At 72.1% G+C, this 115,343-nt stretch carries 78 protein-coding genes and 1 pseudogene (2 of these 79 running past the window's edge); 45 read left to right on the top strand and 34 right to left on the bottom strand.

The features are described 5' to 3' along the window. The 6 genes from HG542_RS05485 to HG542_RS05460 form a co-directional block, all read left to right on the top strand. Positions 1–307 carry the final stretch of a transketolase gene (locus tag HG542_RS05485; RefSeq protein ID WP_171078882.1) on the top strand. Its footprint begins 1,568 nt before the window's first position, so the window shows 307 of its 1,875 coding nt (coding positions 1,569–1,875); its start codon lies off the left edge, out of view; its stop codon occupies positions 305–307. 53 nt (positions 308–360) lie between these two features. Beyond that, a complete protein-coding gene (locus HG542_RS05480) occupies positions 361–801 on the top strand; it encodes a MarR family winged helix-turn-helix transcriptional regulator (protein ID WP_171078881.1) in 441 nt (146 codons plus the stop codon). 31 nt (positions 802–832) lie between these two features. After that, the gene (locus HG542_RS05475; protein ID WP_171078880.1) at positions 833–1,408 is read left to right on the top strand and encodes a cysteine hydrolase family protein; all 576 of its coding nucleotides are present in this window, start codon (positions 833–835) and stop codon (positions 1,406–1,408) included. Then, positions 1,405–2,466 (top strand): FUSC family protein, encoded by a 1,062-nt coding sequence (locus HG542_RS34740; RefSeq protein ID WP_171078879.1) that lies wholly within the window; start codon positions 1,405–1,407, stop codon positions 2,464–2,466. The genes HG542_RS05475 and HG542_RS34740 overlap by 4 nt, the downstream gene beginning before the upstream one ends. 164 nt (positions 2,467–2,630) lie before the next feature. After that, entirely contained in the window at positions 2,631–3,689 is a 1,059-nt protein-coding gene (locus tag HG542_RS05465; protein ID WP_171078878.1) for a DUF3443 family protein, read from the top strand. A gap of 18 nt (positions 3,690–3,707) precedes the next feature. Then, entirely contained in the window at positions 3,708–4,277 is a 570-nt protein-coding gene (locus HG542_RS05460; protein ID WP_229922626.1) for a 2'-5' RNA ligase family protein, read from the top strand. 2 nt (positions 4,278–4,279) lie between these two features. Here HG542_RS05460 and HG542_RS05455 read toward each other — a convergent pair whose 3' ends face one another. Beyond that, positions 4,280–5,245 carry a GlxA family transcriptional regulator gene (locus HG542_RS05455; protein ID WP_171078877.1) on the bottom strand — a complete coding sequence of 322 codons (966 nt, stop codon included), beginning with the start codon at positions 5,243–5,245 and terminating at the stop codon, positions 4,280–4,282. 105 nt (positions 5,246–5,350) lie between these two features. Here HG542_RS05455 and HG542_RS05450 point away from each other — a divergent pair, with 105 nt between their 5' ends. Continuing rightward, positions 5,351–6,325 carry an NADP-dependent oxidoreductase gene (locus HG542_RS05450; protein ID WP_171078876.1) on the top strand — a complete coding sequence of 325 codons (975 nt, stop codon included), beginning with the start codon at positions 5,351–5,353 and terminating at the stop codon, positions 6,323–6,325. A gap of 15 nt (positions 6,326–6,340) precedes the next feature. On the opposite strand, the gene HG542_RS05445 is transcribed toward HG542_RS05450, so the two are convergent. Continuing rightward, the gene (locus tag HG542_RS05445) at positions 6,341–7,324 is read right to left on the bottom strand and encodes a hypothetical protein (RefSeq protein ID WP_171078875.1); all 984 of its coding nucleotides are present in this window, start codon (positions 7,322–7,324) and stop codon (positions 6,341–6,343) included. A 9-nt stretch (positions 7,325–7,333) separates the two neighbouring features. Next, positions 7,334–8,362: an Lrp/AsnC family transcriptional regulator gene (locus HG542_RS05440; RefSeq protein ID WP_171078874.1), complete on the bottom strand. Its 1,029-nt coding sequence runs from the start codon at positions 8,360–8,362 to the stop codon at positions 7,334–7,336. A 152-nt stretch (positions 8,363–8,514) separates the two neighbouring features. Here HG542_RS05440 and HG542_RS05435 point away from each other — a divergent pair, with 152 nt between their 5' ends. After that, positions 8,515–10,047 (top strand): MFS transporter, encoded by a 1,533-nt coding sequence (locus HG542_RS05435; RefSeq protein WP_171078873.1) that lies wholly within the window; start codon positions 8,515–8,517, stop codon positions 10,045–10,047. Between the two features lie 46 nt (positions 10,048–10,093). On the opposite strand, the gene HG542_RS05430 is transcribed toward HG542_RS05435, so the two are convergent. After that, on the bottom strand, positions 10,094–11,023 hold the full coding sequence (locus HG542_RS05430; protein ID WP_171078872.1) for a LysR substrate-binding domain-containing protein: 930 nt from the start codon (positions 11,021–11,023) through the stop codon (positions 10,094–10,096). Positions 11,024–11,159: 136 nt separating this feature from the next. Between HG542_RS05430 and HG542_RS05425 the strand changes: the two genes are divergently transcribed. Genes HG542_RS05425 through HG542_RS05415 form a run of 3 tightly spaced genes read left to right on the top strand, consistent with a single transcriptional unit; the run spans position 11,160 to position 14,369 of the window. After that, the gene (locus tag HG542_RS05425; RefSeq protein ID WP_171078871.1) at positions 11,160–11,897 is read left to right on the top strand and encodes an acetoacetate decarboxylase; all 738 of its coding nucleotides are present in this window, start codon (positions 11,160–11,162) and stop codon (positions 11,895–11,897) included. 19 nt (positions 11,898–11,916) lie between these two features. Further along, positions 11,917–12,882: a 3-hydroxyacyl-CoA dehydrogenase family protein gene (locus HG542_RS05420; protein ID WP_171078870.1), complete on the top strand. Its 966-nt coding sequence runs from the start codon at positions 11,917–11,919 to the stop codon at positions 12,880–12,882. Then, positions 12,879–14,369, top strand: coding sequence for a CoA transferase (locus tag HG542_RS05415; protein WP_171078869.1), 1,491 nt, complete (start codon positions 12,879–12,881; stop codon positions 14,367–14,369). The genes HG542_RS05420 and HG542_RS05415 overlap by 4 nt, the downstream gene beginning before the upstream one ends. Before the next feature lie 4 nt (positions 14,370–14,373). Here HG542_RS05415 and HG542_RS05410 read toward each other — a convergent pair whose 3' ends face one another. The 3 genes from HG542_RS05410 to HG542_RS05400 all read right to left on the bottom strand — a co-directional run bounded on the left by HG542_RS05410 (position 14,374) and on the right by HG542_RS05400 (position 18,504). Beyond that, positions 14,374–16,086, bottom strand: coding sequence for an NAD-dependent malic enzyme (locus HG542_RS05410; protein ID WP_171078868.1), 1,713 nt, complete (start codon positions 16,084–16,086; stop codon positions 14,374–14,376). Between the two features lie 118 nt (positions 16,087–16,204). After that, positions 16,205–17,881, bottom strand: coding sequence for a DUF885 domain-containing protein (locus HG542_RS05405; protein ID WP_171078867.1), 1,677 nt, complete (start codon positions 17,879–17,881; stop codon positions 16,205–16,207). Between the two features lie 26 nt (positions 17,882–17,907). Then, positions 17,908–18,504: a hypothetical protein gene (locus tag HG542_RS05400; protein ID WP_171078866.1), complete on the bottom strand. Its 597-nt coding sequence runs from the start codon at positions 18,502–18,504 to the stop codon at positions 17,908–17,910. Positions 18,505–18,728: 224 nt separating this feature from the next. Between HG542_RS05400 and HG542_RS05395 the strand changes: the two genes are divergently transcribed. Next, entirely contained in the window at positions 18,729–20,882 is a 2,154-nt protein-coding gene (locus HG542_RS05395) for an MMPL family transporter (protein WP_171078865.1), read from the top strand. A gap of 771 nt (positions 20,883–21,653) precedes the next feature. Here the strand turns inward: HG542_RS05395 and HG542_RS05390 are convergent. The 3 genes from HG542_RS05390 to HG542_RS05380 form a co-directional block, all read right to left on the bottom strand. After that, a complete protein-coding gene (locus HG542_RS05390) occupies positions 21,654–22,880 on the bottom strand; it encodes a beta-ketoacyl-[acyl-carrier-protein] synthase family protein (protein ID WP_171078864.1) in 1,227 nt (408 codons plus the stop codon). Further along, complete coding sequence (locus HG542_RS05385; RefSeq protein ID WP_218039002.1) at positions 22,880–23,164, bottom strand: phosphopantetheine-binding protein; 285 nt, start codon at positions 23,162–23,164, stop codon at positions 22,880–22,882. The genes HG542_RS05390 and HG542_RS05385 overlap by 1 nt, the downstream gene beginning before the upstream one ends. Before the next feature lie 114 nt (positions 23,165–23,278). After that, complete coding sequence (locus HG542_RS05380) at positions 23,279–24,367, bottom strand: alpha/beta hydrolase (protein ID WP_171078863.1); 1,089 nt, start codon at positions 24,365–24,367, stop codon at positions 23,279–23,281. A gap of 127 nt (positions 24,368–24,494) precedes the next feature. Here HG542_RS05380 and HG542_RS05375 point away from each other — a divergent pair, with 127 nt between their 5' ends. The 15 genes from HG542_RS05375 (at position 24,495) to HG542_RS05305 (ending at position 45,797) form a co-directional block, all read left to right on the top strand. Next, positions 24,495–27,485 carry an ATP-binding protein gene (locus tag HG542_RS05375; RefSeq protein WP_308438052.1) on the top strand — a complete coding sequence of 997 codons (2,991 nt, stop codon included), beginning with the start codon at positions 24,495–24,497 and terminating at the stop codon, positions 27,483–27,485. Between the two features lie 316 nt (positions 27,486–27,801). Further along, positions 27,802–28,875, top strand: a complete 1,074-nt coding sequence (locus HG542_RS05370; protein WP_306665276.1) for a polyprenyl synthetase family protein — start codon at positions 27,802–27,804, stop codon at positions 28,873–28,875. A 31-nt stretch (positions 28,876–28,906) separates the two neighbouring features. After that, positions 28,907–29,935 carry a terpene synthase family protein gene (locus HG542_RS05365; protein ID WP_171078861.1) on the top strand — a complete coding sequence of 343 codons (1,029 nt, stop codon included), beginning with the start codon at positions 28,907–28,909 and terminating at the stop codon, positions 29,933–29,935. 31 nt (positions 29,936–29,966) lie between these two features. Next, positions 29,967–31,307, top strand: a complete 1,341-nt coding sequence (locus tag HG542_RS05360; RefSeq protein WP_229922624.1) for a cytochrome P450 — start codon at positions 29,967–29,969, stop codon at positions 31,305–31,307. A gap of 78 nt (positions 31,308–31,385) precedes the next feature. Then, positions 31,386–33,605, top strand: coding sequence for an NADP-dependent isocitrate dehydrogenase (locus HG542_RS05355; protein WP_171078859.1), 2,220 nt, complete (start codon positions 31,386–31,388; stop codon positions 33,603–33,605). A gap of 258 nt (positions 33,606–33,863) precedes the next feature. Further along, positions 33,864–34,418, top strand: coding sequence for a nitroreductase family protein (locus tag HG542_RS05350; RefSeq protein ID WP_229922623.1), 555 nt, complete (start codon positions 33,864–33,866; stop codon positions 34,416–34,418). Then, a complete protein-coding gene (locus HG542_RS05345) occupies positions 34,375–34,692 on the top strand; it encodes a DUF6092 family protein (RefSeq protein ID WP_171078857.1) in 318 nt (105 codons plus the stop codon). The genes HG542_RS05350 and HG542_RS05345 overlap by 44 nt, the downstream gene beginning before the upstream one ends. Before the next feature lie 53 nt (positions 34,693–34,745). After that, on the top strand, positions 34,746–35,441 hold the full coding sequence (locus HG542_RS05340; RefSeq protein WP_229922638.1) for a tRNA-dependent cyclodipeptide synthase: 696 nt from the start codon (positions 34,746–34,748) through the stop codon (positions 35,439–35,441). A gap of 141 nt (positions 35,442–35,582) precedes the next feature. Beyond that, positions 35,583–38,549, top strand: a complete 2,967-nt coding sequence (locus tag HG542_RS05335) for an AfsR/SARP family transcriptional regulator (RefSeq protein ID WP_171078855.1) — start codon at positions 35,583–35,585, stop codon at positions 38,547–38,549. Between the two features lie 161 nt (positions 38,550–38,710). After that, complete coding sequence (locus HG542_RS05330) at positions 38,711–39,652, top strand: L-tyrosine/L-tryptophan isonitrile synthase family protein (RefSeq protein WP_227725465.1); 942 nt, start codon at positions 38,711–38,713, stop codon at positions 39,650–39,652. 82 nt (positions 39,653–39,734) lie between these two features. Next, on the top strand, positions 39,735–40,553 hold the full coding sequence (locus tag HG542_RS05325; protein WP_171078854.1) for a TauD/TfdA dioxygenase family protein: 819 nt from the start codon (positions 39,735–39,737) through the stop codon (positions 40,551–40,553). Then, complete coding sequence (locus tag HG542_RS05320; protein WP_171078853.1) at positions 40,550–42,073, top strand: 4-hydroxyphenylacetate 3-hydroxylase family protein; 1,524 nt, start codon at positions 40,550–40,552, stop codon at positions 42,071–42,073. The genes HG542_RS05325 and HG542_RS05320 overlap by 4 nt, the downstream gene beginning before the upstream one ends. 1 nt (position 42,074) lies before the next feature. After that, positions 42,075–43,949, top strand: a complete 1,875-nt coding sequence (asnB, locus tag HG542_RS05315; protein ID WP_171078852.1) for an asparagine synthase (glutamine-hydrolyzing) — start codon at positions 42,075–42,077, stop codon at positions 43,947–43,949. After that, positions 43,949–44,947, top strand: a complete 999-nt coding sequence (locus HG542_RS05310) for a quinone oxidoreductase family protein (RefSeq protein WP_171078851.1) — start codon at positions 43,949–43,951, stop codon at positions 44,945–44,947. The genes asnB (HG542_RS05315) and HG542_RS05310 overlap by 1 nt, the downstream gene beginning before the upstream one ends. Next, positions 44,940–45,797: a DODA-type extradiol aromatic ring-opening family dioxygenase gene (locus HG542_RS05305; protein WP_171078850.1), complete on the top strand. Its 858-nt coding sequence runs from the start codon at positions 44,940–44,942 to the stop codon at positions 45,795–45,797. The genes HG542_RS05310 and HG542_RS05305 overlap by 8 nt, the downstream gene beginning before the upstream one ends. Positions 45,798–45,847: 50 nt before the next feature. Here the strand turns inward: HG542_RS05305 and HG542_RS05300 are convergent, their stop codons facing one another. Both HG542_RS05300 and HG542_RS05295 read right to left on the bottom strand, forming a co-directional pair. After that, entirely contained in the window at positions 45,848–47,920 is a 2,073-nt protein-coding gene (locus HG542_RS05300) for an NACHT domain-containing protein (RefSeq protein ID WP_171078849.1), read from the bottom strand. 260 nt (positions 47,921–48,180) lie between these two features. Further along, positions 48,181–50,133, bottom strand: a complete 1,953-nt coding sequence (locus tag HG542_RS05295) for an NACHT domain-containing protein (RefSeq protein WP_171078848.1) — start codon at positions 50,131–50,133, stop codon at positions 48,181–48,183. A gap of 220 nt (positions 50,134–50,353) precedes the next feature. Between HG542_RS05295 and HG542_RS05290 the strand changes: the two genes are divergently transcribed. Together HG542_RS05290 and HG542_RS05285 are read left to right on the top strand one after the other, a co-directional pair. Next, the gene (locus tag HG542_RS05290; protein ID WP_171078847.1) at positions 50,354–50,569 is read left to right on the top strand and encodes a hypothetical protein; all 216 of its coding nucleotides are present in this window, start codon (positions 50,354–50,356) and stop codon (positions 50,567–50,569) included. Between the two features lie 287 nt (positions 50,570–50,856). Then, entirely contained in the window at positions 50,857–52,065 is a 1,209-nt protein-coding gene (locus HG542_RS05285) for an alpha/beta hydrolase family protein (protein ID WP_229922622.1), read from the top strand. A gap of 48 nt (positions 52,066–52,113) precedes the next feature. Here HG542_RS05285 and HG542_RS05280 read toward each other — a convergent pair whose 3' ends face one another. Genes HG542_RS05280 through fabD form a run of 5 tightly spaced genes read right to left on the bottom strand, consistent with a single transcriptional unit; the run spans position 52,114 to position 75,867 of the window. After that, positions 52,114–53,604, bottom strand: coding sequence for a UbiD family decarboxylase (locus tag HG542_RS05280; RefSeq protein WP_171078846.1), 1,491 nt, complete (start codon positions 53,602–53,604; stop codon positions 52,114–52,116). A gap of 33 nt (positions 53,605–53,637) precedes the next feature. Then, complete coding sequence (locus HG542_RS05275) at positions 53,638–72,756, bottom strand: SDR family NAD(P)-dependent oxidoreductase (RefSeq protein ID WP_176606244.1); 19,119 nt, start codon at positions 72,754–72,756, stop codon at positions 53,638–53,640. Then, positions 72,753–74,723: an asparagine synthase (glutamine-hydrolyzing) gene (asnB, locus tag HG542_RS34350; RefSeq protein WP_176606243.1), complete on the bottom strand. Its 1,971-nt coding sequence runs from the start codon at positions 74,721–74,723 to the stop codon at positions 72,753–72,755. Before asnB (HG542_RS34350) ends, HG542_RS05275 begins: the two co-directional genes overlap by 4 nt. Next, positions 74,711–74,983, bottom strand: a complete 273-nt coding sequence (locus HG542_RS05270; RefSeq protein ID WP_171078844.1) for a phosphopantetheine-binding protein — start codon at positions 74,981–74,983, stop codon at positions 74,711–74,713. Before HG542_RS05270 ends, asnB (HG542_RS34350) begins: the two co-directional genes overlap by 13 nt. Positions 74,984–75,000: 17 nt before the next feature. Next, complete coding sequence (gene fabD, locus HG542_RS05265; protein ID WP_171078843.1) at positions 75,001–75,867, bottom strand: ACP S-malonyltransferase; 867 nt, start codon at positions 75,865–75,867, stop codon at positions 75,001–75,003. A gap of 319 nt (positions 75,868–76,186) precedes the next feature. Here fabD and HG542_RS05260 point away from each other — a divergent pair, with 319 nt between their 5' ends. Beyond that, the gene (locus tag HG542_RS05260; protein ID WP_171078842.1) at positions 76,187–79,432 is read left to right on the top strand and encodes an ATP-binding protein; all 3,246 of its coding nucleotides are present in this window, start codon (positions 76,187–76,189) and stop codon (positions 79,430–79,432) included. A gap of 86 nt (positions 79,433–79,518) precedes the next feature. On the opposite strand, the gene HG542_RS05255 is transcribed toward HG542_RS05260, so the two are convergent. From HG542_RS05255 to HG542_RS05245, 3 genes and pseudogenes are all read right to left on the bottom strand, one after another. Then, positions 79,519–81,531: a transglycosylase domain-containing protein gene (locus HG542_RS05255; RefSeq protein ID WP_171078841.1), complete on the bottom strand. Its 2,013-nt coding sequence runs from the start codon at positions 81,529–81,531 to the stop codon at positions 79,519–79,521. Positions 81,532–81,666: 135 nt separating this feature from the next. Then, positions 81,667–82,458 (bottom strand): annotated as a pseudogene (locus HG542_RS05250) (aldo/keto reductase); the annotation flags it as partial. Between the two features lie 50 nt (positions 82,459–82,508). Further along, complete coding sequence (locus HG542_RS05245) at positions 82,509–83,717, bottom strand: RNA-guided endonuclease InsQ/TnpB family protein (RefSeq protein ID WP_171078924.1); 1,209 nt, start codon at positions 83,715–83,717, stop codon at positions 82,509–82,511. 391 nt (positions 83,718–84,108) lie between these two features. Between HG542_RS05245 and HG542_RS05240 the strand changes: the two genes are divergently transcribed. The 3 genes from HG542_RS05240 to HG542_RS05230 are packed head-to-tail and all read left to right on the top strand — an operon-like array spanning position 84,109 to position 88,143. Further along, positions 84,109–85,635 (top strand): type III PLP-dependent enzyme domain-containing protein, encoded by a 1,527-nt coding sequence (locus HG542_RS05240; protein ID WP_171078840.1) that lies wholly within the window; start codon positions 84,109–84,111, stop codon positions 85,633–85,635. Continuing rightward, positions 85,632–86,951, top strand: coding sequence for a pyridoxal-phosphate dependent enzyme (locus HG542_RS05235; protein ID WP_171078839.1), 1,320 nt, complete (start codon positions 85,632–85,634; stop codon positions 86,949–86,951). The genes HG542_RS05240 and HG542_RS05235 overlap by 4 nt, the downstream gene beginning before the upstream one ends. 1 nt (position 86,952) lies before the next feature. Next, positions 86,953–88,143: an aminotransferase class V-fold PLP-dependent enzyme gene (locus tag HG542_RS05230; RefSeq protein ID WP_171078838.1), complete on the top strand. Its 1,191-nt coding sequence runs from the start codon at positions 86,953–86,955 to the stop codon at positions 88,141–88,143. Here the strand turns inward: HG542_RS05230 and HG542_RS05225 are convergent. Continuing rightward, on the bottom strand, positions 88,118–88,594 hold the full coding sequence (locus HG542_RS05225; protein WP_171078837.1) for a hypothetical protein: 477 nt from the start codon (positions 88,592–88,594) through the stop codon (positions 88,118–88,120). The genes HG542_RS05230 and HG542_RS05225 overlap by 26 nt on opposite strands. Before the next feature lie 245 nt (positions 88,595–88,839). Between HG542_RS05225 and HG542_RS05220 the strand changes: the two genes are divergently transcribed. The 4 genes from HG542_RS05220 (at position 88,840) to HG542_RS05205 (ending at position 91,702) form a co-directional block, all read left to right on the top strand. Continuing rightward, the gene (locus tag HG542_RS05220; RefSeq protein WP_171078836.1) at positions 88,840–89,217 is read left to right on the top strand and encodes an SdpI family protein; all 378 of its coding nucleotides are present in this window, start codon (positions 88,840–88,842) and stop codon (positions 89,215–89,217) included. 163 nt (positions 89,218–89,380) lie between these two features. Beyond that, positions 89,381–90,049: a sporulation delaying protein family toxin gene (locus HG542_RS05215; protein WP_171078835.1), complete on the top strand. Its 669-nt coding sequence runs from the start codon at positions 89,381–89,383 to the stop codon at positions 90,047–90,049. 103 nt (positions 90,050–90,152) lie between these two features. Next, positions 90,153–90,755: an SdpA family antimicrobial peptide system protein gene (locus HG542_RS05210; protein ID WP_171078834.1), complete on the top strand. Its 603-nt coding sequence runs from the start codon at positions 90,153–90,155 to the stop codon at positions 90,753–90,755. Continuing rightward, on the top strand, positions 90,746–91,702 hold the full coding sequence (locus tag HG542_RS05205) for a sporulation-delaying protein SdpB family protein (protein ID WP_171078833.1): 957 nt from the start codon (positions 90,746–90,748) through the stop codon (positions 91,700–91,702). Before HG542_RS05210 ends, HG542_RS05205 begins: the two co-directional genes overlap by 10 nt. Here the strand turns inward: HG542_RS05205 and HG542_RS05200 are convergent. Continuing rightward, complete coding sequence (locus HG542_RS05200; RefSeq protein ID WP_171078832.1) at positions 91,693–92,019, bottom strand: hypothetical protein; 327 nt, start codon at positions 92,017–92,019, stop codon at positions 91,693–91,695. The genes HG542_RS05205 and HG542_RS05200 overlap by 10 nt on opposite strands. A gap of 32 nt (positions 92,020–92,051) precedes the next feature. Next, the gene (locus HG542_RS05195) at positions 92,052–94,274 is read right to left on the bottom strand and encodes a HelD family protein (protein WP_171078923.1); all 2,223 of its coding nucleotides are present in this window, start codon (positions 94,272–94,274) and stop codon (positions 92,052–92,054) included. 196 nt (positions 94,275–94,470) lie between these two features. On the opposite strand from HG542_RS05195, the gene HG542_RS05190 reads away from it, so the two are divergent. Together HG542_RS05190 and HG542_RS05185 are read left to right on the top strand one after the other, a co-directional pair. After that, positions 94,471–95,655 (top strand): glycosyltransferase, encoded by a 1,185-nt coding sequence (locus tag HG542_RS05190; RefSeq protein WP_171078831.1) that lies wholly within the window; start codon positions 94,471–94,473, stop codon positions 95,653–95,655. Positions 95,656–95,726: 71 nt separating this feature from the next. Continuing rightward, positions 95,727–96,713: an alpha/beta fold hydrolase gene (locus HG542_RS05185; protein WP_171078830.1), complete on the top strand. Its 987-nt coding sequence runs from the start codon at positions 95,727–95,729 to the stop codon at positions 96,711–96,713. 25 nt (positions 96,714–96,738) lie between these two features. Here HG542_RS05185 and kdpC read toward each other — a convergent pair whose 3' ends face one another. The 5 genes from kdpC to HG542_RS05160 all read right to left on the bottom strand — a co-directional run bounded on the left by kdpC (position 96,739) and on the right by HG542_RS05160 (position 104,158). Further along, positions 96,739–97,389: a potassium-transporting ATPase subunit KdpC gene (gene kdpC, locus HG542_RS05180; RefSeq protein ID WP_171078829.1), complete on the bottom strand. Its 651-nt coding sequence runs from the start codon at positions 97,387–97,389 to the stop codon at positions 96,739–96,741. A 32-nt stretch (positions 97,390–97,421) separates the two neighbouring features. Beyond that, positions 97,422–99,503 carry a potassium-transporting ATPase subunit KdpB gene (gene kdpB / locus HG542_RS05175; RefSeq protein ID WP_171078828.1) on the bottom strand — a complete coding sequence of 694 codons (2,082 nt, stop codon included), beginning with the start codon at positions 99,501–99,503 and terminating at the stop codon, positions 97,422–97,424. Further along, entirely contained in the window at positions 99,503–101,167 is a 1,665-nt protein-coding gene (kdpA, locus tag HG542_RS05170) for a potassium-transporting ATPase subunit KdpA (protein WP_171078827.1), read from the bottom strand. Before kdpA ends, kdpB begins: the two co-directional genes overlap by 1 nt. Continuing rightward, positions 101,168–101,257: a K(+)-transporting ATPase subunit F gene (gene kdpF, locus HG542_RS34730; protein WP_171078826.1), complete on the bottom strand. Its 90-nt coding sequence runs from the start codon at positions 101,255–101,257 to the stop codon at positions 101,168–101,170. Between the two features lie 432 nt (positions 101,258–101,689). After that, positions 101,690–104,158 carry a sensor histidine kinase gene (locus HG542_RS05160; protein ID WP_171078825.1) on the bottom strand — a complete coding sequence of 823 codons (2,469 nt, stop codon included), beginning with the start codon at positions 104,156–104,158 and terminating at the stop codon, positions 101,690–101,692. A gap of 189 nt (positions 104,159–104,347) precedes the next feature. On the opposite strand from HG542_RS05160, the gene HG542_RS05155 reads away from it, so the two are divergent. Further along, positions 104,348–105,142, top strand: coding sequence for a hypothetical protein (locus HG542_RS05155; RefSeq protein WP_171078824.1), 795 nt, complete (start codon positions 104,348–104,350; stop codon positions 105,140–105,142). Here HG542_RS05155 and HG542_RS05150 read toward each other — a convergent pair. Further along, complete coding sequence (locus tag HG542_RS05150; RefSeq protein WP_171078823.1) at positions 105,128–105,484, bottom strand: helix-turn-helix domain-containing protein; 357 nt, start codon at positions 105,482–105,484, stop codon at positions 105,128–105,130. The genes HG542_RS05155 and HG542_RS05150 overlap by 15 nt on opposite strands. A 473-nt stretch (positions 105,485–105,957) precedes the next feature. Between HG542_RS05150 and HG542_RS05145 the strand changes: the two genes are divergently transcribed. The 3 genes from HG542_RS05145 (at position 105,958) to HG542_RS05135 (ending at position 109,542) form a co-directional block, all read left to right on the top strand. Beyond that, complete coding sequence (locus HG542_RS05145; RefSeq protein ID WP_171078822.1) at positions 105,958–106,608, top strand: DUF4360 domain-containing protein; 651 nt, start codon at positions 105,958–105,960, stop codon at positions 106,606–106,608. Positions 106,609–106,812: 204 nt separating this feature from the next. Continuing rightward, positions 106,813–107,202 (top strand): ATP-binding protein, encoded by a 390-nt coding sequence (locus tag HG542_RS05140; RefSeq protein ID WP_171078821.1) that lies wholly within the window; start codon positions 106,813–106,815, stop codon positions 107,200–107,202. A gap of 252 nt (positions 107,203–107,454) precedes the next feature. Then, positions 107,455–109,542: a SpoIIE family protein phosphatase gene (locus HG542_RS05135; RefSeq protein ID WP_171078820.1), complete on the top strand. Its 2,088-nt coding sequence runs from the start codon at positions 107,455–107,457 to the stop codon at positions 109,540–109,542. On the opposite strand, the gene HG542_RS05130 is transcribed toward HG542_RS05135, so the two are convergent. The 4 genes from HG542_RS05130 to HG542_RS05115 are packed head-to-tail and all read right to left on the bottom strand — an operon-like array spanning position 109,499 to position 112,969. Continuing rightward, on the bottom strand, positions 109,499–110,725 hold the full coding sequence (locus HG542_RS05130) for a cytochrome P450 family protein (protein ID WP_171078819.1): 1,227 nt from the start codon (positions 110,723–110,725) through the stop codon (positions 109,499–109,501). The two genes, HG542_RS05135 and HG542_RS05130, sit on opposite strands and share 44 nt — an antisense overlap. After that, on the bottom strand, positions 110,722–111,921 hold the full coding sequence (locus tag HG542_RS05125) for an MAB_1171c family putative transporter (RefSeq protein WP_229922619.1): 1,200 nt from the start codon (positions 111,919–111,921) through the stop codon (positions 110,722–110,724). Before HG542_RS05125 ends, HG542_RS05130 begins: the two co-directional genes overlap by 4 nt. After that, positions 111,918–112,508, bottom strand: coding sequence for an ImmA/IrrE family metallo-endopeptidase (locus HG542_RS05120; protein WP_171078818.1), 591 nt, complete (start codon positions 112,506–112,508; stop codon positions 111,918–111,920). Before HG542_RS05120 ends, HG542_RS05125 begins: the two co-directional genes overlap by 4 nt. Further along, positions 112,505–112,969, bottom strand: coding sequence for a helix-turn-helix domain-containing protein (locus HG542_RS05115; RefSeq protein WP_171078817.1), 465 nt, complete (start codon positions 112,967–112,969; stop codon positions 112,505–112,507). Before HG542_RS05115 ends, HG542_RS05120 begins: the two co-directional genes overlap by 4 nt. Before the next feature lie 318 nt (positions 112,970–113,287). Between HG542_RS05115 and HG542_RS05110 the strand changes: the two genes are divergently transcribed. Further along, positions 113,288–114,502, top strand: a complete 1,215-nt coding sequence (locus HG542_RS05110; protein ID WP_218039001.1) for an MFS transporter — start codon at positions 113,288–113,290, stop codon at positions 114,500–114,502. A gap of 20 nt (positions 114,503–114,522) precedes the next feature. On the opposite strand, the gene flK is transcribed toward HG542_RS05110, so the two are convergent. Continuing rightward, complete coding sequence (flK, locus tag HG542_RS05105; protein ID WP_171078816.1) at positions 114,523–114,957, bottom strand: fluoroacetyl-CoA thioesterase; 435 nt, start codon at positions 114,955–114,957, stop codon at positions 114,523–114,525. 162 nt (positions 114,958–115,119) lie between these two features. Between flK and panD the strand changes: the two genes are divergently transcribed. Continuing rightward, positions 115,120–115,343, top strand: partial view of an aspartate 1-decarboxylase gene (gene panD / locus HG542_RS05100; protein WP_171078815.1) — the 5' portion only. It continues 193 nt past the right edge of the window; 224 of the gene's 417 nt are visible here — the first part of the coding sequence; it begins with the start codon at positions 115,120–115,122; its stop codon lies beyond the right edge, outside the window.

Genomic DNA, 115,343 nt, shown 5'->3' with positions numbered 1-115,343 from the left:
GTTGGCCGACGAGGGGATCCGTGCCCGTGTCGTCGACCTGTACTCCGTCAAACCCCTCGACGCCGAGACGCTCGCGCGCGCCGCACGCGAGACCGGTGCGCTCGTCGTCGCCGAGGATCACCACCCCGAGGGCGGCATCGGCGAAGCCGTCCGGTCCGCCCTCGGCGCCGAGCGGCTGGCCCCCGCCCTCACCCACCTCGCCGTCACCGTCCTCCCCGGTTCCGGCACCACCGCCGAACTCCTCGACGAGGCCGGGATCTCCCGTAACCACATCGTCCGGGCCGCACGCGCGCTGACCGGACGCTGAGTGCGACGTGCCGGATGTCGTTATGCCTCATAGTTATGTGTCATAGTTAAGTCATGAACACTGACGAGGCCACCGTGTTCCGCCGCAACCTCATGGCGCTGCACCGGCGCCTGCGCGAGGAACATGTCGGCGACATCCCGCTGAACGAGGTCCTGGTCCTCGGAGCCGTCGACCGGCACGGGGCGTCCGCCGGCCCGGGCGTCATCGCGGACGACCTCCGCATGGCCAGGTCCAATCTGGCCGCGCTGCTGCGGCGCCTGGAGGCCAGGGAACTCGTCGACGTGGCACCGGACCCCGCCGACGGCCGGCGGAGCCTCATCGGGCTGACCCGGCGCGGCCGGGAGCTCCTCGAACGCGACCGCGTGGAACGCGAGATGTGGCTGGTGAAGGCCGCCGCCGCAGCGCTGACCCCGGCGGAGGCGAAGCAACTCCTGGCCGCCGGCGCCCTGATGCAGCGTCTGGCCGACTTCCGCGAACACCCGGAACACTCGTGAACACCCTTGATGACGGAGAGATCACACACTCATGCGCACCGCGCTCATAGGCCTCGACTACATCGTCGACATCATGCACCCGGACGGCAGGATCGCCCGGTGCGCGCCCCAGGCGGCGGAACGGGACGTCGTCGCGCGGTTCAACGCTGCGAAGAAGACCGCCCGGGAACGCGGCTGGCCGACGATCCTGGTGAAGGTCGGCTTCGAGGCCGGATACCACGACCAGCCCAAGCACTCGCCGCTGTTCGGCCGGGCACACGAGTTCGGCGCACTCGACCTGACGGGGCCCGGCACCGCCTTCCACCCCGGCCTGCACGTCGACGCCGACGACATCGTGATCGCCAAGCCGCGCGTCAGCGCCTTCCACGGCACCCGGCTGCAGCAGACGCTCTCCGCGTCGGGCATCGAACGCGTCGTGCTGTGCGGCGTGAGCACCGTGCTCGCCGTCCAGTCCACCGCCCGGGACGCGCACGACCGTGACTACCGCGTCGTCGTCGCCGCGGACGCCTGCGCCGCTCCGACCCCGGAGGAGCACGAGGCGTCGCTCCGGATGCTCTCCGGAATCGCGACGATCACCACGACCGGCGCGCTGGCCGACCTGCCGTGACCGGCGCGACCGGCCGGAGCCGGCTCGCGGCGGTGCTGAGGATCTACCTCCGCCGGGAGGCGGGGGCGTACTACGACTGGCGGTACGGCATCCTCGTCAGCGCGGTCGTCGCCGCCCCGCTGATCGGCGGCGAACTCGCCGGCTCCCGGCCGGGCGGCATCACCGGCGCCCTCGGCGCATGGTTCATCGCCCTCGCCGTCCCGCCCCGGACCGCGCTCCAGCGGCTGCTGTTCCTGGGACGGCGCCTGCTGATCCTCACCGCCACCAGCGCCCTCGGGGTGCTCGCGGACCACCGGCTGCCCTGGACCCCTGTGCTCATCGTCGTCCTCGCCCTGCTGATCCCCGTGCCGGGGATGACCATCACCCCGCTGATCACCTTCCTCATGGCGACGAACGGCCTGCACGGCCTGACCGCCGCCGGCTACGTCGGCACGTTCTTCCTCGGCGGCGCCATGGCGCTGACCGGCATGCTGCTCCCCGTCGCGGCCTCGCCCGTCGCGCCGCCGTTCACCGGGCTGCGCATCAGGACCCCGTGGCGGCGGCTCGTCGGCCACGTCCGCCGGCGCAGCCCGGAGGCGCGCTACGCCGCCCAGGCGGCGGTCTGCATCTGCGCCGGCTACCTGATCCTCGACGCGCTGCACTGGCCCTTCGCCACCTGGGTGCTCATCGGCATCCTGACGACGCTCCGCCCGACCTGGGAGGCGACCCGGGCGAGGGTCGTCAAACGCAGCATCGGCATGATCGGCGGATCGTTGATCACCGCACTCCTGCTCGTGATCAGCACCCGCACCGGCTACTGGATCACCATCACCCTCATCGCCGTCCTCGGCGGCCTCGGGCGTCCCCTCCGCCAGTACAACTACGGCTACTGGCCCATCCTCGGCACGCCGGTCCTGCTGCTCCTCGTCAGCCTCGAAGAACCCCTGGTCGCCACCGACTCCGCCTGGCGCCTCGGCAACAACATCCTCGGTGCCGCCGTCACCCTCCTCGCGGTCACCTTCCTCTGGCCGCACGCCACCCAGCGCCGCCCCGCGCGGGCGGACCGGGGCCCGTGCTGACCCATCGGACACGCCCTAGGGCCTGCCGGCGCCCCGAAGGGGCGCGGGGAACTGCGCGACGCACCACGAACGGGCCCGGCCGGGAGGCGCCGTGGCCCGGTGGGGCCGAGTCTGGCGGCAGGAGTGCCAGCCGCTGCCCACGCCCGGAGGCGTCCGTGTGCCCGATGTCGTGCCCGCCCCGCTGGCGGCGGCCCTCCGCCGCCATGGTCGGGCTGCTGCTCCTCCTGACGGCCGGCTGCAGCGGTTCCGGAGCGTCCGCGCCGGCGGCGGACGGGGGCGGTCCGAAGGTGCCGCTGACGTACCTGCCGGCGGGCGGCGCCGGCGGCAGGCTCGGTGAACCCCGGCTGCAGGCCACGGTCCGCATCGGGTCGCGGCCGGTGAACCTGCTGGTGGACACCGGATCCACCGGGCTGAAGGTGCTCGCGTCGGCCGTCGGGAGCGGCGACGCGACGCCCACCGGGGCCACCGGCAGCAGCAGTTACCTCAGCGGCCTGCAGATCGGCGGCCGCGAGGCCCGGGCGACCCTGCGCCTCGGCGACGTCACCGCGGACAACCAGAGCATCCTGCTCGTCGACTCCCTCGCCTGCACCGCCCAGGTCCCGAACTGCGAGGCGGCGCACGGCAGGACACCGGAGGAGTTCGGCGGCGTCTTCGACGGCATCCTCGGCATCGGCGTGGCCGAACGCGACCAGGGCGTCCGGGGCTGCTGCACCAACCCCATGCTCGGCTTCACGAGCAACGGCGCGTTCACCGTCCACTTCGACGAACACCACCCCGAACTGGCCCTCGATCCCGACCGGAAGACACTGAACCGCTACAGGACGGTGAGCCTGCGGCAGTCGGCGCCCATGCAGGCCTGCCTGACGGTGAGTTCCGTGCTGAGCACCCAGTGCGCACCGGTCGTCTTCGACACGGGCACGCCCACCCTCGCCCTGGAGGCGCCCCGCCTCGAGGGCCCGGCGGCGGACAGGCTGATCGGCGGCGGCATCGTCGACACGTTCGGCGAGCAGGTCACGTTCGACGTGGCGGCCGCGGGCTGGACATGGACATACCGCATGCCGCGGGAGAAGGACCCGCAACAGGCGTTGAACGCGCTCTCCACCCCGCTGCTCGGCTACGGCCGACAGCCCAGTTCGGTGATCCTCGCAGGGCTGCCCGCGTTCACCCGGGTCGACGTCCTGTACGACCTGCGGGGCGGGCGCATCGGCCTGGCGCCGCGCTGACGGGACGGGGACGGGAGCGTGGACGGGAATCCGCCGGACGTGCCCGACGCGGCGCCGACACCCCGGACCGCGGTGGCATGGCTGCCGCCGCAGGAGCTCTGGCCGGCGATCCAGGACATCCGCTGGGAGCACGATCCGCAGGTGCGGCGCTGGCCGCCGCACGTGAACCTGCTGTTCGGCTTCGTGCCCGAGGGGGAGTTCGCCCGGGCCCTGCCACTGCTCTCCGCCGCCGCGGCGGAGAACGCGGCGTTCACGGCACGTCTGTCGGGCGTGCGGTACTTCCGGCACCGGCACTTCGCGACGGTGTGGCTCGACCCGGCCGCGGCCGGGCCGGCGCCGTGGGTCCGGCTCCACCGGGCACTGGAGCAGCGGTTCCCGCTCTGCCGTGGCCGCTTCACCCCGCACCTGTCCCTCGGCCGTACCCAGGACCCCAAGGGCCTGGCCGCCGAGTGCGCCGCCCGGCTCGGCACCCTCTCGGCGGAGGTCGGGGACGTCGTCCTGCTCTCCCGGCGCGGCGACGAACCCATGCGGCCCCGGGCCGTGATCACGCTGGGCACGGGCGACGTCCGTCGCCCGCCGCCCGCGTGACGTCAGCCGGAGGCAGGCCGGAAGGTACGGCGGTACGCCTGCGGGCTCACGCCGATGGCCGCGTGGAGGTGCTGGCGCAGGGACGCGCCGGTGCCGAGACCGGAGCGCAGGGCGACCAGGTCGACGGGCCAGTCGGTGGTCTCCAGGTGGTGCCGGGCCAGGTCGACGCGCTGGCGGACGAGCCACTGGGCCGGAGTGGTGCCGGTCTCCTCGCGGAAGCGGCGGGAGAAGGTGCGCACGCTCATGTGCGCCTGCGCGGCGAGGGCGGCCACCGTCAGCGGCTCGGCGAGGCGTTCCATCGCCCAGGCCTGGGCGGCGGCGGTGCCGGACGCGCCGGGTTCGGGGACGGGCCGCTGGATGTACTGGGCCTGGCCGCCGTCGCGCCACGGCGGGACGACGCAGGAGCGGGCCACGTCGTTGGCGGTCCGGCTGCCGTGGTCGCGGCGCACCAGGTGCAGGCACAGGTCGATGCCGGCGGCCACGCCGGCGGAGGTGAGGATGTCCCCGTCGTCGACGAACAGGACGTCGGGGTCGATGCGGGCCGCGGTGAACATCCGCTGCAGACGGCCGGCTTCGCGCCAGTGCGTGGTGGCCCGGCGGTGGTCGAGGAGCCCGGCGGCGGCCAGCACATAGGCGGCGGTGCAGATGGCGACGATGCGCGTGCCGGGGCGGATTCCGGCCAGGGCCTCGCGCAGGGCGTCCGGCAGGCGGCCCTCCTCGCGGACGGGGCCGAGCGCGTGCGAGGGCGGGATGACGACGGTGTCGACGGCGGCCAGCAGGGAGGCGTCGTGGGAGACGGCGAGGCCGTAGTCGGCCTCGGACCGGACCGGCCCGCCGTCCAGGCTGCACGTGGTCACCGTGTAGAGGGGACGGCCCGCCGAGTCGCGGGCGGCGCCGAAGATCCGGGCGGGGATGCCGAGTTCGAAGGGGAAGACGCCGTCCAGGGCCAGAACGCCTACGTGGTGCATGGCCGGATCCTTTCACCCCCTGGCCGGAGCGCCACCACCGGGGGCCGTGCCGCACCGGCAGTCTGAGGACGTCACCACGAGCACCGCCGAAAGAGAGAAACCGGCATGTCCCAGGCCACCACCCCCGCCCCCGCCACCATGCGCGCCGTCTCCCAGGACACCGCCGGGGCGCCGGACGTCCTCAAGGTCGTCGAGACGCGGCGCCCGGAGCCGGGACGGGGCGAGATCCTGGTCCGCGTGCACGCGGCCGGGGTCAACCCGGCCGACTGGAAGACCCGTTCACGCGGCGAGTTCGCCACCGGGGCCAGGCCGCCCTTCACCCTCGGCTGGGACGTCTCCGGCGTGGTCGAGGCGACGGGCGACGGCGTGACCGTCTTCCGGCCCGGCGACGAGGTGTACGGGATGCCGCGCTTCCCCCACCCGGCCGGTGCCTACGCCGAGTTCGTCGCCGCGCCCGCCCGCCACTTCGCCCCCCGCCCCCGGGGCCTGAGCCACATCGAGTCGGGCGCCCTGCCGCTGGCCGCGCTCACCGCGTGGCAGGCCCTGGTCGACACGGCCGGCGTGCGGCCCGGTCAGCGCGTGCTCGTCCACGCCGCCGCGGGCGGGGTCGGACACCTGGCCGTCCAGATCGCCAAGGCCCGCGGCGCGCACGTGACCGGCACCGCCAGTGCCGCCAAGCACGCCCTGCTGCGCTCGCTCGGCGCGGACGAACTCGTCGACCACCGCACCCAGGACGTCGCGGAGACCGTCCGCGACATGGACGTCGTCCTGGACCCGATCGGCGGCGCCAACTGGGCCCGTTCCCTGCGCACTCTGCGCCCGGGCGGCACCCTGGTCTCGATCCTGCCGCTGGACGGGACGTTCCCGCGTGCCGAGGCCGAAGCGGCCGGAATCCGCGCGGTGTTCATGCTCGTCGAGCCCGACCGGCAGGGCCTGCACGCGATCACCGAGCTCGTCGAGAACGGCCGCCTGCGCGTGATCGCCGACACCGTGTTCCCCCTGGAGGACGCCGCCGAGGCCCACCGGATGGGCGAGACGGGCCGCACCACCGGGAAGATCGTTCTCTCCGTCGCGCGCTGACGCTGGCCTACTGGCCTACTGGCCTGCTCCGCGCCGGAGTTCGTCGCGTCGGGCGCGCAGCACGCTCAGCGACTCCTCCGCGATCTCCGTCAGAGCGGCCGGGCAGAGCAGGTGCTCCAACGGGGCGTCTCGGCCTTCCCTGCGGCCCTGTTCGTAGAGGGCACGCCCGCCGGGGCTGGTCAGCATGATGCCGGTCTCCACCGCGGCCGGGCCGCTGCCGGGCGGCTGTACGTGCGCGCCGTGCGTGCACGAGGCGCCGGCGAAGTGCGGCAGCGCCTCCTCCAGTGCCGAGACGAGCTCGTCGAGCAGGGATGCGTCGTCCACGAAGTCGGAGACGGCGTACCAGGTGACCGCCATGACGATCAGCAGACGTCCGGGCCGGTCCTCCGGTCCGGCGATCCGCAGGCCGGACGCCACGGAGGAGATCTCCTCGCCGACATCCGTCCCCGGTTCCGGGTAGCCGTGCAGGATCGCCGACAGCGTGTCGATGCCGCGCCGGTCCATCAGCGGCAGGCGGGGCGGGACGCCGGTGACCGATCCGGGGTCGACGATGTCCAGGGCGATCCGGGCGAATCCGGCCACATTGCGCGGGCAGAGCCACTGTTCCCGGGAGTGGTCCTCGTCCCAGTCGGCACTCTCGTCGGCGAGTTGGTACGGGAACTCGGCGAGGTCCAGGTCGTACTCGGCGTCGTGCTCGTGGTACGGGTGGTCGTCGTGGTCGCAGGGCCGGTCGCGCAGCGTGCGGTCGGCGGCCTCCAACACGGCCTTGACGTGCGGCGCGACGTCGTCGTCCTCTCCCCACGCGACGTAGGGCGCCGTCAGCAGCAGCCCGATCGTCCACGCGAGGGCCGATTCCCCGCCGGGGTCGGCGGACAGCCGCGCGGCGCAGTCGAGGACCGTCCGGTCGTACACGTCGTTGTGCAGGTCGTCGTAGTCCTCGTGGATCCCGCTCCAGGAGTCGGCGAGTTCGTCGAGGGGCGGTGCGGTGCTGTCGATCACCGGGCGAGCCTACCGGGCCGGCGGCTCCCGGAGCCGGGCGCCGTCCGTGAGCAGGCCGGCCCGTTTGACGTGGCGGAGCACCGGGACGATCTCCAGTTGCTGGACGGTCCTCAACGCGCCGATGCCCTCGGTCACATAGGTGTAGAGCGCACGGCGGTCGCGGCAGAGGACCGTGCCCACCAGGTTGGTGGTGCCGGTGGCCGCTGCCACCCAGGGGATCTCGGGGTGCCGGGCGAGAGCACGGCCCGCCTCGTCCAGATTGTGCGGGGCCACCGTGGCGAACAGGGCGGCCTGCACGGTCAGTCCGAAGTGCACGGGGAGGATCTCGACGTCGAAGTAGAGGGCGCCGGCCTCCCGCAGATGTTCCAGCCGGCGGCGGACGGTGGACTCCGACCGGCCGGTCGCCCGGGCGAGTTCGGGGTAGCCGGTGCGGCCGTCCCGGGCGAGGAGGTCCAGGAGGATGTGGTCGGCGGCGTCGGGCCGGATCTCCTCGCCGTCCCCGGCGGGCTGCGGGCGCGCCAGCTCCCGGGCCTGTTCCGCGGTCAGGCCGCTGCCGTCCAGCCACCGGCTGGGGGTCGTGCTGGTGAAGGTGTGCAGCAGGGTCTGCGCGGTGAAGCCGGTGACGTGCTGGGTGCGCGGCAGCTTCTGGAGCAGGAGGGCGTCGCGTTCGTCCGTGCTGAAGGAGCGGACCACGCAGGCCACTTCGGACCCGCCGGAGTGGATCTTCACCCAGCCGGTGTCGGGGCGTCGGGCCAGCGCGTCGGCGATCGGAGCGGCGGCGCCGGGGGCGCACTGGATGCGCAGCCAGTTCTCCGACATGCCGAGCCGGTCGGCGGCCGGGAGCCCGATGACGCGGAGCAGCCGTTCGCCGTGGAGCCGCCGGTAGCGGCGGACGACCGTCTGGTCGGTGACGCCCAGGACGGCCGCCAGGCGGCTGAACGAGGCGCGGCCGTCGAGGGACAGGGCGTGGATCAGCCGGCGGTCCAGCGCGTCGAGCTGTTCTCCGGGGCCGGCGTCGGCCGTGGGCGTGGTCGTCATCTTTCCATCATGACAGGCTCATCTGTCATGGAAATCCGCCAAGGCGACCCTCCTGGGTTCGGGATCCGACCGCGGCGTGTGAGCTTGATCGGACCGCTTCCTCTCATCCGGTTCATCCGGTTCATTCGACCAAGAGATTCAGGAGTGCTCTGATGCGCAAGTGGCTGCCGCTCGCCGCGGTGTGCCTGGGGACCTTCATGCTGCTGGTGGACGTCACCATCGTCGTGGTGGCGCTCCCCGACATGGCCAGAAGCCTGCACACGTCGTTCGCCGACCTCCAGTGGGTCATGGACATCTACGCCCTGGCGCTGGCCGCCCTGCTGCTGGGGCTGGGTTCGCTCGCCGACCGGATAGGCCACCGCCGGGTGTATGTGGCCGGGGTGGCGGTCTTCGCCCTGGCATCGCTGGCCTGCGGCCTGGCCACCGACCCGGCGGTGCTGATCGCCTTCCGCGGTGTCCAGGGCGTGGGCGGCGCCGCCATGCTGGCCACCACGACCGCCCTGGTGGCCCGCCTCTACCACGGCAGGGACCGGGGCGTGGCCTTCGGCGCCTGGGGCGCGGTCAGCGGTGCCGCGTCGGCGGCCGGGCCGATCCTGGGCGGACTGCTGACCGAGTACCTGGACTGGCGCTGGATCTTCTTCGTCAACCTGCCCATCAGCGTGCTCGCCATCGTCATGACCATGCGGTACGTGCACGCGCCGGCCGACGGCGCCGCCCGGGGCCGGGGCATGGACCTGCCGGGCATGGCCGCCTTCACCGTGGCCGCCGGTGCCGTCACCTATGCGCTGATCAAGGGCTCCGACCACGGGTGGACCTCCGGCACCACCCTCGGGCTGTTCGCGCTGGCGGCCCTGGCCCTGCTGGTCTTCCTGCTGATCGAGCCGCGCAGGGCACAGCCCATGCTGGACCTCGCCCTGTTCCGGCGGGGTTCGTTCACCGGTCTCATGATCACCGCGGTGCTGCTGTCGGTGGCGGCGTTCTCCTACCTCGCCTACACCTCGCTCTGGCTCCAGTCCGTGCGCGGCATGGGCCCGGTGACGGCCGGCCTGGCATGCCTGCCGATGAGCGCCGCGTCCTTCGTCGTCGCCTCGCTCGGCGGACGCTTCCTGCACGGGGTCTCGCCCCGGCTCACCCTGGGCGTGGGCATGCTGCTGATCGGCGGCGGTGCACTGCTGATGACCGTCATCGGCGCCGGATCCACGTGGACGGTGCTGGCGGCCGGATTCGCGGTGGCCGGCATCGGGGTCGGGCTGAGCACCCCGGCGCTCGCCTCGACCGCCATGGCGGCGGTGCCGCCGCAGCGTGCCGGCATGGCCAGCGGCGCGGTCAACACCGCACGCCAGCTCGGCAACGCCCTGGGCATCGCGGTGCTGGGCGTGGTCTTCCACGCCGGCCTCTCCGGCTCGCTGCGGCACCACGGGGGCGGCGTCTCCGCGGACGCGCTGGCCGGCGGCCAGGCCGCGCCGCTGATCGCCCGCACCGCGCCTGCACAGCGGGGCGCTGTGCAGGAGATGGTCCATGTCGCCTTCGCCGACGGGCTGCGGGACGTCTTCTGGGTCTCCGGCGCCCTGGGCGTGCTCGGTGGCCTCGTGGCCCTGGCTCTGGTGCGGCGCCCGGCGGCGCCGGGCGGGGCTCCGCGGGGGCCCAAGTCATCTGACGTACCGTCAGTTCCCGCTGCGGCCTGAGGGGTTCGCGCCCCGTCGGGGGCGCTGGGAGGTGCCCCCACGCCCCTTACGGGGCGCCATGGTCGCGCCCACGCGGCGGAGCCGCACGCGCGTGCCGGGTGAGAAGGTTCAGGAGGCGGTGCACGGCCGCGTCCGCGTCGGGGCGGTGCACCGCCCCGACCGTGGTCCGCAGGTGCGGGGACGTATCGCGCAACGGCACGAAGACGATCCCGGGAACCGCGAGATCGCGCAGGTCCTCCGGCAGGAGGCCGACGCACAGGCCCGCGGCGACGTAGCCGAGGAGGCCGCTGAGGTCGTCGGCCTCGGCCCGGCAGCGCGGGGTGAACCCGGCCTCCTGGCAGGCCAGCCGGCCCTGGGCGGCCAGCCCCGGCAGCGTGGCCGCGCTGGGGAGCGCGAAGTCGTCGTCGCGGAGGTCCGCGAGCGCGATCGCCTCCGCCCCGGCCAGGCGGTGCTCGTGCGACAAGGCCGCGACGATGCGCTCCACGGCGAAATCATGGACGGCCAGCCCGTCCGGCACGGGCGAGGGGTCCCGGACGAACGCGAGGTCCAGGGCGCCCGAGCGGACCATCTCCACCAGCGCGGCCGTGGCGTCCTGCCGCAAGTGGACGCGCAGGCCGGGGAGTTCGTCCGCCGCCGCCCGCAGCAGCCGGGGCAGATGGCGGTGGCTGAGGATGCTGACGTAGCCCACGCGCACATCGCCCTCCATGCCGCGCGCGACGCGCCGCACGCGCTCGACGGCGGCGGCCCGGGCATCGAGCAGCCGCTGCGCCTCCACGGCGAAGACGGCGCCCGCCGGGGTGAGGCGCACGCCGCCCGGCCCGCGGTCCAGGAGCCGTACGCCGAGGCCGCGTTCGAGCCGCTGCATCGCCTGGCTGAGCGGGGGCTGGCTCATCGCGAGGCGCTCGGCGGCCCGGCCGAAGTGCTTCTCCTCGGCCAGCGCGAGGAACTGCTCCAGCAGGCGGTCGGTGAACTCCATATGGTCAAGCATATCGAGTACGCGACAAACATATATTGGACAGACCCGGCTTCCCTGGCGTGGAGTGGTTCCAGGCGCTGAGCGGCCCTCCGCTCCCCGCCCCCACAGGCACAGGCGTCATCCGAGGAAGCCATCCATGCACATGCACGACGTCGCCCGGCTGTTCACGACTCCGCTGGACGCACCCGCTTTCGCCCCCACCCGGTACCGCTTCACCGACCGCGAGTACCTCACCATCACCTACCGCACCGACCCCGAGGCCCTGCGCCGGGTCGTCCCCGAGCCGCTGTCCCTGCCCGAGCCGCTGGTGCGGTTCGAGGTCATGCGGATGCCCGATGTGACCGGGCTCGGCGACTACACGGAGGCGGGCCAGGTCGTCCCGGTCGCGTACGAGGGGGAGCGCGGCGAGTACAACCTGGCGATGTATCTCGACAGCGTGCCCGCGATCTCCAGCGGCCGGGAGCTGAGCGCCTACCCCAAGAAGGCCGGTTCGCCCCGCCTCCACGTCGACTCCGACACCCTGGTCGGCACCCTCGACTACGGCTCGCTGCGGGTCGCCACCGCCACCATGGGCTACAAGCACCACCCGATGGACCCGGACGAGGCCCGCGCCGAGATCTGCCTCCCCACCTTCATGGTCAAGGCGGTGCCCGGCTACGACGGCCGGCCGCGCATCTGCGAACTGGTGCGCACGCAGATCACCGACATCACGGTCAAGAGCGCCTTCCGCGGCCCCGCCCGCCTGGAACTGTTCGCCCACGCCCTGGCACCGCTCGCCGACCTGCCGGTGCTCGAAGTCGTCGACGCCGCCCACATCCTCACCGACCTCACCCTCAGTCCTGCCGAGGTCGTCCACGACTACCTCGCCCGCTGAGCCCACCGAGAGGCACACCATGCATGCTTCCACCCCGTACCGGCGCGCCGCCGTCATCGGCGGCGGCGTGATCGGGATCTCTTGGACCGGACTGTTCCTCGCCCACGGCATGGACGTCGTCGTCAGCGATCCCCGCCCCGACGCGCGCGAGCAGGTCCTGGCCGGGCTGGACGAGATCGCCCCGGCGCTGGCCGAACTCGGCCTGCCCACCACGGACATGGCGGACCGGCTCCGCTTCGAGCCCGACCTCGCCACCGCGGTCGCGGACGCCGACGTCGTACAGGAGAACGGCCCCGAACGGCTGGCGGTCAAGCAGGAGATCTGGCGGACCGTCGAACAGGCCGCCCCCGCCCACGCGCTGCTGGCCACCTCCACCTCCGGCATCCCCGCCACCGCGATCGCCGAGGCCATGCGGCAGCCCGAGCGGCTCGTCGTCGGCCACCCGTTCAATCCGCCGCACCTGGTGCCGCTGGTCGAGATCGTCCCCGGCGAGCGCACCGATCCCCAAGTCCTGCTGGAGGCCCGGGACTTCTACGCCTCCCTGGGCAAGAAGCCGCAGATCCTGCGCAAGGAGATCCCCGGCTTCGTCGCCAACCGCCTGCAGTCCGCGCTCTTCCGCGAATGCGTGCACCTGGTCGCCGAAGGCGTGGTGACCGAGGCCGAACTGGACGAGATCGTCACCGCCTCCATCGGCCTGCGCTGGGCCGTCGCCGGCCCCTTCCGCACCTTCCACCTCGGCGGCGGACCCGGTGGCCTGCCGCACTTCCTGCAGCACCTCGGCCGCGCCATGGAGGCCGCCTGGCCCGGCCTGGGCAGCCCGTCCTTCGACGAACCCACCGTCGCCCTGCTGACCGCCCAGGCCGAAGAGGCCTTCGCGGGCGAGCCCGTCGGCGACCTCGCCGCCCGCCGCGACCGCGCACAGATCGCCCTGATGCGCGCCCTCGCCGACACCTCTCACGAACCGACAGAAGAGGCAGCAGCATGAACCTCACCGAGAAGATCGAGACCGCGCTCGACAAGCCCGTCACCGGCGAGGCCGACGACCCCTTCGACATCCACGCCGCGCTCGACGACGTCCTCGGCGGCGTCGGCATGAACGCCCGGGACGCCGGCGGCACGGTCACCTTCACCGGCGCCGACCCGGTGGTGCCCTCCGCCCTGCGGCTGGCCGCCGCCCCCGCCCTCGGCCTGACCGCCAAGTCCGTGGCCCTGGCGAAACTCTGGCAGCACCGCGGCGGACCCGGCCAGGACATCTCCATGGACCTGCGCAAGGCACCGCACCGGCTGTGCCCGTTCTACGACGCGAAGTGGGAGAAGCTCAACGGCTACCCGATCACCGCCCCCGACGACCCCTTCGCCCTCTCCTTCTACCGCGCGGGCGACGGGCGTTGGGTGATGCCGCTGAACGTCTACCCGGCGCTGAAGTCCCGCACCCTGAAGCTGCTCGGCACCCCCGACGACGCCCTCGCGATATCCCACGCCATCGCCCGCTGGGACGGCGCGGAACTGGAGCGGGCCGGCGCGGACGCGGGCGTCGTCATGCCGATGCTGCGCAGCACCCGGGAGTTCCTCGCCACCCGCCAGTACCGGGACGTCCTGGCCGACCTGCCACTGATCGAGATCGAGAAGATCGGCGACAGCGACCCCGAGCCGCTCCCGCCCGGCGCCGCCCAACCGCTCGACGGCGTACGGGCCCTGGGCCTCGGCCATGTCATCGCCGGTGCCGCCATCGGCCGCACCATGGCCCAGCACGGCGCCGACGCCCTCAACATCTGGCGGCCGGGCCAGTTCGAGAACGACATCCTCTACTACACGGCCCAGGTCGGCGTGCGCTCCGCCACCCTCGACCACGCCCGCGACCCGCAGGCCGCGGCGACCCTGCGCCAACTGCTGCGCGGCACCGACGTCTTCTACGCCAACCACCGCGCCGGCTACCTCGAACGCATGGGCCTGACCGCCCAGGAAGCCGCGGAGATCCGCCCCGGCATCATCCACACCACCGTCAGCCTGCACGGACAGCACGGCCCCTGGGCCCACCGCGTCGGCTTCGACCAGACCGCCGGCTGCGTGGCCGGCATGATGAACCTCGAAGGCACCGACGACAACCCGGCCCTGCCCCCGATCAAGGTCGTCAACGACTACCTCGTCCCCTGGCTCGCCACCACCGGCATCATCGCCGCCCTGATGCGCCGCGCCACCGAGGGCGGCAGCTACCGCGTGCACGTCTCGCTCACCCGCGTCGCCCTGTGGATCCTGGGCCTGGGCATCCTCGACAAGGACTACGCCCGCGAACTCGCCGGCACCGGCGAACGGCACGCCTACCTCGATCCCGACACCTTCACGGCGGACACCCCGTGCGGCCGCTACCAGGGCGTCACGGACCAGGTCGTCATGTCCGGGACCCCCGGCGCCTTCCGCACCGTCCTCGTGCCGCGCGGCTCGGGCCGGCCGGAGTGGCTGCCACGAGGCTGACGGCTCAAACCGCCTGCACCGGGCGGTAGTCCGCGCACCACATCGCCGCCCGCACCCGGCTGTCGATCGTGTCGTCCACGACCGCCCGCGCGACCCCGTCGCGCGCCGCGGCCCGGGCGACCGCCACCGCCACCGCGGCGGAGACCGGGCGCAGCTGCCGTGCGGGCGGCAGGATCGGCGTGCCGGGTTCGGCCGGGTCCACCTGTGCGGCGACCGCGTGGGCCGCGGCGGTGAGCATGCCGTCGGTGATCCGGGCGGCCCGGCACACGATGCTGCCGAGGCCGAGCCCGGGGAAGACGAACGCGTTGTTGGCCTGCCCGATCCGGTGCACGACCCCGTCGTACGGCACCGGCGGGAACGGGCTGCCGGTGGCCACCAGGGCCCGGCCGCCGGTCCACGCCAGCAGGTCGGCGGGCACCGCCTCGGCCAGGGGCGTCGGGTTGGACATCGGCAGGATGATGGGCCGCTGCACGGACGCCGCCATCTCCCGGACGATCGCCTCGGTGAAGGCGCCGCCCCGCCCGGACGTGCCGATGAGGACGGTCGGCGCAACCCGGTGCACCACCTCCGCCAGCGGGATCCCGCCGAGGGCCGCGTCCCGTGCCCAGCCGGCCGCCTCGCCCGCGGGACGGGCGTACGGGGCCTGGAAGTCGCGCAGGCCGGTCATCTCGTCGGTGAGCAGGCCGTACCGGTCGACGCACCAGATCCGCCGGGCGGCGTCCTCCGGCGTCAGGCCCTCGTCGGCCAGCGCCCGGCGCAACTGGTCGGCGACGCCGATGCCGGCCGTGCCGGCACCGAAGACGACGATCCGGTGCCCGGGCAGCGGCGTGCCGCTCGCCCGTACCCCTGACAGCACCGCCGCCAGGTTCACCGCGCCGGTGCCCTGGATGTCGTCGTTGAAGGTGGGCACCCGGTCGCGGAAGCGGGCCAGCACGCGCCGGGCGTTGTCCGCCGCGAAGTCCTCCCAGTGCAGGACGACGTGGGGGAACAGCCGGGTCGCCGTCTCCACGTAGGCGTCGAGGAAGGTGTCGTAGGCGGCGCGCTCCGCCCGCGGATGCCGGTTGCCCAGATAGAGCGGGTCCTCCTGCAGGCGGGACCTGTTGGTCCCCACGTCCAGCATGACCGGGATGGTGCGGGCCGGATCGATGCCGGCCGCGGCGGTGTAGAGGGCCAGCTTGCCCACCGAGATGTTGATGCCGCCCACGCCCCAGTCGCCGATGCCGAGGATCGCCTCGCCGTCGGTGGCCACGATCAGGTCGACGTCGTCCGCCCCCAACTCCGTGGCGAGCAGGGAGCGTTCGATCTCCTCGGGGGCGTCCACGGACAGGTAGACCCCGCGCGGGCGGCGGTATTCGTAGCTGTACCGCTCGATGGCGGTGCCGACGGTCGGGGTGTAGACGATGGGCAGCATCTCGTCGAGGTGATCGGCGATGAGCCGGTGGAACAGCACCTCGTTGCGGTCGTGCAGGGCGGTCAGATAGACGTGCTTGGCCAGATCGCTGGGCTGCACGCCGTACTGCGTGTAGGCGCGGGCGGCCTGCTGCTCCAGCGTGAGCGCGTGGGGCGGCAGCAGACCGACGAGACCGAGCGCGTGACGCTCGTCGTGCGGGAAGGCGGTGCCCTTGTTCAGCCGGGGATCGGCCAGCACGGCGCGGCCCCGGGCCGTCGTCTCCCACCGTCCGTGCTGTGGATCCCACCTGGTCCGTCCGGGATTCATGGGCGGCTCCCCTCCCCTCCAGGATGGACCCGGGGGCGCGCGGCTGCCCGCCGAGGGGCTGCGCCCCGAAGGGGCGCGGGGCTGTGTCGATGTGCGGCTCCACCGCGTGGGCGCACGCCTACAGCGCCGCCAGGCTCTCCGCGAGGTCGTCGAGCCCCAGCGCCCCCTGGGACAGCGCGGCCGTGTGCCACACCTTGAGATCGAAGTCGGCGCCGTGGCGGCGGCGAGCCGCTTCGCGGCCCTGCAGCCAGGCGCGTTCGCCGAGTTTGTAGCCGATGGCCTGGCCGGGCCAGCCGAGGTAGCGGTCGATCTCGCCCGTCCGCCGGGCGGCCGGGCTGCCGTGGTGGGCGGCCATGAACGCGGTGGCCAGCCCGGGGGTCCAGCGTTCGCCGGGATGGAAGCCGGCCCCGGCCGGGACGGTCAGTTCCAGGTGCATGCCGATGTCGACGATCACCCGGATGATACGGAGCATCTGTTTGTCCAGGTAGCCGAGCCGCCGCGCGGGGTCGGTGAGGAAGCCGAGCTCGTCCATGAGGCGCTCGGCGTACAGCGCCCAGCCCTCGGTGTCGGCGCCGACCGAGCCGATGGTGACCTGGTACCGGCTGAGCCGCCCGGCGAGTCCGGCCCGCCGGGCGAGCTGGAGGTGGTGGCCGGGGACGCCCTCGTGGTACCAGGTGCTGACGAGCTGCCAGGTCGGGAAGACCGTCCGGCCCAGGGTCGGCAGGTACGTACGCCCCGGCCGGCTGAAGTCGAGGCTGGGGCCGACGTAGTACGGGGCCGGGGACGTGCCCGGGGGCGCGATCCGGGACTCGACCCGGCGGAGCGGGCCGGAGAGGTCGAAGTGGGTGCCGTCGAGGGCCGCGACGGCCTCGTCCATGATCTGCTGCAGCCAGTCGCGGACCGCCTCCTCGCCCTCCACCGCGTGACCGTGCTCGTTGAGATGTGTCATGGTCGTCAGCACGTCCGCACCCGGAAGCACCCGGCCCGCCTCGCGGCGCATCTCGGCGGCCGTGCGGTGGAACTCCTCCCAGGCCCACGCGTAGGCCTCGGCCGGGTCGAGGTCCGCTCCGGTCGCCCAGCGGGCGGAGCGCAGGTAGCGTTCGCGGCCGACGGCGTCCGGAGTGCCGTCCGCCGCGGGCAGGTAGACGTCCTGGAGCCAGTCGCGGAACGCGGCGACGGCCGCGGTGGCGCGGCGCGCGGCGGCGTCCAGCTCGGGCCGGAGCCGCTCCGGCCCGTTCGCGGCGAACTCCGCGAACCAGCCCGCGGTCCCGGTGTCCTGGCCGGTCCACGCCCCCAACTGGGCTCTGCAGGCCTCGGCTTGGCGGGGTGCCGACAGCAGGCCGCGGGAGATGCCCTCGCCCAGCGTCGCGCGGTAGCCGGCCAGCGCGCGGGGCACGTTGCGCAGCCGCCGGGCCGTCATCGCCCAGTCGTCCTCGGCGGCGGTGGGACGCAGGTGGAATATCCTCCGCACCTTGTGCAGGGGCGAGTTGACGTTGCGGAGCTGCCGGAAGTTGTCCCCGGCGTCGTGCACGGCGAGTTCGGCGGTGAGACGTTCGCGCAGCAGCCGGGCGCAGGTCTGCTCGACGGGTTCCGGGGCGGGGGACGCGGCATCCAGCGCGGTCAGCGTACGGCGGGCCGCGTCGGCGAGGGCGTCGAAGCCGTCCGGCGACAGATCCGGCTGGCGGTCGTCCTCCGGGTGCAGGCCCAGCCGCGCCGAGACCAGCGGGTCGAGGGCCGCGACCTGCGCGACGTGGGCGTCGGCTATGCGGCGAGGGGTGTTCAACTCGTCTGCCATCCGCACACCTTGGCGCAGGGGGCGCGTCAGCTGCCAGGGTGCACGGTCACCCAGAACGCGCCGGAGAGGGACCGCAGTCCCCGGGTCGAGCAGTGCAGGGCGGCGGGGGTGCCGACCGCGCCGACGGTGACCGTGTGCCCGGCGAGGGTCCCGGTGCGGACGGCGATCGCGGGCAGCGGAGTCGCGGCGGACCAGGTGTCCGCGTGCGGCCGCCTGACACCGAGCGTCGACCTGCCGACCGGTCTGCCCGTGCGGTCGGGGGTGGCGTACCAGGTGACGTAGCCGGACCCGGTCACGTCGTGCGCGCCGGAGCAGGAGGCCGTGCCGGAGAGTCCGAGGTCGACCGCGGCCGAGCGCAGCCGGTCCGCGCTGCCGTCGGGGGAGAAGCAGTGGTCGAGCAGCAGGGTGCCGCGCACCGTGGTGTGCCGGGACCGGATGCCGAGCGGGGGCGAGATGGCGACGGGGCTGCGGGGTGCCGTGTGCCCGTCGCACGTCAGGGAGATCATCGCGGAGTTGCGCGGGACCGCGGCCGAGGCGCTGCCCAGGGCGGTCAGCGTCATCGCCGCCGTCCCGGCGGCGAGAATGCGGCGGCGGTACCGGGTTCTTCGCAGAGGGATTGTCATTTTTTCTCCGGCGGGTGCGTTACGGGTGGAATTCGAATTTCCGGTCCCGCATAGTATGACGTGCCGTCAGTAAATCTCGGGAAAGGCGTTTCTCTGTGATCCCGGTGTCCGCTCCTCCGGTCAACGAGCAAGGCGGGCAGGGGACTTCGGATCACCGGGAACGCAGGGCGGATGCCCTGGTCCGTGCCTTCGCGACCTTGGTGGTGCGCCGGCGGCGATGGGTCATGGGGGCATGGGCCGCGGTGCTGCTGCTCTCCGCCCTCGCCCTTCCCGGATTTTCCGGAACGCTGTCGGCGCCGCCTTTCTTTCTCCCCGGGACGGAATCCGCGCGGGCGGCCCGGGCCCTGCAGCGCGCTTTTCCCGAGCTGGGGTCGGAACAGACGGTCCTCGTGTTCCACTCGTCCGGCCCCGCCGCGCCGGCCGTGGACGGCCCCCTCTACCGGAAGACGGTCGACGAGGTCTCGGCGGCGCTCGCCGCCCGGCCCGGCGTGTCCGGGGTGGTGGACCTGCCCGTACCGGGGAACACCGCCGTGCACAGCGCGTACCGGCTGGTCGGCGCCACCGGCACCGTCCAGGAGCGCCAATCACACGTACATGACTGGCAGTTGACGGCGGAGCGCGCCGCGGGACGGGCCTCCGGCGGCCGGATCCGCGCCGACCTGCTGGGCACCACCTCGGCCGTACAGGACATGCAGACAGCCGTCATGCCGACCGTCCGGCTCGCCGATGCCCTCGCCCTGCTGGCGGCGTTCCTTGCGCTGTTCGCCGTGCTGCGCCGCCCGTTGCCGGCCGTGCTGCCCCTGGTGGTGGCCGGTTCCGCGGTCGCGGTGGCCCTGGCGCTGGTGGACGGGGCGGCCCGCGGCGGCCACGTCGACCTCCTCACCATGGCGACCACCTCCGCCCTCGGCCTCGGTGCCGGCCTGGACTACGCCCTGCTGCTGCTCATGCGCTGCCGCGAACGGCTCGCCGCGGGCGCGGACGGTCCCGGGGCCGCCGTGGCCGGCGTCGTCACCGCGGGCAAGACCGTCGGCTACTCCGCCCTCACGCTCATGACCGGCGCGGCAAGCCTGTTGGCCGTGGGCATGCCGATCGTCCGGACGTGCGCTCTGGGCGCCATCACGGTCACGGCAACGGCTCTGCTCGCGGCGGTGACGCTGCTGCCGGCCTGCCTCGCACAGTGGCCGCAGTACGTGCGCGCCACCGCACCGGCCCGCCCGCGATCCGGCCAACTCGGCTGGCAGCAATGGGCGTTGCGCCTGATGCGGCACCCCTGGCGGGCCATCTGCGCCGCCGTCGCCCTCCTCGTCCTGGCCGCCCTTCCGGCCGGCGGCCTGCACACCGGTTTCGACTTCGACCGCGCCTCGCTGACGGGCACGCCGAGCGGCACCGCCTTGCACGTCCTGGAGCGGGACGGCCTGGACGGGGCCGCCGCCACCCTGATGGTCGTGCTGCCGCACCCCGGCACCGAGCCGCCTGCCGGGCTGGGCCGGCTGATGGCCGCCCTGGAGACCGATCCCGGTGTCGCGGCGAGCGCGACCGTCGACAACCAGCGGGGCACGACACTGGTGATGGTCCTGCCGCGCACGCCACTCGACTCGGCCCCCACTGCCGAACTCCTCCACCGGATCCGCCACCGCATCCTGCCCGCCGTACTGCCGCCCGGCCGGACGGCGTCGGTGGGCGGCGTGCCCGGCGCACTGGCCGACCAGCGGGCGGATGTGGACGGCAGCGTCACGACCGTCGCCGGCTGCCTCCTGGCCGGTGCCTTCCTCTTTCTCCTGGTCGCCTTCCGCAGCCTGCTGCTCCCGCTCAAGGCCGTCGTCGTCAACGTGGCAGTGGCCGCGGCCACGTTCGGCATCCTGGCCGTCTGCGCGCCCTGGCTGGGCACGGGCGGGCGCCCGGTGATCAACCACTTCGTGCCGCTGATCACCGTCGTCATGCTGTTCGGGCTGTCGCTGGACTACGAGATGTTCCTGGTACGCCGGATGCGCGAGCAGTTCCTGGCGACCGGCGACAACACCCGCGCCGTGGCCGAGGGCCTGGCCCGCACCGCGGTGCCGATCTCCCTGGCCGCGGCCATCATGGTGGCCGCCTTCGCCTCGTTCCTCGTCGTCGGCAGCGCGCAGGTACGGCAGTTCGGCTTCGCCGTGGCCGTCGCCGTCGCCCTGGACGCCACGCTCGTGCGGCTCGTCCTCATGCCCGCGCTCATGCAGGTGCTGGGGCGCTGGAACTGGTGGCTTCCGGGGTGGCCGAGCCGAAGTACTCCACGGGGTGGCAGTACGGCAGGTTCTCCAGGCTCCCACCGGAGCAGTGACGGACGACAAGCTCCGCCACCTCGGCCGGCCGCTGGAGCAGAACCATATGGTCGGACTCCCTGACGCTGGTGACCCGCGCGTCCGCGCACAGTGCGGCGGCCTGCAGGGCGGACGCGGGTGGTGTGGCGGTGTCGTGCTCGCCGGTGAAGAACAGGGCGGGCTGCCGGAGGCCCACGCCCGGGAACCAGTCGCGGTGCCGGATGTTCCGGCGCAGGATGTGGATCATCTGCTCGATGTCGGAGCGGTCGCCGTTCATGATGCGCCGCCGGATCAGACTCGTGATCACGGCCCGCCCCCGCACACGACGGTCCGGGTCCTGGCAGATCAGGCGCCCCAGCACCATGTCGGCCCAGTCGGCGAGGCGGCCGGCGTCGAGCAGCGAGATCGCCGTCTCGTTGTCCGTCCGCGGTGCGGGACGGCCCACGAATCCGATGAAGACGGACCGGAGCACACACTCGGGGAAACGCAGGGCGGTCAAGTAGCCGATGGGCGTTCCCGCGGAGATGCTCACGAGGCTGACCGGGCCGAGGCCGTAGCCGCCGATCACCTGACGGACAGCGTCCGCGAGGAACTCCGGCCCGTGCTCCATGGGGAGGCTGTCCGTGCCCATCAGCCCCGGGGGTTCAATGACGATGCATGTCATATGGGACAGCAGATGCTTCACCACCAGCCCGTTCACCTGGGCCGCCGTCTGGTACAGACCGGGCAGGACGACGCAGGGCGCCAGCGAGGTGTCCCGCTGCTTCCACATGGTGCACCGGAACCGGAATCCCTTGACGGTGAAGCACTGCTCTTGTCCGTCGTCCACGATGTCCCTGCTTTCTTGACGGCTCGTCAGGCAGCCTGGAGGACCAGGGCGGCGTTCTGGCCGCCGAAGGCGAAGGAGGTGCTGACCGCTGCCGTCGGGGCGACGGTGCGCGGGACCTTCGTCACGATGTCCAGATCGATGTCCGGGTCCTGCCGGTCGAGGTTGGCGGTGGGCGGTACCGTCCCGTGCTGCAGGCCCAGCACCGTGACGGCGGCCTCGATCGCGCCGGCGGCCCCCATGGCGTGACCGAGGGCTCCCTTGAGCGAGGTGACGGGAGGCGGGGCGGTGAACACCGAGCGCAGCGCCTCGCATTCGGCCTGGTCGTTGAGGCGGGTGCCGGTTCCGTGGGCGTTGACGTGGCCGATGTCGGCCGGGTCCAGACCGGCGTCCCGGAGCGCGGCGCGGAGGGCCGCCGCGGCACCGCGCCCCTCGGGGTCGGGGGCCGCGAAGTGGTGGGCGTCACAACTGGCGCCGTAGCCCGCCACGTAGGCGCGGGGCCGGGCGCCGCGGGCCCGCGCGTGCTCGGGACGCTCCAGCACGAGCACCGCCGCACCCTCGGCGAGGACGAATCCGTCGCGGTCGGCGTCGAACGGCCGGGAGGCGGCGGCCGGTTGGCCGAGGCGCCGGGACAGGGCTCCCATGCGGTGGAAGCAGGCCGCGGCCATCCGGCAGCGGGCCGATTCGGTGCCGCCCGCCAGGACGATGTCGCAGGTTCCGGCGCGCAGCAGGTCGCGGGCGACGCCGAGCGCGGTGGTGCCGGAGGCGCAGGCGGTGGAGACCGCGAAGTTGGGGCCGCGGGCGGTCAGGTCGAGGGCGATCTCGGCGGCGGGCATGTTGGGCACGCTGCGGGTGACGGCCAAGGGCGAGACGGCCAGTGGGCGACCGGCGCCGAGCTTGGCGTACTCCGCGTCGTAGCGCTCCATGCTGGCGGTCCCGGTGCCGATCACCACGCCGACGCGGGCGGCGTCCCACTCGGCGGGGGAGAGGCCGGCGTCGGCGGTGGCGTGCCGGGCGGCCAGGACGGCCATCGCGCCTGCGCGGTCGAGCCGCCAGGCGAGGTGCCTGCCGATGAGGCGGTGCGCGTCGAAGTCCGGCACCTGGCAGGAGATGTCCACGGGGAGCCCGGCGAGTACCGGGTCGCGGGCGGCGGTGGTGCGGGAGGCCAGCAGGCCGTGCCAGGTGGGCTGTTCGCCGATCCCGGCAGGGGTGACGAGGCCGAGTCCGGTGACGGCCACCGGGTGCGTCCGGGGCATCAGACGTTGCTGGCGGCAGGACCGGGCGTGCGTGCGGCCGGCACGGACGGGTCCGCACCGGCCGCATCGATCAGCTCCGCGACGTCGGCCAGCGTGCTGTGCTCGGTGACCTCGGGCATCGGCCTCCCGGTGCGCTCCTCCAGGGCGAGGGCCAGCTCGACCAGGGCCAGGGAGTCCAGACGCAGATCACCGAACGTGGTGTCGGGCGCGATCTTCGCAGGATTGGCCCCCACGGTCCGGATCAAGGTGGTGCGGACCAGTTCATAGCTGCCGTGTTGAGTCACGGCCACAGAGCCTTCCGCGCCGGGCCGGGACCGGCAATCACCGAACCGCACCCGGACGAGTGCTTTTCCGTTGCTTTTCCGTGAATCCGGTGGCCCGGCGGCGGTACGCGTGATCTACGAGACCGGCCCCTGCATGTGCTGGCTGATCCACTGGATCAGTCCGCCGGACTCCATGTTCGGCACGTACGTCGCGGCGTTGTGGTCGCCGTCCGGGATGACGTGGTACTTGGTCTTGACCGGCCCCTTGTTGCCGTACGTCGCGACGAACTTGTCGATCGGCGGCTTCACGGGCTCGCTCGCGCCGACCTGGAGCCCCAGGTAGACGTCCGGACCGCCCTTGGCGATGAGGCGCTTGGCCAGCACGTTGGAGTCGTTGTCCTCCTTCTCCTTCTCGTGCCCGGCCCACAGGCGGGAGTCGGGCACGATGTCGGGACCGGAGGCGATGACGGCCTTGAACTTGTCCGGCTTCTGCAGCACGGACTTCAGGCCCGCGGAGCCGCCGGTGGAGGAGCCCATGAAGGCCCAGCCGTCACGCGACTTGATCGTGCGGAAGTTCTCCTTGATCAGCTGGGGCACGTCCTCGGTCAGCCAGGTTCCCATCTTGGGCTGGCCGGGGATGTCGCTGCCGTCCCAGTACAGGCCGGCCTTCGGGTCGTGCTTGTCCAGATCGTGGTTCTCGGGGTTGAGCACGGGCATGGCGAGGATGAAGGGCAGGCTCTCGCCCGCGTCCGCCCACTTCTGGATGGACGCCTCCAGCTTGAGGTTCGTCCCCATCCAGTAGTTGTTGGGGTATCCCGCGCCGCCGGGCAGCGCGATCAGCACGGGGAAGCCGCTGTCCTTGTACTTCGGGTCGTTGTACTGCTTGGGTGCCCAGACCCAGACCTTGCCCGTGAAACCGGACTGCTTGCCCTGGTACGTCGTCACGGCGATCTTGCTGCCGTCCTCGGGAACGGTGCCGGAGACCGTGAAATCGGCCTTGGGCCCGGTGGGCATCAGGGCCTTGGAACCGGCGGACCCCTTGCCGTCGGACGAACCGCCGAAGGAGATGGCGTCGCCCTTGTCGGAGAAGACGTCGAAATAGTTCAGGACGGGCCAGGCGACGGCACCGAGCACGGCTATGCACGCCACGACGATGCCCCAGCGCTTGGCGCGCGAGGACGCGCGGCGCCGGGACCGGTAGGAGGTCGGCGGGGAGTACGTCATCGGTAGAGCTCGCTCCGGATGTGGCCGGGCGCCCCTGGGGGCGCGTACATGGTCACCTTTAGAGACAGGGGAACCATGCCGGGGGTTCCGGGATCGGGGGAAAGGGGCGGTTCGGGCCGCTCCGGCGGTGCCGCGAGGATGCGTCTTCTACCGCAGCAGCCAGGGTGATCGCAAGGCCGATCATCACATCAGGTATCGGGCGTCCCGGCAATTGCAGAAACGCGCCATCAGAACCTCGGCCAGGCCTACGCTACGCGATGCCGTGGGCCGCACCGCAGGGTCCCAGCGGGCCGGCCCCGTCCGTTCCGTCACCGAGCGGGAGCGGCGGTGCGCGCGGCGCAGCATCTCATCGGGAGGCACAGTGACGGGTCGGGTCGACACGCAGTCCGCAGAAGCGCCGGAGACACGCCCGCCGGACGGGTGGGTGCCTGCGGAGACCCTTGAGCGCGATGCCCAACGTGCTGCGGCGAGGGAAGCGTTGGACAAGCTCGCCGGATGCACGGCCGCCGGGGGAGCGGAAGAGGGGAAGCGGGCACCCCGTGGCGGAGTGCTCAGCTTTGCGGGACCGGCCGGCGCGGGCAAGACCACGCTGCTGGCGGAAGTCCGGCATCTCGCCCGGGAACAGGAGTGCACGACGCTGTTCGCCCGCGGCGGTGAGAACGAGCAGAGCTCGGCCTTCTACGTCCTGCGGCAGCTTCTCCAGCCGCTCCTGGCCTCGTACACCGAGTCCGAGCGGCACAACGTGCTGGGGGACTGGTACAGCATCGTCGGCCCCGTCCTGGGGCTGTGCCCCGCAGCCGACTCGGCGGAACCCGACCCGCAGGGTGTGCGCGACGGGCTGGACTGGCTGGTCACCAACGTGGCCGTGTCCCGCGGCAGTCTGGTCGTGGTCCTGGACGATGCGCACTGGGCGGATCCCGAGTCGCTGACGTGGCTCTCCTCCTTCGCCGGCCGTGTCGACGACCTGCCGGTCCTGGTGGTCGTCGCCTACCGCCCCGACGAAGTGCCCGACATCCCGCGGGCGTTCGGCGACATGCTGAGCCGGAACCGGATGCGTCCACTGGACCTGGCGCCGCTCAGCCCGGCGGCCGTCACCACGCTCGTGGCCCGCGAGCTGGGACCGGATGCCGAGGTCGACGAGGAGTTCGGCCGCGAGGCGTGGAAGATCACCGGCGGTAATCCCTTCGAGACGGTCGAACTGGCCGTTGCCGTGCGCGAGGAGGGCCTGGCCCCGACGCGCGAGAACGCGCCGCAGCTCCACGACATGTCCGGCGCCATGTCCGGTGCCGGTGTACTGGACCGGCTGGAGCGGATGGGCACCTCCGTCGTCCGGATGGCCTGGGCCGTGGCCGTTCTCGGTACGGAGGCGTCGGCATCGCTGGCCGCCTCGGTGGCGGGGCTGAGCCCCACGGAGGCGGGTGAGGCCCTCGACCGGCTGGCGGCCGCGGAGATCGTGCGGGGCGTCGAGAGGCCGGAGTTCGGCCACCCGCTGATCGCGACGGCCGTCTACCGCGACATCCCTCCCGCCATGCGGGTGGCCCTGCACGGCAAGGCCGCTTGGGAGCTCATCGAGGCCGGGAGGGGCGCGGCAGTGGCATCCCGTCACCTGCTGGAGACCCACCCCGAGGAAGACGAATGGGTGGCGGGCCACCTGCAGGAGGCAGCGCGCGAATACCTGCGCACGGGTGCGCCCGATGCGGCCCGGCGGTGCCTGGACCGCGCCCTCCGCGAGCCCCCGCCTGCGGAGATGAAGGCCACCGTGCTGTACGAGCTGGGCAGCCCGGCCCTGTTGTACGACCCGTCGGTCACGGTCAACCACCTCCGGGCGGCGCTGGAGGAGCCGCTGCTCGGCAAGGACATGCGCGTGGACGCCGTCATCCGGCTGGCACGGTCCCTGGCGCATGCCGGACAAGTGAGGGAAGCGGCCGAGGTACTGGCGGCGGAGGCGCAGGCGACCACCGACCCGCGGATCCGGCTGCGGATGCACACCGAGCACTTCCTGCGCGCGGCTTTCACGGCCGAGGAGGAGGACGGCCCGGGGCGCTCGCGGCTGCTGACCCAGCTCGCCCAGCGGTTGACCGGACGTGACCTCACCGAGCGGTACGCGCTGGGGCTGAGGGCGTGGGACGCCATGGTCCGCGGTGAGCCGGCCGCCATCGCCCTGGACCACGCGGAGCGGGCCCTGGGGTCCGGTCTGAGCTGGACCGACCAGCACTGGGGCTCCGAGGTGCCGATGCTTCTGGCGCTCACCTTCATGTACTGCGACCGGCCCGAGCGGGCGGAGGAGCTCTTCGCCGAAGGCATCGCCGATTCCGAGCGCAAGGGATGGCGCGGTGGCCAACTGGCCATCGGCTATACGCTGCTGGGATACGTCCGGTACCGCACCGGGCGGCTGTCCGACGCCGAGGACTTCGCGCGCGCCGGGCTGTGGGCGGCCGACCGGGTCGGCTCCGGCACCCCCGCGCAGTGGTATGCGGTGAGTACCCTCATCGAGATCCTGCTGGCCCGCGGCCAGGTCGACGCCGCCCAGGAATTGGCCGTCCGGTACGCGTTCGGGAAGCCGTTCCCACCCGTCGTGATCATTCCGGACGCCCAGGCGGTCCTCGGTGAACTGCGGCTGGCACAGGGTGCGCACGGGGAGGCCGTCGAGGAACTCGCCGCGGTGGGGCGCCGCCTCGACCGGCGGGGCGTGCACAATCCCGCCTGGTGCCCCTGGCAGCCGAACCTGGCCCTCGCCACGTCCGACACCAGCCCCCAGCGGGCGCGGCACCTGGCGAAGGAAGCGGTGCAGCGTGCCGAGCGCTTCGGCACGGAATCGGCGATCGGGCAGGCCCTGTATGCGGCGGGCCGGGTCCACGACGGGCCCGAGAGCGCCGACTTGCTGCAGAAGGCCGTCGGTCACCTGGAAAAGTCGCCTTCGGTCTACGAACTCGCCTGTGCCCTGGTCGACCTCGGTGCTGCGATGCGCCGCACCGGACGCCTGGTGCAGGCGGCAGAGAGCCTGTACCGCGGTGTCGAGGTCGCCAGCTCCTGCGGTGCCGATGCCGTGGTGGCGAAGGCGCGCCGGGAATTGGCCGACGCCGGCCTGCGGCCGCGCCGGCTGGGAATTCACCGCTGAACGGCGAATCGCCGTAAGGCTGCCTGCGCAGGCCCTGTGAGGAGGGTGGGGCGCGTGCGGGCATATGCGCGCGCCCCGAAAAGATTCGCTGTCGTCTGCGCCGGTCCAGGCACGCGCCGTACGGTTTGTATGAACGGTGAATGGGAAAGGCTCGGTTGCGTCCATTCGGGAAGAGAAAGCTTTGGCCTTTCCTGAATGGTTCGTTCCGGTACGCCGAACGCATTCCTCAGAATCCTCAAGGATTCTCTGCTGGCGATCCGGTGGCTTTCGCCTCACCGGGTCGGCGCAACGATGCGAAGGGGATCGAGCCGTGGCCATGCTCGCCATGTCGGGGGTCCTGACGCCGGCGCGGATTCGCTGCGAGGTCAGGACAGTTCTGGAGAATTTCTTTGCCGACCGGATACGTTCGGCCGCCTCGCAACACCTTGCCGACCTTGTCGCCGTATTGCGGGGCCTGGTGCTTGCGGGTGGCAAGCTGATCCGGCCGACGATGTGCATATGCGGATGGCAAGCCGCCCGTGGCAAGGGGGACCTCGGGCCGTTGCTGCGGGTGGCGGCGAGCCTGGAACTGTTCCATGCCTTCGCCCTCATCCACGACGACGTCATGGACGAAAGCGAGACCCGCCGGGGGCGGTTGAGTGCGCATCGGGCACTGACGACGATGCACCGTCGCCGCGGCCTTCCGGGGGACAGCAGTAAATTCGGTCGCAACACGGGCATTCTGCTCGGGGACTTGGCGCTCTCCTGGTCCGACGAAATACTTCAGACCGCCGGCCTCACCGCCACCCAGTTGCGTGCCGCCCTGCCGGTTCTGCATGCCATGCGCACGGAGGTCGTGCTCGGTCAATACCTGGACCTGCTCAACACCGGCGGGCTGGACGGTGACGTGCAGCAGGCCCTGACCACGATCCGGTTCAAGACGGCCAAGTACACCTTCGAACGCCCCCTGCACCTCGGCGCCGTACTGGCCGGAGCCGACAGGTCCGTGACCGAGGCCTGTTCCGCGTTCGCGCTTCCGATCGGCGAGGCCTTCCAGCTCCGGGACGATCTCCTCGGTGTCTTCGGAGACAGTGCGGAGACGGGCAAGCCCACGCTGGACGATCTGCGGGAGGGCAAGCAGACGGCCCTGATGGCCTTTGCCGCCATGCGGGCCACCCCGGCCCAACTCGGCATCCTGCAGGCCTCGGTGGGCAACCCCGCTCTCGACGCGGCACAGGCGTGTGCCGTCCGCACCGTCCTGGAGGAGACCCTGGCCCGCCAGGAAGTGGAACGCCTGATCGCCGGACGTCGCAGGGAGGCCCTGCACGCGCTGGACCGGGCCCCCTTCCCGCAGGCCGTCGTCGCGATGCTCCGGCGCGTCGCGGACAGTGCGACGGAGCGCACCTCATGAGTTCCCCGACCCCCGAGAAGGAGGCCGTCCCATGCCGATGATCGATCTGTCCGTCCTCGTCGACGGCTTCTACGACCCGCCCTGCCCGATGGTCAACCCGGCCGCGGCACAGGCCGAGGACGAGGTGATCGCCTGGCTGTGGCGGCTCGGGTTCCTCACCTCCGAGGCACAGGAACGGCACCTGCGCTCCTTCAAGTTCGGTCTGTACCACGGCATTTCGACGCCGACGGTGGGCCTGCAGCAGCTGGTGCTCGGCATCCAGTGGTTCTGCTGGGGGTCCCTGTCCGACGACCAGTACGACAACTACGACTGGGGCGAGCGCGAAGAGCGCATGCGCCGCGTCCTGCGCGACATGCGGGCCATCGCCACGAAGGGGCCGGAAGGCCTGCAGGGCACGCAGGACAACCCCGTGATCGCGGGATTCGCCGACCTCTGGCCCCGGCTGACGGCAGGGCTCCCGCCGCGGGCGCGGCAGCGCATCACCGGACACTTCCTGGACTACATGCAGGCCATCGTGCTGCAGAACCGCTACCACGCGAAGGGCCGGGTCCCCGACGCGGCCACGTTCGTCACCATGCGCCGCAACACCATCGCGATGCTCTTCCAGGTGGACGTCCTGGAGATCGTCTCGCGCATCCGCATCCCCGACGCGCTGCGCGACAGCCTGCTCTTCCGCGAACTGGCCCTGTGCTTCGCCGACATCCTGGCCTGGCACAACGACGTCTACGGCCTGGAGAAGGACATCGCCGACGGGCAGACCTGCAACGTCGTCCGGGTCGTCGCCGCGAGCGAGGGGTGCACCCTGGCGGAGGCCGTGGCCCGGGTGCTGGACCGGGCCAAGCAGCGGCAACAGATCTTCCTGGACATCGAGGAGCAGCTTCCCGGTCTCGCCGACTCGCTCGGACTGCCTCCGGAAGCCGCTGCCGAGGCGGCTCGTCTCGCCACCGATCTGAGGGCGTACGCCTTCGCCGACCTCGTCTGGATCCGGGAGACCCGCCGGTACGACCTCGGGCTCCCGAGGATCAAAGGCACCTTCGACGACGTCCTCATCACTCACTGAACCCACCGATCCGTACAGGGGAATGGACCACGTGAGCAGCAAGGTTCCCGGGGTACCGGCCGCGCCGGGGCGTATGCCCCTGCTCGGCCACACAATGGCGCTCTGGCGGGACCCCCTGGGTTTCCTGGAGTCGTTGCACGAGTCGGGGGACACCGTCCGGGTGGACCTCGGTACCTGGCCGGTGTACTTCGTCACCTCTCCCGAACTGGTCCGCGACGTCCTGGTCGATCGCGCGCGCGGCTTCGACCGGGGCCGGCACGCCGACCGGGTGCGGCAGTTGTTCGGCAACGGTCTCGCCACGTCCGACGGGGAGTTCCACGACCGCCAACGGCGTCTCGTACGCCCTGCGTTCCACCGCAGCAGGGTGGGAGGCTGGATCGAGATCATGGCCCGCCATGCGCGTGACCTCGCGGAGTCGTGGCGGCCCGGGCAGATCGTCGAGCTCAACCGGGAGATCACCGAGCTGGTGCTGGCCACCTTCGCCGAAGCGATGTTCGCCTCGCGCATGGCCCGCCCTGCCGTCGAGGAGATGCAGCGCTCGCTGCCGGTGATCATGCGTGACGCCGTCACCCGGGCCGTGCTGCCGAAGTTCCTGGACCACCTGCCCGTGCCCGTCAACCGCAGGTTCGACACCGCCGCCGCCCGGCTGCGCCGTGAGTTCGACCAGGTGATCGCCCGGTACAAGGAGGCCGGCGCCGATCACGGCGACCTCCTGTCGCTGCTCCTGGCGGCGCGCGACGCCGACACCGGCGAGGCCATGAGCCCGGAGCAGGTCCGGGACGAACTCATCACCATCACGGTGGCCGCCACCGAGACCACGTCCGCGGCACTCGCCTGGGCCTTCCACGAACTGGGCCGTGCACCCGATGCGGACCGACGGCTGCACGCGGAGATCGGCGAATCCGCCGGCACCGGCGCGGCCTACGCGGTTTCCGGTGCCCTCCCGTACACCACGGCGGTGCTCGATGAAGTCCTGCGCCTGCACGCGATCCCCCTGTCGATGCGCAGGGCCAGGGAGTCCGTGGAGCTCGGCGGGGTGCACCTCCCCGAGGGCAGCGAGGTCGCCTTCAGCATCTACGCGCTCCACCGCGACCCCCGGCGCTACCGGGACCCGCACCGCTTCGACCCGGACCGCTGGCTCGCCCCGCCCGCCGACCGGCCGGGCCGGGGTGCCTTCCTCCCGTTCGGAGCAGGCAACCGGAAATGCCTGGGCGACGCCTTCGCCTGGACCGAGATGACCGTGGCCCTGGCCACGATCGCGTCCCGCTGGCGCCTCAGGCCCGTGAGCGAGGCCATCCCGCGCGAGGTCAGGTCGGTCAGCATCCCCCGGCCGTCGTCGCTGCTGATGACGGCGGTGCCCCGGGGCGCATGACAGGCCCCTGTCGAGACACCCCCGTTCACGAGATATCTTGATGTCGAGCAATGTTACAGACGTGAAGCGGAGCACCCGGTGACTGACTCGACGATCATCTATACGCACACTGACGAGGCCCCCGCCCTGGCGACGTACTCGTTCCTGCCGGTGGTCCGGGCGTACGCCGCCGCGGCCGGGGTCGCCGTGGAGACCCGTGACATCTCGCTGGCCGGCCGGATCATCGCGAGCTTCCCCGAGCACCTGGAGGAGGGGCAGCGCATCGGCGATGCCCTCGCCGAGCTCGGTGCGCTGGCCAAGACGCCCGGGGCCAACATCATCAAGCTGCCGAACATCTCGGCCTCGATCCCGCAGCTGAAGGCCGCGATCGCCGAGCTGCAGCAGCAGGGCTACGCGCTGCCGGACTACCCGGACGACCCGAAGTCGGACGAGGAGCGCGAGATCCGCGCCCGCTACGACAAGATCAAGGGCAGCGCCGTCAACCCGGTCCTGCGCGAGGGCAACTCCGACCGCCGCGCCCCCGCGTCGGTCAAGAACTACGCCAAGACGCACCCGCACCGCATGGGTGCCTGGAGCGCCGACTCGAAGACGAACGTCGCCACCATGGGCGTCGACGACTTCTGCTCCACCGAGAAGTCCACCGTGATCGCCGAGGACGGCGCCCTCCGCATCGAGCTCGTGGGTGACGACGGCAGCACCACCGTGCTGCGCGAGTCGGTGCCCGTGCTCGCGGGCGAGGTCGTCGACGCGTCCGTCATGCGCGTCGCGGCCCTGCGCGAGTTCCTCACGGCCCAGGTCGCCCGGGCCAAGGCCGAGGGTGTGCTGTTCTCCGTGCACCTGAAGGCCACGATGATGAAGGTCTCCGACCCGATCGTCTTCGGCCACGTGGTGCGGGCCTTCTTCCCGAAGACCTTCGCCGCCTTCGGCGCCGACCTGGCCGCGGCCGGCCTGACTCCGAACGACGGGCTCGGCGGCATCTTCAAGGGCCTGGAGTCGCTGCCGAACGGCGCCGAGATCAAGGCGTCCTTCGACGCCGAGCTCGTCGAGGGCCCGGCCCTGGCGATGGTCGACTCGGACAAGGGCATCACCAACCTCCACGTGCCGAGCGACGTCATCGTCGACGCCTCCATGCCGGCCATGATCCGCACCTCCGGCCACATGTGGGGCCCGGACGGCCAGGAGGCCGACACCCTCGCGGTCCTGCCGGACAGCAGCTACGCCGGTGTCTACCAGGCCGTCATCGAGGACTGCCGCGCCCACGGCGCCTACGACCCGTCCACCATGGGTTCCGTCCCGAACGTGGGCCTCATGGCGCAGAAGGCCGAGGAGTACGGCAGCCACGACAAGACCTTCGAGATCCCGGTCACCGGCACCGTCCGCCTGGTCGACCAGGCCGGCAACGCCGTCCTGGAGCAGGTCGTCTCGGCCGGCGACATCTTCCGCGCCTGCCAGACCAAGGACGAGCCGATCCGCGACTGGGTCAAGCTCGCCGTCACCCGTGCCCGCGCCACCGGTGCCCCGGCCGTCTTCTGGCTGGACGAGAACCGTGCCCACGACGCCCAGCTGATCGCCAAGGTCGGGGAGTACCTGCAGGAGCACGACACCGAGGGCCTGGACATCCGCATCCTCGCCCCGGTCGAGGCCACCAAGCTGTCGATCGAGCGTATCCGCCGCGGCGAGGACACGATCTCCGTCACCGGCAACGTGCTCCGCGACTACCTGACCGACCTGTTCCCGATCCTGGAGCTGGGCACCAGCGCCAAGATGCTGTCGGTCGTCCCGCTGATGGCGGGCGGCGGCCTGTTCGAGACGGGCGCCGGCGGTTCCGCGCCGAAGCACGTCCAGCAGCTGGTCAAGGAGAACTACCTGCGCTGGGACTCGCTGGGCGAGTTCTTCGCGCTGGTTCCCTCGCTGGAGCAGTACGCGAAGACCACGGGCAACCAGCGTGCCCAGGTCCTCGCCGACACCCTCGACCGCGCCACGGCGACCTTCCTGAACGAGGACAAGTCCCCGACGCGTCGCGTCGGCGGCATCGACAACCGTGGCAGCCACTTCTACCTGTCCCTGTACTGGGCCCAGGAGCTGGCGAAGCAGACCGACGACGCGGAGCTGGCCAAGGCCTTCGCCCCGCTCGCCGAGCAGCTCACCGCCAACGAGCAGAAGATCGTGGAGGAGCTGAACGCCGTCCAGGGCAAGCCCGCCGACATCGGCGGCTACTACCAGCCCGACCCGGCCAAGGCCGCGGCCGTGATGCGTCCGTCCGAGACCTTCAACCAGGCTGTCGCCTCGCTGGCCTGACGTCCCGTCAGTTCTCTTTCGGGGACTCTGTTCCGCCCCGACCGGTTCGCCCGGTCGGGGCGGTTCCGTTTTTCCGGCCGGTTCTGCACGGTGCGGCCGAAAATCGCCCCTGAGTGCTCAACTCCACTTTATTTCAAGGTTTATTCACTCGAACAAGCCTTGAATGGCCTTGCTCATGTGCGATACACATGGGGCGCCTGTGCCGCATGTGATACCTGAGACTTGGCTGGGGAAAGGGAAGTGATGCCGAGCACTCCATTGCCGGAGACGCTCCACGTCCTGCGTACGCGGAGCGTGCTGCGGAATTATGCCGCCGAACCCGTCGACGACGCGACCGTCGAGCAACTGCTGGAATGCATGCTCGCGGCGCCCACCGCCTCCAACAAACAGGCGTGGTCGTTCGTCGTGGTGCGGGAACCGGAAAACGTGCGGCGTCTCCGGGCGTTTTCGCCGGGAATGATCGGCACGCCCGCATTCATTGTCGTGGCCTGTGTCGACCGGCGCATGGCCGCCGGCTTTTCCGGCGGCATATCCCGGAAGATCTACGAGACGTCGAAGCTCTGCGTCGCCATGGCGGTGGAGAACCTGCTGCTCTCCGCACACGCCATGGGACTGGGCGGCTGCCCCGTCAGCAGCTTCCGCGAGGAGGTGCTCCGGCTGCTGCTGAACCTGCCGGAGCACCTGGAACCGCTGCTGCTGGTGCCCGTCGGCCGTCCCGCGCAGGGGCCCACGCCGTCCGAACGTCGTGACAAGAACGAGGTGATCAGCTATGAATCCTGGGGAAACGGTGCTGTCGCAGAACCGACTGCATGAGGAAATAGCCCTCCTGGCCGCCTACCTCCTGAGCAGCGGCCGCGGGCTCCTCGAAGAACCCGCGGACTACGGCGCGTTCCGCTGCGCGGACGCCGCCCGCCGCACGCTGGAGATTCTGGAGAAGGCCGGGGCGAGCACCCCCGCGCTCACCGCGGTGCGGGAGCGCCTGGACGGGGTCATGTTCTCGCCCATGGGCGGCGACATCGATCTCGCCGGAATTCTGGACGAATTGTGCCTGCAGACCGCCACCGCACTGCAGGAGCTGACGTCATGACGGAGGGTGTCTTTACACAGTCCCCGGCCCAATCCCCGTCCCCGGCCCTGGTGATGGAGGCGGAGCCGCTCAGCGAACGCTGCCGCACCTTATGGCGGCGGGGCGAGCACGCCCTCATCGGCATCAGCGCGGGCAACAGCTATTTCAACCAGGACCGGCTCACCGCCCTCCTGTCATGGGCGGGCGACGCCTTCGAGCAGATCGACGTCGTGTACGTCGACACCCATATCGACTCGATGCTCGTCGCCGACGGGCGCACCCCGGAGAGCGCCGCCAAATCGGTGCGGACCACGCTCAAGGACGTCCGGCGCCGCATCCGGCGGTCGCTGGAGCGGCTGGGTCCGGACGCCGCACGCTTCCGGGTGCGGGCCCTGTCCGAGCTCATGGACCTGCCCGTCTACCGGGCCGTGACGGAACGGACCGACCGGGCCATCGACGAGGATGCCGAATTCGCCCCGATCTGCGAGGCCATGGTGCAGCAGATCGTCGAGCACCGCCCCGGCGCCGGCGGAACCGTCACCGCCGCCCATATGCAGGCTGGACTGGACTACCTCAAGGCCGAGGCCCCGCTCTTCGTGGACTCGCCCGCCATCTTCGGCGTCTCCTCCTCGGTGGTCCTGTACCACATGAGGACGCCGATCTCCGAGCATCTCGCCGGACATACCGAGGGGTTCGCCGCCGCACCGGGCCAGGGATTCGTCGTCGTGAAACCGTCCGAGGCGGCGCTCGCCACAGCGACCGCAGCGTGAAACAAAGCCGCCCGGCCGTGCGTTGACACACCGGCGTCACAAGCTCCACCGATCCATCGGGGCACCCTTCCGCCGCCCGGACCGTAGGGTCGAACTCGTCGTTGTTCGAACCTTACGCAAAGAGTGCGCACGCTCCCTGCCGTGCGGCCAGAGAAGGGCGGTCCTGCGGTGGAGCTTCCGCGCGTCGAGTTCAAGGTGCTGGGGCCCCTGGCGGCGCACGCCGACGGCCGTGCCCTGCCGCTCGGCGGCCCCAAGCAGCGGACCCTGCTCGCGATGCTGCTCGTCCACGCCGGAACCCCGGTCTCCGCGGACCGGCTGAGCGACGCGGTCTGGGGAGCGGCCCCGCCGGCATCGGCCCGGGCCAACGTCCGCAGCTACGTCGCCGTCCTGCGCCGAGTGCTCAACCCCGCCTCCGGAGAGGACCGGTTGAGCCTCGGCCACGGCGGCTACCGGCTGCATCTGCGCCCCGGCGAACTGGACCTGCACCGGTTCGACGAACTCGCCGCGCGGGGCCGCGCCGCCCTGGCCGCCGGGGAACACCGGGCCGCGGCACAGGACCTGCAGGAGGCCCTGGGTCTCTGGCGCGGCGGCCCCTACGAAGGAGTCGTCCACCACGACGCCCTGCACATCGAAGCCGCCCGCCTCGAAGAGGCACGGCTCGCCGCTCTCGAGGACTACGCCGAGGCCCGGCTGGCCCTCGGCGAACCCCGTGAACTGACCGGCCTGTTGCGCACCGAAGTGGCCCGCCACCCGCTGCGGGAATCCCTGTGGGCCCGCCTGATGGTCGCTCAGTACCGCTGGCACGGCCCGGGCGACGCCCTCAAGTCCTACGCCCGCGCCCGCGCCGTCCTGCGCGACGAACTCGGCCTCGAACCCGGCCCCGAACTCCGCCGCCTGCATCGCGCCGTACTGGCCCGGGACCCCGCGCTGGGCGCCCCGCCCGACCCCGCACCGCCCGTGAACGCCGGAATCGTCTGGCAGTCAAGAAGCCAACTCCCCGCGGACGAAACCGACTTCGTCGGCCGGGATCAGGTGCTGGCGAGAGCCCGCGGACTGCTCGACCCGCCGCCCGGCACGCCCTTCCGGACGGGCTCGCCCTGCGCCGTGCCCGTCGTCGTCCTCACCGGCCTGCCCGGCGTCGGCAAGACGACCCTCGCCACCCGGCTCGCCCACCGGTTGCGGGACGCCTTCCCCGACGGCCGGCTCTTCCTGCATCTGGACGGCGCCCGCGGCCCCCACCGCGACGCGGGTGCGATCCTCGCCGACCTGCTGCTCGGCCTGGGCGTCTCCGGCTCGTCCATACCGGAGACGACCGAGGACCGCGCGGCGATGTTCCGCTCGCTGCTGTCCGGCCGCAAGGTGCTGGTCCTGCTCGACGACGCCCGCGACGAGGCCCAGATCCGCCCGCTGCTGCCCGGCACCCCGGGCTCCGCGGCCCTGGTCACCAGCCGGGCCCGGCTGACCGGGCTCACCGGCGCCGAACTGATCGACATCGACCCCTTCGACAACACCGAGTCGCAGGACCTGCTGCAGCGCATCGTCGGCCCCCGGCGGCTCGCCGCCGAACCGGCCGAGACCGAACGGATCCTGGCCAGCTGCGCCGGACTGCCGCTGGCCCTGCGGGTGACCGCGGCACGCCTCGCGAACCGACCGCACTGGCGGATCCGGCGCCTGGCCGACCGGCTCGCCGACGAACGGACCCTGCTGGAGGAGCTCACGGTGGGCGACCTCGCCGTCCGCACCAGCGTCGCCGCCAGCTACCACGGCCTGGCCCCCGACGCCGCCCGCGCCTTCCGCGCCGTCGGCATGCTCCCCTCGCCCGAGTTCCCCGGATGGGCCCTCGCCGCCCTGCTCGACGCCCCCGACACGGACGACGCCACGGACGTCCTGCTCGACGCGAACCTGCTCCAGGTCGAGGGCATCGACGTCCAGGGCCAGCCGCGCTTCCGGATGCACGACCTGCTGCACGTCTACGCCGCCGAACGCGCCCTCGCCGAGGAACCGGAGACCGGCCGGCGGGCCGCGGTGGCCCGGCTCCTGGACGGCTGGCTCACCCGGGTCCGCGCCGCCGGCCACCAGCTCATCCGCGGTGGAACGGGCGGCCAACTCCCGCAGGGAGAAGGCGACTTGGTCGGCTGGCTGGAGGGGGAACGTACCAACCTCGTCACCGCGGCCGAATTCGCCGCCGAATCCGGATACTGCACACACGCCGCCGCCCTCGCCTCCGCCATGGAGGACGTCTGCCACGTAAGAAACTGGTGGGACGAATGGGAACACGTGGCACGGGCCGCACTCGCCTGCGCCGAAGCGGGCGGCGACGCCGTCGCCACCGCGGTCGCCCAGGGATCGCTCGCCCGCGTCTCGGCCGTCCGCGGCCGCGTCGACGACGCCCTGCCCCGATACGCCACCGCCATCGGGCAGTTGGACGAGCTGGGGGAGGCCCACCACGCCGCCCGGCTGCGCATCCACCGCAGCATCGCCGTCGCCGACCGGGGCATGGCGGACCTCGCCCACGACGACGCGGCCTCCGCGGCCGCCGTGATGAGCCGGCTCGGTGACGAACACGGCCGCGTCACCGCCCTGCGCAGCCTCGCCTTCGCGCTCGTCTGCCAGGGCCGCGGAGCCGAGGCCGTCGACACCCTGGCACCCGCCCTGGAGACCGCCGAACGCCTCGGACACCCGCTCGCCCTCGCCGACATCCTGCACCTGCTCGCCTGGGCCGAACTCTCCGCCGGCCGCACCGACCGGGCCGCCGGCCACCTCGACCGCGCCCTCGCCCTCTTCCGCAAGGTGCGGCACCGCCCCGGCGAGGCCTACGCCCTGATGACCCTCGGCCGGGCACACGCCGAACACGGCCCCGGCCCGGCCGCCGCCGCCCGGGCACTGGGCCCGCTCCGCGCCGCGGCCGCCCTCTTCACCGAGCTCGGCGAACGCCGCGGCGCCGCCTTCACCGACTACTGGCTGGGCCGCGCCCACACCGCACTCGGCGACCTCGGCGCGGCCGCCGACCACTTCAACCGGGCCCTGGCCGGGTTCCGCGGGCTGCACATGCCCTACTGGGCGGGGCTCGCCCAAAGGGAGCTCGGGGGACCGGCGCTGCGCGCCTGAGTGCTCTGCGGTGCGTTGGCTGCGGGCTCGTCGTGGCTGGTCGCGCAGTTCCCCGCGCCCCTTACGGGGCGCGATCAGGACGCCGGACAACTGCGCATGCTTTGTGCGTTTCTCATGCGCGCGCCGAGCACGGTGGGAACCAGTCCACGAAGGGAGGCGCGGTGTCCGATCTCGCCGCACCCGATATCGAGCTGGTTTCCATGGAAGTGATCCGGGAGGTCCTGGCGCACCAGCGCAGAATGCGCGACGGCGGCTGCACCGGAAGAATCTGCCTGCGGTGCGCCAGACACCACCTGGACACGGTCCGCAGCGCCATGGAGAACGGGCGGCGCATCGACTTCGTGCTGCCCGCCTTCCCCACGAAATCCCCCAACCCGGCCAAGGTCCTGGGCCCCCTGCCCGACCTGGCCGAGGAACTCGCCCTGCGCTTCCTGAACGAACTGTGCGAGCGCATCGGCGATATCTATCCGCCCGGGGCGGCCATCACCATCTGCTCCGACGGGCGCGTGTTCAACGACCTGCTCGGCGTGAGCGACGAGAACGTCACCGCCTACGCACACGAACTCGACCGCATGATCGGCGAGATCGGTGCCGGCCACCTCGAACAGTTCACCCTCGACGACGTGTACAGCGGCGCCGGGCACGAGGAGATGCGCACCATGCTGTCCGGGGCCTGGGCCCCGTCGCTCGACGAACTCCGCGCCGAGGTGCGCGCCGGTGGCGCACCGCTCGCCATGTACCGCGGTATCACGCGGTTCATGCTGGAGGACCTTTCCGGTCCGGATTACACGGGGACGCGGTCCGCATTGCAGCGCCGGTGCCGAGACCTTGCCTACCGGGTCATTCAGCGCAGCAGGGCCTGGGGGGATCTGCTGGGCCGGCTCTTCCCCTCGGCCATTCGGCTGTCGATTCACCCGCAGCCGTGTAGCACGGAGAAGATCGGCATTCTGCTCGGTGATACGCCGGACGCCTGGCTCACGCCGTGGCATTCCGTCGCCGTCGAGCGTGACGGGGGTTACACGCTCATGAAACGGGCCGAGGCCGAGCGGGCCGGCGCCCGGGCCGTGTTCGTCGGTGGGCGCGCCACTCACTACGTGCTCTAGCAGCTGCGGGCCGGCTGTGGCTGGTCGCGCAGTTCCCCGCGCCCCTGACGGGGCGGGAGTACCGCAATCACAGGAGAACCCCATGAACACCACCCCCATTTCGCCCTTCGGGCTTGCCATACAGGCGTCCGGAGAGAACATCACCGACCTCGACGTTCCCGCCCTGCGCGACCTCGTCCGGGAGCATCACCTCGTGCTCCTCCGCGGGTTCGACGTCTTCCGCACCGCCGACGAACTCTCCGCCTACTGCGAAGGCTTCGGCGAGCTCAGCGTCTGGCCGTTCGGGACCGTGCTCGAACTCGTCGAGCAGGAGAAGCCCGAGGACCACATCTTCGACCACAGCCACATGCCCATGCACTGGGACGGCATGTACCGCGAACAGATCCCCGAGTTCCAGGTGTTCCAGTGCGTCCACGCACCCGGCCCCGGCAACGGCGGCGAGACCACCTTCTCGCAGACCGCCGCCGTGCTGGAGAACACCGACCCGGAGACGGTCGCCCGCTGGGCCGAGGTCACCGGCACCTACCAGCGGAAAATGGAGTACTACGACAGCGTCACCGTCTCGCCCGTCGTCGACGCCCACCCTGTCACCGGTACCCCGGTCATCCGCTACAACGAGCCCACCGCCGCCGACGACGCCGGTTTCGTCAACCACCCGGACCTGACCTTCAGCGGCCTGCCGGATGCCGAACTCCCCGCATTCCACGCCGGTTTGCGTGCCGCGCTCTACGACCCCGCGCACCTCTACGCCCACTCCTGGCAGACCGGTGACGTCGTCATCACCGACAACTACACGCTCCTGCACGGCCGCAACGCCTTCACCAGCGGCGCCCCACGGCACCTGCGCCGCGTCCAGGTGCTCGGCACCCCCGCCCTCGACAACCCGGGACTGGTCCGATGACTGCGACCAACGACCTCATGACCGGTGACGCCTACCTGGAGAGCCTGCGCGACGGCCGTCAGGTGTATCTGAACGGCGAGCGCGTCAAGGACGTCACCACCCACCCCGCCTTCCGCAACTCCGCGCTGTCCGTGGCCCGTTTGTACGACGCCCTGCACGACCCGGCCACCGCCGACGTGCTCACCGGTGTCGACGCGGACACCGGCATCCGTACCCACAAGTTCTTCAAGCCCAGCCGCTCGGCGGCCGAGCTCGTCGAGGCCCGCGAGGCGATCGCCACCTGGGCGCGGATGGGGTACGGGTTCCTCGGGCGCACCCCCGAGTACAAGGCGTCGTTCATGGCCGGCCTCGGCGTCAACGCCGACTACTACGGCCCGTACGCCGCCAACGCCACCGCGTGGTACCGCGAGTTCGCGAGCAAGGCGCTGTACCTCAACCACGTCATCATCAACCCGCCGGTCGACCGCAAGCAGGCGATCCACGACATGGAGGACGTCTTCGTGCACGCCGTGCGCGAGACGGACGCCGGCGTGGTGGTCAGCGGGGCCAAGATGCTGGCGACCGGATCCGCCATCACCAATGCGGGGTTCGTCGCCCCGGTCGGCTCGGCCGCCCTCGCGCCCGGGAAGGCGGAGGCCTTCGCGCTCGTCTTCTTCGTCCGTATGGACAACCCCGGCGTGAAGCTCGTCTGCCGCACCCCCTACGGGCAGGGCGACGCGTTCGACTACCCGCTGAGCAGCCGGTTCGACGAGAACGACAGCGTGCTGCTGCTCGACGAGGCCCTGATCCCCTGGGAGGACGTCCTCGTCCACCGCGACATCCCGCGCGCGACCGGCTTCTACGCCACCTCCGGCTTCCCCAACCTCTACAACTTCCAGTCCGGCACCCGGCTGAGCGTCAAACTGGAGCTGATGGCCGGGCTGCTCTCCCGCGGCACCAAGGCCAACGGCACCGACGAGTTCCGCGGCGTGCAGGCCGCCGTCGGCGAGCTGATCACCATGCGGGACATGGTGTGGGCCCTCACCTCGGCCATGGCGTACGACCCCGAGCCCGGCAGCGGAGGCACCGTCGTACCGCGCCTGGAGCACGCCTCCGCGATGCGGATGTACAACGCGCAGGTGTGGGACCGGGTCCACGAACTGTTCGAGACCACCCTCGGCGGCGCGCCCCTCGCCGTGCCGTCCAGCGGCCGCGACCTCGCCAACCCCGAACTGCGGCCGCTCATCGACCGCTTCTACCGCGGCTCCGACTCCAGCGCCGTCGACCGGATCAAGCTGCTCAAGCTGGTCTGGGACGCCATCGGCACCGAGTTCGGCGGCCGGCACGAACTGTACGAGCGCAACTACTCCGGCAACGGCGAGCAGGTACGGCTGGACGCGCTGCGGTGGGCGACCCGGCGCGGCAGCCTCGCCCGCTACGAGGCCATGGTGCAGGACTGCCTCGACGACTACGACATCGACGGCTGGCGCCGCGGCCCCTGGCTCGACCGGGCCGGCCTGCCGGGAAGCGGAGGCAACTGACATGTGCGGCATCACCGGATGGGTGGACTTCACCCGCGACCTCGCCCATGAGGCCCCGGCCGTCGAGGCCATGACCCGGACCCTGATCGCCCGGGGCCCCGACGCGGGCGGCACCTGGCTCGATACCCACGCCGCCCTCGGCCACCGGCGCCTCGCGATCATCGACCTGGAGCACGGCACACAGCCGATGCGCACCCCCGAGCCCGGCCCGCGCGACGGCCTGCCCCGGGCCGTGATCTCCTACGGCGGCGAGATCTACAACTTCCGCGAACTGCGCGAGGAACTGGTCCTGCTGGGCCACCGGTTCACCACCCGCAGCGACACCGAGGTCGCCCTGCGCGCCTACCTGGAATGGGGCGCGGAGTTCGTCCACCGCCTCAACGGCATGTACGCCATCGCCCTCTGGGACACCGCCCGTGAGGAACTCCTCCTGATACGGGACCGGTTGGGCGTCAAACCCCTCTTCTACCACCCCACCCCGGGCGGCGTGCTCTTCGGCTCCGAGCCCAAGGCGATCCTCGCCAACCCGCTGGCGCAGGCCGCCGCGGGGGCCGAGGAGCTGTGCGACGCGCTGCTGTTCCTGCGCACCCCCGGACGCGTGCCCTTCCGCGGCATGCACGAGGTCAAGCCCGGACACCTGGTGCGCGTCGGCCGCGACGGCATCCGCGAGGAGCGCTACTGGGCCCTGGAGTCCCGGCCGCACACCGACGACCTGCGCACCACCATCGCCACCGTCCGCGACCTGCTCGACGACATCGTGCCGCGCCAGATGGTCGCGGACGTGCCGCTGGTCTCGCTCCTGTCCGGCGGCCTGGACTCGAGCACGGTCACGGCGCTGGCGGCACGCACCCGTGCGGCGTCCGGATCCCAACTGTCCACCTTCTCGGTCGATTTCACGGGCCACACCGAGAACTTCCAGGCCGACGCCATCCGTCCGACCCCGGACGGCCCGTACGCCCTCGAAGTCGCCCGGCACGTCGGCAGCGACCACCACGCGATCGTCCTCGACCGGGCCCGGCTGCTGGACCCCGCCGTCCGGCAGGCCGTCCTCGGCGCCTGGGACCTGCCGTTCAACTTCGCCGACCTGGACGTCTCCCTGTACCTGCTCTTCGCCGCCGTGCGCGAGCACGCCACCGTGGCGCTGTCCGGCGAGGGCGCCGACGAGGTCTTCGGCGGCTACCTGTGGTTCTCCGACCCGGGGGCCCGCAGCGCCGAGACGTTCCCCTGGCTGAAGCTGGGCGCCCACCGCGGCCTCGACCCGCGCAATCTGTTCCACCCCTGGTTCGTCGACGGGATCGACCTCGCGGAGTACCAGGCCGACCTGTACCGCACGGCGCTGGCCGAAGTCCCGCACCTGGAAGGCGAGGACGCGGAGGCACGGCGCACCCGCGAACTCGGCTACATCACTCTCACGCGCTGGCTGCCCATCCTGCTGGACAAGAAGGACCGCATGGGCATGGCCGGCAGCCTGGAGGGGCGGGTGCCGTTCTGCGACCACCGCCTGGTCGAGTACGTCTTCAACGTCCCCTGGGAGATGAAGACTTTCAGTGGCGAGGAGAAGGCGCTGCTGCGCGCCGCGGCCGCCGACCTGCTGCCGGAGTCGGTGCTGCGCCGCAAGAAGGCCGCCTACCCCTCGATCCAGGACCCCGCGTACGACCGCGCCCTCATCACCGGCCTCGCCACGGCGGCCGGCGAGGGCGGGGCGCCGCTGAGCCCGTTCCTCGACGGCGACGCCGTACGCCGCCTCACCGCCAGGACATCCACGGGCAGCCTGTCCGAGTTCGAGCGGATCCTCGTGGAGTCGACGGTCCGGCTGGACGACTGGCTGCGCACATACGAGATCGAGTTGACCGACGTGAAGGGAAGTGCCTGCTGATGCACGCAATAGAGATCCGCGAGACGGGCGGCCCCGAGGTCCAGCTGTACGTCGAACGGCCGGACCCGGAGGCCCCCGGCGAGGGACAGATCCTCGTCGAACTCGCCGCGGCCGGCGTCAACTTCATCGACCTGTACCGCCGCGAGGGCCGTTACCCGCTGCCGGTGCCGTGCATCCCGGGCGAGGAGGGTTCGGGCACCGTCCTGGCGGTCGGCCCCGGGGTGACCCGGTTCAAGGCGGGTGACCGGGTCGCCTGGACGACCGTCCTCGGCAGCTACGCGACGCGCGTCCTCGTCCCGGAGGACAAGGCGATCGTCGTGCCCGACGGGCTCGACCTGCGGACGGCGGGAGGTGTGCTCGTGCACGGCATGACCGCCCACTTCCTGGCGCATGACTCCTACCCGGCGCGGGAGGGGGAGACGGTCCTCGTGCACGCGGCGGCGGGCGGGGTCGGGCTGCTGCTCACCCAGTTGCTCAAGCGGCGAGGTGTGCGCGTCATCGGCACGGTGTCGACGGAGGAGAAGGAGCGGGTGGCCCGCGCCAACGGCGTGGACGAGGTGATCCGTTACACGGAGACGGAGGACCTCGCGGCCGAGGTGCGCCGCCTGACGGGCGGCGAGGGCGTGCACGCGGTGTACGACGGGGTCGGCGCCGCGACGTTCGACGCGAGTCTCGCCTCGCTGCGGATGCGCGGCACGCTGGTCCTCTTCGGCGGCGCGAGCGGGGCGGTGCCGCCGGTCGATGTCATGCGGCTGCTGTGGGGCGGGTCGCTGACGCTGACGCGCCCCTACCTGGAGCATTTCCGGGCGACGGTCGAGGAGTTCGAGTGGCGGGCGGGGGAGGTGTTCGCCGGTTTGCTGGACGGGACGCTGAGGTTCACGATCAGCGGGACGTATCCGCTGTCGGAGGCGCCGAGGGCGCACGCCGATCTGGCGGCGCGGCGGACGAGCGGCAAGCTGCTGCTGGTGCCGGGGGCTTCGGAGGCCGATCATGGGTGAGGTCGCTGGTGCGGGCCTGCTCTCGCACGCCCCCGTCATCATGTTCCCGGAGGCCATGCGGCTGGAGGAGAACGGAGGCCGTGACTTCACGCTGGTGACGGGCCTGGAGCGGCTCCGGGACGAGGTGATCGAGGGGGCCGACTACGACACGGTGATCGTCTTCGACTCGCACTGGGCGACGACGACGGAGGCGGTGATCACGTCGCATGCGCGTCGTGAGGGCCTGTTCACGTCGGACGAGATGCCGGGTGCGATCAGCCGGCTGCCGTATGACGTGCCGGGCGACCCGGAACTGGCGGGCGCGGTGGCCAAGTTGGCGGGGGAACGCTCCCTGTGGATGAGCGCGAACGACGATCCGTACCTCCCGATCCACTACGCGACGCTCAACCTCTGGACGTACCTGGGAAAGCCGGCCAAGCCGTGGGTATCGGTCTCGGTGTGCCAGACGGCCACGACGGAGGACTTCCTGCGGATGGGCGCGTGTGTGGGAGAGGCGATCGGGAGCGTGGAGAGGCGGGTGCTGCTCGTTGCCTCGGGTGGCCTGTCCCACCGCTTCTGGCCGCTGGCCGAGCTGCGCAACCGGATGGCCGGTGACCCGGCGCACATCATCACGGCGGAGGCCCGGGCGGCCGATGAACAGCGCATCGCGTGGCTGGAGGAGGGCCGGCACGACCGGGTGATCGGCACCATGCCGGAGTACCTGCGGTACGCCCCGGAGGCCCGGTTCGGGCACTACTTGATGCTGGCGGGCGCCCTGGGCGGCGAGTCGTGGCGGGGGCGGGGGCGCCGCTTCGGGGAGTACGAGAACGGGATCGGGACGGGGCAGGTGCACGTCTGGTTCGAGGGGTAGGGGGCCGCTCGAATGACGGGCCCCCGCCTGGTGGCGGGGGCCCTGGCGCGTCACTCGATGCGGGGGGCGGCGGCGAGGTGGTGCTGGAGGTGGGCGTGCCGGAATTGGTAGACGGGGCCGACTTGGCGGAGGATGCCGAGGCGGTGTGCGTCGGCGAGGAATGTCTGTAGGCGCCAGGGGAGTTTGCCGCGGGCGGCCAGGAGGAGGCGGGCGATGGTGTAGTGGGGCCAGGAGTGGGCGGCCAGGGCGATGGCGGCGCCGAGTACGCTGCCGTTGACCATCGCGAAGACGGTGGTGCGCAGCGGATCGGACGAGGCCCAGGGCATGACCCGCGCCGCGCCATCGGCGATGCAGTAGACCACTGCGCAGGCGGCTCCGCTGATCAGTGAAATCAGGCGGTCCGCTTGGATCGAGGACGTGGCCGTTGTCACATCGTGAGCAGTGGACGGGTCACGCACCCAGTTCAGGGCTGCCAGCCCGATGCCCGCCACGGTGCCGATCACCAAGCCCCATGGCATGGACCCGGGTGGAAGGACAGTTCCGTATCCGGCAATGCTGTACGTCGCGTAGAAGGTCTGGCTGATTGCGGCGATGCCGACGGTGAGCACGAGCGCGCGGACCAGTTGACCGCGCCGGTGCCGCCGGGCAGGGCGTTTCCGGCTTGGCATCTGAGGAGGCGATGGCAGCCCGACTCCAAGCAGGACGAGCCACAGACTGAAGCACGGGAAGCCGATGGCGGCGATAAGTACCGTTCCGGGAAAGCCGTGGTAGTAGTACAGGCCTGCCGGCGTTGCGGCAAGTCCACCGGAGAGGGCGATGGCGGCAGCCAGCACGGCTGTACGGGTCAGGCTGCGTTCCCGTCTGGTGATCAGGCCGCTGAGGCCCAGCATGGGAACGTTGATCAGGACTTCGAGCATCGACAAGGAGAACCACCGCAGGACCTCTGACCGTGCATGCATACCCAGCACGACCACCAGGGCCGAGGTGGTCAGCAGAAGCGCAGCGCATGTGATCAGGGCCCAGGTCCATGAGCGTCGCCATGGTGTGGAGAGGGCCGGTGTCCACCGGTAGAGCTGCCACCATGCGAAGTCGTACGTGTCGCGGGCGCACATCCCGGCCGCGAGATGGGCGAGGTAGCGCTGGGCCTCTTGGGGATCCCAGCTTCGGGCGGGGCGTTGTTGCCGGGCGCGGCGGTAGAGGGTCGGGACCAGTGCGTCGAGGAGATGGCGTTCGACGTCGGCGGGTGTGGAGAAGCGCTGTGCGTCGGCGAGTTCGGCGGGGTCGTTGTCGTTGTCGGCGTAGACGGGCCGGGCGAGGGCCACCATGAGCGGGCTCGTCAGGGCCTGTGCGGCGGGGGCCTGTGGCTGGTGGTCGAGGTGTTTGGCCAGGTCGTTCCAGCCGTGCTGGCGAGGGGCTTCCGGTGGTGTGGCCAGCTTCAGCAGGGCCAGGGCGTCGGTGGTGCGCACGGGTGCCGGCTTCAAGACCGCCGCCCCGGTCAGGATGCCGCTTTCCTTCACTGCACGCGTGTAGTCGGTGGTGCGGCAGGTGAGGACGAGAGGGGTATCGGGCGGCAGGGTGTCGTTGAGGGAGGCCAGGGCTGCCGGCCTGCAGTGTTCGGGGAGTTCGTCCAGGCCGTCGAGTATCGGGATGAGACGGTGCTCGGTGAGGAGGTCCTCGAGGACACTGGCACCGTAGGTCTCCGCGTCGGCTATCGCCGGGTAGTCCGCGGCCAGACGACGGCGCAGCCAGCTCCTGGCGCATTCCCGGGCAGGATCGAAGGAGGAGAGCGAGAAGAGCACCGGCACCGGGTCGCCGGTGGAGCGTGTGCGCAGCAGTGCCAGCATCAACAGGAGTGCGAAGGTTGTCTTCCCCGAGCCTCCCGGACCCAGTACCACGAGGCGCCGACGCGCAAGTGACCTGAACATAGCGGCCAGTACTTGCGGATCGCCGGCCCGACAGACCACGGTGCCGCCCACCAGCTGACGATGGTCGGACACTCCCGGGAGGGCGCAGTCCGACCAGACCACGGGCAGCGGTGCCGGGTCGTACAACTGCCGGAGCGCGGCCTCTTCTTCCCACTGGCGGCAGACGGTGCGGGCCAACACTTCGGCGGCCTCCGTCACTTGCTCACTGTGGGAGTGTGCGCGTCCCCGTGGCGTGCGCCGCGCCCAGGCCGACATCACTCCGAACAGGGCAAGGACGCTGCTCAGTGCGGCAGTGGCAGCGGATATTCGCGCGGGCTCGCGCAGCGGCCACCCGGTCAACAACCCACACGTGACTGCGGCACACAGGGCCCAGGTCACCGTCCATCGCCAACGCACGCAGAGTAAAACGACGGCCATTGGATGTGGTTACAGCGGCAACTTGCGGGCCCCGTCGCACATCATTCCGTGCGGGGACTGTGAAGTCGGGGGCGGCTGGCGAGGCGGTGTTGGAGGTGGGCGTGCCGGAATTGGTAGACGGGGCCGACTTGGCGGAGGATGCCGAGGCGGTGTGCGTCGGCGAGGAATGTCTGTAGGCGCCAGGGGAGTTTGCCGCGGGCGGCCAGGAGGAGGCGGGCGATGGTGTAGTGGGGCCAGGAGTGGGCGGCCAGGGCGATGGCGGCGCCGAGTACGCTGCCGTGGAAGAGGCCCATGTCGGCAGCGAACACAGTGGTGCGCAGTGGATCGGAAGGAACCCAGGGCACGGCGCGCATGACGCCATCCGGAATGACGAAGATCACCGCACAGGCCGCTGCGCTGATCAACGAAATCAGCCGATCCGCTTGAACCGAGGACACGGCCGTTGTCACGTCCTCGGCTGTGGACTGGTCCCGAGCCCAGTTCACAGCAGCCAGGCTGGTGCCGACGACGGTGCCGATGACCAAACCCCATGGCAAGTTTCCGGGCGGCAGAACGGCCTTGTACCCCGCAATCCTGTAACTCTCGTAGAGAGCCTGGCATATTGCGGCGATGCCGGTGGCGAGTGCGAGGGCACGGATCAGTTGCCCGCGCTGCCCCCGCCGGACAGGGCGGCTCCGGTTCGGCATACGAGGAGGAGAGGGGAGACCGGCTCCCAGCAGTACGAGCCACAGGCTGAAGCCATGAAAGCCGATGGCGGCCACGAGCACCGTGCCGGGAAAGCCATGGTAGTAATACACAGCTGCTGGCGGTGCCGCGAGGCAACCCGACAGAGCGATGACAGCGGCCAGGGCGGACACGCGGGTCAGGCTGCGATTCCGCGTGGTGATCATGCCGCTGAGGGCCAGCACAGGAACGTTGATCAGGGCTTCGAGCGCTGACAGGGGAAACCACCGTAGTCCCTCATGCCTTGATGGTACGTCCAGGACATGGATCAGGAACGACGTGGTCAGCAGAAGCGCAGCGCATGTAGTCAGGGCCCAGGTCCATGAGCGCCGCCATGGCCGGGCGAGGGCCGGTGCCCATCGGTAGAGCTGCCACCATGCCAGGTCGTATGTGCGCTGGTCGTGCATTCCCGCGGCGAGGTGGGAGAGGTACCTCTGGGCCTGTTGGGGTTCCCAGCTTCGGGCCGGGTGCTGTCGTCGGGCGCGGCGGTAGAGGGTCGGAACCAGTGCGTCGAGGAGGTGGCGCTCGATGTCGGCGGGGGTGGAGAAGCGTTGTACGTCGGTGAGTTCGACGGGGTCCCCGGCATTGTCGGCGTAGACGGACCGGGCGAGGGCCACCATGAGCGGGCTTGCCAGGGCTTGAGCGGCAGGGGTCTGCGGCTGGTGCTCTAGATGTTTGGCCAGGATGTCCCAGCCGTGCTGACGATGCGCTTCCGGTGGCGTGGCCAGTTTCAGGAGGGCGAGTGCGTCGCTGGTGCGTACGGGCGTGGGTTCCAGGACCGCCGCTCCGGTCAGGACACCGCTTTCCTTCACCGCCCGTACGTAGTCGGCGGTGCGGCAGGTGAGGACGAGAGGAATGTGGGACGGCAGGGTGTCGTTGAGGGAGGCCAGGGCTGCTGCTCGGCAGTGTTCGGGGAGTTCGTCCAGACCGTCGAGTACGGGTATCAGGCGGTGCTCGGTGAGGAGGTCCTCGATGGCACTGGCACCGTAGGCCTGGGCGTCGGCTATGGCCGGGTAGTCCGCGGCCAGGCGGCGGCGCAGCCAGCTTCTGGCGCATTCGCGTGCGGGGTCGAAGGAGGAGAGGGAGAAGAGCACCGGCACCGGGTCGCCGGCGGCGCGGGTGTGCAGCAGGGCAAGCAGGAGCAGGAGAGAAAAGGTCGTCTTCCCCGAGCCCCCCGGTCCCAGAACGACAAGACGCCGACGCGCAAGTGACCTGAACATGGTGGCCAGTACTTGTGGGTCACTGGCCCGGCACGTGACGGTGGTGCCCACCAGCTGACGGTGGTCGGACACTCCCGGGTGGGCGCAGTCCGACCAGACCACGGGCAAGGGTGCCGGGTCGTACAACTGCCGCAGGGCTGCCTCTTCTTCCCACTGTCGGCAGACGGTGCGGGCCAATGCATCGACGGCTTCGGCAACTTGCCCGCTGCTGGAGCATGTATGCCTTCCGGGGGCGCGCCGGGCCCACGCGGACACCACGCCGAAGAGGGCGATGACAGCGCTGACGACCGCAGCGGCAGCGGATATTCGTGCGGGCTCGCGTAGCGGCCACGCCAACAACAGTCCGCTTGTGGCCGCGAAGCACAATGCCCAGGCCACCATCCATCGCCAACGCACGCAGAGTAAAACGACGGCCATGGGCTGGGGTTACAGCGGTGGTCGACCTGTGCGCCGCGCGTCGATCTCCAGCCTCCACGCCGCGTTGTGAAGGTCGATCGTGCCGGGCTTGGGGACTGCGCGAGCGCTCCAGGCGGGCTCATTCAGGAGCGGCTCGACAACGCCGCCGTCGGCAACCACCGTCCGGCCGCGGGTGATTCAGGATTTCGACTGTCGGAAGCTCAATGCGCCCTGACGTTTGCCCCTTTCCTGCCGGTATGACGCCCGAAAATTACCGGAACCAGCCACTCCGGCAGCGGAAATCCCGATTCGGCCAGGCCCCAACCCCGGTGCTCCCAATGGCGTGGCCTAGTCTGACGCCCCGTCGAAAGGAGCACCGTGTCGATCGTCCGACCCGCACGCCGCACCCTGATAGCCGCCGGCCTCGGTGTGCTCGCCGCAGGGGCCGCCGCCCCCACCGCCTTCGCCGCGCCCACCCCGAGCGCCCCCGCAGCAACCGCCCCCGCTCCCACCCCCCTCCGCCTCGACGGGCCCACCGGCCCCGAGCACGTCGGTGCTGTGCAGCTGCACCTCGTCGACCCGGCCCGCAAGGATCCCTGGACGGATTCCGGGAAGCCCCGCGAGTTGATGGCGACCCTGCACTACCCCGCCCACGGCACCCGCGGTCATGCGATGCTGCCGTGGCTGTCCGAAGGTGCCGCCGGTGCGCTCAAGGGCCGGTACCCCGGCAAGCTCGACGGCCACGCCATGCCCCTGACCCACAGCGCCGACACCGCGCCGGCCGCCCGACACGGGCGTCGGCGCCCCGTGTTGCTGTACTCGCCCGGGTTCGGGTCCGACCGCTCCTTCAACACCCTCGTCGTCGAGGACCTCGTGTCCTGGGGCTACATCGTCGTCACCGTCGACCACCCCCACGACTCCGGCGAGGTGGAGTTCCCCGACGGGCACGTCCAGACGCGCACTGTCTTCGGCGCGAACAAGGAAGAAGTGACCAAGGCCGTCGGCGTCCGTGCCGACGACCTGCGCTTCGTCCTCGATTGCCTGGCCGTTCTCGACCGCGGCGGCAACCCCGACGCCGAGCGGCGCCGGCTGCCGCACGGTCTGCGCGGCACCCTCGACCTCGGCCGCGTCGGCGCGTTCGGGCACTCGCTCGGCGGTGCCTCCTCGGCGGCCCTCATGCACCAGGACCGCCGGGTGCGGGCCGGCATCGACCTCGACGGCACGCTGTACGGCCCCGTCGTCACCGCCGGCCTGGACCGGCCGTTCCTGCTCATGGACACCGCCGACCACGACGGCCTGAAGAAGGACCCTGCCTGGACCGAGTTCTGGAAGCACCTCGGCGGCTGGCACCGGTGCCTGCGGCTCGCCGATGCGCAGCACCTCTCCTTCACCGACATCGTGGCCCTCGCGCCGCAGATGAAGGGCGGGTTCCCGCAGGTCGGCACGATCCCCGCGGATCGTGCCGTCGCCGCCGTGCGGGCCACCGTGCGGGCCTTCTTCGAGCTGCACCTGCGCGGTCGCGTCGATGCCGGGCATCTGCTGGAAGGAGCTTCACGGCGGTACCCCGAGGTCGGGTTCATCGCCTGAGCACGTCGCGGTTCCCCGCGCCCCCGTGTGCGCGGGGAACCGCACGGCTCACCCGATCATCCCCTCCGCCCGCCGCGCCCCCGCGATCAGGTCCAGCGACCGGCGCTGCACCTCCGCCGGGTAGTTGTCGGCGAACGCCGTGCTGTGCAGCTTCCGCAGGTCGCGGATGCAGTCGTAGACGACCGTCGGGCCCGTGCCCGTGGCGCGCTCCTCGTCCGTGTAGCACGCCATGATGTGCATGATCGCCGTGTCCTGCAGGACGAGCGAGCCGTCCGACGGGTGGGAGCGGGTGGCCCAGCCCCACAGGACGTCGCGCAGGTCGGTCGGGTCGATGTCGTTGTCGAGCACCATGATCCGGGTGACCCACCAGCCGCCGTGCGGGAAGCCGGTGACGGCTTCGCCCACGGCCCGGGAGAGTTCCTCCGACGAACCGAACCCCGTCTTCTCCCGCCAGTCGCGGTCCACCGTGACCGCCAGGACGTGGACGGCGGACTCCGGGATCATCCACGCCGCGGTGACCGGGATGCCCTTCTCGCGCAGGTGGTGCGTCCAACGGGCCGAGTGCGTCAGGCCGATGAGCGTGTGGTCCTCGTCGACCGGCTTGCCCGCGCACACCACCGGCATGATCGGGTCGTTGCGGTGCGTGATGGCGGTGACGCGGTAGGCGGGCAGGTTCCACTGGTGCGGCTCGGGCACGTAACCCGCGAACTCGCCCATCGGGCCCTCGGGGATGAGGTCGTCGTGGTCGATGTAGCCCTCGATGACGATCTCTGCGGTCGCCGGGACCTCCAGGTCGACCGTCTTGCAGCGCACGACCTCCAGCGGATGCCCGAAGTACGCGCCCAGATAGGCGGCTTCGTCCACGTGCTCGGGCAGCGACATCGCGGAGACGAACGGGACCGCCGGCTCGGCACCGAGCACCAGCGCGAACGGCGTGGGCTCGCCGCGCTCCCGCCACATGTCGTCGATGACGCCGATGTGCTGCGGCGAGCCCGTGAACGTGGCCATGCGGTGCGCATCGTGGAGCATGGTGCGGGCGATGCCCCAGTTCGTCCACTTCCCGTCCGGGCTGCGCAGCACGAACGTACCGACCGTGTTGACGTAGCGGCCGCCGTCGCCCTGGTGCAGCAGCGGAAACGGGAAGCGGGTCAGGTCGGCGTCGTCGCCCAGGAGGACGTTCTCCTGGCACGGGCCCGTCGGCACCACCACCGGCGGTACCGGCTCCGCCGCCTGCGCCGCGACCAGGCCGTCCATCAGGCGCAGCGGCGGGGTCTGCGGGTCCAGGCCCAGCGACAACGCGGCCCGCGCGTACGGGTATGCGGGGTCGCTGCTCAGCGCGGCGGGGGCGGTCAGCACCCGGAAGCCGGGCTCGTGGCCGCGGATCCGGTCGAGCAGGTGCGCGGGTGCCCGGTTCTCGGTGGCGTAGCGGGCGATGGCGCCGATCTCCAGCTCGACGTCCACCTCCTCGTCGATCACGCGCAGGTCGTCAAGTTTGGCCAGTGCGTCGAGATAGTCGCGCAGGCTGGTCAGATGATTCATTGGGGGTTCCTCAATCAGTGGGGACGGAGTTGGTCAACCGACGTGCTCGGTCAGCCACTGGTGGACGGCTGCGGCGGTGGTGGCGGCGTCCTCCTCGAGCATCGAGAAGTGGTTGCCGGTCACCTCGCGGCGGGTGTGCGGCAGGTGCCAGTCGGGCCGCCAGTCCGGCAGGCCGTCGCCGAGCACCTCCTGCAGGCACTCCTGCTGCGCAGCGACGAACAGGGTCGGGACGGCCACCGGACCGGGCCGCCAGCCGTCGAACAGCTCCGCGTACCAGGCCATGGCGGTGAGCTGGTCGTCCTCGACGGGCAGTTGCGGGAACTGGTCGACCAGCCGGCGCGTGATCGTGGCCATGCCGCGGCACATCCCCGTACCGGTCGAACCCGGGGAGTCCAGCAGGACGAGCGCGGCCGGCGGGGTGCCCAGGGCCTCCAGCCTCCGGACCGTCTCGTGGGCCATCCAGCCGCCCGACGAGTACGCCGCGAGCGCGAACCTGCGCCCGGCGAACCGCTGTTGCAGGGTACGGGCCAGCCGGTCGGCCGCCGCCTCCGCGGTCTGCGGCAGCGGCTCGCCCGTGCCGTAGCCCGGCAGGGCGGCCGTCCACACCTCGCGACGGTCCCGCAGCGCGCCGGCGAACTTCAGGAACTGGTACGCACCGGTGGGCGCGATCAGGGACGGCACGCAGACCAGCGGGAGGTCGCGGGCACCGTCCGCGAGCCGCATGGTCTCCGGCTCCGGGCCGCCGGTCTCGTACGTCGGCCGGAGTTCCGCGGCCGCCGTCAACAGCGTGCTGATCCGCTCCAGTTTGCCCGCGCGGGCCGCCGTGCGGAACAGCGCGCCGAGCCCCTGCGCCGCGGGCGCCGGTTCGGGGGCCGGTTCGTAGGCCGGGGCGGCGGCGGGGACGTCGGGCCGCAGCCGCGCGACCAGCGCATCGACGCGCTCGCCTCCCTCGGCGAGGAAGTGCTCCGCGAGCGCCTCGACCGACTCCGCGTCGAAGAGCAGCGTGGACGAGACCTCGCCCAGGTCCTCGCGGAGTGCGTTGGTCAGCTGCAGGACGAGGATCGAGTCCATGCCGTAGTGCGACAGCGGCACCGTCGCGTCGATCTTCTCCGCGGGGATGCGGAGAGTGTCCGCCGCCTTCTCGCGCAGGTAAGCGGTCAGCGTCTCGCCGCGGTCCGCGACGGGCAGTTGCGGCGCGGGCTCGGGAGCCGGCGGGGTCGCAACGGGAGCCGGAGCCGGAGCCGGAGTCGTGGGCGCGGGCACCGGTGCCGGCGCTGTCGTCGCATCAGCCGCCGGCAGGGCGACCCGCTGGCGCGCCACCCCGTCGCTCTCCGCCGCGATGATCCGCTGCCCCAGCCCGTCCGCCTCCGGCAGCATGAAGACCACCGACGGGAAGCCCTCGCCGTGCAGCACGTCCCGCCAGCTCTCCGGCGACAGCGCGGGCGAGCCCGGGATGCGCAGCGGCGCGTCCTCGAACAGCCACCAGCCTTCGAGCAGGCCGAACGTGAGGTGACTGAAGACGTCGAACTGCGCGAGCTCGTTCAGCAGCAGCCAGCCCCCGTCCCGCAGCGCCGCCTTGGCGTTGCGGAGCGTGTTGCGGGTGTCGCTGGTGGCGTGCAGGACGTTGGCGGCGATGACGAGGTCGAAGCTGCCCGCGGCGATGCCCTGGCCGGCGAGCGGCTGTTCCGCGTCGAAGCGCGTGCACGTCAGGTACGGCACGTCGGGCCCGTACTCGGAACGCGCGCGGTTCAGGAACGCCTTGGACAGATCCGTGTAGGTGTAGGTCTCGATGTGCTCCTGGAACGGACGCAGCGCGGCGAACATCCCCACGCTCGTGCCGCCCGTGCCCGCGCCGATCTCCAGGATGCGCAGCCGCGCACCCGGCTCGCGGCGCAGCCGCTCCGTCACCACGGACACCGCGGCGTCGGCCATGGCCCGGTTGTAGGTGTCGGCCACCCGGTTGTTGCGGTAGCAGCCCTCGACGAGCTCGACTGAGCCGCGCGGGAACATGACGTCCGTGGGGCGCGTGCGGCCGGTCAGGATGTCGGGCAGGGCACGCAACGTGGCGTCGACGAGCGCGAGTTCGGCCCTCTTGTCCGGGTCGGCGGACCAGGCCGCGCGGCGCTCGTCCCACTCGCGGGTGACGACGTCGAGCGGCGGGGCCGAGTCGGGGGACATGCGCAGCGCGTGGTCGAGCCAGGTGGTGTACCGGTCGAGGATTCCGGCGCGTTCGCGCGACGCCACCGTGTCGGCGCCGAGCGCCTGCAGGTGGGCGCGGGTCATCCGGGCGAGGATCGGGTCGCGTTCCGCCGCGCGCCACTCGGCCATCGCGCGCAGCGTCTCGCGCGCCTCCGGCGCCGCGGGCCGTGCGGTGACCGCGTGGGCCGGGATGTGCTCCGCGGTCCGCCCGTACACCGTCGTCCGCGTCGCGGGATCGATCGCTTCGAGGGCGTCCAGTCCGGTCACCTTGACGAAGCCGGCCTGCGCCTGCGGTCCGGCGAGGAGCGTGCCGAGGGCCGCCATGCCCTCCGGCGGCTCGATCGACAGCAGCCCCCAGCGGGCCATGTGCTGCCGGTGGAAGTCGGAGGCCGCACTGCCGATGCTGCCCCACCAGCCCCAGTTCATCACCTTCACCGGGCAGCTCCAGTGCCGGGACAGCAGGTGGGCGTAGGAGTCGCTGAAGGTGCAGCCGGCCGCGTAGTTGCTCTGCCCGGCCGCCGTGCTGAAGGACTGGAGCGAGGAGAAGAAGAGGACGAAGTCGAGCTGCTCGTCCGCAAAGGCCCGGGCCATGGCGGCACTTGCGTCGACCTTGGCGGCCAGGGCCGCGCGGAAGGCGGACTCGTCCATGGCGGCCAGGGTCTGGTCGCGCAGCACGAGCGCGGCCTGGATCACGCCGTCGATCCGCCCGTACCGGCTCTTGACCTCGGCGTGGGCGCGGCGCAGTGCCTCCGGGTCGGTGGCGTCGGCCGAGATGTAGTGGACCTCGCCGCGGCCGCGGATCCCTCGCAACTTGGCTTCGACGGACGCGTCATGGGCCCGGCGCCCGATCCACACCACGCGGGCGCCGTGGCGCTCGACGACGTGCTGCGTCCAGGCCGTGCCCAGGCCGCCCGCGCCGCCGATCACCACATACACGCCGCCCTCGCGGTACGGGGCCGCGGGCGCGGGGGCCGTGGCGCACGGGGCGAGCCGGCGGCCGAGCCACTGGCCCGAGCGGAGCGCCCAGGTGTCGCCGTGCGAGTGCGCGGGCAGTGCCGTGAGGTCCGCGGGCCAGACGGTGTCGTCGAGGTCGGTGCGGCGCACGGTCCAGTGCGTGTACTCGCGCCCCAGCGAGCCGAAGAGGCCGTGCAGTCCGGCGTGGGCGGGCCGGACGTCCTCGCCGGTGTGCGTGACGAGGGCGCGTCGCGTGACCAGCGTGATGCCCAGCGGGCGGGCGTCGTGGCCCGTCCGCACCAGGGCCTTGATCATGCGGAAGGCCGCGATGACGCCCTCCTCCTGCGCGGCGACGAAGCCTGCCGCGTCGCCCGGCTCCGGCGCGGTGCCGGGGGCGATCCACACGAGGTGGTCGAGCGGGCCGCCGGCCTGCAGGGCGCGGGCGATCTCGTCGACCGACGCATCCGGGCCGAGGTCCCACGTCCGGGCGTCCGGGTGGTCGAGCGCAATGGCCGCGCGCTGGGCGTCCGTTCCGCCGACGACCAGGACGCGGTCCTGCCGGGCAGGGACGCGCACAGCGTCCTCGGCCGCCGGGACCGTGTCCCACACGGGCGCGAAGTACGCGGGCACCGGGGCGGGGGAGCGGCGCGAGGCGTAGCCGGTCATACGGACGCACACCGCGCCGTCCGCGTCGAGGAGATCGATGTCGAGCCGCTCGACCGTGCTGCCCGCGGAACCGGTGTCCGCGGTGCGGACGACGGCCCACATCGAGGACGTGCAGGGGGCGAAGACGTCGAGCCGGTCGAGGGCGAAGGGCACCGTGGTGTCCTCCGAAGTGCCGCCGAGGTGCAGGGCCATGGAGGCCTGGATGGCCGAGTCCATCAGCGCCGGGTGCAGCACGTACTCCGCACCGCCGTCGGCCGCGGCCGGGAGGGCGAGCCGGGCGAGCACGGTGCCGGGGCCGGTATGGGCCTCGGCGATCGCGCGGAGCGCCGGGCCGTGGCTGATGCCCATCGACACGAGCGCCTCGCCGATACGGGCCGCGGACACGGGGGTTGAGCATGCGGCGCGCAGGGCCGCGAGGTCGGCGCGCGCCGGGCGCGGACCGGTGTTCCGGGCCACCCGGCCCTCGCTGAACACCGTGGCGTCCGCGGTCACTTCGAAGGAGACCCCGCCGTCGTGCGCGGGCTTCACCCGGACGTCCACCTCGACGGGCGTGCCGTCGCAGACGAGCGGCCGCACCCAGGTGACGTTCCGCATCGTGAGGGGTTCCGCGGCTGCGGCCCCGAGCGCGCGGGCCGCGGCCTCGCGGGCCATCTCCAGGTGGGCGACACCGGGCAGGACCCGGCGGCCGTGCACCAGATGGTCGCGGAGGACGGACTCGTCACCGGTCAGCGTGACGGGGGCGTGCAGCGCGCGCTCGTCACCGGCCGGCATCACGGGAGTCTGCGGCAGACCCCGGGCCGACCCCTCAACAGCCGCAGCCGGCACGGGCCGTGCCGACCGGCGCGGCGGTGTCGGTGCCGCCCAGTGGCTCTCGCGGGCGAACGGGTAGGTCGGCAGCGGGACACGGTTGCGGTCGCCCGCGGCGAACAGTGCGTCGTGGTCGAGCGCGGCGCCCCGCACATAGACCCCGGCGAGTGTCTCCAGGTCGTTGCGGTACGCGGGCGACGCGGGGGAGCCGAGGCGCACCGCCTCCGCCGCCGGCCGGGAGCTGCCGGCGGGCATCGGCTCGCCGGTGAACGCCCGGGAACCGGACAGGCCTTCGTCCAGGACCGTCAGGAGCTCGGCGCGGTCGCGGACGACGCACGCGAAGCGGTGGCCGAAGTGCTCCCGCCCGGCCAGGAGCGTGTAGGCGATGTCGCCGCATTCCAGGGCCGGTTCGCGGCGCAGGTGCGCCGCCAGGCGCGTCACCTGCTGCGCGAGCTGCTCGCGCGAGTGTGCCGACAGCACGATCAGGTGGGCGGTGCGCGGGGTCCGTGCGCGCAGCGCGGCCGGTGCCTCCTCGATGACGAGGTGCGCGTTCGTCCCGCTCGCGCCGAAGGAGCTCACCACGCCGCGGCGCGGACCGGCGCCGGGCGCCTCCCACTTGCGGGTGCGCGTCGGCAGGTAGAAGGGGCTGGCGGCCAGGTCGACGGCCTCGTTGGCCGCCTCGAAGTGCAGGGACGCGGGGATCTGCTCGTTCTTCAGCGCCAGCAGCACCTTGAGCACACCGGCGACACCGGCCGCGTGCTGGGTGTGGCCCAGGTTCGTCTTGACGGAACCCAGCGCGCAGTAGCCGGTCCGGTCCGTGCCCTTGCGGAACGCGCGCGTCAGCGCCTCGAACTCGATCGGGTCGCCGAGCTTCGTGCCCGTGCCGTGCGCCTCGACGAGCTGGATCTGCTCGACGTCGATGCCGTAGGCCGCGTACACCTCGCTCAGCAGGCTCTCCTGCGACACCGAACTCGGCGCGGTGATCCCGTTCGTCGCGCCGTCGTGGTTGACGCCGGAGCCGTTGATCACGCCGTGGATGTGGTCGCCGTCGGCCAGGGCGTCCTCGAGCCGCTTGAGGACGAGGACGCCGACGGCCTCGCCCGGGACGAACCCGTCGGCGCGATGGTCGAAGGCGTGGCAGCGGCCGGTCGGCGAGAGCATCCCGGCGCGCCCGGCCAGGTCGTACAGCCGCGGCGTGCTCTGCACATAGACGCCGCCCGCCAGGGCCATGCTCGTCTCGCCCGCCCACAGGTCCTTGCACGCCAGGTCGATCGCGACGAGCGAGCTCGAACACGAGGTGTCGACCGCGATGGCGGGGCCCTTGAGGTTGAGGAAGTACGAGATGCGGCTGGGGACGAAGGAGGCCGTGTTGCCCCAGAAGGCCTGGGCCGGGGCGTTCTCGCCGACGAGGGTCTGGTAGTCGCCGTCCCAGCAGCCGACGTAGACGCCGCAACGGCGCTCGTTCATCTGCCGGCCCGCGTAACCGGCGTCCTCCAGTGCCTTCCAGCACTCCTCCAGCAGCAGCCGCTGCTGCGGGTCCATCACGGCGGCCTCGACGCCGGAGATGTTGAAGAACAGCGGGTCGAACTCGTCGATGCCGTCGAGGAACGCACCGCGGGTGCAGCGCGCGCCGTCGAGGTCCCAGCGGGTGGCCTCGGTGACGAGGTCGTCACCGGCCGCCAGATGGGCCCACAGCTCGTCGGGCGAGTCGGAACCGGCGAACCGGCCGCTCATCCCGACGATGGCGATGGGCGTGCGCCGCCCGGTGCTCCGCGGGGCGGGGGCGGAGGCGGGGACGGGGACAGGGACGGGGGTGGCCTTGCGGTGCTCCGCGAGGACGTGCGCGGTGAGGCGGTCGGCGGTGCTGTGGTCGTAGACGACGCTCGTCGAAAGGTCGAGCGACAGCGCCTCGTTGAGCTCGTGCACGACGCGGACGGCGAGGATGGAGTCCAGGCCGTAGTCCGCGAAGGCGAGGGCGCCGTCGATCTCGTGCTCCTGCATCGCGAGCGCCTTCGCGAGCGTCTCCCGCACGAGGCGCGGGAGTTGCTCGTCCAGGTGCGTGACGTTCATGGTCTCCTCCGGCTCCGCGGCGGGCGGAGCGGACGTGATGGTGCCGGTCGTGGCGCTGCCGGCCGGGACGTTGCCGGCCGGGACCGGGGCGAGGTCGCCGATCCAGTAGCGGTCGCGCGCGAACGGGTACGTGGGCAGGGCGATCCGGCGGCGCGGCGTCGTCCCGGGGTCCAGGGCGTGCCAGTCGAGGTCGGCGCCGTCGGCCCAGAGGGCGGCGAGCCGGTCGAGCTTGCCCGCGCGGCCCCAGCGGGTGGCGAGGAACTCCTGGAAGTCCTCGTCACCGGCGATCTCCGCGAGGAGGCCGCGGGTGTGCCCGGCGGTGCCGCGGTGGACGCCCGCCGCCGTGTCGCCCTCGGCGAGGAACGCGCGGAGGGTGCGGCACAGTTCGGCGCTGGACGAGGCGACGGTGGCCAGGCGCTCCTTCATCGCCTCGCGCCCGGTCCGGAGCGTGAAGGCGAGGTCGGCCACGGGGACGTCGTTCTGCTCAAGGTGACCGGCCAGCCGTGCGGCCGCGTCGTGGAGCTGCTCCGGCGTGCGCGCGGACAGGACGACGAGGTGCTCGCCGCCGCCGTCCGCCGGGACGGCGGGTGCTTCGAACTCCTCCAGGATCACGTGGGCGTTGGAGCCGCCCGCGCCGAACGAGGAGACCGAGGCGATGCGCGGCCCGTCGGCCGGCTGCCACGGTGCGAGCTCACGTTGCAGGAAGAACGGCGTCCGCCCGAAGTCGATGTTCGGGTTGGGGGTGTCGGCGTGCAGACTCGGTACGAGCTGCTTGTGCTGCATCTGCAGGACGACCTTGGTGAGGCCCGCGATGCCCGCGGCGGCCTCCAGGTGTCCGATGGTGGACTTCACGGAGCCGAGGGCGCAGAACTGCCGGTCTGCCGTGTCCTGTTCGAAGGCCCGGGTCAGGCCCGTCACCTCGATCGGGTCGCCGAGCTCGGTGCCGGTGCCGTGCGCTTCGACGTAGCCGACCTCGCGCGCCGAGACGCCTGCGCGCGTCAGCGCGTCGCGGATCAGCTCCGCCTGGGCGCCCGGGCTGGGCACCGTGTAACCGTGCGACCGGCCGCCGTGGTTGATGCTCGTCCCACGGATCACCGCCAGCACGCGGTCACCGTCGGCGAGGGCGCGCGACAGGGGCTTGAGCAGGACGGCGCCGACACCCTCGCCGGGGACGAACCCGTCGCCTCCGTCGCCGAAGCTGCGGCATTCGGGGCCGGCGGCCAGCATGTTCGAGCTGCACAGCTCGATGTAGTCCAGCGGGTGCAGGTAGAGGTTGACGCCACCGGCGATGGCGAGTTCGCACGCGCCCTGGTGCAGGTGCTCGCACGCCTCGTGGATCGCGGTGAGCGACGCCGAGCACATCGTGTCGAGCGTCAGGCTCGGGCCGCGCAGGTCCAGCACGTACGAGGTACGGGCGCTGAGCGAGGCGAAGGAGAGGGCAGGGACGACGGTCTCGCCGGAGGGCAGGCGGGCGGGGGCGTGCCGCGCATGACCGGACTTGGTGACGCCGGCGAACACGCCGACGCGCCGGCCGTGACGGCGGGCGAGCTCGGCGCGGGCGTACCCGGCGTCCTCCAGCACCTCCCAGGATGCCTGCAGGAAGAGCCGCTCCTGCGGGTCCATGGCGTACGCCTCGCGCGGCGAGATCCGGAAGAACAGCGGATCGAAGTCGGCGAACCCGTCGAGGAACCCGCCCCACTTGCTGTAACTGCGGCCGTTGGCGACGGCGGCCGACCGGTCGGCCTCGAAGAACCCGTCGAGCGACCACCGGTCCGCCGGCACGGTGCCGATGCCGTCGCGGCCGGCCGCGAGGTTCTCCCAGAAGGCGGCGAGGTCGGGGGCACCGGGGTAGCGGCCGCTCATACCGATGACGGCGACCGGTTCGCGGTCCGTGGGGGGTGCCTCTGCAGTTGTGCGGCCGCGGGTCGGCTGTGATTGCTCGCGCAGTTCCCCGCGCCCCTGACGGGGTGACACGCCCGTCCACTCCTGCGCCTCCGGTGCGTGCTTCTCCACCAGGTGCGCCGCTACCGCGCGCAGCGTCGGGAACTCGTAGAACAGTGTCTTCGAGACCTCCCCGAACACCGCCGCCAGCTCCCTGTTCAGCTGCAGCACCGTGATCGAGTCGAGGCCCGCCGAGCCGAGTTGCTCGTCCGGGTCCACTGCCCCCAGCTTGGTGACCCGCGCGTACAGCGCCGTGAGGAGGCGGAGGGTCTCCCGGGTCAGCCGGTCGGACGGGGCGGTGGCGGCAACCGGCTCCGGCTCCGACTCCGGCCCCAACGCCCTTGCCGGGTCCCCGTGGTGGACCCACACCCGGTCGGTGCCCAGTGCCCACGCGTCCGTCAGGGCCGCGAGGCCCTGCGGCGACGGCATGGGGGACAGGCCCCGGCTCTGCCACAGGTAGGCCAGGCCGGCCTCGTCGACCGTCATGCCGCCGTCCTTCCACAGCGGCCACGCCACCGACAGCGTGCGGCCCGAGCACTCCCCGGCCGCCACGCGCGCAGCGCGCCCCGCGGCGAAGGCGTCGACGAAGGCGTTGGCCGTGGCGTAGTCCGCCTGCCCGGGGTTGCCGGTGACCGCGGCGCCGGAGGAGAAGGCGATCAGGAAGCCGAGCGGCGCACTGCCGATCGCGCGGTCCAGGTTCACCAGGCCCGCGGCCTTCGGTGCCAGTACGTCCTCCCACTCCTCGGCCGTCTTGCGCGTCAGCAGCGCATCGCGGATCACTCCGGCGGAGTGGATGACACCGTGGATCTCCCCCGCCGTCTCCCGGACGTGCGCCACCACGTGGCGCACCTCCTCCCAGCGCGAGACGTCCGCCTGTTCGTAACGGGCGTCCGCCCCCGCGGCCCGGAGTTCGCCGACGAGCGCGTCGATGCGCGCGTCCCGCGCGGACCGGCCGGTGAGGACGAGCACCGGCCGTGCCACGTCCTGCGCGATCCGCCGTGCGACGACGGCACCGATGCCGCCCGCGCCGCCCGTGATCAGGTAGACGCCGCCGTCCCGCCACGGCACCCCCGCACCGCCACCCGGCTGCGGCGCCACCGCATCCCAGGTGCACACGGTGCGCACGCCGCCCCGGTAGCGGACGAGACCGTCCTCCGCCGCGCCCGGTGCGTTCTCCGCGGCGATCGCGGCCACGTCCGCGCCCGAACGGGCCCCGCCCTCGAGGCAGATGACCTGGCCCGTGAGCCGCGGGTGCTCCAGCGTCGCCGTCCGCAGCAGCCCGCCGAGCGCGAGATCGACCGGCTCGTCCGTCAGCACCTGGACGAGCGTCCTGCCCTCCTGCGCCTCGGCGGCGAGATCCCGGACGATGCCGAAGACCTGGCGCGAGACGTCCGTGAAGCGGCTGTCGGTCCGCTGCCGGGACGTCTCCACCGGCACGCAACGGACATCGTCCAGCGCACTTCGCGCCGACACCAGGCTCCCGCAGAGGATCACCACACGGCGGTCGGCCCCGGCCGCCGTCGCACCCGGTCGCCGCTCCGCCCAGCGGGGCGTGAGGAGCGTCGTGCGCGCCGTGGGAACAGCCTTCTCCTGGCCGGGGATCCAGTACCGCTCCCGCGCGAACGGATACGCCGGCAGATGCGCCCGCCGTGGCGTCCTCGCCCCGTACAGCGCACGCCAGTCCGGCACGTCCCCCGCGAGCCAGCGGGCGAGCACCGTCCCCGGCTCCGCCGTGCGGCCGCCGTCGCCCGCGAGGAACGCGCGGAGCCGCTCGGCGAGTTCGCCGTGCGAGGCCACGACCCAGCCGGCCCGCTCGGCCATCGGGGCGCGCCCCGCCTGCAGGGTCCAGGCGATCGAGGCGAGCGCCGCCGGGCGCTCCGTCGTCTCCAGGTACTGCAGCAGGCCCGCCGCCCGGTCGCGCAGCTGCTCGCCCGTGCGGGCCGAGAGCGGCACGACGGCGGTCGTCTGCGCGGCGTCGTCGTCACGGACGTCGCCGTCCGGTGTGTACTCCTCCACGACGACATGGCAGTTCGCACCGCCGAAGCCGAAGCTGCTCACACCCGCACGCCGCGGTGCGAGGGCACCGTCGCGGTCGCGGGGGCGCTGCCAGGGTTCGTTCTCGCGCACGATGTGGAAAGGCCCTCCGTCGAGCTGGATGTAGGGGTTGATCTCGCGGCAGTGCTGCGTGGCGGGAAGCACGCCGTGCCGCATCGCGAGGAGCACCTTGAGGAAGCCGGCGATGCCCGCCGCGGCCTCCAGGTGGCCGATGTTCGTCTTCACCGAACTCAGCCCGCAGGTGCCGCGGTTGCTGCTCCCGAGCCGCCGGAACGCGGTCTGCAGCGCGCGCACCTCGACCGGGTCGCCGAGCGCGGTCCCGGTGCCGTGGGCCTCGATGTAGCCGACGGTGTCGGGGTCCGTGCCGCCCATGGCCGCGGTGACGAGCTCGGCCTGGGCGTCCGCGTTGGGCGCCGTCAGGGAGTTGGCCCGGCCGCCGTGGTTCTCGGCGCTGCCGACGATGACGCCCAGGATCGCGTCGCCGTCCCGCTCGGCCGCGGCGAGAGGCTTGAGGACGACGGCGCCGACGCCCTCGCCGCGCACATAGCCGTCCGCGTCGGCGGAGAACGTCTTGCAGCGGCCGTCCGGGCTGAGCATCCCGGCGCGGTGCGCGCTGACGAACGTGTCGACGCTCAGCAGCAGGTTGACCCCGCCGGCCACCGCCACGTCGCAGGCCCCGGAGCGGATGGCCTCGACGGCCCGGTGCACGGCGACGAGCGAGCTCGAACAGGCCGTGTCCACGGGCTCGCTGGGGCCGCGCACGTCGAGCACGTACGAGATGCGGTTGACGAGCATCGAGTGCGCGTTGCCCGTCGAGGTGAACGCGTCCGGCGGCGTGCCGTACGCCGTGAGGAGGGTGGCGTAGTCGGTGCCCGAGACGCCGAGGAACAGGCCGGTGTTCTTCGGCAGGTCCGCGGGCGTGTACGCGCTGTCCTCCAGCGCGTTCCAGACCGTTTCGAGGGCGAGGCGGTGCTGCGGGTCCATCAGCTCCGCCTCGCGCGGGAAGATCTGGAAGAAGCCCGCGTCGAAGGCGTCGACGTCGTCCAGGACCCCCGCGTGCCGCGGGAAGTCGGACGCCTCGACGGTGGCGCGGTAGGCGGCGTCGTAGCGGTGCAGGGGGAACTCCGAGACGGAGTCCCTGCCGTCGACGAGGTTCGCCCAGTACGCGGCCAGGTCGGGGGCGCCGGGGAAGCGGCCCGCGGCACCGATGACGGCGATGCGGAGCGGCCCGCCGTCCGGCACGGGGGCGGGGGCGGCCGCCGGTACCTCGGCTTCGACGATTTCTTCGACCGCCGGCGTCGGCCCATGCGCACCCAGGTCCGCGACCAGATGCCTGCCCAGCGCGTCGAACGTGTTCACGTCGAAGAACGCCGCGGGGCTCAGGTCGGCGCCGAGCCGCTCCCGCACCTGCTTGGCGAACGACACGAGCGAGATCGAGTCGAAGCCGAAGGCGTCGAACGTCGTGTGTACGTCCAGCTCGGCGGCCTCGAACTTCAGGATGCCCGCCGCGATGTCGCGCAGCTCGTCCACCACGGAGGCGAGCACGCCGTCCGCGGGGGTCCGGGAGGCCTGCACGGGCTCGGTCGCCGCAGCCACGGCAGCCGTCTCGTCGCAGTCCACCCCGGTGAACTCGCCCAGCACCGCACCGTCCCGGCCCAGCAGCCGGATGCGTCCGGCGGCGAACTCGCAGAGCACATAAGCCGTTTCGGCGGCGTCGCCGTACAGCCGCACCTCGCCGATCCGGCGCGGCGCGGCCTGCGCCGCGAGGCGGACCGCCTGCGCGACGGCGGCGAGGACGAACGGCGGGAGGGTGACGTTGCGCCGGGCGTGGTCCCGCTGGAGCTCCGGTGCGGCGACGCCGAGGACGATCCGGCCGTCCCGCAGCCGGTACGCCCCGGTGAGGCCGGAGGACAACGGCTCGTACTCCGTGCCGCCCTCGGCCAGTTCCGCCAGCGCCTCCGCCTTGCCGAGGGTACGCACCGCGGTGGCCAGGGAGAGCTGCTCGGGAGCCGGCGCGAGCCGGCCGTCCCCCGGCCGCACGGTGAACTGCGCGACCGGCACGCGTGCGCCCGACGCGTCCTCCGCCGACACGGCACCGGAGGCCGTGCCGTCACCCGTGACGGCGAACTCCGTGACCAGGCGCTCAGTTGCCGTCCAGTCGGCCGGGCCCGTCATGCGCAGGCCGCTCACCACCGCATCGGCGGCGAAGCCCGAGACCCTGGCCGCGGCGAACGCCGACTCGACGGCGAACGTCGGGACGATCCCGGGCGTCCGGCCGTGCTGCAGCCCGTAGTCGGCGAGGTCGCCGAGGTGGACGTCGAGGACGTAGCGCAGCCCGTCGACGTCGGACTCGTTGCGCCCGAGCAGCGGATGCACCTTGTCGCGCAGGGCGAGCGGCGCGAGCACGGACGGTGCGCCGTCCTCCTGCTCGACCCAGCAGCGCACCCGCTCGAAGGGATAGGCCGGGAGGGAGACGCGGCGCTGCGGGCGGGAGTCGTCCAGCAGGTCCCAGTCGGTCCGCCTGCCGCCCACCCACGCGGTGGCGAGCTCGCGTGCCGTCGCCGACCGCGGGTCGTCGCCCGCGAGGGCGGCGGCGAGGTCGCGGTCGCCCGCGAGGTAGCGGCCGATCGCCTCGGCGGCCGTGTGCGCGTCCTGCGCCAGGAAGGCCCAGCGGCGCGGGAGTTCGTTCTTGCCCACGCGCAGCGTGAAGGCGACCGCGGGCAGGTCGGCCTCGTCGACTCCGGCCAGGTACGCGCGGAAGCGGGTGAGGTACGCGGCGAGCGCCTCGTCGGTCATCGCGGAGAAGACGAACAGCTCGGCGCGCCCGTCGTGCTCGCGGCGCGGGGCGCCGGCGGCGGGCACGTACTCCTCCAGGACGATGTGCGAGTTCATCCCGCCCGCACCGATCGAGGTGAGTCCGGCGCGCCGCGGATGGACGACCGTGCGCCCGTCCTCGGTCGTGGTCACCGGCTCCCACGGGGCGAGTTCGCGCTGCACCCGGAAGGGCGTGGCGGCGAAGTCGATGTCCGGGTTGAGCTCGGAGCTGTGCAGCGACGGCACGAGCGTGCCCTCGCGGAACTGCAGGAGCACCTTCGCGAGGCCGACCATGCCGGCCGCGTGCAGCAGGTGGCCCATGTTGGACTTCACCGAGCCGAGGGCGCAGAACTGCGTGGCGTCCGTGTGCTTCCGGAAGGCGGTGGTGAGCGCCTTGACCTCGATCGGGTCGCCGAGCGAGGTGCCCGACCCGTGGCCTTCCACATAGCCGATGGTGCGCGGGTCGACGCCCGCGTCGTCGATGGCCTTCTCGATCGCGCGCGCCTGCATGTGCGGGTTCGGGACGGTGAACCCGTTGCGCACACCGGCGTTGGACAGGGCGGTGCCCTTGATGACGGCGTACACGTGGTCGCCGTCGCGCTCGGCCTCGACCAGCGGCTTGAGGACGACGGCACCGACGCCCTCGCCGAGGATCGTGCCGTCCGCACCGAGGCCGAAGCTGCGGATCACGTCCGAGGTGGCGGTCGTGAAGTGCTCCTGCGACGAGGAGACGAGGTTGTACGGGTGCAGCAGGAGGTTCGCGCCGCCCGCGACCGCCATCCGGCACTCGCGGTTGCGCAGCATCTGAACGGCCTGGTGCACGCACGTCGACGAACCCGAGCACATGGTGTCGAGGAACACCGACGGGCCGGTGAGCCCGTAGAAGTACGACAGCATGTTGGGGAGCGTCCCGGTGTAGCTGCCGCTCGCCGGGGCGCCGCGCGTGAGGTTGTTCTGGAAGCCGTACAGGTTGTAGTGGTTGCTCATCGTGCCGACGAGCACGCCCACGTCGCCCTGGTACTGCCGCTGGATCGTCTCCCGCGAGTACCCCGCATCCTCCAGCGCCTCGACGCCGGCCTGCAGGAAGAGCCGCACCTCCGGCGACATCCGCTCGGCCTCGCGCTTCGAGACGCGGAAGTAGCGGGGGTCGAACTCGTCGATGCCGCGCAGGAAGGTGCCCGTGCGGATGACGCTCTTGCCGAGGACATCGCGGTCGCGGCTGTACAGCGCGTCGTGGTCCCAGCGGTCGCGGGGGACTTCCTCGAAGCTGTGGCGGCCCTCTTCGAGGACGGACCACAGTTCGTCGAGCGTCTCGGCACCCGGGTAGCGGCCGGAGATGCCGATGATGGCGATGTCGTGGTAGTCGTCGCGCGCGGCGGTCGTTTCACCCTGCGTGACCCGCGGGGCGGCGAAGCGGGCGCGCCGCTCCACCGGGGCTGCGGGGGCCGCAGGGGCCGCGGGAGCCTCCGGGGCCTGCGCGCCGCCGAGGACGGATTCGAGCTTCTCGCGGTGCGCCTCGGCGAAGTACCCGGCCACGCCTTCGACGTTCACGTACTCGAAGAAGATCGTCTTCGAGAGCGGGCCGAAGACGTCCTCCAGGCGGCCCGTCGTCTCCAGGATGCTCAGCGAGTCGATCCCGTACTCGACGAGGTTGACCGCGGGGTCGATCGTCTCCGGGTCGCGGTGCAGCACCTCGCCCAGAATGCGCTTGAGGAAGACGGCCGTTCGCTCCTCCAGGCCGCCCTCGGCGATGGGCTCCGCGACGACCGCGGACACCGGCGCGGTCACGGTGCGCCCCTCGGGCGCCATGGTCGCGTCCGTTCCGTACGCCACGACGACGTGCCCGGGCCCGTCGGCCAGGGCGCCGCCGAACACGCGCAGGCCGGGTTCCGTCGGCAGCGGCTCCCAGCCGCGCTGGCGGCGCATCGCCTCCTGCGTCACGGCGTCCGCCGTCATCCCGCCGTCCGCCCACAGCGGCCAGCTGAGGGCGACGGTGCGGCCCGATCGCTCGCCGACGTCCGCCAGCGTCCGCCGGTGCCCGGCGAACGCGTCCAGGAAGGCGTTGGCCGCCGCGTAGTCGGACTGCCCGGAGTTGCCGTAGACACCCGCGACGGACGAGAAGACGACGAAGAAGTCGAGCCCGAGGTCGCGTGTCGCCGCATCGAGGTTGAGCACGCCGCGCACCTTCGGCGCCATGACGGCCGGAAGGTCGTCCGCGTCCTTGTGCAGGACGTACGCGTCGCGCAGCACGCCCGCCGCATGGACGATGCCGTCGAGCGAACCGTGCTCGCGCAGGATCGCGCGGACGGTGCGTTCGACGTCCGCCTTGTCGGTGACGTCGGCGGGGACGAAGTGGGCGTCGACCCCGGCCTCGCGCAGTGCGGCCAGGGCCGCCTCGTCGGCGGTCCTGCCGCTCAGGACGACGGTGGTGCCCGTGCAGCGCCCGATGTAGCGGGCGAAGTGCCGTCCCAGGCCGCCGAGTCCGCCGGTCAGCCAGTAGACGCCGCCCTCCTTCAGCGGCGGGACCTCCGGGCCGGCGCCGAGGTCGACGTCGACGGGGCGCCACGCCTGGCGGGTGCCGTCCGCCGTGTACCGGATCTCGGCATCGGATGCGATGTCCGCGGCCTCCGCGCGGAGAACGTCCGCCAGCCGCCGGGGAGTCGCGGTGCCGAGGTGGGGGACGCGCACCACGCGGCCGGAGACGAGCGGGTTCTCCAGGGCGACGGTGCGGAACAGACCGGTGAGCGGGGCGTGGAAGTGCCGCGGCACCCGGTCGTCGACGAGGACGACGCAGCGCTGCGCGGTACCGGGCCGGGACGCCACCAGCTCCTTCACCCGCGCGAACACCGCGCCCAGCACGGCGTCCGCGCCGTCGGCGATGCGGTCGGGGGTGACGTCGGGGAGGCGCGTGAGCGCGATGCCGTCCGCGGGTTCGGCCGCCTTGCCGGCGACGAAGCCGTGCAGCGTGGCGGCGGCGCCCTGTTCGGCGGGCACATCGGTCCACTCGCACGTCGCCGTGACGACGCGGCCGGTCTTCTCGGCGACCGTGCGCTGCACCAGGCCGCGCAGCCGGACGGCGACGACGCCGTCGGCGTCGCACAGGTCGATGTCGAACGTGTCGAGCACGCCGCTGCCTTCGCGCCGCCGCACCCGGGCCCACGTGTCGGCCGGGCACGGCCCGTGGACGTCGAGCTCCTCCAGCGTGAACGGCAGGACGGGACCCCGGGCCGGGGCGTCCGCCGTCTCCGCCATCAGCACCAGCGAGGCCTGGAAGGCGGCGTCGAGCACGCTCGGGGGCAGCACGGCACCGTCGTCCGGACCCGCCTCCGCGGGCCGGGCGACACGGGCGAGCAACTCCCCGGACCCCAGGTGGATTTCACGCAGACCGCGCATGGCGGGCCCGTACTCCAGGCCCTGCTCGCGGAAGGCGGCATAGACGTCCTCGGCGGCGCGCGACGTGGGGCACGCGGCGCGCAGGGCGTCGAGGTCGAGCGTCACCGGCTCCCCGGGCGTGCCCGGTTCGGCGGTGCCCCGGCTGTGGACGACGGCCGACGGGTCCTGTGCCGACGGGCCGGAGTACACCTCGAACGCGATCCGGCCGTTCTCGCCGGGCACGAGCCCCACGTGGACGTCGACCGGTGCCGCGCCCGCGACGAGCGGCCGCAGCCACGCGACGTCCCGCAGCCGCACCAGTGCCCCGTCCCCGGCGGCGTACTCCACCGCCGCGCGGGCCATCTCCGCGTACGCCACGGCGGGCAGCACGCGGGCACCGCGCACCTGGTGCGCGGCCAGGAACGGTTCGTCCCCGGTGAAGGACGAGCTGTAGCGCTGCTCGGAGAGGTCGGAGGTGTTGCGGTGCACGAGCGGGTGCAGCACGGCCTGCTGCCCGGGCGTGGCCTCCGGCACCCGGAACCAGTGCCGCTCGCGCGCGAACGGGTAGGTGGGGAGCCGCAGCCGGCGCCCGGTGCTGCCGAGTCCGGCCCAGTCGACGGTGCCGCCCCCGGCCCACCGGGTGGCCGTCTCGTCGGCGATGCCGTGGGCCTCGCCGTCGCCCAGCGTGCCGGCCACGAACGAGGCGAGCGCGGTGCGCAGTTCGGCCAGGTCCGCGACGACGAACGCCACGCGGGCGGGCATCGGTTCGCGGCCGGTCTGCAGGGTGTGGGCGATGTCGGCGAGGGCCTGCGGCGGGCGCAGGGCGGCGGCGACCTCGTCGCCGGGCTCGGGTGCACGCAGGTGGTCGAGGAGGGCGCGGGCGACGGCGCGCAGCCGCTCGGGGGTCTTGGCGGAGAGGGGGACGATGTGCGGCCCGTCCTGCGCCTCGTGGTGCTCCTCGCTGCGGTGCTCCTCCAGCACGACGTGGGCGTTCGTCCCGCCGAAGCCGAACGAGCTCACGCCCGCGCGGCGCGGGGCGCCGCCGGCCGGGGCGGTCCACGGCCGGGTGCCGCCGACGATGTCGAACGGGCTGCCGTCGAGCTTGATGAGCTTGTTCTGCACCTCGAAGCCGGCGGTGGCGGGGAGCGTCCCGGTCGCGAGGGCGCCGATCACCTTGGCCATCCCGGCGACGCCCGCGGCGCCCTCGAGGTGCCCGATGTTTGTCTTGACCGAGCCGATGCCGCAGGTGCCGGGCTCCGGTTCGGTGCCCTGCGCCGCGTGGAGGTTCGCGAACGCCCGCTTGAGCGCGACGATCTCGATCGGGTCGCCGACGGGCGTCCCGGGCCCGTGCGCCTCGATGTAGGAGACGGTCTCCGGGCGGATGCCGGCCCGCTCGTAGAGGCCCTGGATCAGGTCGGCCTGGGCCGCCGGGTTGGTGACCGTGAGCGAACTGGTCTTCCCGCCGTGGTTGGTGGCGATGCCCTTGATGACGGCGTGGACCGGGTCGCCGTCCTCGACCGCCTGCGCGAGCGGCTTCAGCAGCAGGACGGCGCCGCCCTCGCCGCGCACGTAGCCGTCGGCGCCCTGGTCGAAGGCGCGGCTGCGGCCGGTGCGGGAGAGCATGCTCGCCTGGCTGAAGGCGACGAAGTGCTTCGGCGACCAGGCCAGGTTGACGCCGCCGGCGAGCGCGAGGCCGCATTCGCCGTTCTGCAGCGCGGAGACGGCCTCGTAGACCGACACGAGCGAGGACGAGCACGCCGTGTCGTTGGTGATGCTCGGCCCCTGGAGGTCGAGGACGTACGAGATGCGGTTGGCGATGATGGAGTACGCGGTGCCGGTGGGGAAGTAGACGTCGGTCTTGACGCCCTCGCGCTCCATGAGCTCCGCGTAGTCCGCGTGGCACACGCCCATGAAGACGCCGGTCTTCGTGCCCGCGAACTCGCTCGCGCGGTATCCGGCGTCCTCGATGGCCTTCCAGGCGAGTTCGAGGGCGAACCGCTGCTGCGGGTCCATGCTCTCCGCCTCGCGCGGGGAGATGTTGAAGAACGAGGCGTCGAAGCAGTCCGCGTGCTCGACGAACCCGCCCCAGATGCTGCTGGTCTTCTCGGCACCGCCCTTCGGATCACCGAACCAGCGTTCCTTCGCCCAGCGTTCGGCCGGCACCTCGGAAATCAGCGACCGCCCGGCGACAAGGTGCTGCACAAGCTCTTCGAGGGTGTCCGAGCCGGGGAATCTCAGGGCCAGGCCGATGATGGCAATGTCGTTCGTGCTCATGCGCCCCGCCTGTCCACGATGGTGTGCAGTTTCAGCTCGGCATCCGACGGGGTGCCCATCACGTCTTCCCTGTTCCTCACGAATTGCCGGTGGAGGACGGCCGTCGACAGCAGGTAGACGAATGCCTGGTCCTCCTTGGTGCTGATCTCCGCGTCGGGGGTGGACATCACCTTGTCCACGAGCTTGCGGGCGAAGACCGGGTCGACGCAGTCGAGCTGCTTCAGCTCCGTGTCGGAGAGCAGGAGTTCCAGGTAGTCGGGCCGCTGCGCCTTGAACACGGCGCTGCCCGGCGCCTTGTAGGGCTGCTTGCGCCGGGTGATGCTCACCTCGGGCAGCTCGCCGCGGAACGCCTTCTTGAGGATCTCCTTCTCGGTGAATCCGTCGTCGAACCGCAGATTCACCGATGCCGCCGCCCGCACGACCGCCGGGTCGAGGAACGGGCACCGGTTCTCGACGCCGTGCGCGAGGCCCATGCGCTCGCCCTGGGTCGAGAGGAGATATCCGGGGAGCAGCGTCTTGTACTCCAGCCACTGCGCCTTCTGCACGGCGGACAGCGCGGCGTAGTCCGGTGTGGTGCGGACGAGTTCGAGAAGGTCCGCGAAGGGCTCGGCACGGTCCCGCACCAGGCGGGCGGCGAACCGGCCGTTCTGGTAGCGCAGCTCGTGCGAGAAGAGGCCGGGCAGCTGCTCCACGGAGAACTGCCGGAAGAGCCCCGCCATGTGCTTCTGGTGGGCCGGGCCGAAATGCGCCAGCTCGGGGTGGAGATCGGCGAGCTTCGCCTTCCGTTCCTCGTCCGAGAGCTCGTTCCAGGACGCGCGCAGCAGCGTCTCGCGGAACAGCGAATAGCCGAGGAAGGCCTCGTCGGCGCCCTCTCCGCTGAGGATCGTCTTGATGCCGGCCGTGCGCACATGGCGCGACAGCAGATACATGGGGACGAACGCGGTGCGGAACGCCGGGACTTCGGCGTGGTAGACGGCCGACGGGAAGGCCTCGGCGATGTCGGTGCCCGACACGGCGATGGACGAGTGGCGGGTCCCCAGGTGGGAGGCCACGATCTGCTGACTGCTCGACTCGTCGAAGGTGCGGTCCTCGAACTCCACCGAGAACGTGCGCACCTCGTACGGCGAGAGCTCCGTCGCGAGCCGGGTCACGATGGACGAGTCCAGGCCGCCGCTCAGATAGACGCCGACCTCGACGTCGCTGCGCAGCCGCAGTTCGACGCTCCTGCGGAGCGTCTCGCGGACGAATGCCGCCGCCTCGTCCTCCGAGCCGCCGAACGGTTCCGCGGTGACGCCGAGTTCCTCGTAGGTGTGCAGTGCGCGGTGCTCCCCGCGCACGGTGAGGACGCTGCCCATCGGGAGCTGGCGGACGCCCCGGAAAGGGGTGCGGTCGGGCAGCGGCGTCCACACGGAGTAGATCGTTTCGAGCTCACGGGGGTCGAGCTCGAAACGGAATCCGGGGAAGGCGCGGAAGGCCTTCATCTCCGAGGCGAACAGGAAGGCGCCGGGGCGGTCGGTGTAGAAGAGGGGGCGCTTGCCGTAGCGGTCACGGGCCAGGAAGAGCTCGCCCGACTCCGCGTCCCGGATCGCGAACGCGAAAGCGCCGTTGAAACGCGGCAGGCAGGCGGGCCCCCACTGGATCCAGGACTGCAGGACCACCTCGGTGTCCGAATGGGTGCGGAACGTCCGGCCGAGGCGCTCCAGTTCGGCGCGGAGTTCGAGGTGGTTGTACAGCTCACCGTTGAAGCAGATCCAATAGCGCTCCGAGGCGTCCGGCATCGGCTGCTGCCCGGAGGCGAGGTCGACGATCGCCAGCCGGACCATGCCCATCGCGATGCCGTCGTCGAGGTAGTAGCCCGCCTCGTCCGGCCCGCGGTGACGGATGTGCGACAGCATGGCCGTGATGGTCTCGGGTGCCGCGGCGCCGCCCTGGAGCGACGGCGCGACGAATCCGGCTATCCCGCACATGCAGCATCCCCTTGGCGTTCGGAGAGCTTTCCGGCCACGAAGCCGTCGATCGCGTCGAGCGAGACGAAGACGCTCGTGAGCATGTCCTCGTCCGAGATGGCGATCCCGAACTCGTCCTCGAGGAAGCTCATGAGCTGGATGTAGCCGAAGGAGTCCATGACTCCGGCCTTGAAGAGGTCGCTGCCGGATGTGACGTCGCCGCCGAACTCGACCAGGAAACGGTCCTCGATGAACTGCCGGATCTTTTCTGTTCTGTTCATGTGTGTCACGTCCTGTTTCAGGCGGGGGAGAAAGAGGGGGAGGAGGCGCGGATGCCGTCGACCATGCGCAGCAGGGACCTGCCGCCCACCTCCTCGCATTCCAGCGGGGTGTCGTGGGTGAGCAGGCCGCGGATGCTGTCCGTCCAGCGCACCGGCGCGACGAGCTGCTCGCTCAGGGTCCGGACGATCGCGCCCTTTTCGTACGGGCGCCCGGTCACATTGGCGATCACCGGGGTCGTGGGCTCCGCGAAGGCGAACTGCCCGAGGAATTCCTCGAAGGCGGCACGCGCCGGTTCCATGTAGCGCGAATGGAACGGGGCGCTGACGCGCAGCGGGACGCAGCGCACGTCCCGGCGCCGCAGCGCCGCCTGCGCGTCCTGCAGCGCGTCGGACGGGCCGGCGATGACGAGCTGGGTGTCGGTGTTGTAGCCGGCCACGTCGATCCCGGCGACGCCGTCCTGCGCGAGGATCTCCCGCAGGCGCTCCTCGGGGGTGTCCATGACCGCGGCCATGCCGCCGCCGGACGCGGCGGCCATGAGCTCGCCGCGGCGCCGGACGAGCCGCAGGCCCGTCTCGAAGTCGAAGACCCCTGCGGCCAGCAGGGCGTTGTACTCGCCCAGGCTGTGGCCGAGATAGCAGTCGGCCCGCCGCTCCTCGCGGTGCGCGCGCTCGAAGGTGTGCAGGGCGTTGACGGTGTAGAGGGCGGGCTGGGTGTACTCCGTGTGCGAGAGCAGGCCGTCGGGGTCGTCGCGGCACAGGGCGACGAGGTCGTAGCCCAGGACGTCGCAGGCGAAGCGGGTGAGCCCGGGGTAGCGGTGGAAGACATCCGCTCCCATCCCCCGGAACTGTGCGCCCTGTCCTGGAAAAAGAATCGCGAATGGCATGGGGGCTTGGTGGTCCCTGTCTGCTGTGCGGTCTGCACCGGGGTCCGGTCCGGTGCAGTGTCCGGCCGGCGGTGGGGGGTCGCCGGCCGGCGCCGCCTCATCGTGCGTCACCCCCCTTGCCGTGGCCTGGTCGGGACGCTGGCGGCGCCTTGCCGGCCGGGCGCAGGCGCTTGCCGATTCCTTGCGGCCCGCTTGCCGTTGGCTGATAGGAGACCTTGGAATGATTCGTTCCCTATGCCAAGATCACTTTCCGGAGGGGGGCGGTCACAGCCCGCCCCGCCCACCGGCACAGCCCGCGCGTAGAACGACAGGAACCCGTATGCCCGCACCGCAGTCGCCGAGCACGTCGCCGCCCACCGGGCGGGGCCTGCCGCCCGGACCGCTGCTGCGCGTCCTGGGCCCCATGACGGCGCAGCACGAGGGGACCGACCTGCCGCTCGGCCCCCCGCGCCGCCGGGCCCTGCTGGCGCTGCTGCTCATACGCCTGGGCCGGGTCGTGCCCACCGAGCTGCTCGTCGAGGAGCTGTGGCCGGACGGCCCCCCGCGGCAGGCCGTCGCCACGCTGCAGAGCCATGTCTCCCATCTGCGCGGCGTCCTGGACCCCGCGGCGGGCAACGGCACCCCCTCGGTGCTGCGTCACCGGGCGCCCGGATACGTCCTCGACCTCGCCCCGGAGCGCACCGACGCCGGCCGCTTCGAGCAACTGGTCACCGCCGGACGGCAGCTGCTGGACCGCGACGACCCGCGCACCGCCCGCGACCGGCTCACCGAGGCGCTGGGGCTGTGGCACGGCTCCCCGTACACGGAGTTCGCGGCGCACCCGCCACTGGTCGACGAAACGATCCGGCTGGAGCAACTGCGGCTCACCGCCCTGGAGTCGTGCGCCGAGGCCGGGCTCGCCCTCGGGGCCGCCGACGAGGTGGCCGCGGAACTCGACCGCGAGGTACGCCGGCACCCCACCCGCGAACGGCTCGTCGGTCACCTGATGACGGCGCTCTCGCGGCTCGGCCGGCAGGCCGAGGCGCTGGAGGTCTACGAGCGCACCCGCAGCCATCTCGTCGAGGAGTTCGGGGTGGACACCGCCCTCGAACTCCAGCGGGTGCACACCGCGATCCTCCGCCAGGAACCGGCCGTCGCCGAACCGGACGGCGCCGCACCGCCCGTACCGACCGCCGAACCCCCGGCCGCCGACGCGCCCCCGCCCGCAGTCGCCCCGGAGCCGGCCGCGCCCCGAGGAGGAGTCCCCTCGCCGCTGGTCGGCCGGGAACAGGAACTGCACCGCCTGGTGACCGCCGGGGCGGGTGCCCTCACCGGCCACGGCCATGTGGCGGCCGTCCTCGGCCCGGCCGGCGTCGGCAAGACCCGGCTGCTGACGGAACTCGCCCCCGGCCTGGAGACCGCCTACGAGAACCTCGACGTGGTCTGGAGCCACTGCCACCCCGGCGAGGGCGTCCCGCCCTACTGGCTGTGGACCCAGGTCCTGCGCCGCCTCTCGGCCGCCCGGCCGGACGCCTTCCGCGCCGCCACCGCCCCCTTCGGCCCGCTGCTGGCCCCGCTGATGCCCGAACGGCTCGCCGGGACCGGGGCGTTGCCGGCCTCCGAGGCCGACTGGGCGCAGGCCCGCTTCCTCACCCACGACGCGGTGTGCGAGGTCCTGGTCGCCCTGGCCGCCAAACGCCCCGTCGTGCTGCTCCTGGAGGACCTGCACTGGGCCGACACCCCCTCCCTGGAGCTGCTCGCCCTGCTCGGCACCCGCCGCCAGGGACACCCGCTGAGCATCGTGCTCACCGCACGGGACTTCGCCGTCGACTCCGACGCCACCATGAGCCGGCTGCTGTCCGACGTCCTCAGAGGCCCCCGCACCGAGACGCTGCGGCTCGACGGGCTCTCCCGCCCCGCCGTCGCCGCCCTCGTCGAGGCCCAGGCCGGGCCGGGCGTCGGTGCGGACGTCGTCGAGGCGCTGCACCGGCGCAGCGAGGGCAACCCGTACTTCGTCATGCAGCTCCTCTCCCTCCTCGGCGACGCCCGCCGCCTGCACGACAACGGCGCCACGGACGTCTTCCTCACCCGGATACCCACCGGCGTGCGCGAGGCGCTGCGCCAGCGCTTCGCCGCCCTGCCCGAACAGGTCCTGCGCCTCCTGCAGTTGTGCGCCGTCGTCGGCGACGAGATCGACACGGACCTGCTGCTGCGCATCGCCGACACCGAGCCCGAACCCGTGGCCACCGCACTGGAGTCGGCGATCCGCGCCGAACTGCTCGGCGAGGACCCGCACCACCCCGGGCGGCTGCACTTCGCCCACGCCCTGGTGCGGGAGACGCTCGTCGACGAGATCCCCCGCGACGAACGCCACCGGCTGCACGCCCGCATCGCCGAGGCGCTGTGCACCCGGCGGCACGGGACGGTGGGGGACGAGGAGATCGAGCGGGTCGCCCACCACACCTGGAACGCCAAGGACGCCATCCATGCCGAGGAGGCGCTGCCCCGGCTGCTGCGCGCCGCCGAGCACGCCGAGAAGCACCTGGCGTACGAGCACGTCGAGACCTGGCTGCGCCGCGCCGTGCACCTCGTCGGCTACCTGTCGCCCGACGACACCTCGGCACGCGGCCTGGAACAGCGGCTCCACATCCAGCTCGGCCAAGTGCTGGCCACCACGCGGGGTTACGGCGACGCCGAGGCCGAGGCGGCCCTGGGCCGCGGCCGCGCGCTGAGCAACGTCACCCACGCACCCGAGGACCCGTCCGTGCTGTGGGCCCTGTGCGCAGCACTTCTGGTCACCGGCCGCTACGACGAATCGCGCCAGTTCTCCGGCCTGTCACGGGAGATCGCCGCCCGCACGCAGCACCCGGTGGCCCTGCTCGGCGCGGCCTACGGCGAGGGCATCGTGCTGCACGTGCGGGGCCGGCTGCCCGAGGCGCTCGGGGAACTGGACCACGCCGTCACGATGGCCGACCGCTTCGCCCGCGAGGGACATGAACTCGCCCGCACCTTCCAGCACGACCCGCGCGTCTCCTGCCGCTCCTACGACGCCTTCACCCGCTGGCTCCTCGGCGACCGCAAGAAGGCCGCGCAGCGCCGCGCGGAACTGCTGCGCCTGACCGGTTACGAGAGCCGGCCCTCCGACCGGTCGTTCGCCCTGTACGTGGACGCGGTGCTGGCCGCCTGGGAGGGGGACGCGGACACCGTGCTCGCGACCACCGACGAGGGGGTGAAGGTGGCGGCCGACCATGGGCTGCTCTACTGGAGGGCGATGCTGAGCGTGCCGCGGGGGTGGGCGCTGACCCACTCCGGGCGGGAGACCGAGGGGCTCGCGCTGATGCACGCCTCGCTGGACGAACTGCGGCTGTCCAGGAGCCACTTGCGGCTCCCGCTGCATCTGGGGCTGCTCGGGCAGGCGCAGCACCGTGCCGGGCAGCGGGAGGAGGCGAAGGAGACCTTCCGCAAACTGCTGGCGGTTGTCGGGCACCGCCGCGAGCACGTCTACCTCGACCCGGCCCTGCCGGCGACCCGGCTCCTGCACGAACTCCTGGGCCGCGGCGCGGCGGACTCGGTACTGGCGGCGTGAGCGCCCCGTAAGGGGCGCGGGGAACTGCGCATGCGGGCGCGTCGTGGTTGCTCGCGCAGTTCCCCGCGCCCCTAACGGGGCGCCCCCTACGGGGCGGCACCCTCCATCGCATCGCGCCAGATCGGTCCCGCCAGCGTGCCCCCGAAGGCCTGGCCGATGACGGCGCCGCCGATGCTCTGGCCGTCGAGGTCCTGGGGGCTCGCAGGGTCGCTGACGACGGTGGCGCCGGACAGCCCCGACGTGTAGCCCACGAACCACACCTGCTTGCCCGCGTCCGTGGTGCCGGTCTTCCCCGCGCTGTCCCGGCCGCTCAGCCCGGCCGGCTTGCCGGTGCCGTCCTCGACGACGCCCTTGAGCATGGACGAGACGGCATCGGCGGTCCCCTGCGACATGGCCTGCCGGCAGTCGGTCCGCGGCACCGCGATCTCCTTGCCGTCCGGGCCGGTGACGGAGGTGACGGCGACCGGCGTGCAGTAGGTGCCCTGGGCCGCGAACGCGGCGTACGCGTTCGCCATGTCCAGCGGCGTCAGGTCGTTGGTGCCGAGGGTGAGGGACGGCACGATCCGGAGCGGATTCCCGTCGGCCTGGCGCGCGATGCCCAGCCGGCCGGCCATCGCGGCCACCTTGCACAGGCCCGTGTCGGCCTCCAGCTGGGCGAAGTACGTGTTGACGGACTTGGCCATGGCCTCCGGCATCGTGAACGGGCCGACCAGGGACGGGCTGTCGTTGTGCACCTGCTGCCCGCCGTCCGTGTAGCCGTGCCCCTCGCAGTCGGACATGGCCGGCCACGGCATCGAGTACGGGGACGGATACTTCCGGTCCGGCCGGATGCCGTCCTCCAGCGCCGCCGCCGCGACGACGGGCTTGAACGTGGAACCGGTGGGGAACCCGAGCCCGCCGCCCATGGCCGTACCGACGTTGAGGTTCAGGCCGGTCTCGTGCGCCCCCGTGCCGTAGTCGCGGCTCTGGGCCATCGCCAGGATCCGGCCGGTGCCCGGCTGCACGAGGGTCGTCGCCGCGGCCGCCTGGTCGGTGGTGTAGACGTGGGACGTCACCGACTGCTCAACGGCCTGCTGCGCCCGGGGATCCAGGGTCGTACGGATCTGCAGACCCCCGCGGTGCCACAGGGCCTTGCGGGCGGCGGCCGTCCTGCCGAAGGCCGGATCGCCGAGGACGGTCCGGCGGATGTAGTCGCAGAAGAACCCCGCGCCCTGCTCCGCGGTGATGCACCCCTGGCGCGGCGGGTTGAGGTCGAGCTTCACCGGCTCGGCGGCGGCCTGCCGGGCCTGCGCGGTGGTGATGGCGCCGTACTGGGCCATCTTGCGCAGGACGGTGTCGCGGCGCTGCCGGGCCAGCTTCGGGTTGGCGACCGGGTCGTACGAGGACGGGGACCGTACCAGCCCGGCCAGCAGCGCCGCCTGCGGCAGCGACAGGTCCGCGGCGTGCACGCCGAAGTACCGCTCCGCGGCGGCCTCGACGCCGTACGCCTGCTCGCCGAAGTAGGTGATGTTGAGGTAGTCGGTGAGGATCTCGTCCTTCGTGAGGGTCTTCTCCAGCTCGATCGCGTAGCGCAGTTCGCGGATCTTGCGGTCGAGGGTCTGGCGTTGTGCCTGCTGGACGGCTTTGGGGTCGTCGCCCGCCTCCTCGACGAAGACGTTCTTCACGTACTGCTGGGTCAGGGTCGAAGCGCCTTGTACGACACTGCCGTTGGCGGTGTTGCGGTCGAGTGCGCGCAGCACGCTCTTGAGGTCCACCGCGCCGTGCCGGTAGAAACGGTTGTCCTCGATGTCGACGAGGGCCTTGCGCATCACCGGGGCTATGCGGTCGCCGGGTACGACGGTGCGGTTGCGGTCGTAGACGGTGGCGATGAGGCCGCCCTTCGCATCGTAGATGCGGGAGGACTGGGTGAGGGGCGAGGAAGTGAGGGCGTCGGGGAGGCCGTTGAAGTCGTCGGTCGCGGATTTGGCGGTCAGGCCGAGCATGCCGAGGGCGGGCATGGCCATGCCCGCGAGGAGGATGCCGGCGAGGGCGCCGGCGGCGAGCAGTCGGTAGACGTTCAGGAGCCGTGGACCGGCCCAGCGGGGGCGCGTCAATGGCATGCCGGAACCATACGGGGTGAACCCCCGGTTCGGGGCACGGTCGATGGGGCGCGGTGACCCTTCGGCTGCGGGCGCGTCGTGGTTGCTCGCACAGTTCCCGCGCCCGGGGCGGCAACCACCCCACGGTCACCCCGGTCACGGCAACAACCCCGCACCCTCCAACTGCTCCCAAAGGGCGTCCGGTACCGCAACAGCCGCCAACCGCACATCCTCCGCGACCTCCGTCGCGCTCCGCATCCCGACCAGCACGCACGCCGCTGCCTCGTCCCGCCCCGCCCACGCCAGCGCCGCCGCCGCGAGCGGCACCCCGTACCGGCCGCACACCGCGGCGATCCGCCGAGCCCGCGCCAGCACAGCCGGAGGCGCAGCCGCGTAGTCGTACGCCGCCCCCGGCCGGGGACCGGCCAGCACCCCACTGTTGAACACCCCCGCGGCGACAGCCGCCACCCCCTCCCGCCGGCACAGCGGAAACAACTCCCGCTGTGCTGTGCCCTCCAGCAGACTGCAGCGCCCCGCGCACAGCACCACGTCCAGATCCGTTTCGGCCACGAACCGCGCCAGCATGGCCGTCTGGTTCATCCCGGCCCCGATCGCCCCCACCACCCCCTCCGCCCGCAGCTGCGCCAGCGCAGGGAAGGCCTCCTCGACCGCCTGCTCCCAGTGCTCGTCCGGGTCGTGGACGTACACCACGTCCACCCGGTCCAGACCGAGCCGCCCCAGGCTCGACTCCAGGCTGCGCAGCACCCCGTCACGGCTGTAGTCCCGGATCCGCACCCGGTCCGGCGCGCCCGTGAACTCGGGCGCGCCCCCGTCGCCCTCCGCGCCGAGCAGGCGCCCCACCTTCGTGGACACCGTGAACGCGTCCCGCGGACACCCTCGCAGCACCGCGCCGAGCCGCTGTTCGGACAGGCCCGCGCCGTAGTGCGGGGCCGTGTCGAATTGACATCCTCACCGCCCTGGAGGGCTGCAATTCCCGCCTACCGCGCCGTTAAGGGCTGTGGTTTCGGGTGGGTTCCTGCTTCACTGCGCTGTGCCGGAACGAGTCCAGGTCTTACCTGCGCTCCACAGGCTGTCACCGCCAGTCCGGCGGCCTTGGCGACGTTGACCGCCGCGTTGGCGTCCCGGTCCAGGACGGCACCGCAGGCCTTACACGTCCATGTGCGGACGTGCAGAGGCTTGGGGCCGTCCTTCACGCCGCACACCGAGCACACCTGAGAGGTGGGCTCGAAGCGGTCGATCCGGGTGAAGGTGCGCCCGTGCCGGGCGGCCTTGTACTCCAGCATCGCCACGAACGCCGACCACCCCGCGTCGTGGACGGACTTGGCCAGGCGCGTACGCGCAAGTCCTTTCACCGCCAAGTCCTCCACCGCGATCGCTTGACTCTCGCGGATCAGCTGTGTGGAGAGCTGGTGATGGAAATCGCGCCGCGCATCTGTGACGCGGGCGTGTGCCCATGCAACGCGAATCCTGGCCTTGTCCCGGTTTTTCGAGCCCTTTTCCTTGCGGGATAGGGAGCGTTGCGCCTTCTTGAGGTGCTTCTCCGCGCGGCGCAGGAAGCGCGGAGAGTCGATCTTCCGGCCGTCGGAGAGCACTGCGAAGTGCCCCAGCCCAAGGTCGATACCGATCTCGGATGTGGTCTGTGGCAGGGCTTCCTCCGGGCCGGTGTCGACGACGAAGCTTGCGAAGTACCGACCTGCGCTGTCCTTGACCACTGTCACTGTGGATGGAACCGAGGGCAGCCTGCGCGACCACTTCACCCGCACATCGCCGATCTTCGGCAGACGCAGCTTTCCGCCAGGGGTTACGGCCCAGCGCGCATTTGCGGTGAACCGCACTGCCTGCCGGGTGTCCTTGCGGGACTTGTACCGCGGCGCACCCATCCTCGGGCGCCTGCCCTTCAGGCCATCGAAGAAGTTCCGGTAGGCCGCATCCAGGTCCCGAAGTGACTGTTGCAGCACAACGGTGGACACCTCGGCGAGCCAGGCCCGTTCCGGGGTCTTCTTCGCCTTGGTGATCAGCCGCTTGGACAACTCGCCCACCGTCGGGAACGGCAGCCCGGCATCGCGGGCGACCTCCCGTGCCCTGAGAGCGTCGTTGTAGACCACCCGCGCGCACCCGAATGCCCGTGTCAATGCTGTGCGTTGACTGGCGCTCGGGTACACGCGGAAGCTGTACCGAAGTTGCACGCCGGTCACGCTACACACTTGGGTGGGGGCTATCGATCAGAACATTCGTTCAGGTCGCCACTGCGTTTTGATCCTGGGGCTCGTACAGCACACCGGACATGCCGCCCAGCGCCGCCACGAGGTGCACTGCACCCGCCCAGGCACCCTTGCGGCGGCCGGGGCGGCAGCGCCGATTCTCGCCCGCATCTGCGTCACGGAACCTCCCCAGGCCCACGGTGAACTCCTCTGCACTCCTCCGAACTCCTCAAGGGAATGCGGCTGTCCGCGGCCGGAGCAAGAGGGCCCTCACGGCCACGGCCCGCCGACGTGCAATGGACGTCACGGGAGCGGAAGGCAATCATGGGCTCATACCGGCCGCGGTCCGCGTCCGTCCGAGGGAGGGGGAACCGGGATGAGCGAGGCCCCTGAGCACCGGGAACCGCCGCATCTGGAACCGCCGCATCTGGAACCGCCGCACCTGGAACCGCTGTACCTGGAACCGCGCCTGGAGCCGCCGCTCGCCTCCCTGCTGGAGTCCGGGGCCTTCCTGCACTCGCTCACCGACGCGCTCGGCTCACCGCTCGCCGTCCTGCTGCCCGACCGGATCGCCGAGAACGCGGGGCAGTTCCGCGCGGTCTACCGGCGCCACCACCTCTCCGGCAGCGTCTGCTACGCCCACAAGGCGAACCGGTCCAGTGCCCTGGTGCGGCGGCTCGCGGTGACCGACGCCGCCCTCGACGCGGCCTCGCTCGGCGAGCTGCAGCACGCCCTCGGCGCCGGGTTCACCGCCGACCGGATCGTGGCCACCGGGCCCAAGGACCCCGAGTTCCTCTGGCTGGCCGCGCTGACCGGGACCACCGTCCACATCGACGGCCAGGGCGAGTTGGAGGAACTGGCGGGTCTCGTCCGTAAGCACGGCCTGCCCCGGGTGCGGATCCTGCTGCGGCTGTCGGACTTCCGTGCGCCCGGTGTCCGGATACGCTCGCGGCCCAGCCGCTTCGGCACCTCCGCCGGGTCGCTGGACCGGCTGCTGGACGCCGTCGAACGCCACCGCGACACCGTCGAACCCATCGGCACCGCCTACCACTTGGACACCACCAGCCTCGATGAGAAGGCCGTGGCCCTGGAAGGCTGCCTGCACGCCATGGACGCCCTGCGCCGCCGCGGCTTCCGGCCGCGCACCGTCGACGCCGGCGGCGGCTTCGGCGTCGACTACCTCGCCCACGGCGCCCAGTGGGACCGCTACACCACCGCACTGACCCACGCCGTCCTCGGCAGGCGCCCCCCGCTGACCTGGGGCGGACACGGCTACGGCCTGCGCGCCGAGAACGGCACCCTGCGCGGCACCCTGGGCCTGTACCCCTCGCACCGCCCGGTCGCGGGCGCCGCCTACCTGGACGCGCTGCTCTCCCTGCCGGCCCCCTCCCTCGGCCGCCCGCTCGGCGCCCTGCTGCTGGAGAACCTCTACGACCTGCACACCGAACCCGGCCGCGCCCTGCTGGACCAGTGCGGGCTCACCCTCGCCCGGGTGCTGGAGGTCCGGCGGACCGACTCCGGCGAACAACTGGTGCGGCTCGCGGCCAAGGCCAGCGACATCGGCCTGGAGGAACACGGCGTGCTCGTCGATCCCGTCCTCGTCGGCCGCGGCGGCGACGAGGACCCGGGCGGGCCGCCGGTGGGCGTGCACCTCACCGGCAGCCTGTGCCTGGAGAGCGACCTCATCACCCGCAGGACGGTCTTCCTGCCCCGCCCGCCGCGCACCGGCGACCTGCTGGCCTTCGCCAACACCGCGGGCTACTGCATGGACTTCGGCGCCACCCGCGCACAGCGACAGCCCCCCGCCCGCAAGGTCGCGGTCCACCGCGCGGCGGACGGCTGGCAGTGGTGTCTCGACGAGCAGTACTGGCCGATCACGCGTCAGGGGGACCCACAGGCATGAGGTACGACAGCATCACCGAAGTCATCGGCAACACCCCGCTGGTCCGCATCGACCCGGCCGTGCACGGCCTGCGCCGCATCGACCTCTACGCGAAGCTGGAGATGCTCAACCCCTTCGGCTCCGTCAAGGACCGGGCCGCCTGGAACATGGCCCGCCCCGGACTGCCCGGCGCCGTCCGGCGCGGCGAGACCGTCGTCGAGCTGTCCAGCGGCAACACCGCCAAGGCACTGGCCCTGATCGCCGGCATGCACGGGCTGCCGTTCAAGAGCGTCACCAACCGGATGCGCATCCCCGAGATCAAGGACCTGTTGCTGCTGCTGGGCGCCGAGATCGAGGAACTGCCCGGCCAGACCGAATGCCTGGACCCGACCCTCACCGAGGACCCGCTGACCCTCTTCCACCGCGAACTCACCCGGCCCGGCAGCGCCCACCTGCACACCGACCAGTACTTCAACGACCGCAACACCGAGGCCCACGCCACCGGCACGGGCCCGGAGATCGTGGCCGACCTCGACGGCCGCGCCCCCGACTGGTTCATCGCCTGCATCGGCACCGCCGGCTCCTCCACGGGAGTGGCCCGCGTGCTGCGCGCCCACGACCCGGACGTCCGCGTCGTCGGACTCGTCGGCAGGAAAGCCGACTTCATCCCCGGCATCCGCACCGTCGACGAGGTGCACGAGGTGGGCCTCTTCGACCCCGACACCTACGACACCATCGAGGCCGTCGGCACCGACGAGGCCATCGACGGCATGCTCACCCTGGCCCGCCGCTGCGGCATCCTCGCCGGACCGACCGGGGGAGCGGCCTACTACGGTGCCGTCCGTCATCTGCGCGCCGCCGAGGAGGAGTTGACGGGGCGCGCCACCGCGGTCTTCATCGTCTGCGACCGCGGCGAGAGCTACCTCAGCTACGTCCGCAGGCACCGCCCCGAACTGTTCAACCGCCCGCCCGTGAAGAACTCCGTGGCCACCCTCACCCCGGCCGAGGTGCAGTCCGCGGCAGCCGTCGACACGGCGGCCGCCCAGCGGTGGATCGCGGAACAGCAGCCCCTGGTCATCGACCTGCGCAGCCCCTTCGCCTACGCCGCCCTGCACATCGAAGGGTCGATCAACATCGTCGACGAACTCTTCGACGAACTCCTGCGCGGCGGACTGCCGTTCGGCAAGCAGCAGCCCGTCCTCCTGGCCTGCCCCGTCGGCGAGCAGTCCGCCCGCTACGCCGCCCTGCTGACCCGCATGGGCCACCCCGACGCGCGCAGCCTCGCCGGCGGCATCATCGCCTGGCGCGACGCGGGCGCCCCGCTGGTGCGTGAGTGACATGGCCGGACCGCTGGAGGACCTCGCCGCCTGGCAGCGCTCCCTGCGTGCCCAGTTCCCCATCGTCGTCGCGCACCCGGAACTGGCCTACCTGGACAGCGCCGCCACCTCCCAGAAGCCGCAGGCCGTCCTGGACGCCGTGCAGCACTACCTCACCACGAGCAACGCCAACGCGGGCCGGGGCACGTACCCCTGGGCCAACGCCACGACCGCGCTGGTGGAACGGACCCGTGCCCGGGTCAAGGAGTTCCTCGGCGACCCCGCCCCCGACTGCTCCGCCGTGCACTTCACCGCCGGCACGACGGACGGACTGCGCACGGTCGCCCGCGACTGGCTGCCCGCGCACCTCGCCGACGGGGACGAGATCGTCGTCCCGTTCGCGGACCACGAGGCCAATCTGACGCCCTGGCTGGAGGCCCGCGACCTGCTGGCCCGCCAGGGCGTACGGATCCGGGTGCGCGAACTGCCGTACCAGGCGGGCTCCGGCGACTACGACCCGGCGGCGCTGGCCGCCGTGGTGGGCCCGCACACCCGCTTCGTCGCGGCCACGCATGTGCACCACGTCTACGGCGGCGACATGAACGTCCACCGCATCCGGCAGGCGGTGGGCCCGGACGTGCCGATCTGTCTGGACGCGGCCCAGAGCATCGGCCACCTGCCGGTCTCCGTGGCCGAGTTGGACGTGGACTTCGTGGTCTTCTCCGCGCACAAGGCGCTGGCCCTGCCGGGCACGGGCGTGGTGTGGTCGCGCGGCCGCCGCGGCCCGCGCTTCGCTCCCGGGGGCTGGGACGGCACGCCCAACACGGTCGGCATCGCGGCCCTCTCGGCGGCCCTGGACTGGCTGGAGCAGGCGGGCCCGGACCGCATCGCGCAGTGGTGCACGGCCCTCGCGGCCCGGCTGACCGACGGCCTGAACCGGATGACGGCCTACACCGTGCTCGGCTGCAACCTCAGCCTGGCGGCGGGCTCCGCCGTGCAGCGGCGCACCGCCATCGTCACCTTCCGGCACCGCGACATCGGCTCCGGCGACCTGGGCTTCATCCTCTTCAGTCACGGCTTCATGGTGCGCACGGACAACCACTGCCAGGCCGGCGCGGGGGAGCGGGAGCACTCCGTGCGGGTCAGCCTGCACGTCCACAACACGGTGGAGGAGATCGACGGACTGCTCAGCGTCCTCGCCGGCCTGCCGTGAGCTGCCGGAGCTTCTCGATCGTCAGCCCGATGGTGTTGACGGAGTCCCGGATCCGGTCGTTCTGCTGGTGGCTGCCGACCTTCTCGCTGACGTGGTCGCGGGCCTCGGCGACCAGGTCCCCGATCATCACGAGGACCGTGGCCGTCGTGACCTGCCCGCTGGTCACCGAGTCGATGTCCCAGTGCGCATGGACGCCCAGTTCCACGACGAGCACGGCGATCATCAGCGCGGACCAGATGCCGGTCTTCTTCAGGAACGACACCAGGTTGACGTTCTCGTGGCGCATGGCGATGGTCATGCTGGCCAGCAGGACCAGCCCGGCGACGACGGCGAGGGACTTCCAGGACTGGTGGAAGACGTCCATGCCGAGGGCCAGCAGGACGAGGACCCAGGCGGTGCCCTGGACGAGGGCGCGCTCGTCATAGGCGCGCGGTGCCGGTGGCTGCGTCATGCCTCTCAGAGTAGGGGGCGGTATCGGGACATTGGGTGCTATTCGGTGTGGTGGGTTTCCGGCCACGGCGGGCAGTGGCCTGATACGGGGCCGGGGTGCCTGCATCAAGTGCGGTGCGAGGAAGGGGCGTTCAACTGCAGCCAGGACGTCATCAAGATTCCCTCAACGCTGTTGATCGCCTCGAACGGCAGTGCCACGATGACCGGGTCGCCGATCACGTGGGCTTGCCAGGGGGAAGCAGCACCATGAGTTCTCATCTCGTCGTGGGCGTCATTCTCGCCGTCGTCTATCTCGTCGCCGCAGGAGTCGTCCTCGCCGTCGCCCGCGCCGGAGGGAAGGGCGCCCTCGGCCGGAACGCCTTCGTCGGCGTGCGGACGAAGGCGACCCTCGACAGCGAAGCAGCCTGGCGGACCGGGCAGCGCGCGGCCCGGAAGCGCTACCTGCGCCTGGTCCCGGTCCTGCTCGTCGCCGCGGTCGCCGCTCTCGTCAACGGCCTTGCGGACGGCCCCTCCTGGGCCTACATCGCCATCGTCGCGGCGAGCGGCGCCGTGGACGTCGCCGTCGCCGTATCGTCCGCCTCCGCGGCCGACACCGCCGCACGCCGCGAGCACGGACCCGCCTGAACCGGCCCCGCGCCCGCACATCTTTTCCGGTGGCGGAGGCGACTCCCTCCGCCACCGGTCCTGAACGCCGGCCTCCTCCTCTGCATGCCCGCAAGCGGAGCGCCGGCCTGCCGCCGTCCGGGCGGTGAAACCCGTTTTCCAACGACTCGTCGAAGGTACCTCAATGAAGCTGAAGAAGAACGCTGCGCTCGCCTGCGCAGCAGCCGTCCTCACCGTGGGCGCCGTCTCCGGCACGGCGGCCGTGGCCGCTCCCGCGAAGAACTCCGGGGTGACCGCGCCGCTCTCCGGCAAGGCCGCCAAGCACACCGTCAAGTACTCCGACGAGGACATCGTCGGTCTGCTGATCTTCGCCAAGGGCAAGGCGGCGGACGAGCACCCGGACCTGGCCAAGCAGATCCGGTCGCACCGCACGCCCCAGGCCGACCAGGTGACGCTCGCGCAGATCGCGGAGTTCACCAAGGAGCTCAAGGCGATCGACGCCGACTTCCACGACAAGGTCACCGTCCCCGTCCAGATCAACGACCCGTACGCGGCCAAGGCCGGTATGGAGCGGCTGAACGACGACGTCAAGACGTTCATCGCGCAGCACAAGAAGTCCGGCAACAGCCCGGACCGTGCCAACGGCTGGGTCTGGCACGACGCCAACGCCGTGATCGAGATCAACGTCCTCGGTGCCATCAACGCCATCGGCTACGCCAACGTGGCCGGTGCGACCGAGGCGGTCGTCGCCCTCGTCGTGGTCCCGTCCGCGGTGAGCTACGGCTTCGACATGAGCAAGCCGAACAGCCTGGACGCCGGCAACTTCGTCTCCGCAGTGGCCAAGGCTCTCTGACCCGCCGACACCCTGCCGGGCCGCGTCGCGCACAACGCGGCCCGGCAGGGCCCCTTCCGCCCGCCCGACACACGTACCAGCGCCGCATAGGGGCCATGCCCGGATGACCAGTACGTCCACAGAACTCCGCCCGGAACCGACGGGACCCGGGACCGGCTCGATACGCCAGCTCGTCCTGTTCGCCACCGCCAGTCTGCTCGTCTTCGGCTATCTCGCCCTGTCGCTCTTCTACACATTGCCGACCAACGCGCTGAGCAGCCGCCACTCCAAGGGGGTGCGGCCGGTCCTGAACATCCTCACCCCGGAGAACTGGGCGTTCTTCACCCGCAACCCGGAGGGCGAACAGATCGGCATCTACTCCTACGGAGCCGACGGCTCGGTGCACAACCTCCTGAACACGCCCCAGGGATCGCCCGCGAACCTCTTCGGTCTGTCCCGCACCCAGCGGGCCCAGGGTCCGGAGATCGGCTTCTTCAGCGCGAACGCCACGCAGCACTGGTCCGACTGCGCCGGCTATCTCGACGACTGCCTCCGTGACGCGAAGGCGAAACCCGCGCTGAAGGTGAAGAACACCAGCCCCGTGCCGACGGTCTGCGGTGAGGCCTACCTCACCCGGGAGAAGACGGTGCCGTGGAGCTTCCGCAACCAAGTCTCCTACGACCGGCGCGTCGAGCACGTCGCCCACCTGGACATCCGATGCCGATAACGCCCGCCGTACAGTCCCTCGCCGACCGCCTCGCCGCGCGCACGGCCCGGCACGACATGCGCTCCCGCTGGTTCGGCGCCGGGCGCACCGTCATCGCGGTGGCCCAGCTGGGCTTCCTGCTGCTGACCCCGATGAAGGCCCTGCTCGTGCCGGTCGTCGGCATGGGCGACTACCCGCACTGCAACTCCGTCCGCGCTGCCTCCGCGCTGTGCCTCGGCAGCAGCGGGGCGGCCCATGAGGCCCAACGATGGCTGCTCGTCGTGATCGTGGCGGTGGCCGCCAGCGGGTACCGCCCGCGCTGGACGGTGATTCCGCACGCCTGGGCCACCTACTCGATCGCCGTGAGCATCGCCGTGCCCGACGGCGGCGAGTCCGTCGCCATGATCATGTGCTTCCTCATGATCCCCATCGGCCTCGCCGACGACCGCATCTGGCACTGGCAGCAGCCCACCCGCGAGCTCGCCCCCTCGTGGCGCACGATCACCTTCGTCGCCTTCCTGGCCGTCCGGGTGCAGATCGCCTACCTCTATCTCGACAGCGCCGTCAGCAAGTTCGGCGTGGCCGACTGGGCCAACGGCACGGCCGAGTACTACTTCCTGCGCGACAACATGTTCGGTGTGGCAAAGCCCTGGGACGGGCTCTTCCTCGCGCTGTCCAAGAACGCGCTCGTGGTGGTGGCGCTCACCTGGGGCGCGCTGGTCATCGAGATCGCCATCGGCATCTGCGTCCTGGCCTCGGACCGCTGGCGCAAGGCGGGACTGGCCATGGACATCGTGCTGCACGGCTCGATCATCCTCACCATGGGGCTGTGGAGCTTCGCCATGGTGATGATCGGTTCTGCCGTCGTGTGCGCCACACCGGAGGGCCGCGCAACTCCCCTGCCCCGAAGGGGCGCGGGGAACTGCGCGACCAGCCACGAACGACCCGCGGCCTTTGCTCAGGCCTGAACGACCGGATCCCCGATCCGGAACCGGCTCCCGTTCCGCGCGCCCAGCTGGGCCGTGATCCTCACGCGTCGGGCCCTGCCGTCCACCGTGAACTCCCGGCTCGCCAGGGCGAGATGGGTCCCCTTCTGCCCCCGGTACCGGAAGAAGACCCTGATGCGATGCTGCCCGGCAGCAAGGGGAATCGTCCCGGTGCCCCACTTCATGACGTGCTCCCGGCCGTCGATCTCGACGACCGGGAACGTCAGCAGGTGATGGAACGCCGCGGCGATGGGATGAGGCCTGACCTCGACTGCGACAACTGCCTTGTGATCGACCATGGTTGGATGCTACTGCCCGGTGATCACTTCCGTCACTCCCATCCCTCCAGTCCCTCCAACCCCGCCGGGAGGGCCCCCGCATGCACGACACCCAGCCGCTGCGTCGCCCGCGTCAGCGCGACGTACAGATCGCTCGCACCGAACTCCGCCGGCTCCACGACGATCACCGTGTCGAACTCCAGCCCCTTCGCCTGCCGCGGATCCAGCAGCACCACCGGCCGCGTCAGATCGGGAACGGCTCCCGAGGATGCGTCCGGAAGGGCGGCGGCCAGGGCCGGGAGCAGGTCGCGTGGAGCGATCACCGCGAGACGCCCCTCGGTCCGGGCCTCGCGCGCAACGGCCTCGGACACCGCCCCGGGCAGGTCACCGGACCGCAGCGCCCAGGGACGTACGCCCGTGGAACGCACCGAACGCGGCGGCACGAAGGAGGGGTCGGCGGACCGCACGACGTCCGCCGCCACCTCCATGATCTCCGCGGGCGTGCGGTAGTTGACGCCGAGCCGGACGTGCTCCCAGCGGTCGCCGACGTGCGGCGGGAGGATGTTCTCCCACGCGCCGCAGCCGCCCGGCTCGGCGGCCTGCGCCGGATCGCCGACCAGGGTCATCGACCGTGTGGGACAGCGGCGCATCAACAGCCGCCACGCCATCGCGGACAGCTCCTGCGCCTCGTCCACGATGATGTGCCCGAACGCCCAGGTGCGGTCGGCCGCCGCACGCTCGGCCGCGCTGCGGTGGTCGGCCTCCTCGTGCCGCTCCGCCAGCCGCTCCGCGTCGACCAGGTCGTGGGCGGCCAGCACCTCCGACTCCTCGTCGTCGCGGTCCTCGAACTCCTGGGTGCGGGAGCCGTAGGAGAGGTCGAGCACGCCCTGTGCGTAGGAGATCCGCTCCTGCCGCGCGGCCTCGGCGGCGGCGCGGGCCGCGGAGTCGTCCTCGCCGAGGAGCTCGGCGGCCTCGTCCAGCAGCGGCACGTCCGCGGGCGTCCAGGCGCCGCCCGCACGGCGGATGGCCGCGGCGTCCGCCTCCGGGAGGTGCACGGGCTCTTCGAGGAAGTCGGCCACCAGCTGCTCCGGGGTCAGCGCCGGCCACAGCTCGTCGACGGCGGCGTGCACTTCGGTGCTCGCCGCAATGGCCTTGCCGAGCTGGGCGATGTCGTCCGGGCCCAGCAGATTCGGCCCGCCGTACGGGTCCGCGCCGAGGCGGTCGGCCAGTTGGGCCGTCAGCGCGTCGATCACGGCGAAGGCGAAGTAGGGACGGGCGAGGTTGTGCGGCAGCCCGGTCCCGCGTGCCCGGCTGCGGGCCGCCTCCGCGATCTCCGCGTCCAGCCGGAGCTCGCCGTCCTCGTGGTCGATCACGATCTCGGGGTCGGGCAGCGTCTGCCGGTCGCGGATGTACCGTGCCAGCGCTTCGGCCATGGCCGCGCCGCCCTTGACCTCGGCCGCCCGCGGGGTGTCGGTGCCGGTGGCGGTGACGCCCGGGAAGAGCTCGCCGGGCGTGGCCAGCAGCACGCCCGTCTCGCCGAGCGAGGGCAGCACCTCGCCGATGTAGCCGAGGAACGCCGGGTTGGGTCCGACGATCAGCACGGCCCGGCGGGCGAGTTGCTCCCGGTGCGCGTACAGCAGGAACGCCGCACGGTGCAGGGCGACGACGGTCTTTCCGGTGCCCGGGCCGCCCTCGACGACGAGCACGCCGTGGTGCGGGGCGCGGATGATGCGGTCCTGCTCGGCCTGGATGGTCTGCACGATGTCGTGCATCCGCCCGGTGCGCGCCGAGTCCAGCGCGGCGAGCAGCACCGCGTCCGCGTCCGCGCCTTCGTGGCCGGTGCGTTCGGGGTCGGTGAGGTCCAGGATCTCGTCGTGCAGCGCGGTGACCCGCCGCCGCTCGGTGGTGATGTGCCGCCTGCGGCGCAGCCCCATCGGGGTGTGCCCGGTGGCGAGATAGAACGGCCGCGCGACCTCGGCCCGCCAGTCGACGACCAGCGGGGTGCGCTCCGCGTCGTCACGGCGTATGCCGATGCGCCCGATGTGATGGTCGCGGCCGTCGCGGAACTCCAGCCGCCCGAAGCACAGCCCGTGCTCACCGGAGTCGAACGCGGCGAGCAGCCCGGACTGTTCGGCCACCGCCACGTCCCGCTCCAGACGCGCCTGGAAGGTGTGGCCGTCCCGGCCCAGGGCCTCGCGCACGGACTCCTCGGCGCGCGCCCGCAGTTCGGCGAGCCGCGCGTACAGGAGGTCGAGGAATTCCTGCTCGTGCTGCATTTCCTCGTTTGACAATTCGGCTCCCGCCCCGATAGAATGTCCTCATAAGACTTCCCCCTGACTCGAATTGAATCGGACAGGGAAACACCCAATATACGCAGAGAAATACCCCGGGCGTCAATCCGCTCCGGGGTATTTTCCGTCCCGGGGATGAATACGGGTTTCCGTGCGCGCCCCGGCGGACAGTGATTTCCGGGTGCGCGTGCTCTGTACCGTCACCGGATCCTCCTCGCATGCCAGGGCCCTGCTGCCGCTGGTCTCGGCACTGGCCGCGGCGGGCCATGCCGTCCTCGTCGCCGCACCCCCGCAGTTCGTGCCCGGCTTCGCGGCCCGGCAGGTGCGGACCGCGGGGATCATGGCGGACCTCCACGCCCATATGGCCCGGCGGTTCCGCGAGGGCGGGAGCCCGGAGCCCGGGCCGCCGGGGGCGGCGGCCGTGGAGTTCTTCGCAGGCCCCCACCTCGCGGAGAGCTGCGCCGCGCTGCTGCCCGCCGCCCGCGACTTCGGCCCGGACCTGCTGGTCCGTGACGGCGGTGAACTCGCCGGGTGCCTGGTGGCCGAGGTGCTGGGCATCCCGCACGTGGCGGCGCCGTCCGGCGCGGCCAACCACCTCGACCCGGTGCGCCTGCTGCCCGTCCTCAACGGACACCGCGCCCGGCTGGGACTGCCCGCCGCGGACGATCCGCAGTGGATCCACCGGCACGGCCGCCTGGACTGCATGCCGCCCGCCCTCTCCTTCATGGCCCACCCGGCCGCCACGACCTTCGCCTACCGCCAGCCCGCGGACGTCGATCCCGCCGAGGTCCTGCCCGGCTGGATGGCCGGACTGCCCACGGACAGACCGCTGGTAATCGCCGCCGTCGGCACCGTGCTGCCCATGCTGCCCGGGCTGCCCGGGAACGCCTTCGGCGCCGTGCCGGTGCTGAACTCCGTCGTCGCGGGGCTGGCGCAGCTGGACTGCGTGGCCCTCGTCGCCACCGGAGGCCTCCCGGTCGAGCACGACCCGGCCCTCGGCGGCGTGCACCTCGTGGACCGCTTCCCCCAGCCCCTGCTGCTCCGGTGCGCCCAACTGCTCGTCACCCACGGGGGATACAACAGCATCAGGGAGGCCGTGGGCGCCGGCGTGCCCATGGCCGTGGCGCCCCGCTTCGGCGACCAGCCCGCCAACGCGGACCGGGTGCGGCAGCTCGGGCTGGGCGACAGCATCGCGGACCCGGACGCCGTCCCGGACCCCGGCCGGGTCGCGTCCGTCTGCGGGCGGCTGCTCGGCGACGCCCGGATCGCCGAGCAAGTCCGCGGCGCCCAGCGGCAGATACTGACGCTGCCGCCCGTCGAATCGGCCGTCGCCGGCCTGGAACGGCTCGCGCACGGGGCGCACTGACCGTGCGGTCATCGCGCGGCGTATGGTGCGGCGTATCGTGCGGGAATCAACCTTCGAGCAGGGGAGGGCATATGAGCGTCGCGGTGGAGCACCGCCACGTCGAGGTGAACGGCGTCAGGCTGCACATCGCCGAGCAGGGTGAGGGGCCGCTGGTCCTGCTGCTGCACGGCTTCCCCGAGTGCTGGTACTCCTGGCGCCACCAGTTCGCGCCCCTGGCCGCGGCCGGATACCGGGTCGTCGCGCCGGACCAGCGCGGGTACGCCCGCAGCGACCAGCCCGGCGACATCGCCGCCTACAGCCTGCTGCACCTCACCGGCGACGTGATCGGACTGATCCACGCACTGGGCGAGGAACGCGCCGTGGTCGTCGGCCACGACTGGGGCGCCCCGGTCGCCTGGACCACGGCACTGCTGCGCCCCGACGTGGTGCGTGCGGTCGCAGGCCTGAGCGTCCCGCATGTGCCGCGCGGTGCGGAGCCCCCGCTGCCCCGGCTGCGCGCGCTGCTCGGGGACGGGTTCTACCAGCAGTACTTCCAGGAACCGGGCGTCGCCGACGCCGAGTTGGCGCAGGACCCGGCCGCCACCTTCCGCAGCCTGCTGTCCGGCAGCTCGGGCGACAGCCCGGCCACCGACCCGCCGCGCCCCTGGGTCGTCCCCGAGGGCGCGACGCTCCTCGACACCATGCGGGAGCCCAAGGAACTCCCCGAGTGGCTCACCGAGGAGGACGTCCGGGTCTTCGCCCGCGAATACGCGCACCACGGCAGCCGCGCCTTCACCGGCGGCCTCAACTGGTACCGCAACATCGACCGCAACTGGGAACTGCTCGCCCCCTTCGACGGCCGCGGCATCGAGGTCCCGGCCCTCTACGTGTCCGGGGACCGCGATCTCGTGCGCGGTTTCCCCGGCATGGACCAGGTGCTCTCCTCCCTGGACCGGATCCTGCCGGGGCTCACCCGCAGCATCACCCTTCCCGGCTGCGGTCACTGGACCCAGCAGGAGCGTCCGGAGGAGGTCAACGCGGCCCTGCTGGAGTTCCTGGCCGCGGTGCCGCGCCCGTAAGGGTGGCGCCCCGTAGGGGCGCCCCTCAACCCAGCGACGCCAAATCGTGGTTGAGCTCCACCACGTTCACATGCGGCTCCCCCAGAAACCCGAGACCGCGCCCCTCGACATGTGCCTCCACAAGCCCACGCACCCGCCCGGAGGGCAGCCGGCGGGCCCGGGCCACCCGGTCCGCCTGCTCGCGGGCGTAGGCGGGGGAGATGTCCGGGTCCAGCCCCGAACCGCTTGCGGTGACGGCGTCCGCCGGGACGGTCCGCGGATCGACCCCGTCGAACGCGGCCACCGCGGCCCGGCGTCGGCCGACGGCCGCGACCAGGTCGGGGTCGGTGGGGCCGAGGTTTGACGCGCCGGAATATGTCGGGTCGTACGGGCCCGCCCCCTTGCCCGCGTCGGCGGAGGAGGGCCGGGGCTGGAACCACCGGGGATCGGGGCGCAGTTGCTCGGCCGGGTCCGCCGGGTTCCGCTTCGGCAGGGCGAAGTTCTGGCCGAGGAGTGCGGAGGCGACAGGCCTGCTGTGGTCCTCGATCAGGGAGCCGTTCGCCCGGTGGGGGAAGACCGCTTGCGCGATGCCGGTGACGGCCAGCGGGTAGACGATGCCGGTGAGGACCGTGAGCACCAGCAGGATGCGCAGGGCCGACAGGTACTGCCGGGCCGTGGACGGGAGATGGAGGAGCATGAGGACTCGCCTTCTTCGCCTTCTGACTGCCGTCAGTGGAGGCCGGGGACGAACTGGACGGCCAGGTCGATGAGTTTGATGCCGACGAAGGGCAGTACGAGGCCGCCGAGCCCGTACAGCCAGATGTTGCGGCTGAGCAGGGCCGCCGCGGACGAGGGCCGGTAGCGCACGCCGCGCAGGGCGAGCGGGATGAGTGCGACGATGATCAGTGCGTTGAAGATGATCGCGGAGGAGATGGCCGACGTCGGGCTGTGCAGCTTCATGATGTTGAGCCTGTCGAGGCCGGGGTGGGCGACCGCGAACATCGCGGGGATGATGGCGAAGTACTTCGCGACGTCGTTGGCGATGGAGAAGGTGGTCAGCGCTCCGCGGGTGATCAGCAGCTGTTTGCCGATCTCGACGATCTCGATGAGCTTGGTGGGGTTGGAGTCCAGGTCCACCATGTTCCCGGCCTCCTTGGCGGCCGAGGTGCCGGTGTTCATGGCCACGCCCACGTCGGCCTGGGCCAGCGCCGGGGCGTCGTTGGTGCCGTCGCCCGTCATCGCGACCAGCTTGCCGCCGGCCTGCTCGCGCTTGATGAGGGCCATCTTGTCCTCGGGCGTCGCCTCGGCCAGGAAGTCGTCGACCCCCGCCTCCTCCGCGATCGCCTTGGCCGTCAGCGGGTTGTCACCCGTGATCATGACGGTCTTGATGCCCATGCGGCGCAGCTCGTCGAAGCGTTCCCGGATGCCCTCCTTGACGACGTCCTTGAGGTGGATGACGCCCAGCACGCGGGCGCCGTCGGCGTCGTCCACTGCCACCACCAGCGGGGTGCCGCCGCTCTGCGAGATGCGTTCGGTGATGTCGTGCACCTCGTCCCCGGGGCGGCCGCCGCGGTCGGTCACCCAGCCGGTCACCGCCCCGGCCGCGCCCTTGCGGATGCTGCGGCCGTCGACGTCCACCCCGCTCATCCGGGTCTGCGCGGTGAAGGGGACGAACTCGGCACCCTCCAGCTCCCCTTCGCCGCGGGCCCGCAGCGCGTGCCGCCACTTGGCCAGGACGACGACGGAACGGCCCTCGGGTGTCTCGTCGGCGAGCGAGGACAGCTGGGCGGCGTCCGCCAGTTCGTCGGCCTCCACCCCTTGGACGGGGAGGAACTCGGCGGCTTGACGGTTGCCGAGGGTGATGGTGCCGGTCTTGTCGAGCAGCAGGGTGTTGACATCGCCGGCGGCCTCGACGGCACGGCCGGACATGGCCAGGACGTTGCGCTGCACCAGGCGGTCCATGCCCGCGATGCCGATCGCGGAGAGCAGGGCGCCGATGGTCGTCGGGATCAGGGCGACCACGAGCGCCACCAGGATGACGATGCTCTGCTCGGCCTTCGCGTAGATCGCGAAGGGCTGGAGGGTGATCACGGCGATCATGAAGACGATGGTCAGCGAGGCCAGCAGGATGTTGAGGGCGATCTCGTTCGGCGTCTTCTGCCGGGCCGCGCCCTCGACCAGGGCGATCATGCGGTCGATGAAGGTCTCGCCCGGCTTGGAGGTGATCTTCACGACGATGCGGTCGGACAGCACCTTCGTACCACCGGTGACGGCCGAACGGTCGCCGCCGGACTCGCGGATGACCGGGGCCGACTCGCCGGTGATGGCGGACTCGTCCACGGAGGCGACGCCCTCGACGACGTCCCCGTCGCCCGGGATGATCTGCCCTGCCTCGACGACGACGTGGTCGCCCAACTGCAGCTCGGCGGCGGCCACCTCCTCCTCCGGCGGCGCCTCGGCGCCGGGCCGCCAGTCCGTGAGGCGACGGGCCGTGGTGTGCGTCCGGGCGCGGCGCAGCGTCTCGGCCTGGGCCTTGCCCCGGCCCTCCGCCACCGCCTCCGAGAGGTTGGCGAAGACGGTGGTGAGCCACAGCCACGCCGCGATCACCCAGGGGAAGACGCCCGGGTCCTTCAGCGCCGACAACGTGGTGAGCAGGGCGCCGACTTCGACGACGAACATCACCGGGTTGCGGACCATCAGCCGCGGATCGAGCTTGCGCACGGCGTCGGGGAACGAGGCGAGCAGCTGCCGGGGGTCGAGCAGGCCGCCCGAGACGCGATGCGGCTGGTGCCGGGGGAGCGAGTCGGCCATCAGTGCAGTCCTTCCGCGAGCGGCCCCAGCGCCAGCGCCGGGAAGTAGGTGAGGCCGACGACGATGAGGATCACGCCGGCCAACAGCCCGACGAACTGCGGCCGGTGGGTCGGCAGGGTGCCGGCCGTGACGGGCACCGGGCGCTGCCGGGCCAGGGCGCCGGACAGTGCCAGCACGAACACCATGGGCAGGAAACGGCCGAAGACCATGGCCAGGCCGAGTGCGGTGTTGTACCAGACGGTATTGGCCTGCAGGCCGGCGAAGGCCGAGCCGTTGTTGTTGGCGGCGGAGGTGAACGCGTAGAGGACTTCGGAGAAGCCGTGTGGACCGGAATTGGTCATCGCCTTCTGTTCGCCGGGCAGGGACATGGCGATTCCCGCGCCGACGAGGACGATGGCGGGGGTGCTGAGAATGTAGAGGGAGGCGAACTTGATCTCGCGGCTGCCGAGTTTCTTGCCGAGGTATTCGGGCGTGCGGCCGACCATCAGCCCGGCGACGAAGACCGCGATGACGGCCACGACGAGAATGCCGTAGAGGCCGGATCCGGTGCCGCCGGGCGCGATCTCGCCCAGCATCATGTTGAAGATCAGCAGTCCGCCGCCGCCCGGCGTGAACGAGTCGTGGGCGGCGTTCACCGCGCCGCACGAGGTGAGCGTGGTGGAGACGGCGAACAGTGCGGAGGACCAGATGCCGAACCGCTGTTCCTTGCCCTCCATCATGCCGCCCGCCGCGTGCCCGGCCGGACTGCTCACGCTGTGCAGCTCGTTGATCGTGACGACCGTCACCGAGGCCGCCCAGATCAGTGCCATGACGGCGACGACCGCGTACCCCTGGCGGCGGTCGCGGACCATGGTGCCGAAGGTGCGCGGCAGGGCGAACGGGATGACCAGGAGAAGGAAGATCTCGACGAGGTCGGTGAAACCGGTGGGGTTCTCGAAGGGGTGGGCGGAGTTGGCGCTGTAGAACCCGCCTCCGTTGGTGCCCAGTTCCTTGATGGCTTCCTGGGAGGCGACGGGACCGCCGGTGATGCTCTGGTGGTCCCCGGCGACGGTCGTCAGGGCCTGGGCGCCGTGGAAGTTCTGGATCACCCCGGCCGCCACGAGCACGAGGGCGAAGACGAATGCGACCGGTAGCAGGACGCGCAGCACGATGCGGGTCAGGTCGACCCAGAAGTTGCCGATGTGGTGGGTGCGCTTGCGGGTGAAGCCCCGGATCAGGGCGGCGACCACCGCGATGCCGACGGCCGCCGAGACGAAGTTCTGCACGGCCAGGCCCGCCATCTGCACCAGGTGGCCCATGGCCGACTCGCCCGAGTACGCCTGCCAGTTGGTGTTGGTGACGAAGGACGTGGCCGTGTTGAACGCCAGATCCGGGGCGACGGGCTTCATGCCGAGCGACAGCAGGAGGTGGTTCTGCAGCCGCAGGAAGGCGTAGAGGAACAGCACGGACACGGCGGAGAACGCCAGCAGGCTGCGCATGTAGGCGGGCCAGGTCTGTTCGGCGTCGCCGTCGACGCCGCCGGTGCGGTACACGAGCCGTTCTGCGCGCAGGTGGCGGGTGGTGGTCAGGCAGTGCGCGACGTAGTCGCCCAACGGCCGGTGGCACAGGGCGAGTGCGGCCACGAGGGCGAGGATCTGCAGCCAGCCCGCGAGGGTGTCGTTCATTCAGAACCTCTCCGGGAAGATCAGGCAGTACAGCAGGTAGAGCAGCAGGCCCACCGCGACGACGAGGCCGACGATGTTCTCGACGGTCACAGCCGTTCCACCCCCTTGACCGCAAGGTGGAGCAGGACGAAGGCCACGATCGTGAGGCCGACGAAGGCGAGATCAGCCATGGGCGATACACCTCGTGAAGGGTGAGGAAGAGTGGGGAGGGGGAGGAAGGGAGAGGAAGGGGGAGGGAGGAGCCGTCGGTTCCTGTGTGGGAGCTGTGGGGGACGGACCGACGGCGTGTGCGCCGACTCGTTCGAGCCACCCGTAGCGAAGCGCCGGACACCCGCCCTGGCGAGTCCCCTTAGCGCGCTCCTGATGTCAGGAGGCGGCATATTGACGGGGGCTTTATTGCGTTCGATGGCTTGTTCTGAACCCCGGACACGGGTGCGTCGCCGGAGGAACAAGGTGGGTACACAGGCGCACACGGTAGTGGTAGACGGGAGGCCCGGCCCGGGAACACGCTGATGTGCAGGGTCACGGCGCAGCGGAGCCCGGAGGCGCCGCCGAGGCCGGCAGGACGAGCGTCACCGCGAAGGCCGCGGCCTGCGTATCCGAGGACCGCAGCGAAGCCCCCATGGCCTCGACGAGGTCCCGGGACAGCCGCAGGGCCAGGCTCCGGCCCCGTTCCGCCGGGACCGGGGAGCCGTCCGTCCCGTCCGTGATGCGCAGGGCCAGCCGGCCGCCTGACATCAACTCGGCGGTGACGACGGGAGGTTGACCGGCCGGGCTGTGGCGCAGCGCGTCTGCGGCGAGGGCGGTGAGGGCGCGGGTGAGCAGGGCCGCGTCGGCGATGACGTCGGGCAGCTCCTCCGGCAGGGAGAGGACGAGCGTGTGGCCGCCGGGCCCGAGGTCGTCCAGGGCCGTGGTCAGGACCTCGCTGAGCTCCACCGGGCGGAGGCAGAGGTCGAGCGCTCCGGCGTGCAGCCTGCTCACATCGTCCAGGTCGGTGACGAGCTGCTGCGCACGGCGCACGGAGGACCGGACGGTGGCCGCCCGTGCCTGCTCCGGCTCGTCCGCCCGTGCGAGCGCCCCGGCCGCCGTGTCCAGACAGGTCCTCAACTCGCGTACCGCCGTGACCAGGAGCGAGGCACGCGTGCGCTCCGCGGCGGCGAAGGTGTCCGTCTCGGCGGCGTGCCGGGCGAGCCGGCCTTGGGTGTACGCCACCGCGAGCTGCGCGGCGCACGCGGCGAGGAACTGCCGGTCCTCCCGGCTCAGCCCCTGGCCGCGCGCCGCGAGGGTGAGGCTGTCGTCGACGGGGCTCTCCAGGTCACCGTCGTAAGGCCGTTCGGGCGGCTGCTCGCCCGCGCTGGCGACGACATACCAGCGGGGCCGGGCGCCCGCACCGGGGTCCCGTTCCAGCAGACTCACCGCGGTGAGGCCGAAGTTCTCCCGGATCTGCTCCACGAGGGAGGGCAGATCCTGCCCGTGCATCATCGCCGTGGCCAGCCGGCTCAGGGTCCGCGCCTCGGACGTGGCGCGCACCGCCTGGTAGCTGCGCCGGGCGGCTGCCCCCGCGGCCGAGCCGACGAGCGCGGCGACGGTGACGAAGGCGACGAGCGCGAGGATGTCGTGCCCGTGCTCGACGGCGAAGGAGTGCGGGGGAGCGGTGAAGAAGTAGTCCGCCAGCAGCGCCGCGGCCACCGCGGCGACCAGGGCGGGCCACAGCCCGCCGACGAGGGCGATCACCACGACGGCCAGCAGGTAGAGGATCAGATCGGCGGAGAGGTCGAGACGGCCGCGCAGCGCCGTCAGGGCCCAGGTCAGCGCGGGCAGCAGGAGTGCCGTGCCCGCGGTCGCCAGCCAGTACCGGCGCCGGCCGGTGCCCCGGTACGGGAGCGGAGGCCGGGCCAGGGCGGCCGAGCCGGCCGCCGCCTCGTGCGTGACGATGTGCACGTCGACGGGCCCGGAGCCGTGGATCGTCCGCTGCCCCACCCCGGCGTGCCACAGCCGGGAGAGCCGGCCCCGGCGGCTCGCGCCCAGCACGATCTGGGTGACGTTCTCCGCCCGGGCGAACTCCAGCAGCGCCTCGACGACGTCGTCCCCCGTGACCTGGTGGTAGCTGCCGCCCAGGGACTCCACGAGGGCGCGCTGGCCGTCGAGCGCGGCCGGGCTGCCGCCCGCCAGTGCGTCGCCCGGGACGACATGGAGGGCCAGCAGCTCGCTCCCGGGGGTGCGGGCGGTGATCCGGGCGGCGCGCCGGATGAGCGTCTCGCCCTCCGCGCCACCGGTCAGGCCGACCAGGATCCGCTCGCGGGTCTCCCAGGGGGTGGCGATGCCGTGGTCGGTGCGGTAGCGCTGGAGCCCCTCCTCCACCCGGTCGGCGAGCCACAGCAGCGCCAGTTCGCGCAGTGCGGTGAGGTTGCCGACCCGGAAGTAGTGCGTCAGCGCGGACTCGATGCGGTCCGGCGGGTAGATGTCGCCGTGCACCATGCGACGGCGCAGCACCTCGGGCGGGAGGTCGACCAGTTCGATCTGGGAGGCCCGCCGTGCCACCTCGTCCGGCAGCGTCTCGTGCTGGACGACGCCCGTGATCTGCTCCACCACGTCGTTGAGGGACTCCAGGTGCTGGACGTTGAGCGTGGTGACGACGTCGATGCCCGCGTCCAGCAGCTCCTCCACGTCCTGCCAGCGCTTGGCGTTGCGGCAGCCGGGCACGTCGGTGTGGGCCAGCTCGTCCACCAGGGCGACCTGGGGGCGGCGGGCGAGCACGGCGTCCAGGTCCATCTCGGTGAACGACACCCCGCGGTGCACCAGGGTGCGGCGCGGAACCGTCTCCAGCCCCTCGGCCAGGGCGGCCGTGAGCCGTCGCCCGTGCGGCTCGGCGAACCCGACGACGACGTCCGCGCCCTGGGCGCGCAGCCGCTGCCCCTCCTCGAGCATGGCGTAGGTCTTCCCCACCCCGGGGGCGGCCCCGAGGTAGATCCGCAACGCTCCGCGCGCCATCGGCGGGCTCCTGCCGGGTCGGGACCATGGCCGTCCGCCTTCCATGGTGCTCCCTGCGCCGCGCCCTGTCCTGGCTCGATTCATGCGCTCCGCCCGGATCTTGGCCCGATCGTTGCCCGCGGTGACAGTGGGCGATGGGAACATCATTTTGTTGTGACGGTGGGCTGTGAGTGAGAGCTGGGAGCCGATGTGGCAGGGGACCAGGCGTCCTTGATCACGGAATGGGTACTGCCCGCCGCCGTGTGCGCGCCCGTGACCTGGGTGTGCCTGATCTTCCGGTTCCGTGAGGACGGGCGGCTGCTGGGCACGGTCCGCTCGGCGGGGCTGACGGTCGCCGTGGTGCTGTGGACCTCCGGCATGGCGGCCGTGGCCAGCGGTCTGCTGCTGCCGCACGCGTCGAGCGTGCCGCCCGTGGCGGTGGGTGCGGCGGCCGGCTGGGGCGTCGCGCCGCGCGGCCGGGAACAGGGCGACAAGAGCGCCGTCATGGCCGTACTCACCCTCGGCAACTCGCTGTTGCTGCATCAACTGGCCCTGCGGCTGCGGACCGACCGGGCCGAGTGGTGCGAGCGGATGGCCGGGGGCTTCCGCGACTGCTGGGACCTCGACGCCTTCGCGGGCGGTGTCCGGCACCATCTGCTGCTGCGGGTGGACGCGCCCGGGCGTCCGGTGCGGCTGCGCACCCAGATGAAGCGGGAGATCAACGAGCGGTACAACGAGGTGCGGACGGCCGCGCAGCGGTGGATCACCTTGGAGACAAAGGTCCAGAAGTCCTGTCAGCAGCACGCCCGGCCGGCGACGCGGGACGAGATCCGCCGGGTGCGCCGGGCGTTCGGCGAGGCGGAGCAGTACCTGGTCTGCCTGCTGGAACTGGCGCACGCCCACGGGAAGCGCAGCGACGCGGAGCGGCTCCTGGAGCTCAAGCGGCAGCATCTGTCCTGCGTGGCCATGGAGCAGATGGCGGGCGGGAGTTCAGTGAAGGCGTGAGTGGGCGTACGTCCCGGCCGGTGCGGTCGCGTGCCGGGCGTCCGGCCTGGTGCGGGCGGGCTCGTGGGGGGCGGGGGCGTCGGAGAAGACGATCTCGACCTGGGCGTCGAGACATTCCGCGACGGCGGCGAGCGAGCGGAGGGTGAGGTTCTCGCCGCCGGAGAGGATCTGGCTCACCCGGCCCGGCGAGACGCCCATGCGGTCGGCCAAGTCCTTGCGGGTCATGCCGCGTTCGGCGAGGAGTCCGGCGAGCGAGGCCGTCGCCTGCCGGGCCAGCCTGCCGCCCGCGGCCTGGGCGTCGCCGTGGTCGGTGCCCGCCCTGTTCGTCCGTCCCCAGGCCATGGTGCCCCCCAGTGCTCCCGCGACAGCTGCCGCGTCGTCAGATGTGCTGCTCCTCCACGAGGATGTCCTCCGCGAGGACCTCCCCTCAAGGATGCCACCTTTAGCTCTGCCTAAAAGCCAGTCTGCGCCACACGCCGCCGCACCGCAAGGGTTCCGGGGCGCCTCCTGCCGCCTTGACCAGGTGTTACGAGGCCGTCGACGGTTTTCGGCCAGATCTGCCGGAACCCCCCTTCCGGAGGCACTCGCTCCCCCTGCCGCGAAGTCTGGCCAACTCCCCGCGCCCTCCCTATCATTCCGAACGCTCGTCCGTCCCACGGGTCGTGGGAAACCGTGCGCTCACATGCGCCTCACGGCCCGGCACTTCTCGAATCCCGACGCCCGCCCTACCGCTCAGGGGTGCCCGTGAGGATTCCCAGGTCTTCCTTGTCTTCCCCTCGGGCCTTCGCGGCCCGAAGACAACCGATTGGAGTGCCATGCCCGGCGGTCTGTTCACAGCCGGAGCGATAGCGGCGTTATTCGCCTCGTCGCTCGCCACGCACAATCCCACCGTCATCAAGGACCCGCCGCCCGACAAGATCGTGATCGAGATCGCCACGGTCAACGGCTCGGGCTGCCCCGCGGGTACCGCCGCCGTCGCGGTATCCCCGGACAACACGGCCTTCACCGTCACCTACAGCAACTACCTCGCGCAGGTCGGCGTCGGCTCCAAGCCCACCGACTTCCGCAAGAACTGCCAGCTCAACCTGATCGTCCACGTCCCCCAGGGCTTCACCTACGCGATCGCCAGCGCCGACTACCGCGGCTTCGCCAGCCTCGCGGACGGCGCGAGCGGCCTGGAGAAGGCCTCGTACTACTTCCAGGGCTCGCCCGTCACCACGCCCAGCAGCCACGGCTTCAGCGGCCCCTACAACGACAACTGGCAGGTGACCGACTCCGTCGATGTCGCCTCGCTGGTCTGGGCGCCCTGCGGTGAGCAGCGGAACTTCAACATCAACACGGAGCTCAGAGTCGGCGCCGGCTCCTCGGACCCGAGGAGGACGACGAGCTTCATGGCGATGGACTCGACGGACGGCGACATCAACACCGTCTACCACCTCGCCTGGAAGCAGTGCCCGAGCGCGTAGGCGCTCCACGGGTGACGGCCGGGCGGTTCCCCGCGCTCCTTCCGGGGCGCGGGGAACCGTCGTAGATCGCGATTCGTGAGGTTACTGTGACTCGCCGGGTATAGACCTCTGGCGGAAAGCGGGCGAGTGTGGGGACATCCGTCGCGCCACTCGATCGCACCAGAGCCGATGCCTGTATTCACCCGTGACACCCTGAGTCCCCCCGTGGCCGGGAGCGCCGTCTCCCTTCCGGCCTCGCCCCGGTCCGTGGCGGCCGCCCGGCGCTTCGCCGGGCGGCTGCTCGCCGAGTGGGGCCTGGACGACCTCGCCGACGACACCGTGCTGCTGCTCTCCGAGCTGGTCACCAACGCCGTCGTGCACGGCTGCGGGGGCGTCGGCGACGTCGAGCTCTCCCTGGGCCGCACCCCCGCCCACCTGCTGGCCCGGGTCACCGACACCGGGGGCCGGGCGCCGCTGTGCGGGCAGGCCGCGGCGGACAGCGAGAACGGCCGCGGCATGTGGCTCGTCGAGCAGCTCGCGGACGGGTGGGGCCATCACGCCTCCGGCGCGGGTACGACGGTGTGGTTCACCCTTCCGCTGCCGGGGCCGCGCTAGGGCGCACCCGGCGGATCTCCGTGCCCCGAAGGGGCGCGGGGAACTGCGCGACCAGCCACCGACGGCTTGCGGCCGACGCGCTGCCCCAGGGGTCCGGGGCGAACCCCGAGCACTTCGACTGCGGGCGCGTCGTGGCTGAGCGCGCAGTTCCCCGCGCCCCTTCGGGGCGCCGCAGGCTGCGGACCCGCCCGGTTCGGGGGGACCATGGAAACACTGCGGCGTGGAGGGCGGCCGGCGGAAGGAGGACCCGGGATGGGCACCAGCGACGCGCTCCCGCCGCGCCAGGAGCCTGCCGGGCCCGTCGCCTACCCGCCCGGAAGCCTTCTGGACAAACTGGGCGTGGCCGCCGTGGTGCTCGACGACAACGGGCGGATCGTGCTGTGGAGCAGGCAGGCCGAGGCCCTCTTCGGCTGGACGGCCGCCGAGGCGCTCGGCCGGCTCGCGGCCCCGCTGCTGGTCGCCGAGCAGCACCGCAAGGAGGTCCTGGGACTCTTCGCCCATGTGATGGGGGAGGGCAGGAGCTGGGCCGGTGTCTTCCCCGCCCTGCACAAGGACGGCAGCACGCTGCTGCTGGAGTTCCGCAACATGCGCCTGGACGACCAGCACGGCCACCGCTACGCCCTGGGCATCGCCACCGACCAGAGGGTGCTGCGCGACGTCGAACGCCATCTGGCGCTCTCGCTGCAGCTCATCGACCGCTCGCCGATCGGGCTGGCCGTCCTGGACACCGACCTGCGCTACCTGATGGTCAACCCGGCCCTGGAGCGCATGCACGGTCTCCCGGCCGAGGAGCACATCGGCAGGACCGTGGCCGAGGCCCTGCCGCACGCCGACGTGACACAGATCGAGGCCGACCTGCTCCGCGTGCTCGCGACCGGCACCCCGCTGCTCGACCAGCTCGCCGTGGGCTTGTCGGGCGGCACCGTCCCCGGCCAGGCGCAGCTGGTCTCGTACTACCGCCTGGACGACCCCGGCGGCCGGGTGCTGGGTCTCGCCGTCTCCGTCGTGGACGTCACCGACCGGCACCGCGCCATCGAGGAGTTCCGCCGCCGCATGCAGCTGATCGCCGACGCCTCCGTGCACATCGGCACCACGCTCGACCTGGACCAGACCGCCCGGGAGCTCGCCGAGGTCGTCGTGCCGCGCCTCGCCGACGTGGCCGCCGTCGACGTCCTGGACACCGTCCTGCAGGGCGCCCCGCCGACCACCGGCGACGAGGACGCCGTCTTCCGGGCCCTGGCCGTCGCCGCGGCCCGCACCCCGGCCGCCACCGAGGCGGCCGCGGCCGCCGACCCGACGGGGCAGATCGCCCAGTACGACGCCGACCGCCTGGTCACCCGGTGCGTGCGCACCGGCGACCCCGTCCACCTGCCCCACGTGGGTGCGGGGGACCTGGCCCGCATCGCCCGCAACGAGAAGGCCGCCGCCCTGCTGGGGCGGGCCGGGGTGCACTCCTACATCGCCGTCCCGCTGATCGCCCGGGGCGAGGTTCTCGGCGCCCTGGACCTCAAACGGGTCAGCAACCCCGAGCCGTTCGGCGAGGACGACGTCGTCCTCGCCGCCGAACTGGCCGCCCGGGCCGCGGTCTGCATCGACAACGCCCGCTGGTTCCAGCGCGAGCGCGCCACCGTGCTCACCCTCCAGCGCAACCTGCTGCCCCAGCGGCCCCAGCAGCCCGTGGGCATGGAGGTCGCCTACCGTTACCAGCCCGCCGGGGCGGCCAGCCAGGTCGGCGGCGACTGGTTCGACGTCGTCCCGCAGTCCGGGGGCGCCAGCGCCCTGGTGGTCGGCGACGTCATGGGCAGCGGCATCAACGCGGCCGCGGCCATGGGCCAGCTGCGCACCGCCTCCCGCACCCTCTCCGGGCTGGGCCTCGACCCCGCGCAGGTGCTGGAGCACCTCGACCAGACCGCCAGTGGTCTGGACCAGATGATCGCCACCTGCGTCTACGCCGTCTGCGACCCCGCCGCCGGTCTGTGCCGGGTCGCCACCGCGGGGCACCTGCCCCCGGTGCTGATGCGGCCGGGCGAGCGTCCCGTCCTGCTCGACCTGCCGACGGGCGCCCCGCTCGGTGTCGGCGGCGTCCCCTTCGAGAGCATCGGCATGACCCTGGCGCCCGGCGACCAGCTGGTGCTCTACACCGACGGCCTCGTCGAGACCCGGGACGAGGCCATCGACGTCCGGCTGCAGGCGCTGATCGCCCTCCTCGACGGCCCCCGGCGCGACCTGGAGGAGACCTGCGACCTGCTGCTGACGGCCCTGCGCGAGGACAACGACCAGGACGACGTCGCCCTGCTCATCGCCCGCGTCGGCCCGTACCGCGAACCGGGAGCGCCCTGAGCGCCCGCGAACGGAACGACGTGCGCCACTGCAACTCACCGGCGGGCACGGCGAGTTCGAGGTCGGGGAAGCGGTCCAGCAGCGTCGCCAGGGCGATCCGGATCTCCATGCGGGCCAGCGGTGCGCCCAGGCAGTAGTGGATGCCCTGGCCGAGGGCCAGATGGGCCTTGTCCGCGCGGCGGATGTCGAAGCGGTCGGGCTCGGGGTAGCGCTCGGGGTCGCGGTGGGCCGAGGCCAGGCACAGCATGACGGTGTCGCCCGCCGGGACGGTGACGCCGCCGATCTCCACCGGTTCGACGGGGAAGCGGCGGATGGCCATCTGGTTGGGGAGCGCGTACCGCAGGAGCTCCTCCACGGCGCCCGGCAGCAGCTCCGGTTCGGCACGCACGGCGGCCAGCTGCTCCGGGTGCTGCAGCAGCGTCAGCAGGCCGCCGCTGATGAGGTGCTGGGCGTTCTCGCTGCCCGCCATCAGGATCAGGAACGCCAGCGACACCAGCTCGTCCTCGCTGAGCCGGTCGCCCTCGTCGCGGGCCGCGATCAGGTCGGAGAGCAGATCGTCCCCGGGCGCCGCGCGACGGGCGGCGACCAGCTCCTCCAGGAAGCGGTGGACGCGGCCGATGGCCTCCACGACCTGGCCCGGGTGCTCGGGCATCAGCATCGTGCCGACCCATTCGGAGAACGGCCGCCGGTCCGCCTCCGGGACGCCCAGCAGATCGCCGATCACGACCAGCGGCAGCGGATTGCTGAACGCGGTGACCAGATCGGCGCTGCCGTGCGCGTCCACATCGGCCGCGAGTCCGTCGGCGAGGCGGTCGGCCGCCGCCTGTACGAGTCCGCCCAGGGCCTCGACCCGGCGCGGCGTGAAGCCCTGGGAGATCAGGCGGCGCAGCCGCAGGTGGTCCTCGGGGTCGATGTTCAGCAGATTGGCGTCCAGGGCCGGCGGCAGGGAGAAGCCCTTGTAACCGACGCCCGAACGCGCCTTGTTGACCGACAGGCGCGGATCCGCGATCCAGGCCCGGACGTCGGCCTCCCGCAGCACCAGCCACACCGGGGAGCCGTCCGGCAGCGCGATCCGGTGGACGGGCGCCGCCTCGCGCAGCCGCGCATAGCCACGCCACGGGTCGGCGAGAAAGGCGGCGTCGAACGGCTGCGGGAGGTTCTGGGTCCGGTCCTGGCGGGTCATGCGGTCCTCTCCGGGGTGGCGGTGAGCGGGGTCTGTTCGAGGGCGGCCGTGACGACCGGCGAGGCGGCGAAGGCGCGGGCGAGCCCGCGCTGGAAGGCGAGTTCGGCCGCCAGGTCCTCGGGCCCGGCCGCCAGCGGGGTGCTCGCGTGCTCGACGGGCCGCACGCCGGCCTCCTTGGCCCGCAGCGCCCCGGCCAGCTGGGCCGCCTCGACCGCGGCGGCCAGCTCGTCGCCCGCCAGCCCGGCCTCCGCCCCGTGCGAGCGCGCCGCCGCGGCGACCGCCGGGTCCATCCAGACCCGCAGCGCCCACTGGGCGTCGCGGATCTCGATCACGATGCGGTAGAGCCGGGTGCGCCGGTCGGCGCCCGGCTCCAGCTCCAGGACCGGCTCGGGCACATGGGCCGTCAACGCCGCGTGCAGCGGGGTGAGTTCGCGGTGGGCGCGCAGCAGCTCCGCACGCTCGCGCAGGGCGCTGAGCGAGCGGCCCCAGTCCGGCATGGTCCAGCCGATCGCCTGGCCGGTGGTGTTGAGCGTGAGCGCGACGGGCACCAGCGGCTCCCAGGCGTGCCCGCTGGTGCCGAACTGCCCTGCCACGATGTCGGCCAGCCGGCAGCCCGCGTAGAGCATCGAGGTGGGCAGCGTGAGGCTGACCAGCCGCAGCCCGCGGCGCAGCCAGGGCATCGGGGCGATCCCCGAGTAGCGCCAGCACAGGAGGCACACGTCGATCTGGTTCCAGGCGTAGGCGATCAGGTAGACGGTGAGGTACGCGGGGTAGAACTGCGCCTTCGACAGGGCGAAGTCCGTCGGCTTCTCCTGTAGTTCGGTGGCGGCCGAGAACAGGGTCACCATGACGGCGAGGACCGCGCCGATGCCGATGAGCCGGGGTGCGGCCTTGCGCCAGGCCGCGTCGCGCTCGTACGTGAGGTGCAGCAGGACGAGTTGCTGGCAGGCGGTCAGCAGCATCACGCAGCTCTGGGTGAACAGCCCCGAGAAGTTGCGGATGCCGACGGCCTCGCTGGTGGCCACCCAGACCGCCGGGGTCGAGACCGTGAAGATCAGGAGCGGGAAGAGGAAGTTCCCGACGAGCGCCCACTGGGCGGGCGACCGGTCCGTGCGGAGGATCCGCAGTTTGTAGAGGAACGCCAGCAGGTTCACTGCGGCGCAGGCCGGATACATGATGCTGTTGAGCTGGTTCATTGCGCCTTTTCTTCTCCGCTCCGGTGCGCCGGGCTCTCGAGCGCCGACAGCCGGGCCGCCAGCTCCGCCGCCTCGGGCGGCACCTGCCACGTCCGCTGCGGTGTCCAGGTGCCGATCCGCCGCCCCAGCAGCGAACCGACGAATTCGGCCTCGCGCTCGGCGGGGGAGTGGGCGTGCTCGCGTCCCAGCACCCGCTGCACCAGGCCGGGGTCGAGGGAGGGCATCAGCAGCCGGGTCGCCTCGGGGGACATCACCGGGGCGGCCTCGTGGTCGCAGACCAGGTGCCCGAGCTCGTGCAGGATCACCTGGCGCTGGTGGACCGGGGCCAGCCGCGCCTCGAAGGCGATGAAGTCGCTGCCCTCCGCCGAGATCCACATGCCGTCCGGACTGCCCGCGGGCAGTGGCAGCGGCACCAGGTGGACCCTGCGGCCCAGGCATGCACCGATGTGGGCGCAGAGCGCCTGCAGGGTCAACTCGCCTTCGGGCAGCCCGAGGGCGCGGACGCGCTCCTCGCACTGCTGCCGGAAGGACGGGACCGGTCCGGGGCCGTTCGCGGATCTCCTCCGCAGCCAGCGCATCACCATCATCGGCGTTCGTCGTCGCGGTCCGGCAGGCCGTGAGGGGGTGCCGGGAGATCCCGTAAGGCGCTCTGCGCCTGGGCGGCGGAGGCGAGGATCTCGCCGATGAGCCCCGACAGCCGGTCCACCGGTGCGGCGACGGGCGAGGCCTTCGACGGGCCGCCCGGCGCGTCCAGCGTGTCCAGTGCAGCCAGTTCGGAGTTCACCTGCTCGAAGACCTGCTCGTCGAGGAAGTAGCCGTCGCGTGAAATGCCCAGGCTGTGCGAGACCTTGAGCAGCGTCTCCAGGGTGAGGTTGCAGCCGTCCGCGGATTCGGCCTGGGACAGGGTCCGCTTGGAGACACCGGCCCGCTCCGCGAGTCCGGCCAGGGTGAACGGTCCTTCGGGGTGGTGCTGCCGGACGTACCGCAGGCGGCGGGCGACATCGGCCTTCACCCGGTGGATGCGCTCGTCTCCCTCCTGCTGCAGCACTGCTCTTCTCCCCCGCGCGTCTCGCGTCCGGCCCCCTGACCGCAGGACTTTAACGTCCTGGTGAAAGGGCGATCCAGTCGCAGGGGCGACAGTTCGGACTCCGGGAGCAAATGTCCGTATTGCTGCCGGGAGGTGGTGCAGTACGTTGCACTCCGGTGCAGCAAGTTGCAATATCCGGTACGAGATCGCTAACGTCCCAGTCGCCGCGTGCGGCGCTCACTCAACGCGACGGGGGTGCAGTGAGTGACGCCGCCCGCCTCGGCCCGGACGGCGCATAACTGCGTGGCCGTGCCAACGGGCCTCGCCTAGCATGCCGGTATGCGGTCGAAGCTGCCCCCGGCCTGGGCACGCGCCGCCCTCGCGATGTTCGGTGTGGGATGGGGCGCCAACCAGTTCTCGCCCATGCTGCGGGTGTACCGCGAGCAGAACGGGCTCTCGGAGGCGGCCGTCACGGCCATGTTCGGGATGTACGCGCTGGGCCTCATCCCCGCCCTGCTCGTCGCAGGGCCCTTTTCGGACCGCCGCGGCAGGCGCACCGTCATCCGGCCGGTCGTGCTGCTGTCCTCGGCCGCCACGCTCGTGCTGATGGCGGGCGGAACCCGGCCCGAACTGCTCTACGCGGGACGCTTTCTGGCCGGGGTGGCGTCAGGTGCCGCCTTCAGTGCGGGAAGTGCGTGGGTGAAGGAACTGTCGGCGCAGGCGCCGGCCGGAGCGGGCGCACGCCGGGCGGCCGTCTTCCTGTCCGCCGGCTTCGGCGGCGGACCGCTGGTCTCGGGCATGGCCGGGCAGTGGCTCCCGCTGCCGCGGATCACGCCCTACGTCCCGCACCTGCTGATCATGGCCGTGGTGACGCCCCTGGCGTGGCGGCTGCCCGATCCGGCCGCGGAGCGGGCCCCCGCGCCCTGGCGGGCTCCCCGCGCGGCGCGGCGCAGGCGCTTCCTGCTGGGCGTGGCGCTGTGGGCGCCATGGGTGTTCGGCACCGCGACCGCCGCCTTCGCCACGCTGACGGCCTTGGCCGCTCCGCACACCCACGGCCTCGGCATCGCGTTCACCGGGGCCGTCACCGCCCTGACCCTCGGCACCGGGATCGCCGTGCAGCCGATGACACGGCGGCTCGCCGCGCGGGGCGGCACCGCACGGGCCGCCGTCGTGGGCCTGCTGCTGGCCACCGCCGGATTCGCCGTCGCCGCCGGGGCCGCGGCCACCGGCCGGGTCGCGGCCGTGCCCGCGGCCGCGCTCCTCCTGGGGGCGAGCTACGGCATGCTGCTCGTGTCGGGGCTGAGGGAGGTCGAACTCATGGCGGACGAAGGGGAATTGGCCGCCTTCGTCGCAATCTTCTACATGCTCATCTACATCGGGTTCGGCGCGCCCTATCTGTTCACCGTGGCGGCCGGGCTGTTCGGCTACCCGCGGTGCCTGCTCGCGGCGGGGCTGGTGACGCTGCTGACCGTGTTCGTCACGCGCCCGGCGCTGCGCGACGAACCGGCCAGGGCGGCGGCTCCGGCTGCGGAGACCCCGCCGGTGCGCCGGTAGCGGTCCTGAAGGCCAATTCCCTAATCGGGGAGCGCGGTTGCGCGACGCAGTTTCTCCTTGACGCCCTGCGTGAAGCGGTCCAGATCGACGACGGCGCGCTCATGCGTCCCCGAGCCGATCTCGTCGACACCGTCATGCGCCGTCACCTGCCACGTGAGCCGCCGCCCGCGCGCCTCCAGCAGCTCCACACTGGCCGTGACGGTGAGCCCGGGGGGCGTCGCGGCCGAGTGCGTCACGGAGATCGCCGTCCCCAGACTGCCCTCGCCCGGCGCCAGGAACGGCTGCATGGCGCGGACACATGTCCACTCCATCAGGCCGACCATGAACCCGGTGGCGAACACCTCGGGGAACGTGGCGAACTCGGGGGATTCGGCGTAGAGATGCCGCACCGTCTTGTCCGGCGGAACCACATAGCGATGGGTGTACTTCGTACCGACGACCAGGCCTTCGCGCATGCCCTGCTCCTCACAGCCGACCGGGAAATACGGGCTGCGCCATAATCTACTCGGGGCGGCATGATCGTTCCCGGACGTGACCAGCCCCGGCCCTGTAAAGTAAGGGGACGCCCTTGACCTGCACGAACGCAGGCAGGGAGCCTACCTTTCGGGAGTGCCTCGATGTACCGCACCATGATGAAGTCCAAAATCCACCGGGCCACCGTGACGCAGGCGGACCTGCACTACGTCGGTTCGCTGACGGTCGACGCCGATCTCATGGACGCCGCCGACCTGCTGCCCGGCGAGAAGGTCGACATCGTCGACATCAACAACGGCGCCCGGCTGTCCACGTATGTGATCGAGGGCCCGCGGGGCACCGGCGTGATCGGCATCAACGGTGCGGC

The sequence above is a fragment of the Streptomyces morookaense genome, from assembly GCF_013030945.1.
Classification (GTDB): Bacteria; Actinomycetota; Actinomycetes; order Streptomycetales; family Streptomycetaceae; genus Streptomyces; species Streptomyces morookaensis.
The sequence above is the reverse complement of the archived record's forward strand: the minus strand, read 5'-3'. Positions and strand labels throughout refer to the sequence as shown.

What these genes read in the sequence shown, in the direction of transcription:
- HG542_RS05480 (WP_171078881.1), top strand. Translation starts at nt 361, where the DNA reads ATGAACACTGACGAGGCCACCGTGTTCCGCCGCAACCTCATGGCGCTG.
- HG542_RS05475 (WP_171078880.1), top strand. Translation starts at nt 833, where the DNA reads ATGCGCACCGCGCTCATAGGCCTCGACTACATCGTCGACATCATGCAC.
- HG542_RS05465 (WP_171078878.1), top strand. Translation starts at nt 2,631, where the DNA reads ATGTCGTGCCCGCCCCGCTGGCGGCGGCCCTCCGCCGCCATGGTCGGG.
- HG542_RS05455 (WP_171078877.1), bottom strand. Translation starts at nt 5,245, where the DNA reads ATGCACCACGTAGGCGTTCTGGCCCTGGACGGCGTCTTCCCCTTCGAA.
- HG542_RS05450 (WP_171078876.1), top strand. Translation starts at nt 5,351, where the DNA reads ATGTCCCAGGCCACCACCCCCGCCCCCGCCACCATGCGCGCCGTCTCC.
- HG542_RS05440 (WP_171078874.1), bottom strand. Translation starts at nt 8,362, where the DNA reads ATGACGACCACGCCCACGGCCGACGCCGGCCCCGGAGAACAGCTCGAC.
- HG542_RS05435 (WP_171078873.1), top strand. Translation starts at nt 8,515, where the DNA reads ATGCGCAAGTGGCTGCCGCTCGCCGCGGTGTGCCTGGGGACCTTCATG.
- HG542_RS05430 (WP_171078872.1), bottom strand. Translation starts at nt 11,023, where the DNA reads ATGGAGTTCACCGACCGCCTGCTGGAGCAGTTCCTCGCGCTGGCCGAG.
- HG542_RS05425 (WP_171078871.1), top strand. Translation starts at nt 11,160, where the DNA reads ATGCACATGCACGACGTCGCCCGGCTGTTCACGACTCCGCTGGACGCA.
- HG542_RS05420 (WP_171078870.1), top strand. Translation starts at nt 11,917, where the DNA reads ATGCATGCTTCCACCCCGTACCGGCGCGCCGCCGTCATCGGCGGCGGC.
- HG542_RS05415 (WP_171078869.1), top strand. Translation starts at nt 12,879, where the DNA reads ATGAACCTCACCGAGAAGATCGAGACCGCGCTCGACAAGCCCGTCACC.
- HG542_RS05410 (WP_171078868.1), bottom strand. Translation starts at nt 16,086, where the DNA reads ATGAATCCCGGACGGACCAGGTGGGATCCACAGCACGGACGGTGGGAG.
- HG542_RS05405 (WP_171078867.1), bottom strand. Translation starts at nt 17,881, where the DNA reads ATGGCAGACGAGTTGAACACCCCTCGCCGCATAGCCGACGCCCACGTC.
- HG542_RS05400 (WP_171078866.1), bottom strand. Translation starts at nt 18,504, where the DNA reads ATGACAATCCCTCTGCGAAGAACCCGGTACCGCCGCCGCATTCTCGCC.
- HG542_RS05395 (WP_171078865.1), top strand. Translation starts at nt 18,729, where the DNA reads ATGGGGGCATGGGCCGCGGTGCTGCTGCTCTCCGCCCTCGCCCTTCCC.
- HG542_RS05390 (WP_171078864.1), bottom strand. Translation starts at nt 22,880, where the DNA reads ATGCCCCGGACGCACCCGGTGGCCGTCACCGGACTCGGCCTCGTCACC.
- HG542_RS05380 (WP_171078863.1), bottom strand. Translation starts at nt 24,367, where the DNA reads ATGACGTACTCCCCGCCGACCTCCTACCGGTCCCGGCGCCGCGCGTCC.
- HG542_RS05370 (WP_306665276.1), top strand. Translation starts at nt 27,802, where the DNA reads ATGCTCGCCATGTCGGGGGTCCTGACGCCGGCGCGGATTCGCTGCGAG.
- HG542_RS05365 (WP_171078861.1), top strand. Translation starts at nt 28,907, where the DNA reads ATGCCGATGATCGATCTGTCCGTCCTCGTCGACGGCTTCTACGACCCG.
- HG542_RS05345 (WP_171078857.1), top strand. Translation starts at nt 34,375, where the DNA reads ATGAATCCTGGGGAAACGGTGCTGTCGCAGAACCGACTGCATGAGGAA.
- HG542_RS05340 (WP_229922638.1), top strand. Translation starts at nt 34,746, where the DNA reads ATGGAGGCGGAGCCGCTCAGCGAACGCTGCCGCACCTTATGGCGGCGG.
- HG542_RS05325 (WP_171078854.1), top strand. Translation starts at nt 39,735, where the DNA reads ATGAACACCACCCCCATTTCGCCCTTCGGGCTTGCCATACAGGCGTCC.
- HG542_RS05320 (WP_171078853.1), top strand. Translation starts at nt 40,550, where the DNA reads ATGACTGCGACCAACGACCTCATGACCGGTGACGCCTACCTGGAGAGC.
- asnB (WP_171078852.1), top strand. Translation starts at nt 42,075, where the DNA reads ATGTGCGGCATCACCGGATGGGTGGACTTCACCCGCGACCTCGCCCAT.
- HG542_RS05310 (WP_171078851.1), top strand. Translation starts at nt 43,949, where the DNA reads ATGCACGCAATAGAGATCCGCGAGACGGGCGGCCCCGAGGTCCAGCTG.
- HG542_RS05305 (WP_171078850.1), top strand. Translation starts at nt 44,940, where the DNA reads ATGGGTGAGGTCGCTGGTGCGGGCCTGCTCTCGCACGCCCCCGTCATC.
- HG542_RS05290 (WP_171078847.1), top strand. Translation starts at nt 50,354, where the DNA reads ATGACAGCGCTGACGACCGCAGCGGCAGCGGATATTCGTGCGGGCTCG.
- HG542_RS05280 (WP_171078846.1), bottom strand. Translation starts at nt 53,604, where the DNA reads ATGAATCATCTGACCAGCCTGCGCGACTATCTCGACGCACTGGCCAAA.
- HG542_RS05275 (WP_176606244.1), bottom strand. Translation starts at nt 72,756, where the DNA reads ATGAGCACGAACGACATTGCCATCATCGGCCTGGCCCTGAGATTCCCC.
- asnB (WP_176606243.1), bottom strand. Translation starts at nt 74,723, where the DNA reads ATGTGCGGGATAGCCGGATTCGTCGCGCCGTCGCTCCAGGGCGGCGCC.
- HG542_RS05270 (WP_171078844.1), bottom strand. Translation starts at nt 74,983, where the DNA reads ATGAACAGAACAGAAAAGATCCGGCAGTTCATCGAGGACCGTTTCCTG.
- fabD (WP_171078843.1), bottom strand. Translation starts at nt 75,867, where the DNA reads ATGCCATTCGCGATTCTTTTTCCAGGACAGGGCGCACAGTTCCGGGGG.
- HG542_RS05260 (WP_171078842.1), top strand. Translation starts at nt 76,187, where the DNA reads ATGCCCGCACCGCAGTCGCCGAGCACGTCGCCGCCCACCGGGCGGGGC.
- HG542_RS05255 (WP_171078841.1), bottom strand. Translation starts at nt 81,531, where the DNA reads ATGCCATTGACGCGCCCCCGCTGGGCCGGTCCACGGCTCCTGAACGTC.
- HG542_RS05240 (WP_171078840.1), top strand. Translation starts at nt 84,109, where the DNA reads ATGAGCGAGGCCCCTGAGCACCGGGAACCGCCGCATCTGGAACCGCCG.
- HG542_RS05235 (WP_171078839.1), top strand. Translation starts at nt 85,632, where the DNA reads ATGAGGTACGACAGCATCACCGAAGTCATCGGCAACACCCCGCTGGTC.
- HG542_RS05230 (WP_171078838.1), top strand. Translation starts at nt 86,953, where the DNA reads ATGGCCGGACCGCTGGAGGACCTCGCCGCCTGGCAGCGCTCCCTGCGT.
- HG542_RS05225 (WP_171078837.1), bottom strand. Translation starts at nt 88,594, where the DNA reads ATGACGCAGCCACCGGCACCGCGCGCCTATGACGAGCGCGCCCTCGTC.
- HG542_RS05220 (WP_171078836.1), top strand. Translation starts at nt 88,840, where the DNA reads ATGAGTTCTCATCTCGTCGTGGGCGTCATTCTCGCCGTCGTCTATCTC.
- HG542_RS05215 (WP_171078835.1), top strand. Translation starts at nt 89,381, where the DNA reads ATGAAGCTGAAGAAGAACGCTGCGCTCGCCTGCGCAGCAGCCGTCCTC.
- HG542_RS05210 (WP_171078834.1), top strand. Translation starts at nt 90,153, where the DNA reads ATGACCAGTACGTCCACAGAACTCCGCCCGGAACCGACGGGACCCGGG.
- HG542_RS05205 (WP_171078833.1), top strand. Translation starts at nt 90,746, where the DNA reads ATGCCGATAACGCCCGCCGTACAGTCCCTCGCCGACCGCCTCGCCGCG.
- HG542_RS05200 (WP_171078832.1), bottom strand. Translation starts at nt 92,019, where the DNA reads ATGGTCGATCACAAGGCAGTTGTCGCAGTCGAGGTCAGGCCTCATCCC.
- HG542_RS05195 (WP_171078923.1), bottom strand. Translation starts at nt 94,274, where the DNA reads ATGCAGCACGAGCAGGAATTCCTCGACCTCCTGTACGCGCGGCTCGCC.
- HG542_RS05185 (WP_171078830.1), top strand. Translation starts at nt 95,727, where the DNA reads ATGAGCGTCGCGGTGGAGCACCGCCACGTCGAGGTGAACGGCGTCAGG.
- kdpC (WP_171078829.1), bottom strand. Translation starts at nt 97,389, where the DNA reads ATGCTCCTCCATCTCCCGTCCACGGCCCGGCAGTACCTGTCGGCCCTG.
- kdpB (WP_171078828.1), bottom strand. Translation starts at nt 99,503, where the DNA reads ATGGCCGACTCGCTCCCCCGGCACCAGCCGCATCGCGTCTCGGGCGGC.
- kdpA (WP_171078827.1), bottom strand. Translation starts at nt 101,167, where the DNA reads ATGAACGACACCCTCGCGGGCTGGCTGCAGATCCTCGCCCTCGTGGCC.
- HG542_RS05160 (WP_171078825.1), bottom strand. Translation starts at nt 104,158, where the DNA reads ATGGCGCGCGGAGCGTTGCGGATCTACCTCGGGGCCGCCCCCGGGGTG.
- HG542_RS05150 (WP_171078823.1), bottom strand. Translation starts at nt 105,484, where the DNA reads ATGGCCTGGGGACGGACGAACAGGGCGGGCACCGACCACGGCGACGCC.
- HG542_RS05145 (WP_171078822.1), top strand. Translation starts at nt 105,958, where the DNA reads ATGCCCGGCGGTCTGTTCACAGCCGGAGCGATAGCGGCGTTATTCGCC.
- HG542_RS05135 (WP_171078820.1), top strand. Translation starts at nt 107,455, where the DNA reads ATGGGCACCAGCGACGCGCTCCCGCCGCGCCAGGAGCCTGCCGGGCCC.
- HG542_RS05130 (WP_171078819.1), bottom strand. Translation starts at nt 110,725, where the DNA reads ATGACCCGCCAGGACCGGACCCAGAACCTCCCGCAGCCGTTCGACGCC.
- HG542_RS05125 (WP_229922619.1), bottom strand. Translation starts at nt 111,921, where the DNA reads ATGAACCAGCTCAACAGCATCATGTATCCGGCCTGCGCCGCAGTGAAC.
- HG542_RS05120 (WP_171078818.1), bottom strand. Translation starts at nt 112,508, where the DNA reads ATGATGGTGATGCGCTGGCTGCGGAGGAGATCCGCGAACGGCCCCGGA.
- HG542_RS05110 (WP_218039001.1), top strand. Translation starts at nt 113,288, where the DNA reads ATGCGGTCGAAGCTGCCCCCGGCCTGGGCACGCGCCGCCCTCGCGATG.
- flK (WP_171078816.1), bottom strand. Translation starts at nt 114,957, where the DNA reads ATGCGCGAAGGCCTGGTCGTCGGTACGAAGTACACCCATCGCTATGTG.